At 39.8% G+C, this 86,899-nt stretch carries 58 protein-coding genes and 3 pseudogenes; 21 read left to right on the top strand and 40 right to left on the bottom strand.

Annotation, left to right across the window (positions count from 1 at the left end; translation table 11 throughout):
* Positions 1-301: 301 nt before the first annotated feature.
* Positions 302-484, top strand: a pseudogene (locus tag H4J61_RS00435) (EamA family transporter); the annotation flags it as partial.
* A gap of 744 nt (positions 485-1,228) precedes the next feature.
* Here H4J61_RS00435 and H4J61_RS00440 read toward each other — a convergent pair.
* Together H4J61_RS00440 and H4J61_RS00445 are read right to left on the bottom strand one after the other, a co-directional pair.
* The gene (locus H4J61_RS00440) at positions 1,229-3,058 is read right to left on the bottom strand and encodes an ABC transporter ATP-binding protein (RefSeq protein WP_182182694.1); all 1,830 of its coding nucleotides are present in this window, start codon (positions 3,056-3,058) and stop codon (positions 1,229-1,231) included.
* A 671-nt stretch (positions 3,059-3,729) separates the two neighbouring features.
* Complete coding sequence (locus H4J61_RS00445) at positions 3,730-4,638, bottom strand: LysR family transcriptional regulator (RefSeq protein WP_182182696.1); 909 nt, start codon at positions 4,636-4,638, stop codon at positions 3,730-3,732.
* A gap of 403 nt (positions 4,639-5,041) precedes the next feature.
* On the opposite strand from H4J61_RS00445, the gene H4J61_RS00450 reads away from it, so the two are divergent.
* Positions 5,042-5,650, top strand: coding sequence for an FMN-dependent NADH-azoreductase (locus tag H4J61_RS00450; RefSeq protein ID WP_182182698.1), 609 nt, complete (start codon positions 5,042-5,044; stop codon positions 5,648-5,650).
* Between the two features lie 628 nt (positions 5,651-6,278).
* Here H4J61_RS00450 and H4J61_RS18105 read toward each other — a convergent pair.
* Positions 6,279-6,506 (bottom strand): annotated as a pseudogene (locus tag H4J61_RS18105) (ABC transporter ATP-binding protein); the annotation flags it as partial.
* 864 nt (positions 6,507-7,370) lie between these two features.
* Here H4J61_RS18105 and H4J61_RS00460 point away from each other — a divergent pair.
* Both H4J61_RS00460 and H4J61_RS00465 read left to right on the top strand, forming a co-directional pair.
* Complete coding sequence (locus H4J61_RS00460) at positions 7,371-8,183, top strand: alpha/beta fold hydrolase (RefSeq protein ID WP_182182701.1); 813 nt, start codon at positions 7,371-7,373, stop codon at positions 8,181-8,183.
* Positions 8,184-8,199: 16 nt separating this feature from the next.
* Entirely contained in the window at positions 8,200-10,671 is a 2,472-nt protein-coding gene (locus H4J61_RS00465; RefSeq protein ID WP_310650011.1) for an EAL domain-containing protein, read from the top strand.
* A 139-nt stretch (positions 10,672-10,810) separates the two neighbouring features.
* On the opposite strand, the gene H4J61_RS00470 is transcribed toward H4J61_RS00465, so the two are convergent.
* Both H4J61_RS00470 and H4J61_RS00475 read right to left on the bottom strand, forming a co-directional pair.
* Positions 10,811-11,419: a histidine phosphatase family protein gene (locus H4J61_RS00470; RefSeq protein ID WP_310650012.1), complete on the bottom strand. Its 609-nt coding sequence runs from the start codon at positions 11,417-11,419 to the stop codon at positions 10,811-10,813.
* 81 nt (positions 11,420-11,500) lie between these two features.
* Positions 11,501-12,847: a short-chain fatty acid transporter gene (locus H4J61_RS00475; RefSeq protein ID WP_404852050.1), complete on the bottom strand. Its 1,347-nt coding sequence runs from the start codon at positions 12,845-12,847 to the stop codon at positions 11,501-11,503.
* 280 nt (positions 12,848-13,127) lie between these two features.
* On the opposite strand from H4J61_RS00475, the pseudogene H4J61_RS18110 reads away from it, so the two are divergent.
* Positions 13,128-13,408: pseudogene (locus tag H4J61_RS18110) on the top strand (LysR family transcriptional regulator); the annotation flags it as partial.
* A gap of 229 nt (positions 13,409-13,637) precedes the next feature.
* On the opposite strand, the gene H4J61_RS00485 reads toward H4J61_RS18110, so the two are convergent.
* Positions 13,638-14,468: a mechanosensitive ion channel family protein gene (locus H4J61_RS00485; RefSeq protein WP_182182705.1), complete on the bottom strand. Its 831-nt coding sequence runs from the start codon at positions 14,466-14,468 to the stop codon at positions 13,638-13,640.
* Positions 14,469-15,203: 735 nt separating this feature from the next.
* On the opposite strand from H4J61_RS00485, the gene H4J61_RS00490 reads away from it, so the two are divergent.
* The 3 genes from H4J61_RS00490 to H4J61_RS00500 all read left to right on the top strand — a co-directional run bounded on the left by H4J61_RS00490 (position 15,204) and on the right by H4J61_RS00500 (position 18,277).
* The gene (locus H4J61_RS00490) at positions 15,204-16,268 is read left to right on the top strand and encodes a C4-dicarboxylate TRAP transporter substrate-binding protein (RefSeq protein ID WP_259363036.1); all 1,065 of its coding nucleotides are present in this window, start codon (positions 15,204-15,206) and stop codon (positions 16,266-16,268) included.
* Positions 16,269-16,402: 134 nt separating this feature from the next.
* Positions 16,403-16,933 (top strand): TRAP transporter small permease, encoded by a 531-nt coding sequence (locus tag H4J61_RS00495; RefSeq protein WP_182182707.1) that lies wholly within the window; start codon positions 16,403-16,405, stop codon positions 16,931-16,933.
* Positions 16,934-16,936: 3 nt separating this feature from the next.
* The gene (locus tag H4J61_RS00500) at positions 16,937-18,277 is read left to right on the top strand and encodes a TRAP transporter large permease (RefSeq protein ID WP_182182710.1); all 1,341 of its coding nucleotides are present in this window, start codon (positions 16,937-16,939) and stop codon (positions 18,275-18,277) included.
* Positions 18,278-18,576: 299 nt separating this feature from the next.
* Here the strand turns inward: H4J61_RS00500 and H4J61_RS00505 are convergent, their stop codons facing one another.
* The 11 genes from H4J61_RS00505 to H4J61_RS00555 form a co-directional block, all read right to left on the bottom strand.
* Complete coding sequence (locus H4J61_RS00505) at positions 18,577-18,963, bottom strand: DoxX family protein (protein ID WP_182182712.1); 387 nt, start codon at positions 18,961-18,963, stop codon at positions 18,577-18,579.
* A gap of 326 nt (positions 18,964-19,289) precedes the next feature.
* The gene (locus H4J61_RS00510) at positions 19,290-20,090 is read right to left on the bottom strand and encodes an IclR family transcriptional regulator (RefSeq protein ID WP_182135407.1); all 801 of its coding nucleotides are present in this window, start codon (positions 20,088-20,090) and stop codon (positions 19,290-19,292) included.
* Positions 20,091-20,765: 675 nt separating this feature from the next.
* Positions 20,766-21,692: an electron transfer flavoprotein subunit alpha/FixB family protein gene (locus tag H4J61_RS00515; RefSeq protein ID WP_182182714.1), complete on the bottom strand. Its 927-nt coding sequence runs from the start codon at positions 21,690-21,692 to the stop codon at positions 20,766-20,768.
* Entirely contained in the window at positions 21,689-22,441 is a 753-nt protein-coding gene (locus H4J61_RS00520; RefSeq protein WP_182182716.1) for an electron transfer flavoprotein subunit beta/FixA family protein, read from the bottom strand. The genes H4J61_RS00515 and H4J61_RS00520 overlap by 4 nt, the downstream gene beginning before the upstream one ends.
* 263 nt (positions 22,442-22,704) lie before the next feature.
* Positions 22,705-23,148, bottom strand: coding sequence for an acyl-CoA thioesterase (locus H4J61_RS00525; RefSeq protein WP_182182719.1), 444 nt, complete (start codon positions 23,146-23,148; stop codon positions 22,705-22,707).
* A gap of 92 nt (positions 23,149-23,240) precedes the next feature.
* Positions 23,241-23,639: a PaaI family thioesterase gene (locus H4J61_RS00530; protein WP_182182721.1), complete on the bottom strand. Its 399-nt coding sequence runs from the start codon at positions 23,637-23,639 to the stop codon at positions 23,241-23,243.
* Between the two features lie 9 nt (positions 23,640-23,648).
* Positions 23,649-24,383: an enoyl-CoA hydratase-related protein gene (locus tag H4J61_RS00535; RefSeq protein WP_182182723.1), complete on the bottom strand. Its 735-nt coding sequence runs from the start codon at positions 24,381-24,383 to the stop codon at positions 23,649-23,651.
* A gap of 11 nt (positions 24,384-24,394) precedes the next feature.
* Positions 24,395-25,372: a nitronate monooxygenase family protein gene (locus H4J61_RS00540; RefSeq protein ID WP_182182725.1), complete on the bottom strand. Its 978-nt coding sequence runs from the start codon at positions 25,370-25,372 to the stop codon at positions 24,395-24,397.
* Positions 25,373-26,459: 1,087 nt separating this feature from the next.
* Positions 26,460-28,556 (bottom strand): 3-hydroxyacyl-CoA dehydrogenase NAD-binding domain-containing protein, encoded by a 2,097-nt coding sequence (locus H4J61_RS00545; protein ID WP_182182727.1) that lies wholly within the window; start codon positions 28,554-28,556, stop codon positions 26,460-26,462.
* 24 nt (positions 28,557-28,580) lie between these two features.
* On the bottom strand, positions 28,581-29,780 hold the full coding sequence (locus H4J61_RS00550; protein WP_182182729.1) for a 3-oxoadipyl-CoA thiolase: 1,200 nt from the start codon (positions 29,778-29,780) through the stop codon (positions 28,581-28,583).
* Between the two features lie 13 nt (positions 29,781-29,793).
* Entirely contained in the window at positions 29,794-31,644 is a 1,851-nt protein-coding gene (locus H4J61_RS00555; protein WP_182182731.1) for an acyl-CoA synthetase, read from the bottom strand.
* Positions 31,645-32,142: 498 nt separating this feature from the next.
* Between H4J61_RS00555 and H4J61_RS00560 the strand changes: the two genes are divergently transcribed.
* From H4J61_RS00560 to H4J61_RS00570, 3 genes are all read left to right on the top strand, one after another.
* Positions 32,143-33,585 carry a hypothetical protein gene (locus H4J61_RS00560; RefSeq protein WP_182182733.1) on the top strand — a complete coding sequence of 481 codons (1,443 nt, stop codon included), beginning with the start codon at positions 32,143-32,145 and terminating at the stop codon, positions 33,583-33,585.
* Between the two features lie 168 nt (positions 33,586-33,753).
* A complete protein-coding gene (locus tag H4J61_RS00565; RefSeq protein WP_182182735.1) occupies positions 33,754-34,743 on the top strand; it encodes a catalase family peroxidase in 990 nt (329 codons plus the stop codon).
* 422 nt (positions 34,744-35,165) lie between these two features.
* Entirely contained in the window at positions 35,166-36,257 is a 1,092-nt protein-coding gene (locus H4J61_RS00570; RefSeq protein ID WP_182182737.1) for an alkene reductase, read from the top strand.
* A 414-nt stretch (positions 36,258-36,671) separates the two neighbouring features.
* Here the strand turns inward: H4J61_RS00570 and H4J61_RS00575 are convergent, their stop codons facing one another.
* The 4 genes from H4J61_RS00575 to H4J61_RS00590 all read right to left on the bottom strand — a co-directional run bounded on the left by H4J61_RS00575 (position 36,672) and on the right by H4J61_RS00590 (position 41,731).
* Positions 36,672-37,082 (bottom strand): PaaI family thioesterase, encoded by a 411-nt coding sequence (locus H4J61_RS00575; RefSeq protein ID WP_182182799.1) that lies wholly within the window; start codon positions 37,080-37,082, stop codon positions 36,672-36,674.
* A 168-nt stretch (positions 37,083-37,250) separates the two neighbouring features.
* The gene (locus H4J61_RS00580; protein WP_182182739.1) at positions 37,251-37,853 is read right to left on the bottom strand and encodes a flavin reductase family protein; all 603 of its coding nucleotides are present in this window, start codon (positions 37,851-37,853) and stop codon (positions 37,251-37,253) included.
* Positions 37,854-38,073: 220 nt separating this feature from the next.
* Positions 38,074-38,628, bottom strand: a complete 555-nt coding sequence (locus H4J61_RS00585) for a YbhB/YbcL family Raf kinase inhibitor-like protein (protein ID WP_182135382.1) — start codon at positions 38,626-38,628, stop codon at positions 38,074-38,076.
* A gap of 289 nt (positions 38,629-38,917) precedes the next feature.
* Positions 38,918-41,731: a TonB-dependent receptor domain-containing protein gene (locus H4J61_RS00590; protein ID WP_182135381.1), complete on the bottom strand. Its 2,814-nt coding sequence runs from the start codon at positions 41,729-41,731 to the stop codon at positions 38,918-38,920.
* Positions 41,732-42,299: 568 nt separating this feature from the next.
* On the opposite strand from H4J61_RS00590, the gene H4J61_RS00595 reads away from it, so the two are divergent.
* Genes H4J61_RS00595 through H4J61_RS00605 form a run of 3 tightly spaced genes read left to right on the top strand, consistent with a single transcriptional unit; the run spans position 42,300 to position 45,819 of the window.
* The gene (locus tag H4J61_RS00595; RefSeq protein ID WP_182182742.1) at positions 42,300-43,451 is read left to right on the top strand and encodes an acyl-CoA dehydrogenase family protein; all 1,152 of its coding nucleotides are present in this window, start codon (positions 42,300-42,302) and stop codon (positions 43,449-43,451) included.
* A 26-nt stretch (positions 43,452-43,477) separates the two neighbouring features.
* On the top strand, positions 43,478-44,677 hold the full coding sequence (locus H4J61_RS00600) for an acyl-CoA dehydrogenase family protein (RefSeq protein WP_182182744.1): 1,200 nt from the start codon (positions 43,478-43,480) through the stop codon (positions 44,675-44,677).
* A 20-nt stretch (positions 44,678-44,697) separates the two neighbouring features.
* Positions 44,698-45,819, top strand: coding sequence for an acyl-CoA dehydrogenase family protein (locus tag H4J61_RS00605; protein ID WP_182182746.1), 1,122 nt, complete (start codon positions 44,698-44,700; stop codon positions 45,817-45,819).
* 277 nt (positions 45,820-46,096) lie between these two features.
* Here H4J61_RS00605 and mnmH read toward each other — a convergent pair whose 3' ends face one another.
* From mnmH to dalD, 10 genes are all read right to left on the bottom strand, one after another.
* Positions 46,097-47,203: a tRNA 2-selenouridine(34) synthase MnmH gene (mnmH, locus tag H4J61_RS00610; RefSeq protein ID WP_182182749.1), complete on the bottom strand. Its 1,107-nt coding sequence runs from the start codon at positions 47,201-47,203 to the stop codon at positions 46,097-46,099.
* A complete protein-coding gene (gene selD / locus H4J61_RS00615; RefSeq protein WP_310650015.1) occupies positions 47,203-48,237 on the bottom strand; it encodes a selenide, water dikinase SelD in 1,035 nt (344 codons plus the stop codon). The genes mnmH and selD overlap by 1 nt, the downstream gene beginning before the upstream one ends.
* 86 nt (positions 48,238-48,323) lie before the next feature.
* Positions 48,324-49,928 (bottom strand): cation:proton antiporter, encoded by a 1,605-nt coding sequence (locus tag H4J61_RS00620; protein WP_182182753.1) that lies wholly within the window; start codon positions 49,926-49,928, stop codon positions 48,324-48,326.
* A gap of 937 nt (positions 49,929-50,865) precedes the next feature.
* On the bottom strand, positions 50,866-52,512 hold the full coding sequence (pgi, locus tag H4J61_RS00625) for a glucose-6-phosphate isomerase (RefSeq protein WP_182135369.1): 1,647 nt from the start codon (positions 52,510-52,512) through the stop codon (positions 50,866-50,868).
* A gap of 84 nt (positions 52,513-52,596) precedes the next feature.
* Positions 52,597-54,606 (bottom strand): transketolase, encoded by a 2,010-nt coding sequence (gene tkt / locus H4J61_RS00630; RefSeq protein WP_182182756.1) that lies wholly within the window; start codon positions 54,604-54,606, stop codon positions 52,597-52,599.
* Between the two features lie 147 nt (positions 54,607-54,753).
* The gene (gene tal / locus H4J61_RS00635) at positions 54,754-55,707 is read right to left on the bottom strand and encodes a transaldolase (protein WP_182182758.1); all 954 of its coding nucleotides are present in this window, start codon (positions 55,705-55,707) and stop codon (positions 54,754-54,756) included.
* Positions 55,708-55,935: 228 nt separating this feature from the next.
* Complete coding sequence (gene xylB, locus H4J61_RS00640) at positions 55,936-57,393, bottom strand: xylulokinase (protein WP_182182760.1); 1,458 nt, start codon at positions 57,391-57,393, stop codon at positions 55,936-55,938.
* 253 nt (positions 57,394-57,646) lie between these two features.
* A complete protein-coding gene (gene hxpB, locus H4J61_RS00645) occupies positions 57,647-58,324 on the bottom strand; it encodes a hexitol phosphatase HxpB (RefSeq protein WP_182182763.1) in 678 nt (225 codons plus the stop codon).
* Positions 58,325-58,351: 27 nt separating this feature from the next.
* Positions 58,352-58,573, bottom strand: a complete 222-nt coding sequence (locus H4J61_RS00650) for a hypothetical protein (RefSeq protein WP_182135358.1) — start codon at positions 58,571-58,573, stop codon at positions 58,352-58,354.
* Between the two features lie 178 nt (positions 58,574-58,751).
* Complete coding sequence (dalD, locus tag H4J61_RS00655; protein WP_220461156.1) at positions 58,752-60,128, bottom strand: D-arabinitol 4-dehydrogenase; 1,377 nt, start codon at positions 60,126-60,128, stop codon at positions 58,752-58,754.
* Positions 60,129-60,623: 495 nt separating this feature from the next.
* Here dalD and H4J61_RS00660 point away from each other — a divergent pair, with 495 nt between their 5' ends.
* The gene (locus tag H4J61_RS00660; RefSeq protein WP_182135357.1) at positions 60,624-61,571 is read left to right on the top strand and encodes a sugar-binding transcriptional regulator; all 948 of its coding nucleotides are present in this window, start codon (positions 60,624-60,626) and stop codon (positions 61,569-61,571) included.
* A 308-nt stretch (positions 61,572-61,879) separates the two neighbouring features.
* Here the strand turns inward: H4J61_RS00660 and H4J61_RS00665 are convergent, their stop codons facing one another.
* From H4J61_RS00665 to H4J61_RS00690, 6 genes are all read right to left on the bottom strand, one after another.
* Positions 61,880-62,884: an ABC transporter ATP-binding protein gene (locus tag H4J61_RS00665; RefSeq protein WP_182182765.1), complete on the bottom strand. Its 1,005-nt coding sequence runs from the start codon at positions 62,882-62,884 to the stop codon at positions 61,880-61,882.
* 11 nt (positions 62,885-62,895) lie between these two features.
* Positions 62,896-63,726 carry a carbohydrate ABC transporter permease gene (locus H4J61_RS00670; protein WP_182182768.1) on the bottom strand — a complete coding sequence of 277 codons (831 nt, stop codon included), beginning with the start codon at positions 63,724-63,726 and terminating at the stop codon, positions 62,896-62,898.
* Positions 63,727-63,729: 3 nt separating this feature from the next.
* On the bottom strand, positions 63,730-64,602 hold the full coding sequence (locus tag H4J61_RS00675; protein WP_182135256.1) for a carbohydrate ABC transporter permease: 873 nt from the start codon (positions 64,600-64,602) through the stop codon (positions 63,730-63,732).
* Positions 64,603-64,670: 68 nt separating this feature from the next.
* Complete coding sequence (locus H4J61_RS00680) at positions 64,671-65,981, bottom strand: sugar ABC transporter substrate-binding protein (protein WP_182182770.1); 1,311 nt, start codon at positions 65,979-65,981, stop codon at positions 64,671-64,673.
* A gap of 159 nt (positions 65,982-66,140) precedes the next feature.
* A complete protein-coding gene (locus tag H4J61_RS00685; protein ID WP_259363037.1) occupies positions 66,141-67,481 on the bottom strand; it encodes a hypothetical protein in 1,341 nt (446 codons plus the stop codon).
* Positions 67,482-68,326: 845 nt separating this feature from the next.
* Positions 68,327-69,697, bottom strand: coding sequence for a PLP-dependent aminotransferase family protein (locus H4J61_RS00690; RefSeq protein ID WP_182182775.1), 1,371 nt, complete (start codon positions 69,695-69,697; stop codon positions 68,327-68,329).
* 133 nt (positions 69,698-69,830) lie between these two features.
* On the opposite strand from H4J61_RS00690, the gene H4J61_RS00695 reads away from it, so the two are divergent.
* The 4 genes from H4J61_RS00695 (at position 69,831) to H4J61_RS17815 (ending at position 72,935) form a co-directional block, all read left to right on the top strand.
* Complete coding sequence (locus H4J61_RS00695) at positions 69,831-70,439, top strand: FMN-dependent NADH-azoreductase (RefSeq protein ID WP_182182777.1); 609 nt, start codon at positions 69,831-69,833, stop codon at positions 70,437-70,439.
* Positions 70,440-70,535: 96 nt separating this feature from the next.
* On the top strand, positions 70,536-71,603 hold the full coding sequence (locus H4J61_RS00700) for a redoxin domain-containing protein (RefSeq protein ID WP_182182779.1): 1,068 nt from the start codon (positions 70,536-70,538) through the stop codon (positions 71,601-71,603).
* Between the two features lie 29 nt (positions 71,604-71,632).
* On the top strand, positions 71,633-72,475 hold the full coding sequence (locus tag H4J61_RS17810; protein ID WP_259363038.1) for a protein-disulfide reductase DsbD domain-containing protein: 843 nt from the start codon (positions 71,633-71,635) through the stop codon (positions 72,473-72,475).
* Positions 72,476-72,554: 79 nt separating this feature from the next.
* Positions 72,555-72,935, top strand: a complete 381-nt coding sequence (locus H4J61_RS17815) for a hypothetical protein (RefSeq protein ID WP_259363039.1) — start codon at positions 72,555-72,557, stop codon at positions 72,933-72,935.
* Here H4J61_RS17815 and pulA read toward each other — a convergent pair.
* Positions 72,932-75,790 (bottom strand): pullulanase-type alpha-1,6-glucosidase, encoded by a 2,859-nt coding sequence (gene pulA / locus H4J61_RS00710; RefSeq protein ID WP_182182781.1) that lies wholly within the window; start codon positions 75,788-75,790, stop codon positions 72,932-72,934. The two genes, H4J61_RS17815 and pulA, sit on opposite strands and share 4 nt — an antisense overlap.
* 609 nt (positions 75,791-76,399) lie before the next feature.
* Here pulA and H4J61_RS00715 point away from each other — a divergent pair.
* A complete protein-coding gene (locus tag H4J61_RS00715; protein ID WP_182182784.1) occupies positions 76,400-79,204 on the top strand; it encodes a TonB-dependent receptor in 2,805 nt (934 codons plus the stop codon).
* 96 nt (positions 79,205-79,300) lie between these two features.
* Positions 79,301-80,821 carry a tryptophan halogenase family protein gene (locus H4J61_RS00720; RefSeq protein ID WP_182182786.1) on the top strand — a complete coding sequence of 507 codons (1,521 nt, stop codon included), beginning with the start codon at positions 79,301-79,303 and terminating at the stop codon, positions 80,819-80,821.
* A 254-nt stretch (positions 80,822-81,075) separates the two neighbouring features.
* On the opposite strand, the gene nirK is transcribed toward H4J61_RS00720, so the two are convergent.
* Together nirK and H4J61_RS00730 are read right to left on the bottom strand one after the other, a co-directional pair.
* On the bottom strand, positions 81,076-82,197 hold the full coding sequence (nirK, locus tag H4J61_RS00725; protein ID WP_310650014.1) for a copper-containing nitrite reductase: 1,122 nt from the start codon (positions 82,195-82,197) through the stop codon (positions 81,076-81,078).
* A 621-nt stretch (positions 82,198-82,818) separates the two neighbouring features.
* Complete coding sequence (locus H4J61_RS00730) at positions 82,819-85,767, bottom strand: UvrD-helicase domain-containing protein (RefSeq protein WP_182182790.1); 2,949 nt, start codon at positions 85,765-85,767, stop codon at positions 82,819-82,821.
* Positions 85,768-86,899: the final 1,132 nt, after the last annotated feature.

Raw genomic sequence — 86,899 nt, forward strand, 5'->3', positions numbered from 1 at the left:
TAATTCTCTAATTTTTAATTTTTAATTTTTAATTTTTAATTTTTAATTTTTAATTCGATAATATAATGTAGTAAGACTTTGAATGCTATTTTTTAAATTGGTTACCACTAAGTACGCTGAAACAGTAATTGCTTTCTTTAAGCCTGAGTGTCACTGATAGCAAATAACGCTTATGTTAGTACTGTGGGGCTAAATTTTTGGCAGTTTGCTAATCAAGAAGATAAAAATTCAACCCAAATCCACCTTTAGTAAGTCTTGCAAGACATGCACAATGGCCATGTGTTAGTGGGAAACGCTTTAAAATATTGGAACCCTAGCTGTAATGAATAATCTACTCATACCCACAGGAATTCTGGTGAATGTTTTAATTTGGAATCGTGATGACGACATTGTTCAATTAAGCATTGGCTCAGGCATTATTTTACTCGCTATTCTTATTAATCAGAAAATTTTTCCAAATAGTAAAATAAAGAAGTATAGGTAAAATAAAACATTATTCTTCATAAAATCAAAATATATGATGCCTCATATTTTCCAGCTTGACATCTATTTTATCTTTTTGAGGGAGTTAACGTCAGTTATTTCAGTCTATTACTCAAGGGTTTTCACATAATTCAGAATTCAAAGTAAGCACTTTCTGCTGTTGTGAAAACCAGCACTGAATATTGTTTATGATGATGAAATGCTTTTATTCAAACAGACTTATCTGAGGTGGTGATCTACTTTGTGGTGGCAATAATTCGAGGACTTCGTCATTTTTTGTCTTCAGCTGACTGAGTATCTTTTGGATCAACAACAGATGTTCATTAGACACATCCCTGTGTCTAATCCTTTGGGCAGCATTCGCTGTGCAAATCGTCTTTCCTGGCGATTTTTCAATGCTCGCTATAGCCTTAATCGCACCACAACATTGCTCACAGGTTTCTATTTTTATCCCAAAACCCGTTTAAGTCTTTGTGCCCAGGTCATCGACTGGTGTTTTTTTGCCCTTGTTCCCAACGCCCTGTAGGCAATACTTGTTTAGTCTTATTTCGTTTTGCCGGCGTTATTATCACGCGGTGCCGAGAGTTCGCAAGCAAGCGATTTGATGAGTCTCTAACTTTGATAAGTCTCTAACATAGGCACTTAAGTTAGATTCAGTTATCTCGATAAACAGTAATGAAAATGCCACTCATTGTGTGAGTGGCATTCGTTAGCAGACGTTAATTTGAAGCTTATCTATTTGGCTTTAATCTAATCCCAAAAAACCACCCGTTTGGTGAGCCCACAGTTGCGCATAGATCCCACTGGCATTAATGAGCTCTTGATGGGTGCCTTGTTCAACAATACGACCTTGATCTAATACGATGAGTCTATCCATGGCCGCAATGGTCGAGAGTCGATGAGCTATGGCTATCACCGTTTTGCCCTCCATTAATTCGTACAATGACTCTTGTATCGCCGCTTCAACTTCAGAATCTAATGCTGAAGTGGCCTCATCTAATAACAAAATAGGGGCATTTTTCAATAACACACGTGCAATGGCAATCCGTTGACGTTGGCCACCTGATAGTTTTACCCCACGTTCGCCGACTTGAGCATCAAGCCCTTTATTACCAAAGGGATCGGATAAACTTTCAATAAAGCCAGCCGCTTGTGCTTGAGTGATTGCCGCCATTAATTGCTCATCACTTGCATCTGGGTCGCCGTAAAGGATATTTTCACGGATCGAACGGTGCAACAAGGATGTATCCTGAGTCACCATACCAATATTTGCCCGTAATGAATCTTGAGTAATATCGGTTATAGGTTGATTATCAATAAGTATTTGACCTTTTTCAACGTCATAAAAACGCATTAATAAGTTTACTAAAGTCGACTTGCCTGCACCAGAACGCCCGACAAGACCCACTTTTTCACCCGCTTTAATATTCAGGTTTAGTTGTTCAATGACGCCCGCTTTTTCGCCATAATGAAAACAAACCTGATTAAATTCTATTTTGCCCTGATTAACAACAATGTCTTTGGCGTCGGGTTTGTCTTGGATGGCAATGGGTTTAGACAGAGTATTCATCCCATCTATCACAGTGCCTATATTTTCAAACAGTGAACTAATTTCCCACATGATCCATTGTGACATGCCGTTTAGGCGTAATGCTAAACTGACCGCAATGGCAATAGCACCGACAGTAATCGCACTGTCAGCCCATAACCAAATAGACACAGCGGTAATGGTAAATGCTAAAAGATAATTGATGATTTGTACCAAGACATTAATGACAGTGACCAAGCGCATTTGGCCATAAACGGTTGTTAAAAAACGCATCATACTGTCTTGAGCGTAGTCAGCTTCTTGGCTGGTATGTGAGAATAGTTTTACCGTTGATATATTGCTATAACTGTCAACAATACGGCCGGTCATGTTTGAACGCGCATCGGCTTGTTCTGTTGATATCGCTTTTAGCTTGGGGACTAATTTCCATTGGATCAATACGTATGCCACGAGCCACGCGAGCATGGGTAACATTAAACGCACATCAGCAGCGGCAATCATGACCAGCATAGAAGTGAAATACACTAAAATATACATAAGTACATCCAGTAACTTCATCACCGTTTCACGCACGGCAAGCGAGGTTTGCATAACCTTTGTGGCAATTCGGCCAGCAAAGTCATCTTGATAGAATGACACACTCTGCTTGAGTAAATAACGATGCGCTTGCCAGCGAATGGCCATGGGGTAGTTACCCAAAAGCGTTTGATGCACGATAGAGGAATGTAACCAGACAATTACAGGAATGACCACTAACACCATCACCGACATAGCGATAAATGTTGTGCCTTCATCTTGCCACAATGTTTGCGGATCTTTGGTCACTAACAAATCCACTAATTGGCCCATAAAACCAAACAGCGACACTTCTAAGATAGCGAGTACCGCCGTAAGTACCGACATGATAATTAATGGTAAACCAAATCCGCGGGTATAATGGCGGCAAAAGGCATATAAGGTGTTAGGTGGTTGTGTGGGTTCTTCTTCTGGTAATGCTTGGGTCAATGATTCAAAAAATTTAAACATCTAATGCTCTGACTTCATGATGATAATTCTGCCGCCTAGGATAACGTAAAATGGCCACATGTCATGGGTTAAATTGTTACTATATACGAAACGAATGAGTTCAGTTTCCCGCGAGTCATGGTTGTTGTGTGGCTGTAAAGTAATAATATTAAAACGCAGTGAAGAGAAAATGGTTCAGTTTTACGATTAAAAATCTTGAAGATGATAGAGATGAAATAGACCAATAGCGAACATTAACACCGAGTTTATTACGCCAAAAGAGTCGATGCTCAACGGATGTTACTCAACCTCATAAAGAAAACTAAGTCAGTACTAACATAAAACTAATCACCTTAACATTAGCCTCTCGGCCCCCTCTTAACTGGTCAAAATGCTGGCTTTCATGCCTTTCGTCAAGTCGACAATATGGAGGTCATTGATGGTATTTCGGGGCGCTACGCTCAAACGTTTTCAATAATGGTGTGAAATGATTGTGTTACATTTCTGCGAATGCGAATAAACCTCAACTTGATGTGAGTATTTACTTGCTTGATACCAATGATATTAAGTGCTTACACAATATTGTGATGTAATTACGCCGCATGTTCGATTTGGATGCCGACATGAATGTTATCCAGCAGTATTAGCCGCCTCAGCAGGATAATTTCTCAACTCGCTTGCTTGAAATCTATTTAATATTCGCATGCTAACGGGCTTGGTAATTTCATACATTGCAACCTTAGCTCGGCTAAAAAATGTCTTGCCGCAGGGCCAAGGCTATCAACATCTTTAAAAATCAAATGAAGTTGTGATGAGCGTTTACTACTATGGCTTAATCGCAACGGTTTTAGCTGAACCGCTTCAAGTTGTTTTTTTATCGAAGTACCTGGTAGCCATGCAAAGCCCAACCCCTTACAAATCATGTCAATAGATGTTTGTTTATGGCTTACTGTCCAGCGCTGATTTGCCCCCAGCCAGCCTTCATCTTTTTTAGTGGCAAGTGCAGAATCTCGGACAACGATTTGGCGATGGCCTTTAAGATCTTCTAGCGTTAACTCGCGATCAAGTGCATGTAGCGCATGCTCAGGGCTGGCAACCGCAATAAATTCGATGTAACACAAAGACTCACTAAAACCATCACGCAAGGTAATAGGTGATATAGCGATATCAACCTCAGTATTTTCTAGCAGTTCACTCGCGCCGTTGAGCACAGATTCAATCAATTCAATTTGCAGCATCGGGTATTGCATCGAGACATTTTCCAGCACTTGATAGAGTACCGATTGGGGGAAGATCTCATCAACAGCAATTCTTAACTTACTTTCCGTTCCTTGCCCTAAGGTTTGACCGACAGCTTCTATTTTTGCTGCTTCATCAAGTAAAAAGTTTGCCCGCCTTAACATTAACTCGCCCACTTCAGTTAATAGCGTTTTTCGACCTACAATTTTGAACAGCTTAATTTCTAAAGACTCTTCTATTTTTCCAACCGCACTGTGGATACTCGACTGACTTTTATGTACACCTTGTGAAGCTTGGTTAAAGCCGCCAAACTCTACAACAGAGCGAAACATCCGCCATTGCTCTAACGAAATTCTTAACATTGACGATTTCCTTTTTTATTTTAATTTTTTAACTTTTTAACTTTTTCATTTTCTAATTCTGTTAAGCAAACAGCCTTCCACCTGACACCTTTTCACCCTATTCTAATGACTTTCGTTAACGAGTTATCAATAAGTCATTTGCGTCAGTGAGATTATTTCAACGTCTATCTTGCATAAAATAACCTATATTCGTTTAAATATAACAATATTTATTAAAATAAAACTATTTCTTGGTTTTTTAACCGTATAACTTTACAGCTAATATTATTAACAAAGGCTAGAAACATTCTATTTAATAGAATGAAATGTGCGTATTTTAATAATTTTACTTTACTCAAAATTAACTAATACTTACGGCTACATTTTCAACTTTAGTTTTATTTCTCTAGGTAGGTTTTTAATTATGAAAAATATTTTATTAATTAATTCATCGTTAAACGGTGAACAAGGCAATTCAACAATATTAGCAAAAGAACTTTTATCAACGCTAGAGGCAAAATCTAAAGTTAATATTATTGAACGAGATTTAGCCAAACAAGCATTGCCTCATTTAAGCCAACAAGAAATGCTCGCTTGGATGACACCAATTAACGAACGCAATGAAGAGCAAATACAGCTAGCAAGTACTTCAGATATTCTGGTTGAAGAACTACAAGCCAGTGATATGATTATTATTGGTATGCCCATGTATAATTTTGGTATTCCATCAAGCTTTAAAGTATGGATTGATCGCATAGCCAGAGCTGGTATTACCTTCAAATATACAGAACAGGGCCCTGTCGGTTTGCTCGAAGGAAAAAAAGCTATCATTGTCGCCGCCCGAGGCGGAATGTATGTTGGCACACCAAAAGATACCCAAAGCCAATACCTTAAAGACATACTAGCTTTTATCGGCATTTCCGATGTTGAATTTATTTATGCCGAAGGTTTAAGTATGCCAACAAAAGTAGCAAGTTTACAACAAGCTAGCGTAGATATAGCAGCATTAGCGAACAAGTTATTGGCTGTTTAAGCTATAAACTATTTCATCTGCGGGGTGTCCGGTGTCGCCCCCATAATTACAAACTTACGTGTATAGGCAAAATAAAACGTCATTTTTCATACAATCAAAATACATGATGTCTGATATTTTCCATCTTGACATCTATTTTATCTTCTTGAGGGAGTGAACGTCGGTTATTTCAGTCTATTACTCAAGGGTTTTTACATAATTCAGAATTCAAAGTAAACACTTTCTGCTGTTGTCAAAACCAGCACTGAATATTGTTTATGTTCATGAACAGCTTTTATTCAAACAGACTTATCTAAGGCTGTGCTTTACTTTTTGGCGGTAATAATTCGACGACTTCGTCATTTTTTGTCTTCAGCTGACTGAGTATCTTTTCGATCACCAACAGATTTTCATTAGACACATCACTGTGTCTAACCCTTTGCACAGCGAATGCTCGCTATAGCCTTAACCGCACCACCGCATTGCTCACAGGTTTCTATTTCTATCCCAAAACCCGTTTAAGTCTTTGTGCCCAGATCATCGGCTGGTGTTTTTGTGCCCGTGTTCCCACCGCCCTGTAGCCAATGCTTGTTTAGCCTTATTTCGTTTTGCCGGCGTTATTATCACGCGGTGCCGAGAGTTGGCAAGCAAGCGATTTGATGATTTGTACCAAGACATTAATGACAGTGACCAAGCGCATTTGGCCATAAACGGTTGTTAAAAAACGCATCATACTGTCTTGAGCGTAGTCAGCTTCTTGGCTGGTATGTGAGAATAGTTTTACTGTTGATATATTGCTATAACTGTCAACAATGCGGCCGGTCATGTTTGAACGTGCATCGGCTTGTTCTGTTGATATCGCTTTTAGCTTTGAGACTAATCTAAGATAGCGAGTACCGCCGTAAGTACCGACATGATAATTAATGGCAAAGCAAATCCGCGGGTATAATGGCGGCAAAAGGCATATAAGGTGTTAGGTGGTTGGTTGGGTGGGTTCTTCTTCTGGTAATGCTTGGGTCAATGATTAAAAAAATTTAAACATCTGATGCTCTGACTTCATGATGAAAATTCTGCCGCCTAGGATAACGCAAAATGGCCAGGTGTCATGGGTTAAATTGTTACTATATACGAAACGAATGAGTTCGGTTTCCCGCGAGTCGTGGTGGTTGTGCTACTGTAAAGTAATAACATTAATACGCAGTGCAAGAATATGTTGTGATGCCTTGACCAATTGCTTCAAAACCTGTAGCTATCTGTCGGTCACCATCTGTATGTTAATAGTAATTTTTGAACTGAGTCTTGTTTATTGATATAACCTAGCGCAGCACAATTTAATATTATTGCTGCATACAATTCATCATCGTGCATTGATAAGACGATAATCCCCATTTGTGGTCACCAACAATAAAAATGTTTTGTACTTTTAGTCCAGACACTGACAAGATGGAAAGCATGAAGAATCATATTTTTTATTAACTTATGAAAAATAACGTTTTATTTTACCTATACACCCTGTAGTATTTTTAAAATAAATATTGTGGTTGTTTGGTGTTTAAGTTATTTGCGCTATAATTTTTATATACATAGCCCCCACACACGGGATGGCAAAACCACGTCAACTTACCACAATATATTTTAGCAAAAAAAATACCCTTCGCACTTGATTTTTTATGTAGCTTATAGACCAACGATTTGAAAAATAGATGTTTATGCTCCTTTCAACCATGAGATAAAAACCACTATGAATATCATCAATAGGAACAATGTCAGAGTATACGGTAAAGGCGCTAAAACAATCGTTTTTGCCCATGGCTATGGTTGTGATCAATCTATGTGGCGGAGAGTCAGTCCGTCCTTTGAAGATGAATATAGGGTGGTATTATTTGACTATGTCGGCGTAGGTTTGTCTAATGCTGATGCTTATGATCCTCTGCGTTATTCAAGTTTGGCCGGTTATGCCAAAGATATTGTCGAAATTTTTACAGCACTTGATTTGCAAGATGCGATCTTGGTAGGGCATTCGGTCAGCAGTATGATTAGCTTGTTAGCTGCAATCGAAATTCCCCATAGAATCTCAACGTTGATCATGATTTGCCCAACCCCACGCTATTTGAACGACCGACCCGATTACATCGGCGGCTTTGAACAGGCCGACATTGAAGGTTTGCTCGATACAATCGATCGCAATCAACCAGGTTGGGCAGCTCATCTCGCCGGTATTGTTGTAAATAACCCCGATCAACCAGAATTAGCACAAGAACTGGAAGACAGTTTTTGTGCCATGGATCCCGCCATAGCTAAGCGTTTTGCCAAAGCAACTTTTTTGGCGGATAACCGTTCTGATCTGGTTGGTTTTGACAAGCCCTGTTTGATCCTTCAGTGTCAGAACGATTTAGTTGCACCGAATGTCGTAGGCGATTATTTACATCAACATTTGCTTAATAGTCATTTGCAACAGATGAAAGCGACCGGACACAGTCCTCATATGAGTCATCCGTTTGAAACCATCGAATTGATCAAAGAATACCTTGCCAGTCACGTAAAGCAGAACTAAAGAGTGAATATTTAGAGTGGATATATCAAAATTTAATCTTATGGAGGCACCCTGCGGCTTGTTTACCTTTGATGACAGCTTAAGGGTAATGACGGTTAATCAAACCTTAGCCACTATGCTTAACCTTACGATACAAGACTTAGTGGGTAAAAATTTGGATGTAATGCTGACATCATCCAACCGTTTGCAGTTTCATCTGCAAGTGATGCCAATATTGCATCTTCAGGGACATATTGAAGAGATTTCCATGTCTCTGGCTGGCGCAAAAGGGATCGAAATCCCGGTCATTTTTAATGCCGTGCGACGAGAAGTTCAGGGGAGTGCCTATACTGAATGTGTGGTCATGGCTATGAACGAACGTAAACGTCTGGAAGATGAGTTGTTTAATATAAAAAAAGCAACCGAACAAGTGCCCGGTTCCCTTTATCAATTTCAGCTTTTTGCCGACGGGAGTACCTGCTTTCCTTACACGAGTGAGGGAATACGTGATATCTATGAGTTAAGCCCGCTACAGTTAAAAAAAGACGCAGATTTAGCGTTTAAACGCATTCACTTGGATGATGTAGAGGTGCTCAAACAAGACATGGTGGATTCTGCCAAAAACCTCACTGTATGGCATCAACAATATCGTGTGATTTTACCCAAAGCGGGCATCCGCTGGCTGGAGGGTAATGCCACCCCTGAAGCCCGCGCCGATGGCAGTACAATATGGCATGGTTATATTAACGATATTACCGAGCGAAAAGCGTTAGAACTTTCGTTGTCCAACGAATTTGAACGCTCGCGAGTGACGCTAAGTTCCATCGGCGATGCGGTTATTACCACCAATGAGCGCCAAGTGGTCGAATACATCAACCCCATTGCAGAGCAATTAACTGGCTGGAAATTGGCCGATGCCATAGGTCAACCCGTAACTAGGGTGTTTAACATCATTAATCAACATACTCGGCTGGTGGCAAAAAGCCCTATTGCCCATGTTTTGGACGATGGTGCCATTGTTGGGCTGACTCGCGACACAGTGTTGCTCAGTAAGGATGGAAGTGAGTATTCGCTGGAATGCTCTGCAGCACCGATTTTTACTCTTGGTGATGTAATAACGGGTGTCGTTATGGTTTTTCGTGATGTAACCGGCCAAAAAAGACTGAAGGAGGAAGTGGATCATCATCGTGCCAGTCATGATCATTTGACTGGACTGGCGAACCGCAGAGAATTTGATCGTAAATTACTTGAAATGTTTGATTCATCAATTTCTACTGGTGTTGCACATGTATTGTGTTCCATCGATTTGGATCAGTTTAAGATAGTCAATGACAGCTGCGGACATTCTGCTGGCAACACACTATTAAAAGAAATTTCGGCGATACTTACTCTAAACGTGTGTGACAAAGATCTGGTGGCGCGAACCGGGGGGGATGAATTTTCTCTTTTACTTGAGGGCTATGATCTCAAAGCGGCTCAACGAATAGCACAACAGGCTTGTGACAAAATTGCGAACATTCGTTTTTATCACAAAGGTAAATTTGTTCACGTCAGCGCCAGCATAGGCCTAGTAGCTTTCGATGGGAAATGGGAAAATGCCCAGGCAGTGCAACTGGCTGCCGTTAGCGCCTGTTTAGCTGCGAAACATCAAGGTGGCGGTCGTGTACAAATATATTCAGATACAGATTTAACGGTAATGGAGCTGCGAGATCAGATGCAGTGGGCTTCTCGCTTGCAACAAGCCATTAATGAAAATCGCTTTGAACTTTTTGCCCAACCCATCATGGCACTTGATCAACAAGCAGAACAAGGACTACATTTTGAAGTGCTATTGCGCTTACGTGATACCGATGGAAGTCTGGTCTCGCCTGCGTTATTTATGGCTTCCGCTGAACGATTTGGCTTAGCTGGGCAAATCGATCGTTGGCTAGTAAATCGAGTCTTAGAGTGGATGAAAACCTATGCTCATGAGTTGGATAAAATTAATATAATCGCCGTAAACTTATCTGGAAAGTCGGTTGGTGATCGTGATTTTCATCACTTTTTGCTCGAGGCATTGGATCACGCTCAGGTACCGGTACAAAAAATTTCATTCGAAATTACTGAAACAGCAGCAATCGATAACCTGGATATCGCCACTGAGTTTATTACTATGCTGCATCAGCGCGGTGCGAAAATATCCCTCGATGATTTTGGCAGTGGTATGTCATCAATGGCTTATCTTAAAAAACTTGCGGTTGATTATTTGAAAATTGACGGACAGTTTGTGAAAGATATGGCAAACGACAGAGTTGATTGTGCGATGGTTCGTAGTATTAATGAAATTGCGCATTTAACCGGAAAAGTCACTATTGCTGAGTTTGTTGAAAATGCCGATATATTGATGTTATTAAAAGATATAGGTATTGATTTTGCCCAGGGATACCACATTGGCAAACCACAGCCAATCAATGAAATTTTTGCCTGGAAAAATATAACGAATACAAGACTAAGCGGTGAAGATCAGTAGATGGAATTTTCGTCGACAAAGGGCTGTCATAGTGTTGAACGTTGTTAACGCACTACTTTAACGTTTCTGACCCTGTTGATTATTGAAGATAAACCTTGTGTTGATAGATATTGAAAATATTGTTAACGCATGTAGACCGTCATTCAATCGCGACTCGAACCGCCTTGCGTGTTCGTGTGTTGTAGGCAACAATCTCGCCGGACGAGACCCCAATTCCAGATACAGCCTGGATGACCACTTGATGCGTGACCATTAGTGTAAGACTATTTTGGCTGAGCGCTGCAAGCTTTTCTTGCAGCAACTTAAGTGTTTCATTGCGATCAGCGTGCCCTTCAAAAAATGAGTTAAGACCAGCAAATCTTTCAACTTCGCCAAGTTGTAAAAGTTTGGCTGTTTCCAGGCAACGACACCAATAGCTTGAATAAATTTTATCAATCACTATAGCCGACTGCTTTAACTTCTGCCCTAATGAGATAGCTTGACTTCGACCAACGGCATCCAGATTTCTCTGTGTATTGCATTGGTTAATAACAAAATTAGCGGGATCACCAAAACCCGGAGCAATAGCATGGCGCATCAATAGTACGTTGGCATCGATTTTCCGTAGCTTATCCATAATAGGGTCAACATTTGTCGTGGCAAAGGCGTTCTGCACGCTAGCTGATAATATGACAAGAACTAATAATAAATTACCTACTAGCATATGTTTTGAGCCACTGTTGGTTGATATTATGATTAATACAGTCACCTCATGTAACATATATTACATCAGGTGACTTAATTCTGAATTTTGAATTTGAAACGATTTATAGAGTCCCTTTATAAAAAACTATAAAAAAACTAATCCTAATGATATAACAATGCCAGAATAGACAAGTATAACTAAACAATAGCCCATAATATCTCTTGCTCCAAGTTTAGCAATTCCCAATAATGGTAAAGCCCAAAATGGTTGTATCATGTTTGTCCAAGCATCTCCCCAGGCAATTGCCATTGCCGTTCTGGCCGTATCTACGCCAAGTTCAATGGCTGCTGGCATCATAATAGGTGCTTGAACAACCCACTGTCCGCCACCCGAGGGGACGAAAAAGTTCACAACTCCTGCACTTAAAAAAGTAAATAAAGGAAAAGTATTTACTGTAGAGATATTAACAAAACCTTGTGAAATATATCCAGCAAGTGAAACACCATCTGGACCCATAAATTTCATCAGTCCCATTATTCCAGCATAAAAAGGGAATTGTAGTAAAATACCACCGACATTTTTTGACGCATCAGCCACTGCACGTACTACTTTAATCGGGGTGCCATGTAAAATAATGGCAGTAAATAAGAAGATAAAATTAATTATATTCAAATTTAGAGCAAATCCATTTTCGATAAAATAAGAGAAAATAAAACTATATCCTAAAACACCCAGTGCTCTATTTATCCATTTAGAATTTTCAAGTTTTTGCGCTGGCGTCATATTATTTTTATCTAATGTTTCCACTATTTCAGCTTCAAATAAGCGGGTATCCACTTCAATGGTATTTTCTTTTGAAGGATGCATAAACTTTAGAATAAAAGGTAATGTAAGCACAAGTATGGCGACAATAATTAAATTATATGACGAAAATATGGTTTCGCTTGTTGGAATAGCTTGTGTTAATGCCCCATTTGTTATTTCTGCTAGACCAGTAGATGAGGCAATCGTTAATGGAATAGAGCCTGAAAAACCTGCATGCCAAATCAAAAAACCAACGTAGGCAGAAGCGATTAATAATGGATAATGAACTCCTTTTACTTTATGAGCGACTTCTCTCGCAAAAATTGCCCCAATAACTAAACCAAAGCCCCAGTTAATAAAACTGGCAACTAATGCAACAAAACTGACCAGAAGTATTGCTTGTCCTGGTGTTTTTGAAAATCCAGCGAGTTTAGATAAATATTTTTTAAAAACATCTGTTGTTGCTAATATGGTGCCAGTGACCAGCACCAGTGCCATCTGCATTGCGAATGACAAAATAGACCAAAAACCTCCATACCAAGCTGTGACCAAATCCATAGGAGAGCTTTGTGTAAGAGGTATAGCGGCAATAAACACAACAAATGTTAATATAACGGCAAAAACAAATGGATCAGGAAGCCAATTTTTCACCAAACTAACAGAGCTGTCAGTAAACTTAACAAATATGTTTTTCATGTTATTCCTTTTTTAATATCTGATTTTTAAGCACTTAACAAATACTACTATTTTACGCCCCTTCATTCGAATTTAGTGTCACTTCGTATGAAACTGGTGTTACATTTTTGACATCTTTAAAGCTAGCAGAGTAGATGCTTGATACCAAGTGCTTTAGTACTTTCTTTAACAATAACTGATTGATACTGCCAATATAGTGTTTTATTTTTCGCGGCAATATCTATAGCCAAACCACTTGAAGATCATAAACCATTATTTGGCACAGTAAGCAGCATTAACTATCGCCATTCAAAAGCTAGAATTAGAAGTTGGGCTAAAGTTAATTAACCGTGCGGAAAAAACGCTTTATTAACCGCTGAAGGTGAAGTGCTATATAAATTGTCTACTCAACTATTAAGCCAAATAAAACAAGTTGAATTAGAAGAGTTAAAAAATCTCGAACGGGACACCATTCGTTTTGGCGTTCCAGCCATGATGGGCTATTACTACTTGCCAAAAATATTGACCGCATTTAAACAAAAACATCGAAAAATAAAAATACACTTAGTTGACTAAGGTACAGCAGCGCTGGAGAATACATTGCTCAACGGCGAATAAAACACCCTCATTATTAATGAAAGCTAAGTGTTGTGGTGATTAAAGTAATATTGCAATAAGTGATTGCCAACGCCCCCTTGTTGGCTGCAATGGCTTGCATTAACAGCACTTGGTGCCAGCGCCACTAAATGTCAGTTTAGTGGCGCCTGTGAAAACTCGACTAATGGAATAGCTTCAGTAATCGCTAAGACTTATACATATGGATGTCTCGTTGGGGGTACGGAATAGTAATACCTTCCTTATCGAAGGCTTTTTTCACTTTTTCATGCATGTCCCAGTAGTATGGCCACAGGTCATCGGTAGCAACCCAAGGTCGGAACATCAGATTGACTGAGTTATCGCCAAGGCTGCCAACACAGATTCTTGGCTCAGGATCTTTCAGAGAGCGTTCGTCCTCCTCAAATAGCCGTTGGAGAATGGCCTTCGCTTTGTCGATGTCGTCGTCGTAGTGGATGCCAAAGGTCATGTCGCAGCGACGATTTTTGTAAATACTGACATTTACCAAGGTGGCGTTAGATAAACTGCCATTTGGAATGACAATACGCCGGTTGTCGAAAGTATCCACCACAGTATAGAGGATCTGGATTTCGGTGACAGCACCATGAAAACCTTGAGCTTCGATGGTATCGCCCACTTTGAAAGGTTTAAAAATCAGGATCAGCACACCGCCAGCAAAATTGGCTAGGCTTCCCTGTAACGCAAGTCCTATCGCCAGACCAGCAGCACCGATCACCGCAATAAACGAGGTCGTTGCAATACCGATCATCGAGGCGACTGAAATAAGTAGCATAACTTTCATAACGGCACTGGTTAGTCCACACAGAAACTTATTCAGTGTTGGGTCTTTAGCGCCAATCTTTTTGTCTAGAACCCCGACAAAGCGGTTGATCAGCCATAGACCCACAACTAATGTAATAATAGCAAGCACAAATTTAGGTGCGTAAGTGATCACCAGCGATATACCTTGGTCTATTAACTGCGAAACATTTATGTTTGTTCCAATAATTTCTTCCATTCAGTGGTTCCCTACTTGTGATGAGTTACTAGTTGAATATTATAAGGACAAACACGGTAACACATCTATGCACCAGACTTAGACTGTAGTGAGTTTAAAATATGTGACCTGATGATTAAAACAAGGTCACAAAAAATAAGACCTGACTTTAGATGATCTTGTGGCTTGGTATGGCTAGACACAGTTGAATTACGCTGAAGAGGTATATTGACGCTAGCCCTTGTCAATAATCTATAAACGACGGTATAAACGACAGAAAGTGGATTTTAGCGGCTAAAGATGAGTAATTTATGGCGCTATTGTTGGAAATTCTAACCTTAAATAAACAAAAGCTAACGTTCGCTTTAGCCTATAAATCAATATTAGTTAGGATGATTTTAATAACAAAAACCAGCCCTTTTGTGTCGATAGTCAACTTTTTTAGCACCAGTGAAGCTCATTTTTATATCTGGAAAAATTACCCGAGATGTCTATTAATACCCCTTGGATTATGGCGTTTATCAAGCAAGGCTATAAAAAACCGCGTTAAAATATCTCTAGTACAGTTACCGAATTGTTCGTTATCCAAACTGCAAAAAAACTTGATAACACCCCACAGGTAAGACAGAAAATTTAATTTCTAAAGCGCTTTTTTATGCTTGCAGCACCTTGTTTGTTATTGTACAGTAATGAACTTTAGCGGCCCGCAAGTTCCGCCAAGCGAAACACTGGATATTATTTTGAAGAGTCATCACAATGAATAAGATTAGCAAATTTTTCAAAGTAGCCACATTCACAGCCGCTGCTTTGAGTGCAATTCCTGCGGTTGCAGCAACTGTGCTCACTTATGGTGAACCTGGGCCAAACCGAGGCGCCCGTGCAGGTGCCACTAAATGGTTTGCACAGGAAGTTGACAAGCGCTCTGGTGGTGATTTAAAAATTGATATTATGTGGGGCGGCGCCTTATTTAAATCAAATGCCTCACGAGAATCTATTGCTGCTGGCGTGGTAGATATGGGCACCATTATCCCAGATTACTTTCCTAAAGAAATGGTTTCTGCTTCACTGACTAACTTGCCCTTTGAAAATTTAGATCCCTGGGTAGGACTAAAAGCGAACTATGACCACATGCAATCGCCTGAAGTGATACACAGTTTGGCTGAGCAAAATTTAGCCTTCGTCACTTCGTACATGCTTTCTAGCGTTATTATCTTATGCAAAGGCGACGCTGTTCGTTCAATAGATGATATAAGAAATAAAAAAATACGTGGCGTAGGTACCTTCGGGAAAATATTTGGCGACTTAGGCGCAAACTTGGTTAGCATGAGCATTTATAAGGCTTATCAAGGACTAGGTAACGGTTTACTCGATTGTAGTCAAGGTTATATGAACGCCACCATCGCCCTAAAGCAACATGAAGCGGCAGACAGTTTAACCAAACTCAATTGGGGGATTTATACCGGATTGGGCATGTATATTAATAAAAAGTCACTAACCAAATTGAGTCCCTCTCAGAGAAAAGTGTTAGATGAAGTCGGCGCTGATTTTATCAACCATATTGGTCAAAATGTAGTAAAAGCTGACAATAGAGCAGAGCAATTATTAACCCAAGGGATTAATGGCCACAAATTGGAAATTATTAGTCTCCCTCCTGAAGACTCTGCGAAATTATATTTAGCCAGCCAATCTCACATTAGTAAATGGGAAAATGAAGCCAATAAAAGTGACCTTGATGGCAAGGCCATGGTTGAAAACTATAAAGCACTGCTCACTAAATACAGCCAAGAACGCGATCTAAAAGGCTACCCTTGGACACGTTAATTTAATTACATCTGTTTCATTAATGAGCTGATGAACTTTATACACAATAAAAATGGCCAAATATAAGGCCTTTATTTTAACTGGTATAAAGGGTCACAACATAGTGAGATGGGTATTACATAGAGTTTATTATTATGTTGAAAAAAATGGAACAGGGAGCATTGATTGTCGCTGGGGTATGTATTGTCACTCTCGGACTCATGATCACTCTAACGGTAGTGACGCGTAACCTTTTTGGCTGGGGCGTTACTGATGATGTTGTTATCGTTCGAGAACTCATGGTAGGTGCTGTTTTTCTACCATTAGCTTATGTCACCGCAGATTATAGTCACATTACTATAGAGTTCTTATTTAAACGCTTGGGTAAACACAGCAAATTATGGTTGCTTGCCATTGGCTCTTTCATCAGTTTATTAATATTAATGCCACTTGCCTTCGCCGCTTGGAAGGGTTTTTTTCATGCGGCCAGCAGTGGTGCCTATTTTTTTAGCGAGTTAGACCTACCTGAATGGCCGGGGAGATTGGCCTTTTTCGTTGGAGCTGCACTCTTTATTATCCGTTTATTAGTGATTTTTATTGCTGATTTTCGAGCCGCTATTTCTGGTAATACTGAACATCTTGTGCAGCGCTCTGACGCTGCATACAATACAACTGAAGAGGGTTAATCTGTGGATCCATTGATGCTTGGGCTAGTCGGGTTTGCCTGTACCTTGCTTTTACTTATGTTCCGTGTGCCAATCGCCTTCAGTTTGGCTGGTGTATCATCGGTATTTATCTTTTTATTTTTTGCCATGCGCTCTGGTGGTTTTGATATTGAATCAGCTGTAGCACCGACACTGACCATGATTTCATCCAATGCGTTTGACTTGGTGCATTCTTATGATCTGAGTATGATACCGCTATTCGTGCTGTTAGGTCATATCGCCTTCCATACCGGTATCACTACTGATATATATCATGCTGCACGCGTTTGGCTAAAACGCTTACCTGGCGGTGTGGCTATGGCCTCTATTTTTGGCTGTGGTGGCTTCTCCGCCATTACCGGCTCCAGCATAGCTTGCGCGTCGGCTATGGGTAAAATCTGCGTGCCAGAAATGTTACGTATGGGTTATGATAAGCGCCTAGCAACTTCTACCGTCGCTGTTGGCGGCACGCTAGGTTCGCTGATCCCGCCCAGTGTGCTATTTATTGTTTACGGTATTTTTACCGAAATGTCTGTCAGCCGCCTGTTCTTGGCCGGTGTCATCCCAGGTCTAATATCACTAGTCGGTTTTTTAGTGGTGATCTACATCTGGGTAAAGCGTAATCCCAGTGATGCGCCCGCCGATACCACCCTACTGATAAAGGGAGACCGCCGCAAAGCCGCCATAAGATGTTGGCCCGCTGTGTTACTTTTTACCATTATCATTGGCGGTATTTATGGTGGTTTATTCACCGCGACCGAAGCCGCAGCGATCAGCGCATTTTCGGTGATTATCATAGGGTCATTGCAAAAACGCCTTAATTGGCAGCAGTTTATGCAATCAATTAAAGAAACCTGTACGCAAACCACGTCTATCTTCTTTATCGCCGCTGGTGCAAAAATATTTGTCGGCTTTGTTGCGCTAACCGGTATGGCACCTGCACTGGTCGGCCTTATCGAGGCTGCCGATGTATCTTTATGGCTATTGCTGGTCATGATCGCAGGGGTATATTTTCTCCTAGGCATGTTTCTTGACCCGCTAGGTATTATGGTACTTACCTTACCTTTTTTAATCCCTATGGTAGAAGGTTATGGCTTAGACTTAATTTGGTTTGGCGTAGTGATAATAAAGTTGCTTGAAATAAGCTTGATCACCCCGCCGGTAGGATTAAACGTTTTTGTTATCGCCAGTGTCACTAAACCTTCGGTCGCGGTATATGACATTTTTATGGGCGTGACAAGATTTTTGGTGATGGACATCTTGGTACTGGTGGCAATTATCGCCTTCCCTATCCTGTCGTTGCTCTTGCCTAATCTTATGATGTAACAATTATTATTCGCACTTTGGCCAATAGATTAAAGACGAAAGCGAACATACTAGGTTACTAGCTTATGTTCGCTGTTCAAATATTAAAATATTGAAAAATAGGTACATCAGATTATATTTACCATTTCAGCATAACCCTTTTCAACGGGTGTTCACACAGAGGCAATATCACCAGATAATATCGCGGGTTAGGTCTATTAGCGATAACTGACAGGGGTGTTCTTAGGCATATAACAGCACCGACAAAGACAGATTTCCAGCCAAGTAATAGCTAAATATACGTGAACTGCTCGGCCTTGTTATCTATTTTCATCTTTGTGCAGAATCCTTTCTGGTGCAATTGCCCACCATACAAACCAAATAAATAATAATTGCATGGGTAGGCGAAGATATAAAAAGAACACTGAAATATCGTGATATTTTTCTGGCTGCAAAGCCATATTTATATTAGCCGGATAAACAGTAACAATTAAGGCAATTAACCCATAACCCGCTAACAAACGAGTTTTAGGCACCAAAAGGCCTATCGCACCCAAAACTTCAAATACACCACTGATGAGAACAAGTTCTTTGTGATAAGGCAAATAATCTGGCATCGCCATTATAAAAAAGTCAGCAGAAATAAAATGGGCGATACCGCCGATAAGAAAGAACAAGGCAATAATTAAAAGTGGCAAGCGAGGCATCAGTTATTCTCCGTATTCATTTTTTCCAAAGCTCAAATAAAGGCGATTAATAGTTTACTTAAAGCTAAAGTGAAGCCGAGCCAAGTAAACGCTTAGCACTTTGCTTTAATTATTTTTTATGCGGCTGTTTTTACCCATGACTTTGCTATCGATATTGTATTGCTATCAAGATGGTATTTCATTGACCTAGTATTTCATTGACCTAAATACCTAAATACCTAAGTACCTAACACATAGCAAAAAGCCTTTGCAGTAAACAAAGGCTTTTTAGCACTCAATCATGTGAAATACTCAGTCATGTCAAAGGATTAAACTAAGATATAATCTTAAAATTGAATTAACGTGGCTTCAATATTACGCACCATGCTTTTTAATTGCGGCGCAACTTCGCCCGCCAAGAATTCTTTCGACAATCTAAACGCCGGGCCACCCGCATTGAATACGTAGATTTGACCTTGAGTAAGTTTTAACGGTACTGCAATAGCATTGGTATCTCGCTCCCAATCGCCCCAAGAATGGCAATAACCAAATTCTTTATAGCTTTCCAACGCTTGATCAATACCCACTTTAACCGCGTCAAACTTATCACCAAGCTTTTCTTTGAAATGTCGTAAAAAGAAGTCACGCTCTTCTTCTGATAATGCCACTAAATAAGCTCGCCCTGCCGCCGTAGTGGCCATAGGTATTTTATCGCCAATATCTTTTTTAAAGGTAACAATATCTTTTGGCGCGCAATGATCAACATAAATCATGTCTAGTCGGTCGCGGTCTGCGAGGCCTATTGATGTACCTGTTTCAATTGACAGCTCTTTCATCTGGGGGTTCGCCACTTGGCGAATGCCAAGATTAGAAACAAAGGCATAACCCAATGCCAACACACCAGCGCCAAGCTGGTATTTTTCTAAGCGCTTTGAATAAGTTAGGTAGCCTAGGCTGGTCAAGGTATAGGTTAAGCGAGATATACTTGATTTGGGTAATCCGGTTCGTTGAGCAATTTCCTGGTTACCAAGAAATCCGTCTCCGGGGTTAAATGCCCGTAATATATCTAACCCTCTGGCAAGCGCCTCGACAAACTTACGATCTACTTCCCCATTTATTTCTCTTGGCATACCAGTTAATGTATTCATTTTGAGCTACTCAGTTGTTAATCACACTAGACGTAGTGACTTATTGTAACTGTCAATACTTTTCAAATAATGGCGCTATAATCTCATTTTTTGCTCTAAAAATAAAGATGATAGATAGCTTTAAGAATAAATTTATAGACTAATAGCAGCAAGTTAGCTTAATAGCATTAACCATATACTGTCACATATCGCCTTATTTGATTTGTTATTGAGATGTAAACACTGCAAACCAACAAACGAAATCAACACTAAGGTAGATTTCAACGCTTAACAAATTCACGTTTTATAAGAAGAAAACAAATAAATAAGCTGATTTTTTGTATAAAGTTAGGCACATTGATGGGCAAATATGATAGCAAGCTTGTACCCAAAATAATGAATTTATTATCGATGTTCAGACATATATTGACGAAAAATGTCAAGTTATAGCAGATGATTTTTGATGGCTTTGTTGATGTGATTGTTGTTGATTGTGATGGTGATGATAGTTTTGACGCAGAAGATATTAGCTGACAAGTATGCCAACTAATATACCAGCGAAAGTAAATCTAACCTATTTTTGCTAAAGCAAATGAAAGCCAAGCGTCATCTAACCTGCTTGGCTTTTAATTTATGGCATTAGCATTAAGCTCAACATAAAACTCACCACTGAGCTCACCACTGAGTTATCAGTACTTACAAAGCACTCTCTAATTCGGGTAAGGCTTCAAATAGATCCGCTACCAGACCGTAGTCAGCCACTTGGAAAATAGGCGCTTCTGGGTCTTTGTTAATCGCGACAATAACTTTTGAGTCTTTCATACCAGCAAGATGTTGAATAGCTCCCGAAATACCGACCGCTATGTATAAATCTGGCGCGACAATTTTACCCGTTTGCCCTACTTGCATGTCATTAGACACAAAGCCCGCGTCGACAGCCGCGCGTGATGCGCCAATGCCAGCACCTAACTTGTCAGCAATGCCATCTAATAACCTAAAGTTTTCACCATTTTGCATGCCACGACCACCGGAAATAATCACCCTGGCGGCACCTAAATCAGGACGTGCTGAAACCGTTAACTCGTCACTGACATGGCTTGAAATACCGGCGTCTTTAACCTTATCTAATAAGATAATTTCTGCAGCGCCATCAGTGGCAACCGCATCAAACCCGGTTGAACGCACAGTGATCACTTTTTTAGCATCTAAACTTTTTACGGTTGCAATAGCATTGCCGGCATAGATAGGACGCACAAAGGTGTCCGCACTTTCAACCGCCACAATATCTGAAATTTGAGCCACATCTAATAAAGCGGCAACGCGAGGCATAAAGTTTTTGCCTGTGGTTAATGCCGTTGCCATAACGACACTGTAATCAGCCGCTAATTCAGTCACTAATAAACTGATATTTTCTGCCAGTTGATGCTCGTATGCGACATTATCAGCCACCAGTACCTTAGTAACACCATTAACTTTTGCCGCTTGTTCTGCAACACTTTGACAGTGATGCCCAGCAACTAAAATAGTGATGTCTCCGCCTATTTGTTGAGCCGCCGCTACCGCTTTTAAGGTATCAGCTTTTAACGCGCTGTTGTCGTGTTCTGCGTAAACTAAAATACTCATGAGATCACCTTGGCTTCATTTCTTAACTTTTCAACTAATGCATCAATGGATTCAACCATAATGCCGGCTTGCCGCTCTTTGGGAGGAGAAACCTTTAATAACTGAGTACGTGGGGTTAAATCAATACCAAAATCACTCGCCAACTTCACCACTAATGGCTTACGTTTAGCTTTCATAATATTAGGTAAAGAGGCGTAACGGGGTTCGTTTAAACGTAAGTCCGTAGTGACAATAGCGGGTAAGTTTAGCGCCACAGTTTGCAAGCCGCTGTCGACTTCACGTGTGACCTTAATTTTGTCGCCTTCAACCTTAACTTGGGAGGCGAAAGTACCTTGGGCAAAACCGGTTAGTGCGCCCAGCATTTGGCCAGTTTGGTTGTTATCGCTGTCGATAGACTGCTTACCTAAGATAACTAATTGAGGCTGTTCTTCTTCAACAATTTTTTGTAATAACTTGGCAATATGTAACGCGTCGAGCGTTAGCTCAGTATCGATATGAATCGCACGATCAGCGCCTAAAGCCAGTGCGGTACGCAGTTGTTCTTGACAACTTTTCTGACCAATAGAAACCGCAATAACTTCAGTGGCTGTGCCCGCTTCTTTAAGACGAACAGCTTCTTCTACCGCAATTTCACAAAACGGGTTAAGGGCCATCTTAACGTTGGCTAAATCAACGTTTGAGTTATCTGGTTTAACACGCACTTTGACGTTGTAGTCGATGACACGTTTGATGGGGACTAATACTTTCATGAAATTTACTGCTCCTCGATGAGTTATCTGAAATAATTTTTGTTGTTATTGTTTTTTAATTTGGTTCTGCTGTAGTTAATTGTCATCGTCTTAGATAAAATTAACTTGGCTATTCATATTTAATCCATTGCATTAATTGCCCGTTTGACAGTTGACGGACTGAAGTCCGACCTACAAAAAAATTTAGCTAACATGCTAATTTTCTTTCTAACCCTTTAAGAAATCGACAGCATAACCTAGCAACAGTTTTGTAAAACTTCGCCTTAAATTGATGCACCACCACGGGCTAACTCTTTTTCTAACAAGGTTAATGCCGTGCTAGGAAGGTTAATCTTACTTTGCAGTTCATGGCTAAAAGAAACAATAATGCTTTCACTTTTAGCGGCAACCTTTTGATGGTTTTCACTATAAATAATTTGACTTAAAGTAAACCTATCCTTGCTTATTTGCTCAACTTTGGTCGCAACAATAAGGTTATCAGGATAAGTTACTGGAAACTTGAACTTACAATCGATATAAGCCACAACAAAGCCGAGTTTGTCTTCGCCAAGTGCGGCTCTAATTTGACTGTCAGTAAAAAAATTAACCCGTCCTTCTTCACAGTAACGAAAATAATTGGTGTTATTAACATGGCCTAACATATCAATATCACCCCATCTAACCGGATGTTTTATTTGGTGAGGATAATGTTGTAATTGTTCGTTCAAAAAATTCTCCACTTCTTTGCTGGTCTTTTTATCTGCTGGGGCTCTGACTAATGCCCAACCCCGTTTAACGGCATCATTGGGTGAAAATTAACTCACGCTTTTCGATAACGAAATACGCCTTGCCCTGAAGCAATGATATTGTCAAAAGAGTCGAATACCTCGGCCGAGCCATAATAGATATTTCGACCCGACGCGGTCACTTTGCCAATCGCATAAAGGCTGTTGGACTGCGCTTGTCCCAAATAATTTATGTTTAAAGATAAAGTTAATGCTTTTTTATAATCAAGCGGATCGTCACTATGGGCGCCCGATAGTGCCGTGGCGGCATCTAATAAGGTCGAAATAAAGCCACCGTGGGGGATCCCTGAACGGTTAAGATGTTCAGGCTTAAGCTCAGCACTAATTTTAATATGATTTTTATGCCATTCTTCGACCACAAAACCTAAATGGTTATTGAATGCCGGCATGGTTTTATTTGCCCAAGGTTTCATTGTAAACTCTTATTTTTTTGTTCTGGCGGCTATAGATTCTTCACTTTGCAGTAGCTGTGCAAAGATCACTAACTCATTTTTAATCACATCGTGCAGTATCGCTTGCCCAGAGGCTTTCAGAAGTTTTTTGCTAGCACGCAAAGCATTTTGCGGTTTCAGCGCTAAGGCTTTGGCTTTACTTAAGGCAAAATCAAATACCTCAGACTTGTCTAATTGTTGATTAACTATGCCGATATTAATCGCCGTTTCAGTATTAAAAGCCTCGCCGAGCATTAACAACTCAGCGGCTTTACGATGGCCAGCTAACTGAGGAATAATCAGGCTTGAACCACCTTCAGGGCAAACACCTAAATCAACAAATGGCATTTTAAAATAAGTTTCTGAGGCGTATACCAAATCAAAATGCAGCAACATAGTTACGCCTATACCCACGGCAACACCAGATACTGCGCCGACAATCGGCTTAGGATAGTTATACAGCTCATACAATAAAGTGGCGGCCGGTGAGGGTTCATTGGCATCACGATTATTAAAGTCTTTTAAATCATTACCCGCTGAAAAAGCCTCTTGTGTGCCATGTATCAGTACCACTTTGATACTTTCATCAGTCACACTGTCTTTCAGGGCTTTAGCCATAGCGGCATACATTACACTGCTTAAGGCATTTTTTTTCTCGGGGCGATTAATCGCTAAGTGTAAAACACCACTGTCCTGATAAATTAAGATGTGTTCTTGATCTTTCATATGAAGAGTACCTATTTTTTTTGTAGACTATTTAAACGCGATAGCGCCACATCGTATTCTGTTTTAAAGCGTTCCACGACAGTAGCAACAGTCGCAATATCGGTAATACTGCCCAAGCCTTGTCCTGCACCCCAAATGTCTTTCCAAGCCTTAGTTTTACTGCCCCCTGATGAGCCAAACTTCATTTTGTTTTTATCACCTTCTTCTAAATCATCAGGGTTTAAGCCGGCATTAGTAATACTGGGTTTGAGATAATTGCCATGAACACCGGTAAATAACGAGCTATAAACAATATCTTTCGCGCTATGCTCAACTAACATTTTTTTGTATGCTTGATCGGCATTAGCTTCTTTAGTGGCAATAAAAGAGGTGCCAATATAAGCAAAATCTGCCCCTAAAGCTTGCGCTGATAATATAGAAGCGCCATTAGCAATAGCGCCTGACAAGGCAATAGGGCCATCAAAAATTTGTTTAATTTCACTCACTAAAGCAAAAGGGCTTAAAGTACCTGCATGGCCACCTGCGCCAGCACACACCAACACTAAGCCATCAACACCGGCTTCTATGGCTTTTTCGGCGTGGCGAATATTAATAATATCGTGAAAAATAATGCCGCCATAAGCTTGAATACGCTGCACTAAGGTAGGATCTAATGCCCGTAAGCTGGTAATAATTACCGGCACTTTATATTCAATACAGGTATTTATATCGGCCTCTAAGCGGTCATTACTCTTGTGCACAATTAAATTAACCGCATAAGGCGCAACGATGGCGTTAGGGTTCGCAACTTGATAGCTATCTAACTCAGTTTTAATGGTGGTGAGCCATTCAGCCAACAATGATTGTGGACGGGCATTAAGCGCTGGAAAAGAGCCAACAATGCCCGCTTTACACTCTGCGATAACGAGTTCTGGTCCCGAGACGATGAACATAGGAGCGCTGATAACAGGCAAAGATAGTTTGTTTTGTAATGTTTTTGGAATTGGCATGTCGATCCCCTAAAAAATATTTGTTGTGATAAAAAAAATGAGCTGCGCTAAAAACTGGCATAATACCCATCTCACTAACCTTGTGATCATTTCACCTGATTAAAATAAGCCACTGCTTGGTTATTTATCTCATAATTAAAACATAAGTAATTAAAACATAAATAATTAAAATGAATCCCCTCTATTTGGCCATTTTTACGGCGTATAAAGTAAAAGCGTTGTTGTCGTTAATTGTCGTCGTCTCAAGTGAAACTAACTTAGCTATTTATATTTGGCCCATCACGTTAACCAGTGGCTAAACGGTTGACGGACTAAAGTCCGACCTACAAAACAATCGCTAAACGCTACGCGATCACCCATAAATTTTATGTAGGCTTTTGTAGGTTGGACTTTAGTCCATCAAGTTAAATGCAATTTAACTCTGCTTGGCACAAATGCCGAGCGACAAAAATACCCGTTGCAAATCTGTGTTAATCCATCACGTTAAGCACTGGCTAAACGGTTGACGGACTAAAGTCCGTCCTACAAAACAATCGCTAAACACTACGCGATCACCCGTAAATTTTATCTGGGCCTTTGTAGGTTGAACTTTAGTCCATCAAGTTAAATGCAATTTAACCATGCTCGGCACAAATGCCGATTAACAAAAATACCCGTTTCAAATCTGTGTTAACTCATCGCGTCAAGCACTGGCTAAACGGTTGACGGACTAAAGTCCGACCTACAAAAAAATCGCTAAACGCTACGCGATCACCTGTAAATCTTATCTGGGCCTTTGTAGGTTGGACTTTAGTCCATCAGATTAAATGCAATTTAACCGTGCTCGGCACAAATGCCGATTAACAAAAATACCCGTTTCAAATCTGTGTTAACCCATCACGTTAAGCACTGGCTAAAGGGTTGACGGACTAAAGTCCGACCTACAAAACAATCGCTAAACGCTACGCGATCACCCGTAAATCTTATCTGGGCCTTTGTAGGTTGGACTTTAGTCCATCAAGTTAAATGCAATTTAACCCTGCTCATCACAAAGGTCGATTAACAAATGTCGATTAACAAATGTCGATTAACAAAACTTATAACTTGTTTAGCTATTGGACCACTCAGATAAGGTTTTACCTTCTGCAACAAGTTGTTTTAATAACGCCGCAGGTTGCCAAAACTCTTCACCATAAGTCGCACCAAACTGACAAATGGTTTGATAAACTTTCTCTAAACCTATGGTTTCAGCATAAAACATCGGACCGCCTCGAAAAGCCGGAAATCCATAACCGAATGCGTAAACTACATCGATATCACTTGGGCGTTGGGCAATACCTTCTTCCAGTATTTTAAAGCCTTCGTTGATCAAGGCAAAAGTCAAACGCGCTAATATAGTTTCGTCACTTATCGCTTTACGCTCAACTCCCCTTTGTTTGGCTTGTGCTTCAATCACTTCAAGTACTATGGGGTCAGCTATACGCTGTCTCGTCTCAGCGTCATAACGATAATAACCCGCACCGGTTTTTTGACCTAAACGGCCCATTTCATATAAAGCATCAGCAATACAATAGCTTCTAACATCGCCTTTTTCTTCATCAGTTAAGCCTTCACGCGCTTTATAGCCAATGTCTATGCCCGCTAAATCGCCTACCGCTAGCGGTCCCATTGCCATACCAAAGTTTTGCATAACGCTGTCTATCGCTTCGGGGCTTGAGCCTTCAAGCAAACACAGTTGTGCTTCACGGGCATATTGGCGCAACATACGGTTACCAATAAAACCATAACAAACACGTGATAATGCCGGGATTTTTTTAATGCTTTTAGCCATTGCCATCGACGTGGCTAGTACTTGCTCAGAGGTTTTATCTCCACGTACAATTTCAAGTAATTTCATCACATTAGCTGGGCTAAAGAAATGCAGACCAATGACATCTTGGGGACGAGAAGTAGACTCGGCAATTAAATTAACGTCTTGATAAGAAGTGTTACTGGCTAAAATAGCGCCGGGCTTACACACGCTATCGAGCTTGGCGAAAACTTGTTTTTTGATCGCTAGATTTTCAAAAACGGCTTCAATCACCAAGTCCATGTCAGCGAGATCGTTATAATCGGTTGTGCCTGTGATCAGCGCTTGACGTTCAACGGCGAGCTCAGTGGTTAACTTACCTTTTTTAACCGTCATCGCGTAATTTTTAGCGATAATGTCTTTACCACGTTGCAATGCTTCGTCGTTAATTTCCAATAAGGTCACGGGAATATTGGCATTAACAAAATTCATTGCAATACCGCCACCCATAGTACCGCCGCCAATAATACCAACGCGCTTAATATCTTTAAGCTGGGTATCTTTGGGTAGGCCTTTAATTTTTGAAGACATTCTTTCAGCAAAAAACAGATGACGCAAAGCGGCCGACTGTGTTGATTGCATGCACTCGACAAACAGACGTCGTTCAACTTTAAGACCTTCATCAAAAGGTTGACTCAAGGCGGCTTCAATACATTCAACAATACGTTGTGGTGCTTCTTGTTGGCGAAAACGTTTATTTAAATGGGCTCGATATTCAGCAAAAAAATCAGCTGAAATACCTTCATTTTCAACCGCTATATCTCTGACTCTTTTAAGTACCGCACCTTGGGCAATAATGTCTTGGGCAAAATCAAGTGCGGCACTAAGTAAATCACCTTCAACCACTTTATCAATTAAGCCAATCTTTAACGCGTTAGCTGCCGAAATGGGCGTGCCCGTGGTGATTAAATCAAGTGCCGCTTTCACACCGGCTAATCTAGGTACTCTTTGGGTGCCACCCGCGCCAGGTAACAAGCCTAATTTAACTTCTGGTAAGCCAACCTTGGCGCTAGATAAAGCACAACGATAGTGACAAGCCAATGCCGTTTCTAAACCACCGCCAAGTGCCGTGCCATGAATCGCGGCGATAATAGGTTTTGTCGACGCTTCTATAATATCAAGCAGCCCAGGTAATGATGGCAACATAGGGGCTTTGCCAAATTCTGAGATGTCTGCCCCAGCAATAAACGTACGGCCTTGACAAATTAACACTAAGGCTAAAGAAGCATCGTTTTGTGCTTGTGCTACCGCGTCTTGAATACCTAAACGTAATACATGAGAAAGCGCGTTCACTGGTGGGTTATTTAGACGAATAACACCGATGTCACCCTCTAATTGATAACTAACAACTGACATAAATTCATTCCTTACTTTGAGAAGTTAAACACGCTCAATAACGACAGCGATACCTTGACCGATACCAATACACATGGTGGCTAATGCATAACGGCCACCGGTTTTTTCTAATTGGCGTAATGCCGTCATCATAATACGCGTACCACTAGCACCTAAAGGATGGCCAATGGCAATAGCACCGCCATTTTGATTAACCCGTGGGTCATCAAAAGCGATACCTAATTGTTTCATGCAACCTAGCGCTTGTACGGCAAAGGCTTCATTAAATTCTAAAACGTCCATATCCGCTAGCGTTAAACCCGCTCGTGCTAAGGCTTTTTGGGAAGCGGGAACTGGCCCTAAACCCATAACACGCGGTGGTACACCGGCAATAGCGCCGGCTATAATTCTACCACGCGGTTTAATACCAGCTTTTTCACCCACTTCTTTGCTACCAATAATCATCGCTGAAGCACCATCGTTAATGCCTGAAGCATTACCTGCAGTAACTACGCCATCAAATAATGGTCTTAATTTACCTAAGGCTTCTGCGGTTGAAGCAGGACGTGGGTGTTCATCAGCGGTTACCGAAAGTGGTGGCAGCTTTCGCCCTTGTGACACTTCAATGGCAATAATTTCATCATCAAAATATCCTGCCACTTTCGCTGCTTCATACTTAGCTTGAGAGCTAGCGGCAAATACATCACAGTCTGCTCTGCTGATATTCAAATCGCTGGCAATGTTGTCGGCTGTTTCTGGCATAGAATGGCCGCCATAGGCTTTAATAATCTCAGGATTAGTAAAACGAGCCCCCATGGTGGTATCAAACATTTCTTGCTGACGAGCAAAGGCTGAGCTTGCTTTTGCCAAAACAAAAGGTGCACGACTCATAGATTCAACACCACAAGCGACAAATAAGTCGCCTTCATTGGCTTTTACACAGCGAGCGGCATCTAATGCGGCCGATAAACTTGAACCACACAAACGGTTCACCGTTATACCACCCGTTTCAATCGGTAAACCCGCTAATAGCCCGGCAAAACGCGCAACATTTCGGCTGTCTTCGCCTGCTTGATTAGTACTACCAGCAATAACATCTTCATAAAGGCTTAAATCAAAGTCGTTGCGTTGTACTAGAGTTTTTATAAGGTGGGCAAGCATATCATCGGGTCGAACAGAAGATAAAATTCCGCCATGACGTCCAAAGGCTGTTCTTGCGGCATCGTATATATACGCGTCTTTCATAATTTTTCCTAAGTTATAAAGTTGTTTTATAATCAACCAAGACAGGAACGGCGATTAATAATGTCGCCACTTTCTCTTTGTCTTGAGTATTTGATAATTGAACATGAACGACCTGACCTTTTTCTGGATCAAATGCTGCGCTAACGTGAGCCGTAATATTATTGGCTTTGAATAAGGCATTGACGCTAAATTCGGTCGCTTTATTACGTAATATAGGTTTGAATACTTTACCCACCGCTGTTAGCGGAAAGCTGTCGAGTATTTCGATACGTTTTGGAATGGCCGCTCTTTCGTTAATATGTGTTTGGCAATGGTGCAATAATTCAGCGGCTGTGGTTTGCTGGGGATCTTTTACCACCACGTAGGCAACCGGTATCTCTCCTGCATGTGCATCAGGTTGACCAATAGCCACTGCTTGAAGAACACCGGCATGCGCCATTAAGGCATCTTCAATAATCTGGGGATCTATGTTATGCCCGCCACGGATAATCAAGTCTTTTGCTCGGCCAGTTAGCTGAATATGTCCTAGGTCATTAATTAAACCTAAGTCACCGGTATTAAACCATTCACCGTCTACCCATGCTCCTTCATTATCGCTTTCGTTCAAATAGCCTTGAAAGATATTAGGTCCTTTGACCAGAATAATACCGGGTTCATTGCTGCCACAAACACGGCTAATTTTATTATCAATAACGTGGGCAGCAATCACTCGGCTATAAGGTATGCCATTACCCACTGAAACCCCTTCAACATCGTAGCCGGGTAATACTCTAGCGACCACACAAGAAGATTCGGTCATGCCATAACCATTGGTAACATTACAATTAAAGCGACGCTGAAAAGATAATTTCAGTTCAATAGGTAAAGGCGCTGAGCCACAAGCCGCATGTTCAAAACAGCTAAGATCAATGTCTTCATCAGCTTGCTGTAGTAAAACAGAAATGATGGTGGGTACGGTAGGAAACCAACACACTTGATATTTATGAACAAAAAACCACCAGTTCTTCACCGTATTAGGGTTTCTAAATCCTTCTGGGGTCATAATAACTACCTGACGACCAACAAAAAACATCGATAAACTGGCCGCAATAACACCAAAAACATGAAATAAGGGTAAGGCATTCAAGACCGCAGATTTACCTTGAAAAGCATTAAACCCGGCATAAACTTGCACGACAAAACTAATGTTGTAATGCGATAGTTTCGCTACTTTAGGGCGGCCGGTTGTGCCTCCGGTATGAAAGTACATCGCAATATCATCAGCCTTGGGTTGAGAGTTTTTCGTTAATCTTTCACTTGATTGAGTCGATATCGCCTGATTAAAATCAGTGATGGTGATGCGGTTATTATTGCTCGGGCCATAGCGGTTATCGAGAACAAGTATGTGCTCAAGTGATGGTACGCGGGCAATAATCTCATGCACTTTTTTACCTAATTCTGTGCTTTGATCAAGCGAAACAGTGACTAATACTTTGGATTTCACTTCGTTCAATATTTCAACAATGTGATCAACCTGCAACAGGTAATTAATCGGGTTGGCAATACCTACCGCTTGGGCAGCCCACATGCTTAGATGAGTTTCAGCCAAATTAGGCAGTAAAATAGAAATAACGTCTGTACGCTCAACGCCAAATGATTGATAAAGCTTTGCTGTTTGATTCAGTTTTTTAGCTAAAGTAGCAAAAGTAAGCGTATTAGCCACTTCATCTCGATCAGCGGTTAAATGCTCGACTATGGCGATATCAGCAGCATATTCATCGGCTGCATGGCAAAAAATATCGTAGGTTGTTTTACAATGATATCTGTCTTGGTCGTTTATTTTTTCTAAATCAGCAAGTAACTCTACTTCTGTTAGTTTGGACATTAAGCGCTCACTCTAATACAATTTTCAATCATTATTACCACAAAATTAATTACGCAGTAAAACAGTACATACATTCTGCAATGCGGAACTTGATTTTGCAAGTTATTTTAAAACCCTCGCCAATGTACTTGATTAAATAATGAAATCATAGGTATTCACATAGGTATTCAGTTGAAGAAAAATCAAGAAATCCGCCGCTAAATACCGGTTTTAATTCATCATATTAATAAAGCTAGATAACCTCAGTCATGTAAAATATAATTCCGCCAAGCGGTACTGTGTGGTATTATTTTAAATGTAACTGCCTGAAGATTTAATACTAAGCAAAATAAAGCCAAGAATAAGTAAAATTAACTATCCCTATCAAGCGTTAATGGGTGCTTAGACAAGGTTTGTCGCCAACAGTGTAAAATGGAACTGTCTAACACGAGTTTTATAAAGCAATGAGTTTTATAATACTGCTTTTAATGTCAACCACTTATGTAAAAGAACATAGCTATGAATAATATTTCTGATCTAGAGCAAAGTGGCAAAATAACTCACGCCTTTGCTTGGTTGTCACCCCTTTGCCTAGTGATTATTTTTTTTGCCACCTTAATAACTGAATGGACCGGTTACCAGCCACCTGCCCTATTAGCTGTATTCATGTTGATATTATTTATGGCTATCGAATGGAGACAGTTAGATTTATCAACAAAAATCATCGCATGGGTTGCTATAGGGTTAACACTGGTCTTGTTATTCTTCTCACAGATATCATTTCATCAACTAGCTAGCCTATCTAGCAGTGTGGTTTTTTTTGCATTTTTCTTAATTGCCCTCGGCCTATTAAAAGAAGCGGCTTTAAGCTCGAATTCGGTTAACCTTACCGGTCTGGTGCTATTACAACAACACCCCGTTAGACGTTATGCGCTGCTAACCTTTGCCAGTCATGTTTTGGGGATATTAATGAGTGTTGGTGCTATTAATTTATTAGGCACCATGATCCAAAGAAGTTTAGATAACAATAAAGATACCGTTGACGCACGCATCAATCGCGTTAGGCAGCGCCGTATGATGCTAGCGGTTATGCGAGGATTTTGCAGCATACCGCTTTGGGCGCCCACTTCAATTACTATTACGCTGTTAGTCACCACCATTCCTGATCTAAAGTGGATAGATATTATTCCTTATGGTTTGTACCTCACCCTAGCGCTACTGTTGTTTGGCATTTGGCTCGATCATGTTCAAGCACCGAAAAACCTTAGTCATCTTGTACCGACAATTTCTAACGATTTATCCGCATTAAAGGTCAGTTACCCTATTATTGTTGTTGTTATCACCTTGGCTATCATATCTGCGCTGCTGATATTTTCCTCGCCCCTGCGACCTATTGCGGCGGTGTTAGTCAGTGCGCCGCTTGTCAGCATAGCTTGGATATTTAGCCAGTATCATAAAACAAATAATAAAGTAAACGCCATGCGATTAACGGTAAAACGTTTTAGCACAGACATATTTTTTAGATTAGCCTTACAGCGTTCAGAAATCGTATTTTTTGCTGGTTCTGTACTGATTGGTCGCTTGTTATTAACCGTGTTAGACCTTGACTGGTTTGCGCAACAATTAGCCCATTTACATTTATCTGCTGCGCTAATATTAATTGCCGCTTCATGGCTCATTTTTATCGCCGCGCTGTTATTTATCAGCCCGATGATTTCAGTCACTTTGATGGCTGGGGCTTTAGCTCAATTACCTGGTGTTGAGAATATGCCAGTCACTATTGCACTCGTCATGATGGTCACTTGGGCCGTGGTTGCCGGTAGCTCGCCTTCTACTACCTCGGTACGTATTAGCGCTAAAATCACTGGAATTTCTTCTTTTCAAATGGGGGTAAAGTGGAATGGTTTATATAGCATATTAGTACTATTGGCCTTAGATTTTTTTCTGCTTGTCATGGTGTAATTAAAAAGGGATGTAAACACTATTTATTATATTTTTCATAGTTTTTGCTGAACTTGTAATTTTTAACAACGTGCACTGGTCTGGTAAATAATATTATGATCTTAACCACAAAGTTTTTCGTATTTTTAAATTAGCTTTAAATTGCGATATAACCATAAAGGAATACAAATGAAGCATAACCTCATTACCTCAAGCCTTACTGCTTTTTTTCTCCTGGCAGGCGCAACATCGACTGCAAGTGCAAGTGACAAAAAAATTGAAGCAAATGATCTCGTTGAAATGTTCGAAAAGCTAGGTGGTAAACATCCAGGCTACAGAAAGGCACATGCTAAAGGTCTATGTGCCTCTGGCACTTTTGTGCCCGCGCCCAATAAGTACTTTACAGGAGCGGCCTTGTTATCAAACGGTGAATTACCCGTATCTATGCGCTTTTCAGTAGGTGGTGCTAGCCCAAGTAGTGATGAGAAAGCCCCTGGTACGCGTGGTATGGGCATGCAAATCCAACTACCTGATGGCGCTTTACATACTTTTACCGGTAACAACTTCCCCGTATTTGCCGGCAAAAATCCAGAAATTTTTCATGGCTTTTTATCGACTTTACTGCCTGATGAAAATGGTAAATCTGACCCAGCTAAAACCATGGCATTTATCCAGCAGAACCCTAGCTTACAAGCTCACGTTATGTGGAATAAAAACGCTAAAACAGCCGCGTCATTCGCCAATACTGAGTTTTTTGGTTTGCACACCTTTTACTTTGACCAAGCCAATGAACAACAAACTAAGTTTCGCTGGAATATTAAGCCAAATTTAGGAGTAAAAACACTAGAAAAAGCTGAAGCTGATAGCATGCCAACTGAGTTTTTAGCTAATACTTTTGCGCAACAACTTAAAGATGAAACCGTTAGTTTTAGTATCATGGCGAGCTTAGGTGAAGCACAAGATAGCGACATTGACCCCTCACAACAGTGGCCTAGTGAACGCCCTCAAGTAACGCTTGGCACGGTAACCGTTAAAACAAGTGGTGGCGATGCCTGTAATAATACTAACTTTGATCCTAATGTGATGTCGGCAGGCTTTACACCCAGCGCTGACCCTATATTAAGAATGCGCTCGCCTGCTTATGCTATCTCTTTTGGTAAAAGATTGAGTGGTCAATAAATAATTTTCTCAGTGTTAAAAGCCTTTATTACAAAATCGCTGTACTGAAGAATTAATGAGGGGGTAGTTTACGCTACCCCCTTTTACTCTTGAAATTCAATACGTAAAACTCAAGAGCAAAGGATGATAGCCGCTTGTAGATAAATTAAAAACAAGCTATAAAAAATCCAAAATGTATCTTTTATAATTGAGTGAAAATTGAGAGGGAATTAAAAGTGACTTAGTCAATTTAACTCGCATTTAACATTAGATTTCAATACGAATACTACATTTACATATAACTACAAGTTATTACAAAATATAAAAACAATGTTTTTATATTATATGAGACAATCATATTAATGACTGAGATCTACATCTAGTGACCTATTAACGTGACCTATGAAATAGGTTTCTACATAAATGAATAAGGAAACAATAACGTGTCTACACCTACACTTTTTTCGACAACAACATTTGCTAAGAACCCCCTCAAGAATCGTTTTGTTCTTGCCCCGTTAACTCGCGGTCGTGCAGGTCCAACTCGCGTCCCTAATGAATTAATGGCAGAGTATTATCAGCAGCGCAGTACTGCTGGCTTAGTGATTGCAGAAGCGACCGCTATATCTGAAGAAGGCAATGGTTGGGTAAACTCACCCGGTATTTATACCCAAGAAATGGTCGAGGGTTGGCAGACAATTACTGAGCGTGTACATCAGCAAGGCAGTCAAATTATTCTTCAACTTTGGCATACCGGACGAGCATCTCATAGTGACTTTCATGACGGTGAATTGCCGCTATCAGCTTCAGCATTAAAAATTAATGGCGATCAAATTCATACCCCTGAAGCTAAAAAAGACTATGAAGTACCACGCGCTATGACAGTGCAAGATATCAAAAGAACAGTCGAAGACTTTCGCAAAGCCGCTGAGAATGCCAAGACAGCAGGCTTTGATGGTGTTGAAGTTCATGCCGCAAACGGCTATCTGATTAATCAGTTTCTTGATGCTAGCACTAATCAGCGTGACGATGAGTATGGCGGTAGTATTGAAAATCGTACGCGCTTTTTAAACGAAATACTTGAAGCGGTATTAACGGTATGGCCTGCGGAAAATGTTGGCAGCAGAATTTCGCCCAATGGCGTATTCAATGATATGGGCTGTGATGACTACAGAGAATTATATACTCATGTTATACAGCGTTTTACTCATTACCAGCTTGGTTTTGTGCATATTATGGATGGTTTAGCTTTTGGTTTTCACGAACGTGGCGAGCCAATGATACTGGAAGATTTCAGAAGTTTATATCATGGACTTATTATCGGTAATTGTGGCTACGACCAGGCAAAAGCTGAAGCGATAATAGGTTCAGAAAAAGCTGATCTGGTGGCTTTTGGTCGCCCCTATATTTCTAACCCAGACTTACCTCAGCGTATGCTTAATAACTGGCCATTGGCGCCATCTGACGATGCCAGTAATTGGTATGGTGGCGGCGCTAAAGGTTATACTGATTATGAAACCTACAAGTCAGCTTAGGTTTACAACATAATCGCAGGGATAAGTTTGCAGATTGTAGACCTGCCCCTGTTGATACTGCTTAGGCGCTACATTATTAATAAATCCTAAGGGGTAAATTCCTTGTGTGGTATTTGTTGTTTAACGTGACAAATACCACCTTTACTACTGACCGCACCGCGACAAAAGTAATAATATAACTGGTGCCACATTCGTACAATGCAAGAATAAGCCCCAATGAGTCAGAGCGAAAGTACAGGCTAAACTACAAAACCGTGGCCAATTTTACTTGACCACTTTAGTCATTAAAAGAAAGGTAGAAACCCTTTCAACACTTTAACCACCGCAGATATTTAATCTCTTATATTTAGCGAATGCAAATGTGCTGATCATTAACTAGCTAATGTTCTCTAGGATAAGGTTTATTGATGAGGTTTATTTCAGTTTTGGTACTGAGTATGTACCAACCACATGTGCAACCGCTTTTTCATCACCTTCAGAATATAAAGAAACTTCACCAACGATCAGTGACTTCCCCACTTTTAACAAAGTACATTTAGCAATAATATCTTTCGTTGATGAGGGCTTTCTCATAAAGTTAATCGTAAGACTGGTGGTAACCGCAAGTGCAACTATGCCTATTTCACCTAGAATAGCGACGTATAAAGCACAGTCAGCAACCGTCATTAAAACGGGGCCAGATACTGTACCACCTGGCCTTAACTCATCAAATCCAACCGTGTGTCTTACTGTTGCTGACTGTGCGCCAACAGCATCAACAGTGCACTTAGCCTGAGGAAATTCTGTTTTCATAAAATCTTCAACTTCTTGCTTAGTTGCCAAAATAGTTCTCCAAAATAGTGCTTTAAAATAGTGCTTTAAAAAAGCCCAGCCAAGGGCGAATAATAACTTAAAGTGTCAAGCCTAGTCTGTGCCTACACCTTGAAATAATTTCGCTGTATTGTCTTACTAGCGGTAACTAATAATAGCCATCAATAATAAACAGTAAACATTTTAAGGACGCTTAAGTTCTATATTTTTAGCTGTTAGGCTAAAGTTATTTCCACCCATTTTACCAACAGAATCAATTGATTTTTGGTTTATATTGCCATCTTCATATAAGTCATCTCTGACATAAACGTACTTTACATCCAAAAGAATAACAGTGCCGCCGTTAGGCAAATCACTAATCGGAATTATTTCTCTTAAGCTACACTCGTAACGTATGGGTGAGTCTTTTACTGAGCGAGGCATTACTTGCTCACTAGCGCAGCGCTCAACGTTAGCAAAATCGAATTCACTTTCATCTTTATTAAGACTGGCACTGGTCAGGTTCATTTTTTCTAATAAAGCGGAGTTAACTATATTGACCACACATTCGCCGGTTGCCATTAAGTTTTGTAAGGTATCTTTTTCAATACCACTTCGCTGCTTTACCTCAGTATAAAGCAGCACAGGGGGATTACAGCTAGCAACAGTGAAAAATGAATAAGGGGCTAAATTATCAATACCCTCGGGTGAACGCGTACTAATCCATGCAACGGGTCTAGGCGTTACGCCGCCATTGAGGAGACGATATTTTTCTTGGTTTTCTAATACTGAAACATCAAAAATCATTAGTTACTCCATCTCCTAGTGTTCATATTTAACAGCACATACTCTACGCTTTATTTACCGCTAATGCGCTGTTTTCCCGATAAAAATAATAAGTGACTATGTAAGTTAAGGCTATAAATTAAGACAATAAATTTCAACAATAAATGACTAAAGGTTTTGCACTTCTACAGCTAGCAAAACATATAGCAAACTTATTGCTGTTTTACTTTCAATGCTTAAGCTAGTCACGTTGGTACAAAGCTTCAATCGTACTTGATTCTATGGTGTGTAGATTTATCATGTAGCCTGCTAATGCACCAGAAGCGTTTTCTGGTAAGTCAATTTTCGCTACCGAAAGTGCATGTATTGTAAAGCGGTAGTGATGTAAACCATCGCCTTTAGGCGGGCAAGCGCCACTAAAAGCGGCAATACTAAAATCATTTTCTATTTGAGTACTACCGGTAGGGGTACTATTTTTTTTATTCGCTGCCCCTCTTGGTATTTCCAACACAGTCAGCGGAATATTTATTACCTGCCAATGCCACCAACCACTGCCTGACGCTGTATCAGGATCATAAGCGGTAATGGCAAAACTTTTTGTGCCTTCGGGCGCGCCAGACCATTTAAGGTGTGGCGACAGATCGTCTCCTGAACAACTATAGCCTTTAAATTCATGTGTTTTAGGCATAAATTCTCCTTGCGCAATATCCTGACTAGATAATGTCAGCGGCGCTGAAAATGCCGTTGATGAAATGCTAAGTGATAAAACTGAAAAAAATTTAAGTGTATTAAACATAATAACCCTTTTTTATAGTTATGTAATTTGCTTGAAAATGCCATGTAAAGGCATTCGCCACTCTTTGACATCGACCTGATCTTGGCATTGTCTACATGGATGTAGGTACTTATTTTTTGTCTAGAACAAAAAATTTCCCCTATACCCTATACATAAAAAATCCGATGATTAACGTCATCGGATTTTGTCTCCTTAGTCAATAAAGCCGGCATCAAGCCTTTACTACTAAAATGCCTTAGTGCTTAAAGTTTAGGACTTAAAGCTTAGTGCTTTATACTGCCTTTAAAGATTATTCTCCAAATTTATGCACAACACTTAATTTAAAAGTACGACCTAAAGGATTATGTGTGAACGGGTCATAGTTTAAATCTAAACGAGCAAAAGAAGGGTCTTCATCCGTTAAGTTACTCACGGTTAGGTTCAATTTGGTCTGATCTTCATTAAAGCGATAGTTATAACTTAAATCAAACTGTACTTGGCTATCAATGACTTGACCTCGAGTGTTAGTAGTAAATAACTCCTCTCGTTCATCTTTATAATCACCAACATAATAAGTAGATAAGCTAACATTATGATTGTCAAAATCAAAACTATTGATCATAGTCGCTTTATACTTGGGTATTGGACGATTCGAGTTAGTCTTATTTAGAAAACCAGCCGCGTCAAAAGTTTCAGACAAACCATCGGCACTTACTTCGTATTCAGCCGTATAGGTTCCATTCATGTTTAAGGTCCAGTAGTCGGTAACATTTAACCGTAATTGCACATCAACACCACTGGTTTTAACATCAGAACCATTGATTATATTAGTTTCAATTCGCTCTACTGTCTTTGCGTTACCAGGCTCTGTCCATCGCACTTGGTCAACATAAGGTTGCTTACCGGCAACGGCAGCTGATAATACCGCATTATAATTTTCAACAATAATAGGGTCGCTTAAATCAAATGACCAAAAATCAACTGTTGCGAATAAACGGTCGCCCCAAAATTCACCAATAATGCCAAAGTTTAACGCAACCGCTGATTCAGGCGCCAAAGCATTATTACCTTGAGTATCTACGGCTTTAAAAGCACCCGCAGCCCCCACATAAGAAAGGGTTGTATTAGTCCCTTCTAATTGATTTAGTGTTGGACCTCTAAATGTAGTACTGGCAGAGCCACGTAATGAAAAATTATCATTTATGGTATATTGCGCTGATACTTTTGGATCTATGGTATTACCGACTTCTCCGCCGTAATCCTCATATCGCAAAGCAACTTGCATATTTAAATCGTCTGATACCGGTAACGCTAGTTCACCAAATACGGCAAAAATACTTTGAGATGAATCTTGATTTAGCTCACCACTACGAAAATGAAAAACACCAGTAGGGTTTGCACAATCTGTTTCTCCAAGCACTGGACATGGGTTTATTGCTAAATTACCTAAGTCATTAACTTCATTAGTAAAAGACTCATTTCGATACTGAGCGCCTACGGCAAACTCAACAATGCCACCGTCCAATTCAAAACCTGTGTCTCCCGACACTAAGCCATCAAGCACAAATAATTCTGTGGCTTTTTGTGAAGTTCTTGTGCCTGAAACATAATCTAATACTTCTTGAGAGTTGGCTAATGCCGGATTGAAATTTGGATTAGTGACGCCATTAGAAGCCGATGTTTCAATGCCGTTAGAAAATGGATTAAAGTATAAACAGCCATTGGCACCTGGCACACCGGCTTCCATATCACAATTATCGCCGCCATAACCTAATAACGCATTCTTTAATGGCACAATTAATGTATCTGGGTTACTGGCATAATCAAGTTTTGAATTTGAATAAGCAAAACCAGTTTCCCAGTTATAGCCATTATCAAATTTACCTTCTAGATCTGCAGCAATACGGTAAGTTTTATAGTCTAGACCACCTTCACTTGAGGGTCCCTCAACACCTACAGTACGACCAATATAAGCGACACGGTCTAACGACGGATGAGGAGCACTAGCAAATTCTGGATTGCCAGCCACTAATGCTTGCCATGCAGGATGATAAGTTGGTACATAACGGTCGGAAAAATCAACGAGCTTTTGTGGTGGGTAAGATGGTGAGCCATAAGTGGTAGGCACCTCAGTCTCTGAGTACAAAACTTCAACATGCAGATTAACGCCACTTTTAAAGTCGTGAGTTAATTCGCTAAATATTTTCAGATGTGTATCACCGTCATTTAACGCTGAGAATGGCGTATATTGTAATTTACATGTACCGGCTATAGTTCCCCCTAATAATTCACAGCCAGGATCCATCAAGTATTTAGGTTGTGAATTATCACCGAGCCAAGCCGCATTAAATATCGATGGTGGATTACCGATTGATGACCAACCCCCTTGTGGGTTAGTGGCAAAGTCTTGTACCGCCCAATCTTTATCTCTGGTGTTGATGGTATTGGTTTTATCATAACTAACAGAAGTTACCCAATGAGTATCATTATTGCCTAGTCCCCAGATTACGCCTAAGCCGTAATCGCCGTCACTATCTTGTAAGCTTTTATAGTCAGCTTTTACTTCTAGGCCTTCGAAATCACTTCGGGTTGAAAAGTTAACTACACCTGCAATGGCATCAGAGCCATATATAGCGGCTGCACCTTCTTTTAACATGTCGACTCGTTTAACCGCCATAGAAGGAATGTCTTGGGTGTTAACATAAAGCATTTGTTGATCAACAATAGCGTAAGGGTTGAAGGTATGCCTTTTGCCGTTAATTAACACTAAGGTACGGCCTGCTCCTAGCCCTCTTAAATTGATATTGGAAGTACCTTCAGTACCATTAGAACCATATTGATTTGAGTTACCTTGAATACCAGAGCTGATTGACAATTTCTGAGTCAATTCAACAATAGAGGGAGAGCCAATTTTTTCTAAATCAGCTCGACTAATCGTTTGCACAGGTGCTGAGGTTTCTAGTGCCGAACCTTTTAAATGAGAACCAATAACTTGTATTTTCTCAATATCATTTTTATTTGTCTCTTTTACTTCTTCAGCATACAAAGCACTACTTGCCATAATTCCAAGCGCTGCGCTAATAGCGATAGTTATGGAGTTTCGTTTTAGTCTGGTATTTTTCATCGGTTTCCCCTGTTATTCATTTTATTTTATTTTATTTTGATTATAATATTTTCAATTAATGACTGTTTTTCCTCCAACAGCTATTAATTGTTCTGCTTACTGCACTAAATCACCCTTAAGGTTTTGCTTGCATAGTCATGATAATTCACCCATTCAATCGTTATAAAGGCTCAGTAAAAAAGCCTATACCGCACTGCATTGACCATATTCTGCGTTACAAAATTACTTATTAACCTGACTGAATAAGGCCAATACCTAAGCCAGTCAAATCAAAAACATCCTAAAAAAATACTGCATTCAGAAATGAATTTAACTGATACTAATTCTGCGTAGCGGAATATGCAAGTACTTTATTTGGACAGTAATTCCACTGACCTCAATTTAACCTACATTAACAAAAATAATATAAAGCTAAAAATAAAACTAATAACATTACACTAATGAGAATCTAGTAAGAGAATATTTAGTCCGCGAATATAATGTAATTAGCTGCAATTACATCTTGATATTTACTTAACCCTATGTTCCACTGTGCGGAACCCGTAGCTTTTATGATAGAGATTAAAAAATGATTCGAGATCAAGAAATGTTGGATCAGTTTCTAGACAGTATTTCAAAATTTGTTAGAGAGCGGTTAGTTCCTGCGGAAAATGAAGTGGCAGAAAACGATGCTATTCCAGATGATATTGTTCAAGAAATGAAAGCGATGGGTTTGTTTGGTATGACAATCCCAGAAGAATATGATGGCTTAGGTCTAACGATGGAGGAAGAAGCGCTGGTTGCTATTGAGTTAGGTCGAACATCACCTGCTTTTCGCTCCCTCATTGGTACTAACAACGGTATTGGCTCGGCCGCTATTGTGTTTGATGGCACTGAAAAACAAAAAAAAACTTATTTACCTAAATATGCCTCAGGTGAAATTATCGGTGCTTTTTGTTTAACTGAACCCGATGTTGGCTCTGACGCCTCTGCCGTAAAAACCTCGGCAATAAAGCAAGGCAATGAGTATATTATTAATGGTACCAAGCGTTATATTACTAACGCGCCAAGAGCGGGAACCTTTACCGTGATGGCTCGCACCGATCCATCGATTAAAGGCGCTAAAGGAATATCAGCTTTTATAGTAGACGCGTCGACTCCTGGTATTACCCTTGGGCCCAAAGATAAAAAAATGGGTCAGCAAGGCTCTCATACCTGTGATGTTATTTTTGAGAATTGCCGTGTTCCGGCCGAAAATATTATTGGTGGTGTTGCCGGCAAAGGCTTTATAACGTCAATGAAAGTATTAGACAGAGGTCGCCTGCATATTTCAGCATTAAGTGTCGGTATTGCCGAGCGATTAATTGACGATGCCTTAAGATACGCCATAGATAGAACGCAATTTGGTAAACCTATTGCTGAGCACCAAATGATTCAAGTAATGTTAGCAGACAGTAAGGCTGAAGCTTATGCGGCTAAATGCATGGTACTTGATGCAGCAAGACAAAAAGATTTAGGCAAAAAAATAACCACAGAAGCTTCTTGTTGTAAGTTATTTGCCACAGAAATGGTGGGAAGAGTCGCTGACAAAGCCGTACAAATTCACGGCGGTGCTGGCTACATTTCAGAATACGCCGTAGAAAGACTTTATCGTGACGTCAGATTATTTCGATTATACGAAGGCACGACACAGATCCAACAAATGATAATTGCCAAAAATATGATCAAAGACATTCAATAAATTAAGACCAACGAAGGATTTGCACAATGAATTTAAACTTTACCGCCCAAGAAAAAGACTTTCAACAAGAAGTGCAGCAATTTTTGCAAGAAAAGTTACCGAAAGATATCGCTGAAAAAACCAAAAACGCATTACATTTATCTAAAGATGAATGTAATCAATGGCAAAAAATACTCTACAAACAAGGCTGGGCCGGTGTTAATTGGCCAGTTGAGCATGGTGGAACGGGTTGGACACCAACGCAAAAATATATTTTTGCTAATGAATGTGCCAAAGCCGGTGGCCCTGATGTGATCCCTTTTGGTCTAAAAATGGTGGCCCCTGTTGTTTATACCTTTGGTAATGAAGAACAAAAGCAACGTTTTTTGCCTGACGTATTAGCCAGTAATGTTTGGTGGTGTCAGGGTTATTCTGAACCAGGTGCAGGCTCTGATCTTGCATCGGTTAGAACAACAGCGGTAAAAGAAGGCGATGAATATGTGGTTAACGGCACTAAAACATGGACAACCCTAGGCCAACATGCCGATTGGATATTCTGTTTAGTCAGAACCGGTGAGCCGAGCGTTAAAAACCAAGAAGCCATTAGTTTCCTATTAATTAACATGAACGACCCTAAAATAACGGTATCACCGATTATTACCATTGACGGTCGACATGAAGTTAATGAGGTTCATTTTGATAATGCCCGTGTGCCTGCGATTAATCTTATTGGTGAAGAAGGTCAAGGTTGGACCTACGCTAAAGTGCTATTAACCCATGAGCGAACCGGTATCGCTCGCGTGGCTATCTCTAAAGATCGCCTCGTACAATTAAAAGCCTTGGCGCAAACATCGCCTGATGGCGATAATAAGTTAATTGAAGACGCTATTTTTGCGCAAAAAGTTGCCCAAGTAGAAATCGATTTATTAGCCTTAGAATATACTGAATTACGCACACTTTCTGCTATCAGCACAGGCCAAGCGCCAGGGCCAGAGTCTTCCATTTTAAAAATTGTTGGGACACAAATTATCCAAGCCATTGACGAATTGTATGTCGAAGCCGCTGGATATTACGCAATGCCATTTGTTCCTCATCAGTTCCATGATGACTTTGACGGACAAAGCATTGGTCCTGATATGGCAACGAACAGTGCATTACGTTACTTTAATAATCGCAAAGCTTCCATATATGGCGGTAGTAACGAAATTCAAACTAACATTATTAGCAAAGCCGTTTTAGGCCTTTAAATTAGCATTAGGAGTTTACTATGGACTTTTCGTTAAACAACGAACAACAAATGATTCAAGATAGTGTATCAAAGTTTATTCTCAACGATTACGATTTTGATACGCGTCGAAAAATACTGGCATCAGAGACAGGTTTTAGTCAAGAAAATTGGTGTTTATTTGCTGAACTTGGTTGGTTAATGCTGCCATTTAGCGAAGAAGACGGCGGTTTAGGCGGCTCTATGGTCGACCTTATGTTGGTCATGGAAGAGTTTGGCAAAGGCATGGTTGTTGAACCTTTCCTTGCAACGGCGGTAATGTCTGGTGGTTTAATTGCCTTAGCCGGTGATACAGTGCAAAAAGACGATTACTTACCCAGAATAATGGCAGGTGAGCTGCAAATGGCTTTTGCCTATGCCGAGCCACAAAGTCGTTATCAATTAAACAACGTACAATGTCGTGCTATCGAAAACGAGGGTGAATTTGTTATTACCGGTCAAAAGTCGGTGGTATTAAATGGTAATCATGCTGATACTTTAATTGTTGCCGCACGTACTTCTGGTGCAACAAATGACGACAATGGCATCAGCTTATTCCTGGTTGACGCTAATCACCCGAGTGTGAAGCGTGAAGGTTATGCCAATGTTGACGGCCATCAAGCGGCTGACATTTGGTTTGACAATACCCCTACCCTAGGTTTGTTAGGTGAGCTAGATAATGCCTTGCCTGCCATGAACAATATTATTGATAAAGCGACATTAGCGATTTGCGCCGAAGCCGTTGGCGCGATGGAAATCGCCCATCAGCGTACCTTAGAATATGCTAAAACACGTAAACAGTTTGGCCGCACGATTGGCTCTTTCCAAGCGATTCAACACCGTTTAGTTAATATGTTTATCGAGCATCAACAGGCTAAATCTATACTGTTAATGGCGGTATTAAAAATGGACAGTAATAATGGCAGTGATGCAAAAGCATTGTCAGCGGCAAAAAGTCGTATTGGCAAAGCAGCGAGCTTAGTCGGTCGTGAAGCAATACAACTGCACGGTGCTATAGGCATGACAGACGAGCTTGATGTTGGTCATATCTTTAAACGTTTAACCACCATTCAATTTTTGTTTGGTAGCACTGATGCTCATACCAAGCGCTTTGCCGCTTTGTAACGCTTTCTCGTTAACCTTAGTCGCTAGCATTTGTCGTTACCATCGTTGTTAGCCATTAACTCAGCCGCTCATTATCTCTTAACGATTAGCGCTATAAAAATGCCTTGAATTGATTACATCCAATTCAAGGCATTTTTTTTCATCTCAGCTTAGGTACTAAATTCGCCAACAAAATTTATCTGCACAACAACTCAGGCAGAGAAAAACAGGGGCTAAATACCCGCTCAAAATCGAATTCCCTTTGCTTTACTTAGGTTAGGTCAGATTAGAATAGGTTTTATTTATCCTGTATAAAAGCTAAACATTGCGCGTTGTTACCTTGAAAAACAACTCGGTCAGCTTTTAATCCTAACTGGTATTGGTACATAGGATCATAATACTCACTAAGCAAAGGTTTTAACCAATCTAAGTGGTTCTCTAGTTGACCCTTTTGCTGCTGAGATAAGGCCATACTCTGTATTTGCTTTAATTGACCATAACGTTCTGTACCTAAGCGTTTACGTACTTTAAATAAGCCTTGGGCTAAATACTCACTAAAGGCAATAAAACCTTGTTCTTCACCATAGGCGAGTTGGTATTGGGCAGTCATTTTGATGATATATTCTTGGTATATCTGCTCAAGTCGATAATCTAAACTTTCTTCAATCACCACAACTGGCGCTAAGGTCATTGCTTGGCGTAAACTTTCTGGTAAATGCACGCTACCAATTAATCTGCCTTCATCTTCCAAGACTAACCTTTGCGATAAAGAAAACTTACCTTGGATGTATTGTTCAGCCAATTTGTTTTCAAAATTTATTTGATTGGCTTGCGCGGTCACAAAACCGCCAAAACTTGAGCCTCGATGACCGGCCGCGCCTTCTAAATCTAAACTGTTTGCACAATGGGCCAGAAAAGGCGTTTTTCCACTGCCGGTATTTCCCGCTAAAATCGTTAAGGGATGTAAGGCAAGTTGCTCCAATTCGTTCAATAAAAACTGACGCAGTGCTTTGTAGCCTCCGGTAATCAATGGGTAGTTAACCCCTGACTCTTTTAACCAGCCTTGCACCGTTTGTGAACGTAAACCACCACGAAAGCAATATAAATAACCTTGTGGGTTTTCCTGGGCAAAGTTTTGCCAGTGTGCCAGTCGGCTTGCTTTGCTCTGTCCACAAACAAGGGCATTACCCAAAGTAATAGCGGCGGCTTGGCCTTTATTTTTATAACAAAGACCAACTTCAGCGCGTTCATCATTATTCATTAGCGGATGATTAATCGACTGACCAAAAGCGCCCTTTTCAAATTCAATCGGTGCGCGTACATCCATTAAAGGCAGTTTATTAGCAATAATAGTGCGAAAATCAGCGCTATCGGCGCGCGCTGTTGCTGAACTCTTGATGGCCATTACAATAAGCTTACCGTGGGTGAAGTGGTTGTAACAACTTCGCCAATAGGTTGAAGATTCAAACCATTTTCTTGACATAAGGCTTCAAAAGCTTGCTTACCTGCTGGCTTAACGGCAACAAGTAACCCGCCACTGGTTTGAGGATCGCACAAAAGTATTTTCTGTTTTGGGCTTAACGGCCCAACATGTTCGCCATAACTGGTAAAGTTTCGTTCACAGCCACCAGGTACGCAGCCTTGGTCGATGTAATCATCAACAAAATCAAGACGGGGTACTCGCTCAAAATCAAGCACAGCCGAAACATCACTGCCTTGACACATTTCCAAAAGATGCCCTAACAGCGCAAAACCTGTCACATCTGTCATGGCGGTTACTGTGTCTAGTGCTGCAAATTCTTGCCCAATAGTATTTAAAGTTTTCATCACTTGCGGCGCTATATCAGCATGTTCAGGTAACAATTTACCTTGTTTTTCTGCTGTGGTTAAAATACCAATACCTAAGGGTTTAGTTAAATATAAAAGGTCACCGACCTCGGCGGTATTATTTCGCTTAATCTGCGCGTTATTAATCAGGCCAGTAACCGCTAAGCCAAAAATAGGCTCTGGTGCATCAATTGAATGACCGCCCGCTAACGGAATACCGGCTTCAGCACAAATAGCTCTAGCGCCATCCAGTACTTGTTGGGCGATTTCTGGTGCTAAAAGATTAACCGGCCAACCCAAAATAGCTATCGCCATCAGGGGTTTTCCGCCCATGGCGTAAACATCGCTAATAGCGTTACAGGCAGAAATTTTACCAAAGTCAGTTGGGTCATCGACAATCGGCATAAAAAAATCTGTGGTGGAGATCACGGCTTGGTCATTGCCAATATCGAAAACGGCTGCATCATCTTTGGTGCTATTACCCACTAACAGAGCGTTATTCACCGGTAAAGTAAGTGATGACTTTAGCATCACGTCAAGTACCGATGGTGAAATTTTGCAGCCACAGCCTGCGCCGTGTGAGTATTGAGTCAAGCGAATTTTTGTCATGATGTCTCGTATGAAAGAGTAAGCAGGTGCCTAATTTACAGTAATACCTGCCCTGTTACACCTGCCGATTACTATTTATAACCTGCCGCTTAACTTGCAGACATACTTTGTTTAACTAATAGCGCCGCTATTTCATGTTGTGCATAGACAAACGAGCTAATGTTAATGCCTGCCAATTCGCTTTTTTCTTCTAAGGTGTTCACTTTCACTATTAAGTTTGCCTTAGGATAGTAATTAAGCACAGCTTCACAAATAATTTGTTTGTTTCTCAAAGAATTGGCAGTAACAATAATGCTACTGCTTTGTTCTACCTTTAATGACTCTAATACGGGCTTTTTGTCTAAGTGACCAAAATAGGCGTTATAACCACGCTTTCTTGCCAGTAATACATGCTGTAAATCATCAGAAATAATTAAAAAATCAATACCTTTACTGGTCAGTTCTTTCGCCACAATTCGGCCCAAAATAGCAAAACCACAAACAATAGTATGGTTGCTTGCATCTACTGCGGTGATTTTGTCTGCTTCAAAAAATTCAACCACAAAAATGGCGGCTAACTTATAAATATTGCTGACCATAAAAGGCGTTAAAATCATAGATAGCACAGTGATCAATATGAGGAAGCTGCCTAAATTTTCTGAGAGAATATTTTGACTGATCGCCAAGGCAAAAATAGCAAAAGAAAACTCTCCTACTTGGCACAAAGCAATAGCCGATTTTATCGATTCACTTTTGTTCGCTTTTGCTCTCATTAGAAAATAAACGATAATAGCTTTTATTATCATCACCAAGGCTAATATACCCAGTACCCAATGTAAGTTACTGATAAAAAATAACACATCTATTTTTGTGCCAATAGAAAAGAAAAACGCCCCTAATAATAAATCTTTATATGAGGATATATCTGACTCTACTTTTATGTGGAATTTAGTTTCTGCGATGATCATACCCGCAATAAATGCGCCTAAAGAATAAGTAAAGCCCATTTCATGAGCAATCAGTGAAGCACCCAATACAATAGTAAATACCGAACTTAAAAATAGCTCTTCCATGCGCGCATTTGCTGAGAAATGCAGTAACCAAGTAATGATTTTTTTGCCAATAGTAAACATGAAAATAATGATAAGGCTGGCATAAAAAAGCGTTTTTAATAAAATATCAACCAGGGATAATTCATTATTGGATAAAAAACCCATTAATAATAAAATAGGGATCACCGCCAAGTCTTGAAAAACTAAGATAGCAACTGACTTTTTACCATAAGGGGTAACAATATCTTTTGATTTTTTCAAATAGGGTAATACGATAGCCGTTGAGGATAAGCTAAATGAAAGCGCAATAATTAATGACGATATCGGTTCAACATTAAAACCATAAAAGGCAATAATAAAAATAACAATAGAGCTAAAAGCAACCTGTATAAAACCATTAAAAAATATCAGTTCTTTCATTTTACCCAGCTTAGAAAATGACATTTCCAAACCAATAGTAAACATAAGAAAAACAATACCAAATTCTCCAATTAGCTCAAGAGAGTGAGGTGTGGTGCTGCCATTAAAATCAAAAAAATTACTGACAATAGTGCCAGTAATAATATAACCAATAATATGCGAAATAGAGAATTTGGTTAATACAATATTGATAACGCTCGCCAGCGCCAAGGATACAGCAATAATAACAAGTATGGAGTCCATCTAAGCCCTTAAATTAACCTGACTATTTATATCAGTAATTAAAAATTTATCTGATAAGTTATATGCACATTACAGACCACTAAAGAAACAAAAGCAATACACCAGCAATGCACTAAGTGATAAAAATAATTATTTTAATTCAATAAGTTAAAAATAAATAGTAATAATTCTGTGCATTAAATTTTTATCTGATGCTTACTCTTAATGCACGCGCACCATTATAGTGCAATTAGAAGGCTATATTAATCATTAATTAACTCAGTAGTTAAGCACAAAACTTAAGCCAAAAAGCAATAAATTGATCGATGGATGGGTAATAAAATGAATGAATATCGATATTGTCTTGAAGTTAGGTTCAAGCGAAAACTACAAGCCTGTAACAAAATCTGTTACAGGCTCGAAACTAGTTATTATTAATCTAAGCACTGGCTATTTTCAATGACTCCTGCGTAAATCACCTAACACGTAGCGCATTGAAAAAAGTGTTGTCGACCATTAATTGAAAGCTGTTTTTCAGCATAAGTATCAGTTTATGAAAAAGCCATTAACCGGTTATCGCTATGGTTTTAGCTAAGAGCATCATTTTACCCTATTGCAATGCTCAACTAGGATGCTTCTTGCTGTTGTAATATTAAGGTTTTAACTCCAATTCAATAAATAGCCGCAAGTTTCCATTTATATCTTTTTTTATGTTTTTATGTTTTTACGTTTTTTCATTTCAGTTTTCTAGCTAAGCTTGTTATGCCTTAACTGAAGTAGTGGAATGCATGACGCTACGACAAAATTAATCGCCTATGTTAATTATATTAATCGCCTATATTAGCAAAAGTATTTAGACACTGAGCTGACTGTGCTCAACATTAGTGTCTAAATGACTGATATCTGAATGACTAATATTTGAATAAATAGGATCTAAGTACTTTTCAATGGTCTATTTTCAACCCTTTTTGAATTCATGATAAAAATTAATTAGACCAACTGTTGAGCTATCATATGAGTCATTAACATAGTTTGATTCAAGCTCTGCCTGTATTTTAATCGCTAATCCTTTACCCAACTCAACCCCCCATTGATCAAAAGAACAAATTTGCAGAATAATCCCTTGAACAAATATTTTATGCTCATAGAGGGCAATCAAACTCCCTAATGAACGAGGAGAAATACGCTTCATTAATATCGTATTGGTTGGGCGATTACCCTGATGAATTTTATGAGGAGCGACTTTATTGATGTAATCTGGTGTTCGCCCTTTAGCTTTTAAGTCTGCTCTTACCTGTTCTTCATTTACCCCTTGCATTAGTGCTTGTGTTTGTGCAAAAAAGTTCGCCATTAAGGTCTCATGGTGTCCTTCAATCGGCGTAACACTTTCAACTGAACCAATGAAGTCAGCAGGCACTACATTATTACTTTGGTGTAAATATTGGTAAAAAGCATGCTGCCCATTGATACCGAGTTCACCCCAGATAGAAGGAACCGTTGGGTAAGTGATGGTTTCGCCATTCATGGTAACCGACTTACCGTTACTTTCCATTTCAGCCTGTTGTAGATAAGCTGAAAGCATATGTAATGACTGATCGTAGGGAAGAATAGCCTGTGATCTTGCGCCTAAAAAAGTACAGTTCCAAACACTTAATAGGGCGAGAATAACTGGGGCATTTTTTTCTAGTGGCGCACTACAAAAATGATTATCTATTTCATGAGCACCTTCAAGTAATTCGATAAAACGCTCGAAACCTAAATCTAACGCTATCGGTAAGCCAATTGCCGACCATAATGAAAAGCGGCCACCAACCCAATCCCACATATCAAAAATATTTTCAGGTGCGATACCAAACTCTGTCGCATTCTTCTTATTAGAAGAAACGGCTACAAAATGTTGTGCGATAGCTGATTGATCAAATGACGAGGCAACTAGCCAATTCATCGCAGTTTTCGCATTGGTCATGGTTTCTTTGGTGGTAAAGGTTTTGCTCGAGACAATAAACAACACTGTTTCTGGATTTAACGGCCTTAGCACGTTGGCAATCTGGGTCCCGTCAACGTTTGAAACATAGTGAACGTTAATACGGTTATCGCTATATTGCTTTAACGCTTCAGTAACCATTTGTGGCCCCAGATTAGAGCCACCAACACCGATATTGACTACGTCAGTTATTCGTTGTCCAGAATAACCTTTCCATAACCCTTCGCGCACTTTGTCGGTAAAAGACTTCATGTGCAGCAAGGCATTATTTACTTGTTCACTAACCTCCTTGCCGTCAATAATGATTGATTTATTTGAACGGTCGCGCAATGCTGTATGAAGTACGGCACGATCTTCAGTATAATTGATCGGCTCGCCACTAAACATTTTTTCTCGCCAGCCTTCAATATCGCAATCTTTCGCTAGCTCAATTAAATTATCGACTGTTTCTTTTGATATTAGGTTTTTCGAATAGTCCAACATAAATGGTGACAGCTTAATAGAAAACTGCTCAAAGCGGGCACTGTCATTGGCAAACAATTCACTCATATGTTGTTGTTTCATAAAGCTTGCATGGCTGACCAATTTTTTCCAACTCGCCAGTGAAGTTCTAGGTGTCATTTTCATCTCCGTTTCTCGTGTACAGCTAATATCAAAAGAATTTTTCTATTTATTATTTATTGCTTATTACTTATTGCTGAAAAATCACCTATTGGAGCTCAACAGCGCTATTGCGGTATTAACCACGTGCTCTACGGTAAAGCCAAAGTGATTAAGGAGCTGATTACCCGGCGCAGATTCACCAAAGCTGCTCATACCAATAACCTTGCCGTTTCTGCCAACATATTTATACCAAAAATCAACATGTGCTGCTTCTATGGCTATTATTGATTTAACGTCACTGGGCAGCACAGACTCTTGATATTTATCGGTTTGTCTGTCAAAAATATTAGTACTGGGCATAGAAACGACTCGCACTTGTACACCTGATTGGCTTAAACGTTCTGCGGCGTCTACCGCTAAACTGACTTCAGAGCCGGTTGCGATTAAAATAAGTTCAGGCTTGTCCTGGCAAGCTTTTAATATATAACCACCTTTGGCAATATTATTTACCTGTGCGTTATCACGGTGTTGGTGTGACAAATTTTGACGGCTAAAAATTAATGCTGACGGGCCATTTTGTTTGGTGATCGCTGATTTCCAAGCCACCGCTGACTCAACCGCATCACAAGGTCGCCAAGTTATTAAATTTGGCGTCATGCGCAAGTTAGCTATTTGCTCTATGGGTTGATGAGTTGGCCCATCTTCTCCTTGTGCAATAGAGTCATGGGTGTAGACGAAAATATTTTGAATAGACATCAAAGCTGACATTCTTACCGCATTACGGGCATATTCCATAAACATCAGGAAAGTTGCCCCATAATTAATAAAACCGTTATGCAATGAAATACCGTTCATGATGCCGCTCATCCCGAATTCGCGAACACCGTAAAAAAGGTAATTTCCATCCGCATCATCTGCCGTAATACCTTTAGAGCCTGACCATAAGGTGAGGTTTGAACCAGCTAAATCTGCTGAGCCACCTAATAGCTCAGGTAACAATTTTCCGTATGCTTCAATCGAATTCTGTGATGCTTTTCGACTGGCTATATTTTGGCCATCTTTTTGACATTGAGCGATAAACAAATCAGCATTTTTTTCAAATAACGCGGGTAAGTTTTGTTCAATAACACGACGTTGATATTCATTGCCCAATTCGGGATGGGCTTGCTTATATTTTGTAAAAAGTTGTTGCCATTGTTTTTCTTGCTCAACCCCTGATTTTTTGGCGTCCCAGCTAGCATAAATATCTGCAGGGATTTCAAAAGGAGCATGCGGCCAGTTTAAAAAGTCGCGGGTTGCTGCTATTTCATCTTCCCCTAACGGTGAGCCATGACAGTCGTGTGAGCCTGACTTGTTAGGTGAGCCAAATCCTATAATAGTTTTACAGCAGATCAGCGTTGGCTTATCAGTGACAAGTTTAGCTTGTTCAATCGCTTGTTGAATTTGTACTGGGTCATGGCCATCAACATCAGCAATAACATGCCAGTTGTAAGCGGCAAAGCGCGCTGGGGTGTTATCGGTAAACCATCCCTTTACATCGCCATCAATCGAAATACCGTTATCGTCCCAAAATACGACTAATTTACCTAGGCCTAATGTACCCGCTAACGAACAAACTTCATGAGATATACCTTCCATTAGGCAACCATCACCTAAAAAGCAATACGTATAATGATCAACAATTTCAAACGTTTTACGATTAAAATGTGCCGCTAGCGTTTTTTCAGCAATCGCCATACCAACGGCATTTGATAAACCAGCGCCTAACGGACCTGTTGTGGTTTCTACGCCTGGGGTATAGCCATATTCTGGGTGACCAGGAGTTTTAGAGTGTAACTGTCTAAATTGTTTTATTTGTTCAATGGGTAAGTCATAGCCAGATAAATGTAACAACGAATAAATTAACATCGAACCATGGCCATTACTTAAAACAAACCTGTCTCGGTCTGACCAATTGGGGTTATTTGGGTTATGTTTTAAAAAGTCATTCCATAATACTTCAGCAATATCGGCCATCCCCATGGGGGCACCTGGGTGACCAGATTTTGCTTGTTGTACAGCATCCATGCTTAACGCACGAATAGCATTGGCTAACTGTTGTCGAGTAGTCATTTTTTGATCCTGTTTTGATAATGAATTTCTTGCTTAGTTACTATCTGTCGGCAAGAGGTAAGCTATGGAATGTGGGATGCAAAAGCAGTATGGTCAAATGACGATAAGGGGATTTATCACTTGACCATACGAGCCATAATTATTTTATTACACGGCAGTTTTTTGAGATATTAATGAAGTAACCAGTGTTTCCAACGACTTTTGGTCCGCCGAAAACTGGGTAATTCCACTGACAAGCTTCTCTTTTGCCATCGGATCATTTTCGTGTTGACAAGTAAAGCGCTCTTCATCTAGCGGCTCTATCTCAATACGAGGTTTAACGTCAATATCATCGGCATTTAACTTAACAACAAGTTCGCCTTCTGTTTCTTGTAGTTGCGTTAACAAGGTAGGAGAAATCGTTAACAAATCACAACCGGCAAGTTCAATTATTTCACGGGTATTTCTAAAACTTGCGCCCATAATTACTGTGCTATATCCATAAGACTTATAATAATAATAAATACGTGTCACCGATTGAACGCCAGGATCATCAGCACCGATAAAGTCTTTATTTTCGTTCTGTTTATACCAATCTAATATTCGTCCGACAAAAGGCGAAATTAAAGTAACCTTTGCTTCCGCACATGCAATCGCCTGAGCCATACTAAATAACAGTGTTAAATTACAAGAAATACCTTCTTTCTCTAACTGTTCAGCGGCTTTAATGCCCTGCCAGGTTGCCGCTAACTTGATTAAAATTCGATCTTTGTTAATACCGGCGGCTTGATATAAGGCAATTAACTTTCGACCTTTTTCAATACTTGCCTGCGTATCATAAGAAAGTCGAGCGTCAACTTCGCTGGAAATTCTCCCTGGAATAATTTTCAGTATTTCACAACCAAAATTAACAATCAGCTGATCGCAAACATCATCCACCTGACCCTGAGTTTTAGCTATCGCGTCATCAATTAGATGTTGGTACTGTGGTAACTTTGCTGCTTGTAAAATTAATGATGGATTGGTGGTTGCATCAATAGGGTTTAATTCTTTGATTGAATCAACATCGCCGCTATCAGCGACAACTATCGTTACTTTTTTCAATTGTTCTAATAAGTTCATGTTAGTCCTATAAAAGAGTTAATTTGATAATCTTACTAACGGCTTTATCACTGAGATTTAACCGTTTAATTAATTAAATTTTTGCTGACATTTTGTTGCAACTATAAAGCGTTAATAGCGGGTATTTTTGCTTTTAACGCTAAATATTATCGACACTTTACAGTGATTTTTTGTAATTTTGCCCAGCAAACGCTAAGCTTTTTTATTTACTACAGGCTAGTTACTTGATTAAAAATAACCTTTCAAACTAGTGTAAAGCTTGCGATATGTTTGATATTGCGGCTGATAGTAAGTAGACATGGCACTATCACTCTCAATAACTTTAGTGATCTTGCCTGGCTGACAAACACTTTGCGGTGACTCTTTTGATATGGCTATTCGTGCTAAGCGCGCAGCACCAAAAGCAGGACCCACTTCCCCCCCTTCCCGGTAGATCAGTGGCTGATTTAGTACACTTGCTAATATTTTTCCCCATAATTGACTTCGAGCACCACCGCCAATTACCGACACTTGACCTATTTCAGTACCACCGTCCAACAACACTTGCTGTGCGTCGGCAAAAGCAAATGCAACGCCTTCTAAAACGGCACGCCCTAATGTGCTGCGCGTAGAATTATGTGATAAACCAAAAAATACACCTTTAGCATTAGGATTATTATGGGGCGTACGCTCACCAGATAAATAGGGTAAAAAAGTAACCGTACAGGGTTTAGTAAAATCCTCAGTTTCCACTTCATCTAATAAAGCTTTTTCATTAGCGGCACCGGTCAGTTTAGTTACCCAACTTAAACAACTCGCTGCGCTAAGAATAACTGACATTTGATGCCAAGTTTCAGGAATACAATGACAGAAAGTATGAACTGCACCATCGGTATTCGACTGATAGTCTTTATTAGCGACAAAGAAAACGCCTGACGTCCCTAAAGACAAAAAGGCTTCGTTCGGATTAATCACACCAATACCGGCTGCTCCTGCGGCATTATCACCCGCACCCGCCGCTACCGGCACCTGCTTAACACCCCACTGCTTAGCTACGCTAGCACGCAATATTCCAGTAACTTCTGTGCCTTCAAATAATTCAGGCATATGAGACTTATCTAAATCAGTTGCCGCTAGCATTTCATCTGACCACTGTCTATTTGCAACATCTAGCCATAGCGTGCCAGAGCTGTCTGACATATCTGAGGCATAATCACCGGTCATTAATAGACGAAGGTAGTCTTTGGGTAAGAGAACTTTTTTGATTTTATCAAACAGATGAGGTTCATTTTTTTTCACCCACGCCAGTTTCGGTGCTGTAAAGCCAGGCATAGCAATGTTGCCGGTAATATCACGACTATTGGTTATTCTTTGCTCTATTTCAGCACATTCAGTATAACTACGACCATCATTCCATAAAATGGCTGGACGGATAATATTGTCATTATCATCGAGTAAGGTTGCACCGTGCATTTGCCCCGACAAGCCAATGGCCTTTACGTCAGAGAGTGCTTTACCATGCTCAGCTTTTAATTGAGCCATCGCAAAGTTTGTTGCCTGCCACCAATGTTTAGGGTCTTGCTCTGACCATAAGTTTTCTAGACGAGATATTGTTAATGAAGACGAAGCTTGCCCAATAAGCTGCTCATCCTCTGCAAGTATAACAATTTTAACGCCAGAAGTTCCTAAATCGATTCCTAAATACATAAACCTATCTCTTTGTTTTATCGTTGTTTTTATTGTTGTCTTTTATAATGTAACTCTAATTGCTTTCCCTTTTAAGATAAAGGATTAGTTACCTTTAATCGTCAAACGGGGACGTTTTTATAAAATCAAAACGAATACTGCTGATAAGCATAGAAAACCAAAACATTCTAAGCTCACAAAACGTGTCACATTGCCAAAGCAGCCGTTACTGCAATAAATTAAATAAAATGACAAAAAACCTGTGAAGCTCTGCCTATACGTTATTGGCGATAACGCTAGGTTGTGCTTTATTTATTAAATAATGTTCAATTTCCTCAAGCGAGGTAAAAATACCATCAGCAATACTAAACTTAGGATCGGTAATGTCTTCAGGTATGACATAAGTCGTAATTGCTGCTGCTTTTCCTGAGATCATGCCAGTAACGCTATCCTCAATAATTATGCATTGCTCTTTGTTTGACTTTAGTTGTGTCATAGCGCTTAAATACACATCTGGATGGGGCTTTCCGTACTTTTCGTTATCCGCACTACAAATCACGGTAAAAAAATCCCTAATCGACAAATGATCTAGCACCGCATTAATGACCGGCACACTAGAGGATGTTGCTAAACCAATGTTGAAATTATTTTTTTTCAAGTAGTTCAGTAAGCTGTATAAACCGGCTTTAGCTTGTCCTTGCTCACGAATATGGCTAATTACCGAATGCATAATATTTTGTTGTAGTTCAATATTCGATATCGGCAGATCAAAACGTCGGCACCAAGTATCAGCTAAGTCGTCTAATTTTCGCCCCATAGTATAATTAATACAGTCATCTATAGTAATTTTGACCTTGTATTTACTAAGTTCTTCTATTTGCGCCTGACGCCAGAATGGTTCTGAGTCAATCAGTACACCGTCCATATCGAAAATAACAGTTTTTATATTCATAAATTAATATCCATAAAATTTGTACCATCATATATAGTGAGCCAAACCCGTTACTAAAACGCAATTAAGCATGTGGATTACTATTTTTTTGATTTCAGGAACTACCGCAAGAATTATAATAATTCCTTTTACAAGCTTTTGCAGATAACCAAAAATATTCATTAACGTTGAAATAATAGCTAAAATTAAAACTCCAACCCTGCTATTAAATAAAGCCCTGCGCCCTAAAGTTAAACTTGCAGCACCCATAGCAATCAGCCCACAAGTCATAACACTCACTAATATAAAAGGAGGACAGCACTGCGTTTAACTATTTTAACAACACCTGTAGCTGTTATAAAACCTGCTAACTTAGTACTCTACAATCAATAGGTTGAGAGACTAAGCTTAGTTTCATTTCGCTTAATATGCTGTAGATAAGCTAGCCCTAATGATTTATTTTTAGATATAATTCATTAATTTTATCTCGCAACATGATCTCAAATTCAGCTTTCTCAGCAAGCTTGCCAAAAAGCATGCTGTTCTGAGAGTAAACTTTAATAGGATCGTCACTTGCGTACATATTAGTCACTAATTGCTTATCGATAATGCCATCTTGGTATTGATAAGGTAGCGCACCTTCATGCCATTTCTTTAAGAAAATAAAGAATAATGCCGGTAACATTGCGGTTGCTTCAGGCGATTTATTATTTTGATAACAGTCAATTAGTGTCGGTGTAATCATTGCTGGTATTTTAGAAAAACCATCCGCCGCAACCCGTTGATTCGTATCCTTGATGTTAATATTCGCAAAACGTTCAAGCACAATATCACGGTAGCTAAACAAATCTATTTCATTACTATTTAAACTTGGAATAACATCTTCAGTGATATAATCAAAGGCTAATTTATAAATGAAATCGATAGCAACACTTTCATATATAAAGGATTTACCTAATAATGTTCCTGCCCATGCGATGCAGCTGTGCGAGGCATTTAAAATCCGAATCTTAGCTTCTTCATAAGGCACAACAGATTCAACCACTTCTACCCCTACTGAAGCTAAATTAGGCCATGGCGTAATAAAGTTATCTTCAATCACCCATTGTATATATGACTCCGCCATCACAGGCGCATTGTCATCTATACCGGTTTTTTCTTTAATACGTTGTGGCAAATCTTCAGTTGGCCGTGGCGTTATGCGGTCAACCATAGTGTTTGGACAAGTTATGTTATCACCGAGCCAAGTTAGTAATGTCTCGTCTTTTTGTAATTGTAAAAACTCCACTAATCCATTATAAAAACGCTGGCCATTATGGCGTAAATTATCACAATTTAATAAGGTCACAGGGCCATGATTACCTAGCATTCTTTTACGAAGAATACTGGCCACTACACCGTAAATGGTTTTTGTATCACCAGACAAGTCAGCTTTAACCGCCTCGTTTGATTGATCGAGTTTATTATTGGTATCTAAATAATATCCCGCTTCAGTGACAGTAAAAGAAATCACTTTAGTTGCCGCTAAAGCCCCAACAGTTATTAACGGTGCCAAGTCTTCCTGCCACGGAACTATATTTTTTATTGAGGTGATTTTTTCGTACTTACTTTCGCCTTGCGGTGAGATAGTTTCAAGTACATATTCCCCTTGTTGTTCGCGAAGGCACTTTGCTATGGCTTCATCTTCGCCGCGCATATTACCAGCGGTAATAGACCACGTATTATCACCTGCTTCTATAAGCTTGTGCATATACCAAGCTTGGTGAGAACGGTGGAATGCCCCTAAACCAATGTGTAGCCATGTGTAACTATGTGAATTACTCAAACCATTAACCTTTAATAGACATTTCGTTGAGAGGTACTATATTCCAAGGTCGAATAAATGTCCATAGCTTGAGCAATTATTTGAATACAATCAAAAGATTTTTATTTAAAATAATATCTACAGGTAAATAACCCACTTTATATTGATGCCCATACTGTTTATTCATGCTTGATTAACACCATATTAAAGTGGACAAAAACATGAATTTAAACATTAGTTTTTAATGCGAACCTTAGGTCTGGTCCCTAAAACTGGCTTAAACAACGATAGAACCCTGCTTACCTATCGGCCAATAAATCAATAATAATTCGTTAACGATCCTATGCTACTGTATGACCTAAAGTGTTAATTTTTAATATATTATTAAATAGACGAATACTTGATACATTAGTACAATAGTCAGGCTGTTCTTTGATAAACCCCTACATTGAATGGTTAAGTATCGTATTTCGATTACGTTAATCAAGGCTAAAAATTTACACAAAGAGATTACTAATGACAGTAGATTATAAACATGACAACCTCGTTAGAGCTGCTTGGCTATATTATGTATTGGGTAAGAATCAAAGTGAGATAGCTACTATCCTGGGTGTTTCTAGACCTTCAGTACAGCGCATGATTGCTTCTGCGAATGATAAAGGTTTAGTGTCAGTTGATATTAAACACCCAGTCTCTGTTTGCCTTGAATATGAATTATTGATTAGTAAAAAATATGACTTATCACTTTGCCGTATCGTGCCTTATGCACAAGACAGCAAATCTGATCATAAAAGCTTAGTTTCTTACGGGGCTTCCCAAGTTATTTCTAGATATATAAAACAAGAAAAATCATTGAACATAGGCATTGGCTCTGGCTTAACGTTAAAACGCTCTATTAACTATCTTGAGAAACTTAACCAGCCGCAACATAAATGTATCGCTTTAATTAGCCAAATGAATTTCGAAGGCTTATGTAATTATTATGATGATGTGCCGCTGTTGTTTGCAGATAAAATTAAAGCTGGTTATTATCAACTGCCTGCTCCTTTTTACTCTAAGAATGCAGAAAATCACAAAATGTGGTGCAACACCGACCTTTATCAAGAGCTGGCGGTAAAAGCGAGTAATGCTGATGTTATCTTTATCGGTATTGGCTCCATTGGTGATTCAAGCCCTATCGTATCTAATGGTTTTATTACTAATAATGAATCTGAAGCCTTGCAAAAGAAAGGGGCTGTAGGTGAAATTTTAGGTCGTTTCTTTGACTGCCACGGAAAAGTTATCAAGCACGCAATCAATGAACGCGTGACCAGTTACGATCTTAGAAAAAGTAAAAAAGCGAAAATAATAGGAATTGCCTCAGGGGAAGATAAACAAGCGGCAATATTAGCCTCATTAGAGGGAAAATGGATTAATGGTTTAGTCACTGATGAACAAACCGCCAGATGGTTACTTACTCAGTAGGTTAAGCTATAAATACCCACAAAACATCTATAGATTAATGTGTTTCGAAGATCATTTATAATCGAATACCGGCAGGATTTTCGTTAAATGCAGAGTCGAACACGTTAATATTCATATCAAAAGCCCAAGCTATCAATCCTTTATCGCTTCGCTTGTCTCATGCTTTTAACCCTCAATCAATCTAGATGAAAGCAATTTTAAGCTCAGTTGGCTAGTAAAGTAATCTTGCTGATAGATATGATACTTTGTGCCCTTACGCACAAAGTATCATTAGTTACAAACATGATAGAGGGATTAGCCTCAACATATTATTGAGACAAAGTAAGACCTGCGGCATCAAAATGTAGCATCTTGTTTTCTACGGCACTTAAATAAATATTGTCGCCATAAACATAAGGGCAATCGCCACCCGCTTTTACGGTAAAGGTGGCTTTACCTTCAACATGCACATGTAAAAAAGTTTCAGAGCCAAGATGTTCGATAACCCCTACTTTTCCAGGCCAGGTACCTGACGTTGTTGATATAGTGATATGCTCAGGTCTTATGCCTAAGCAACAAGTGGCATCGGTAGCCGTTGGCTCAACAGCTATAAAGTTCATTTTTGGCGAACCAATAAAACCCGCCACAAATTTATTCACTGGCGTGTTGTAAAGCTCAAGTGGACTGCCCACTTGCTCTATAATGCCGGCATTAAATACCGCAATACGATCGGCCATTGTCATGGCTTCTACCTGATCATGGGTAACATAAATCATGGTAGTGGCAAGGGTTTTATGCAGCTCAGAAATCTCTAAACGCATATTGACCCGCAAAGACGCATCTAAATTAGATAAGGGCTCATCGAATAAAAAAGCAGAAGGTTGACGCACGATGGCACGACCAATAGCAACACGTTGGCGTTGACCGCCAGATAATTGCCCGGGTTTACGGTCAAGGTAATCAGATAGGTTTAATGTTTTGGTGACACTCGCTATTTTTTTCTCAATCTCTTCTTTGCTAACTTTCGCACGCTTTAAGGGAAAAGCGATATTGTTGCGCACCGACATATGAGGGTACAAAGCATAAGATTGAAACACCATGGCTAAGCCTCTTTTAGCCGGTGGGGTATCAGTGGCATCTTGGCCATCAATTTCTATGTTGCCGCTGGTGGTGTCTTCTAAGCCCGCAATCATTCTTAATAAGGTCGATTTACCACAGCCTGACGGCCCCACAAAAACAATAAACTCACCATCTTTAATGGCTAAATCAATCGGTTTAATGACGCTAACATCACCAAAATCTTTTGTTACTTGTTTTAAATTAATACTGCCCATCTTGAAAATTCCTATTTAACGGCGCCGAAACTTAATCCACGCACTAATTGTTTTTGACTAAACCAACCCAAAATCAGGATCGGCACTATCGCCATCATTGACGCGGCAGACAACTTGGCATAAAACAAACCTTCGGGGCTTGAATAGCTAGCAATAAAGGCGGTTAATGGCGCGGCGTCGGCGGCGGTTAAAATCAGCGTCCAAAAGGCTTCGTTCCACGCTAAAATGACCGTTAACAATAATGTTGATGCTATACCCGGTAACGCGATAGGTAAAAGTACATACCAAATTTCTTCACCAATATTGGCCCCATCCATGCGCGATGCTTCAAGCACTTCACTGGGGATTTCTCTGAAATAGGTGTAGAGCATCCACACCATGATAGGTAAGTTAATTAAGGTCATCACAATCACCAAACCTACTTTAGTATCGAGTAAACCAAAATCACGAAACAACAAGTAAATGGGAATAAGCACACCCACCGGCGGTAACATTTTGGTTGAAAGCATCCACATTAATAAATGTTTAGTGCGTTTCGTTTGTACAAATGCCATGGACCAAGCCGCAGGGATAGCAATGAGTAGCCCTAAAATACTTGAGCCCAGTGAAATCACGATAGAATTCCAAAAGTGGTTAAAGTAAGGCGATCGGGCTAATACCTCTTCATAATTCTCTAGCGTCCAGTCAAACATAAATAAGCTTGGGCTAGCTGAGATAGCTTCCGCTTCTGTTTTAAAGCTAGTGATCAAGGTCCATAATATGGGAAAAAATATTAAGCTACTGATCGTCCAAGCTAAAAAGGTATAAATAATTTTTGATCTATGACTATTTTTTATCGACATTGCTTAATCCTCCAAGTTCTTACCAATTAATCGCATTAAGAAAATAGCAACTATATTGGCGATAATAACCGCAACAATGCCGCCTGCTGAGCCACCACCGACGTCAAATTGTAATAATGATTGGGTGTAAATGAGATAGGTGATATTGGTTGATTCATAGCCTGGACCACCGCTGGTAGTGACTAATATCTCGGCGAAAATTGACAGTAAGAAGATAGTTTCAATTAAAATTACCGCGGTAATGGCGCGCGATAAGTGCGGCAAAACGATGTAATAAAATTTACTGAAGGGACCCGCACCATCTAAATCGGCGGCGTCAAGTTGCTCTCGATCTAATGATTGAATTGACGTCAGTAATATCAGCGCGGCAAACGGTAACCACTGCCACGAGACAATAATAATGATGGACAATAAGGGTATTTGAGCAAAGAAATCAATCGGCGACATGCCAAGCCAAGTCGCAAAATGTGCAAATAAACCATTCACCGGGTTCATCAGCATATTTTTCCACACTAAGGCAGACACCGTCGGCATAACAAAGAAGGGGGCTAAGACCATAATACGGACGTAGTTACGACCCCAAATAGCTTGGTCGAGCAAAATAGCTAAACCAATACCACCGCCCAGGGTGATCAGTAAAACACCACCCACCAGTAATATTGTATTGAAAAATGAAGCAAAAAATGCCGGATCGGTCAGGAAAAATTCATAGTTTAAAAAACCAATAAAGGCATTATTGCCCGGGGTAAGTAGATTGTAATCTAAAAATGAAAAATACAATGTCATGCATAGCGGTACCAACATCCAAGCCAACAGTAAAACAACTGAAGGAAATAACATTAACCGAGCGAGTGTTCTTGAATTTGAAGTCGCCAACAGTAAAACCTCTTATAAGTAAAGCTTAGGGCAAACACTTACGTGCTTGCCCACCAATAACTAATGAACTATTTTGGATAACGCGCTTTGCGCATTGTACGCTCTACTAAACGCTGAGAAGCCTTTAACGCTTCCTTTACCGTCATGGTGCCGGTCAGTGCCGCCGCAAATTGTTGTCCAACTGCCGTGCCGATACCTTGAAACTCAGGGATAGCGACAAATTGCACACCCACATAAGGAACAGGTTTAACGGTTGGGTTAACAGGATCAGCAGATTGGATAGAATCTATAGTAATTTGTGCAAAAGGTGCCGCACTGAGGTATTTAGGATTATTGTAAAGTGACGTTCTAGTACCCGGTGGTACTTTTGCCCAGCCTTTGTTTTTAGCCACTAAAGCTGAATATTCTTTAGACGTTGCCCAACTGATAAATTTCATCGCCGCGTCAGATCTCTTACTACTTGAAGGAATAGCTAATGTCCAAGCCCACAACCAGTTTCCGCGTTTGCCTAAACCTTTATCAGGTGCTAAAGCAAAGCCGACCTTGTCTGCTACGGCAGAATCTTTTTCGTTAGTCACAAATGAACCTGCCACCGTGGCATCAATCCACATACCACATTTACCGGTTTGGAATAAGGCTAAGTTTTCATTAAAACCATTAGCGGATGCGCCCGGAGGACCAGACTCTGCCATCACATCTACATAGTATTGCAAGGTGTCATGCCATTCTTGGGTGTCAAATTGTGGTTGCCAGTTTTCGTCAAACCAACGCGCACCAAAGGAGTTAGACATAGCCGTTATTAGGGCCATATTATCACCCCAACCGGCTTTACCCCGTAAACAAATACCATAAACACCGGCTTCTTTGTCTGTCATGGCTTTAGCTGCTTGACGAATAAAGTCCCAACTTGGCTTTTTAGGCATTTCAAGTCCCGCTTTTGCAATCAAGTCGGTGCGATACATCACCATCGAACTTTCACCATAAAATGGGGCGGCAAAAAGTTTTTCGTCTACGGTTAAGCCACTTCTTATCGCGGGTAATAAATCATCAACATCATAGTTCGCCCCTAGGCTATCAAGTTCAGTTAACCAACCTTGTTTGCCCCAAATTGGCACTTCATATGTGCCTATGGTCATTACGTCGTATTGCCCACCACCGGTGGCCACATCAGTCGTGACACGTTGACGAAGGATATTCTCTTCTAAAGTCACCCACTTTAAGGCGATATCAGGGTTTTGGCGGGTGAAGTCATTGCTGAGTTCTTTCATGGTGATCATGTCACCATTGTTAACTGTGGCGATGGTGATCGTCTCTTTTGCGGCGACTGCGGCACTCATGGTCATCACGCCACAAGCTAGCATCATTAATTTATTTTTCATCAGGTGTTCCCCATATTCAACGTTAATGTCTCACCTAAGGTGTTAGATGAGACTTTTATTATCATTATAATTGTAAGTTATCAAAGTCTATAAAAAGTAAAATAGACTTGCCATACTCCTTGGGTCTAGGCCCAGTTGCACACGGCCATATTAGATATCTTAGAACTTAACCGAAATTTCTGATGTGAAGCCGTCAAAGCCTGTGCCGATTTGGCCACCTGAATTAACGCCTTCTTCTTGATCAACATATTCAAACTTCAACAATGTTTTGTCATTAAACCAGTAACCTGCAGCGACTTGAATACGCTCAACCTTGTTGTCCGTTTGTGCGATTAAATCTGAAGTGTTTTCCGCTTCTGAATAACGTGCCGCTAGATAAAACTTGTTCGGTATTATGTAGTGCTGTGCTTCAAAGGTGTAGTACTCAACAGAAGAGTCGCCTTTAATGACACTATTTGAGTCGAAAGTTGTACCATTAGCATCGGCAATACCGTCAACACCAAAGTAAGTAATGCCTGCTACGGCGTTACCGGCAGCATCGGCGAAAGTGTAATCATCAGTCGACTTACCTAACATGAAAATTAGGCTAGTTTCTGCAGTTGGTTGATACGCTAAGTTTAACTGAATAATTGACTGTTCAACCCCTGGCATAGCGCCAACATGGGTATCACGCTCGCTCGAGCCTGAAGCAGAGAAGTTGTAGTTTTCACCATCACCAAAGCGATAGTTAGTGGTGGTAACACCAGCAAGACTGGCTACGCCATTTTCAAAACGTAGTTGGTCACCTTGGTTGGCTTGGAAATAATTTAAACCCGCTTTAAACCCGCCAGCAAATTCAAGTGTTCCTTGCAGTCGAAAGTTAAAGCCGCGATCTTCTTGGAAGGCTTCACCAAAACTTGACGTAGTGACATGACCGGCAACATTATAGCCGCGGATCAGACCGCTATCGCGTGTCTCGCTGTAGCTTAATTGCATCCCATTTTCTGCGGTTGCATAGTCTGTTATACCGTTACCAATAAGGGCATTGCCTTGGTTGTCAGCGCCATCTTGAAAACCTTTAAATTGGAAAGGTGATGCGCCTATGTTACCTAAGCGAAGTGTTAAGTCAGCGTTATCGCGCGCGGCGCCAGAAAGGCCCAGTAGTTCAAATTCAATCCCGGCGAAATCTTGGTGAAAAGCGAAATCTCGGTCGCCGTTATTACCAAAATCGTTTGGCTCTTCTGCGATGTCGACATCAGCGACGATATACTCGTTGATGTGAAATTTAAATTGTAAATTAACTCTGATACGACCAAAGCCTGAAGACTGCTCTTCGTCTACTGGACGAAATGCGCCCTCTTTCGCTTGAATGGCTTGGTAGTTTTGCAAGGCGAGGAAGTTAACTTCTGCAAGGCCGTCAAGAAATTCGGCAGATTGTACGTACGTCGGTGCTGATGCGGCCATAACCGCTGCTGCGAGTAAACCAAATTTATGAGTTTTGCGGATTGTTAAGTTAGACATATTCATTCCCCTTTTAGCTGCTAACAAAGTTAGTGTTGTTTGTATATTTTTTAACATAGTGAACCCTGTATATTTTATGTGTTATTTGTAAACTTATTAATTTATTTACATTTGAACCTGTTAACTTACAAAAGCCATCTTTCGTATAAATGTTCAGGCGCTGAACATAATCCCACTCAAAATTTATATAGTCAACCTGTTTGTTCATAAAAGACCCATGCTTTTTAATAAAATAAATATTAGTCATTAAATTCAATTAATTATTTTCATATATAGTTTATGAAAAAGCTAAATTAGAGATAGGATATTTCGATTTTATGTTTGCTTCTCGGTGCTTTTCGCACTAGAACATGCATAAAAAGTGGTTATAATATGGTTTAAATGAAGTAAAAATGAAGTAAAAATGACACTTTAAAACTAAGATTAGCGCCATTTAATAGGGCAACATTATATTTACAACAGGCATACTGATGAGATTTTTTAGTTTTGTTTAGCTGCGTTTGGGTATAAAAAAACCTCCTATGCATTAGGCTAAAAATTAAGCACAGATTAAGCTAGGATTAGAGAAAGCCCTGATGATTAAAATATCTGCCAAAATAGCTTAAAATGAAAAAAGCTACCGCATTCAACCTTTAAAGGCAGCATGAAATGTCATAACACGGGGTTAAATTTTTGCGTTTTATTCTTTGAAGTTATTCTTTGAAATTATCACTTTGAAGTTATCACTTTGAAGTTAAAAGGCTTATGCTAAAAGGTGGCAGTATTGCAATCAACCAGGCTTAAAACATGAGTTGAATAAATAAATTGTTAGCTTACCTATCAAAAATAAAAGTAGCCTTTTCGGTTTAAATGCCAATTGCTTTTATTTTATATACCAGTTTTTTACACTCTTCTTCTGTACAGATGTTAGTAAAACTTAGAATGAGACTTGGATGCACAGGTCTTGATGACCATTGTGATAATCCCTGAGCAAATAACCCCGCAGCCATCATTTTGTTTGATAGCTCAACATCATTTATATCTGGATTGTTAAGTTTTACTATCATGTGCATGCCTCCAGGTTGATTTTCTATCGAAATTTTATCACCCAAAATTTGCTTAAATACTCTGGCAGTTAACTCTCGGCGTTCTCGATATAATTTTCTCATCCGTTGAATATGTCGTGACAGCTGCCCTTCCTCGATAAAAGCTAATACACAAGCTTGAGTGAGCGCAGCAACATTGCCAGCATAAAGTTCAGCACATTGCTCAAAAGCTTGGACCTTAGTTTTAGGCACCACAATGTAGGCTATACGCAAACTTGGGACAAGCACCTTACTAAAGGTGCCTGAATAAACCACTCTATCTTGGCTATCTAAACTTTTTAATGCCGGTAATGGCAGTCCGGTATGGCGATATTCACCGTCATAGTCATCTTCAATAATCCAGCTTTGATGTCTATTTGCCCAATCTAATAATGCTTGTCTGCGCTGCAAAGATAACGAAACACAGGTTGGACTTTGATGAGTGGGTGTAACTATAACCACATCGGCTGCAATGTTTGATGGAAGATTAATACCCTCTTCATCAACTGGTACTGAGACAATATGTGAGAACTTAGCCTTTAATATCTTTGCCGTGAGTGGATAACCCGGATCTTCTATGGCAATGGTAGACTGAGCATTTAAAAGCACTTGGGTGATCCAGTTGATTGAATTGACATAGCCAGAGGTGATAAATACCTGCGTTGGTTCACATTGTACTCCTCGAGAAAGCTGTAAATATTGTGCTATTGAGGTTCTTAATGGCGCCAGCCCGTAAGCACAAGGATATGCTAGATCGTCCTTATTAATATTTCGCGCACATCGGGCGGCCATTCTTGACCAGGCTTTTCTGGGAAAAGCATCTAAGGCAGGAATACCGAGTTGAAAAGGTAAAAGCTGAGCTGTTTGAATTTCACTCGTAAACCCTGGTTGGCGGGTATTAACCTTAGGTTTTTCAATTTTGGATGGCGTAAGTAACTTTTCACTGACCCGTGTTCCAGCTTGACCACTAGACTCAATATAGCCCTCGGCTTTTAATATCGCATAACCTTCTTCTACGGTACCGCGCGCAACGCCCATTTCTTTTGAGAGCACTCGAGCGGCTGGGATCCGCTCACCCGGCTTTAATATACCTTGCAAAATAGCAGCATGAATTCGTTTATACACTTTTTGATAAGCCAGGATTTTAGCCATTAATTTCTCATCTTTAATATGGTCTATAAAAAAAGTAAATTCATGGCTCTTTTTTAGAGCCATATTTACTAGTATCATACAAGCCTTCATGGGTGAAACCAATAGATGAAGATACCTAATTTTAGAGAGAAATATGAACGTATTAGTGATCACTTGTAGTGCGCAGCAACAAAAGTCTTCCAGCTATAATTTAGCGCAAACTATGCTCAAACAGTTAGCCAGTATTAACACTATTGAAGTAGAGTATTTTGATGCAACTAGGCTTCCACATATAGATAGCCTTTACGCCGATGCAGTATGTACTGGTCAACAGCCGCACGACACAAATCAAGGAAGCTTAGCCCTTTCAGATCGATTGATTGCATCTCTTGAGTTTGCTGATGTTGTGATTATCGCCTCTCCGATGCATAACTACTTTTTACCTTCAAGCTTAAAAAGCTGGATAGACCATATTGTTAGAGCAGGAAAAACCTTTGAGATTACTGCAACTGGCAAACAAGCGCTATTAAACGATAAGCCGGTGTATATTCTGATTTCATCAGGCGGCTTTTTTTTAAATGCAAACGCTACTCAACCCGACTTTTTTACACCTTATATGAAGGAAGTATTAGGGACAATTGGCCTTAAAAATATGCATTTTTTTGCCCTCGAAGGTACTGCGTTAAGTCACAACTTAGTACAACCGCAGATAGATAAATTAAAGCGAGAAATTTGTGAGCATTTAGTTACTCACTTTTCTTAAGCCTTGATGCAAATATTATTTGAGCAAGGCCCGTACCTATTTTGTTAAAATCACTTAAATTTTAATTACTAAATATTACTAAGCTAGGAAGTTTATATGGATACCCGTATTTATTTATCGATCAAAGCAACATTACTGGCATTATTATGCCTAATATCAAGCACGCACTTTGTACAGGCAGAAGCTGAAGATTATTCAGCTGATGGAGAACGAAGAGCCAAATCCGCAGGCCAGTCTTTAGTCGGCACTTTAGCTCCTCAAATGACGATTGTCACCATTGACGGCCAGACGATAGATTTAGCCAACGTTTATGGCAAAAAACCAGTTTACATTAAATTTTGGGCAACTTGGTGTGTGCCTTGTCGTCAACAAATGCCAGGCTTTGAAGCCATTTATACAAAGTATGGTGAAAAAGTTCAGGTCATTGCCGTGAATACTGGCATCAGTGACAATCTAAAATCAGTCAATGCCTTTCGAGAAAAAATGCACTTGACGATGCCAATAACGATTGATGATGGCAAGCTAGCCCGTGCATTTAATTTACGTGTAACTCCCCAGCATTTATTAATCGATAAACGTGGAAAATTTGCTTACTTTGGACACAAAGATGATGAAAAATTTCATCAAGCATTGAACAAGCTAGTAGCCGAAAAAGTCAATAATCAGCCAGTAAGTAACCCTACTTTTATCGTTAACGACTCGGGTTATAAACAGGGTCATACGGTAGCAAACCTTTCCTTATCTTCCATTGATGATGTACTTATCGATATACCCTTTAATAGACCTAAGAGTAAAAAAGTGGGCTTAGTCTTCTTTGGCCCTTGGTGTGAATGGTATTTAGAAGAAACAGAGCCTAAAACCTCTAAAGCCTGTAAACAGGTTCGTGAACTCTTAGAGAGTAAATCAAAAAAATCGAATATTCAGTGGATAAACATTTCAACTAACTTATGGTCATCTGTTGCCGATTTGCAGGATTACCGAAAGAGTTATAAAACAACCTTGCCCATTGTATTTGACAAAACAGGTAACTTGTTTACTCAGTTTGATGTCAACCAGCTTCCTACTATTATCCTGATAGATGCTAACGGAAAAATAAGTCTAAAGTCTTCCATTCAAGATGATGATTTTGCCGCGGCTTTACACACTATTTCAAAACTTAAGTAAACCCAGTAATTTAGCAATATAAGGACAGTATGAAACATATTATTCAAGTCATCCCATGGTTTATCATCTTGATCTGCTCATCAAACGTCATGAACACACAAGCCAGTGAAAGACAGAAACTCATTGCTATTTCTATGCTTGTGGCATCAGATAAACCTGCCCCAGAGCAGACACAAACGTTAGCGTTAATCATGAAACCACGTAAAGGATGGCATGGTTACTGGCGTAACCCTGGTGATGCAGGATTTCCTGCGAGTTATGATTGGCAGTTACCCAAAGGGGTTAGCATAGCAGAGGTTCAATATCCTGCGCCAAGTCAGCTTATGACCAGAAATTTTATGAATTATATTTATCACGATGAATTCGTTCTGCTTGCACCGCTAACGATTGATAAAAGTATTGCTATGGGTACAAAAATCACCGTAAAACTTGATATCAGTTACTTAGCCTGTAGCCCAACAAGCTGTATGCCTGAGCAGCAAAAAGTTGCAACCACATTCGTTGTGGGTAATGGCACTAGTGATAAAAATAATCAGGCTAAATTCAATCAATGGCGCAACAAATTACCCAAGCCATTAGACTCAAAAGGACAGTTTTCCTCAGATGAAAAACGCTTTACACTTTCTTTGCCTTTACCTAGTTCAATAGCAAGTAGCAACGCGCATATTTATCCTGTTATCAATAACATGATAATAAATAATGCTCCGCAAGCCTTTATTCATCATGATGGTTTGCTGACGATGCAAACTCAAGTTGGCGATGAATTTGGCTCGTTATTTCAGGGCGTATTAGTGCTAGATAATGGTATTGCCTTAAGTTTTAAAGCAGATAAAACTGAGCATGTCTCGTTCCCAGTAAACAGTAAACAGTAATAACAATTGCCCAAGCCAAAGCCAAAGCCAAAACCAAAATACATGGTCACTTGGCATAACCGCTTTGCTTGGGGCTATTTTGGGTGGTTTATTATTAAATGTGATGCCCTGTGTGTTCACCATTTTAAGTTTAAAAACATTAAGCCTTTCACGTCAGGTTTCTGAAAAACAGGCCAAAAGAGGAGCGATAGCTTATGCCCTTAGTGCGGTTTTTGTCTGTGTTTTATTAGGTGGGGTGATCTTAAGGTTACGAGTGTTAGGGCATAACCGTCGGGCCTTTCAGTTACAAAGCCCTAGGGTTATGGCGACTTTAATATTATTGATGAATGCTATTGGCTTTAATCTAGCCGGCTTGTTTGAGATCGCCACCTTAACTTCGGGCTTTGATCTTCAAGATAAAAAATCCCCCCACTTGAGCAACAAGCTGGCTTCCCAGCTTCCTACTAAGGCCAGCCGTTAGTATTTAACAAACACCACACTTGATAATGCCGGCACAGTAAAGCCTTTTTCATCTACCCTACTCTGCTTTAGCACGGCATCTACGCTATTTTTTTGGATGGGATGCAGTTGATAATCGTTAGCTTGAGGGTAAGCGAATGTTTGTGCTTTAGTGCTGGTATTAAAAATCACCAGTAAACTTTCCACATTTTCATCAACGCGTTGGCCAAGTGTGTCATCTATTTTCATTACCAACAAACCTAAAGCTTGATTAGCCACTGAAGGCTGACTTAGGTTAAGAAAACTCACCTTGGCGATAATATCCTCAGCGGTTGTTAATCTAAATAATGGCGAGCTCATACGTAGAGCTATCATCTCTTCAAATATCTTAGCGCTAAAGCCAATGTCTTGAGCGCTAACCTGATCTCGCCCTTGATGACCTTTACGTACTTGGTTAATTAACGGCCAGTTATCTTGGTCTTTATCACTGGGCGGCAAACCAACATGGTAGTAATTTTTATGCTGAGTAAAATCAACACGATTAAACCAATCGCCATAGTCATAACTGTCTCTAAGAAAAGATTTTGAGCGCATAAATTCACTGCCCATATGCAAAAAGGGAATACCTTGAGCATAGAGAACAAACGACAAGCTTTGTAAATGCATTCTAACGCGATCAGCGGTTGAAACATCAAAAGCCAAACGATACTGGCTGTTATCCCACAGCGTTTGATTATCATGCTTGGAAACATAATTAATAGTATCAGCAGGGTCTAAGGCGTAGCCTGTTGGCTGATCGCCATAAGGAATATCTTTACCGAGTATCGCTTTACCTTCAATAAGATAAAGCGGAAAGTTTGATAAATTCCCCGTTAAACCAATACGTAGCTGATCCATGCGAAGATGGTATGCTTGCAAATTATTTTTTTGTGATGAAATACTTTGTGTTTGACGCTCGTTTGGCTGCATCAGTAAACCATTACCTAGCCCTTGTGAATCGCGCGTATTATTACCACCGCCACGCACTGCATCACGTAATCTGTCGCTATAAGTACCAATTTCACTGCCGCCTAGCTCTAGTTGACTCGCTTGAACAAAACGAGTGTTGTTCGCAACTTCACCAAAGTTCCAACCTTCGCCATAGAAATAAGTATCCGCATCCACTGCTCGCACGGCTTTTCGCGCTGCCAGCATGGCACTTTTGGTTTGATGACCCATCAAATCAAAACGAAAACCATCTATTTTATAATCACGCGCCCAAGTCACCAATGAATCTGACATTAACTTGGCCATCATCACCCGCTCGGTCGCGGTATTGCCACAGGTGTTACAGGTTGACTGTTCGACTTCACCGGTAATGATATTAAGCCGGTGATAATAATGGGGCACAATTTTATCAAGCACCGACTTTTCTTTTAAACCAAATTGATAAGTATGATTATAAACAACATCCATAATGACGCGAAAACCTAGGCGGTGAATACTTTGCACCATTTCACGAAACTCAACTAAACGGCTTTTACCTTTTGGATTGAGTGCATAACTCCCCTCGGGTACCGTGTAATGAAAAGGGTCATAACCCCAGTTAAAATTATCAAATTGACGCAGTTCACTCACCATTTTTTGCGCTTGAGCACTGCTGGCATCAAAACTAGCGAGTAGTGATTTCAAGCTTTGTTCTTCACTGAAATCATTTAAATAAGAAAAATCAGTGCTACAAATATGGCTAGTTGGCGCAATATCACATACTTTTACCTTTACTTGAGCAAGAGTATCATTGATATCTACCGACTGACTGTCGTCTTCATTAATAGTGGCTAAATCGTAAGTGGGCAGTAAATGAATATTGTTTAAGCCCGCTTTTTTCAGGGCCTTTAAATGGCTTATGCCACTGGAATTTTGCTCGCTAAACGCTTTGTATTTCCCTCTAAATTTATTATTCGACAGCGCATTATCATCAGAACTAAAGTCTCTAATGTGCGTTTCATAAAATATATTATCTTCAATATTTTCAACCCTAGGCACAGTCTGGTTTTGCCAGTTAAGCGGTTGCGTAGTCGCATCATTTAAATCAACTACCTGTGAATATTGACTATTAACAGACAAGCTGAGTGAATAGGGATCTGTGGTGATCAGTGTTTCTATTTGCTTTGATTGAGGATGATAAACCGTGACTTGGTATTGATAGTAAGCACCATTGAGTGAGCTATCGCCCACAACAGACCAAATACCAGACCGTGTATCTTCAAGCATTGTTAGGCTAGCGGTTGATAAGGGAGATAAATCGTCATTAAAAAGTAATAATTTGACCTTTTGCGCTGTTGGAGCCCATAACTTAAAGCTCACGTCATTTTCAGTGATCTTTGTGCCTAAGTTTGTTTCTTCATTGGCATCATTTTCACCTTGCGTATAAAGGGCGTCTAACACCGCGCCCGTTTGTACGAAATGCACATCTTGTATTTGCTTATTTTGCGCCAGCCCAACAACCACTAATGGCTGCTTTAACCACGCTTTAGCTTGCGAAGGTAACAACTCAACTTTATAGGCTTGAAAGTCAGCAAGATGTGGGAATTTTTTCATTAAATAATCAGGCAAATTAACCGCTAATAAATCAAGGGCCGCAAAATCTGTTTTTGCTAGCTTGAGTAACTGGTAAAGTACCTGCTGGTTAGCTTTAGGCATAACCAATAAATTTGGCGTTAGCCAGTGAACTGAACTATCACTCGCTTGAGCCACTAGCTCAGCAGGTACAAGTGAGTTTGCTTCAGCTACCGCTGTAGGCGAATAGCTCTTTTTCGACTGTTCACTGCAAGCCGTTAACAGTAGCGCAGCAAAACATGATGCATAAATAAAAAGTGGTCTATAGTGCTTTTTCATTGTAACCAATCAAGTAAGTTTTCCTTGCCCTTAACTTACTTGTTAAGGGCATATAAAAAAACCCATTTTGCTATTTTGCATACGTATTCAGTTTAATATTACCCGCTAGTATGGCGACTGTATGGCTAATATATGGCTACTGAGTATCATTGAAGCTGCTCGATGCAACTTGAATTAGTCAGGTTAATTTGAGCAGTATAGTTTGGGCTCTATCAATTAAATCAGCTTATTGCTATGGCGTTGACGCAACCATAAAATGGCCTAGCTTAAGCAAGTATCTGATCGGACTAAAACAACTTATACCGCGTTATTTAGTTTCTCATCAGCATTCTCATCAACACCCTCATCAACAGAGTGACTTACTTATTTTAATAACTGTCGTTGCATACGTATTCAATCGATTTTTTGGATAAATACATCGAGTGAATACGTATGCATACGCTATTCATCTGCTAGTCAGCGCTTTATATTAAAGTTGTTCACAACTTACCGTCTTTTTAGCTTTATTTAGCAAGATGACAAGACAAGACTAATAAAAAATATAATTATTAAGCTAATGGGAAAATGGCTTATAAAAATTAATTAAGAATCAGCCAGGGGAACCTTTCAATGTTAAATTTTAAACCAAGTAAAATGACGTTAGCGTTAATTTCAAGTGGCCTTATCGCCTTAAGCACACCAACGTTTGCTGCTGAAGAAGTCGCCGCAGCGAAAAAGAATGACGAAAAAGAAATTGAAGTCATTCAAGTTAGTGGCTTTCGTAAAAGTATTGTCGAATCTATCAACCTTAAGCGTTATTCATCAAACGTAGTTGAGGCTATTTCAGCAGAAGATATAGGTAAATTGCCAGATTCTTCAATTGCTGAATCAATTGCTCGTTTACCGGGCCTAGCAGCGCAGCGTATTGATGGCCGTGCGAGCAAAGTAAGTATTCGTGGTTTTGGCGAAAATGAAAGTGGCACCACCTTAAATGGTCGTGAGCAAGTGTCGATTGGTGATAACCGCGGCGTTGAATTTGACCTGTACCCCTCTGAAATTATGAGCGGCGTTACCGTTTATAAAACACCCAATGCTAGCCTTGAAGGTGAAGGTATCGCCGGTGTAATCGATTTACAAACCATTAAACCGTTAGACCAAGACGGTCGTGTTATTCAATTTAATGGTACCTATGAAAAAACCAGTTTTGATAAGTTAAACCCTGATGGTGATAATGATGGTTTAAAAGGCACGTTCTTCTATATGGATCAATTTGCTGATGATACCTTAGGTGTCGCTTTTGCCTACACCACCATGGCCTCGCCTAACCAAGAAAAGCGTTGGAATGCATGGGGTTATCCTGAATTTGAATATGAAGATGGCTCAAAAGGTTCTATCTTAGGTGGTGCTAAGCCATTCGTTCGCTCATCTAACTTAGAGCGTGACTCAGCTATGTTAGTGATTGAAGCTACGCCAACCGATGACATAAAAATGACCTTTGATGCACTTTATGTCGACTTTTTAGATACCAAAATTTTACGTGGTATTGAAATACCTTTCGCATGGGGTCAAGGTTCTATTTCGGCTGATACCGCGGTAATTGACGCGGCAACAGGCTTTGTTACCAGTGCAATTACACAAGATCAACGCGTTGTAGTACGTAATGACTATGAAGAACGTGAAGCACAATTAATGTCATTAGGTTTTAATACTAACTGGGCCGTAACGGATGGTTGGACATTAGATTTTGATGTAGCTTATTCAAAAGTTGAACGTGATGTGTACAGTGTTGAAAGTTATGCTGGTACGGGTCGTGGTGATAGTCGAGGTGCTGGTGATGACTTAGGTTACACTTTTAACTCAGGCAATACCGGTGCTACTTTCTCTCACGGCTTAGATTATAGCGATTACAACCTAATGCAACTAGGCGGTCCATTAAGTTGGGGTTGGAGTGGCGCATTAAATGACCAATATGGCGTTACCGGTACTGAGTACGAAAACCAATTACAAGATGGCTTTATCAATACCCCAAGCATTGATGATGAGCTAATGTCATTAAAGTTTGCTGCTAGCCAAGAGCTTAATTCAAACTTCATCACTGAAATTACTTACGGCGTTGCTTATCGCGAACGTGAAAAAACCAAACAGTCTGAAGGTTATTTCATGACCTTAAGTGATTTTTCTCTTGATAATCCAGGCATGAAAGTTGTACCAGAAGAATACCGTGAAGGCACTGCTAACTTAGACTTTATTGGTATGGGCGATATGATCGCTTATGACACTATGGGCTTAATCAAAGATGGTTATTATAACCTAATGCAAGAAAGCTTAACTAATCCAACCCATGCCACCAAGTCTTGGATGGTCAATGAAAAAGTAATGTCTGCTTTTGTACAAGCTGAAATATCTTCTGAAATTGCGGGTATGCCATTAACCGGTAATGTGGGTGTACGTTATGTTTATACCGACCAATCGTCACAAGGTAATGCTTTTAACACCGTTGATGGTTTAGTGGTTACTCAACCGACTGACGTGAGCCATGACTATAGTCACTTTTTACCGAGTGTAAACTTGTCAATGCAAATTGACGATACTCAAACATTACGCTTTGGTGCTGCAAAAACTATTTCTCGTGCACGTTTAGATGAAATGAATGCGTCATTTAACGCATCATATAATCAACAACCCGATACCGAAGGTAACTACTGGAGTGTCTCAGGTGGTAACCCTTCACTTGAGCCAAAAGAAGCCATTGGACTTGATTTATCTTATGAAAATTACTTCAGTGCTGAAGGTTACTTTTCCGTAGCTCTTTTCCACAAAGATTTACAAAACTGGATCTTTGATGGTAGTTACGCCGTGGATATGACTGGCGTAGCAAACCCAGCTACAGGTGAAATACCCGCAACAACATCAGGTACGGGTAATGGTAAAGTCAATGGTGGCGAAGGCACACTTTGGGGTTATGAATTATCGGCCACTTTACCTCTTAACATGCTAACAGAGCATCTTGATGGTTTCGGACTTATTGCGAGTTATACTGGCATTGAATCTGATATGAAAGATCAAAATGATAATGACTACGAGTTACCTGGTTTATCTAAAAGTATTACCAGTGCGACCTTTTATTACGACAAAAATGGTTTCTCTGCTCGTGCCAGTATGCGTAAACGTGATGCATTTAAAGGTGATGTTTACGGCCTAGGTTTCAATACAGTACAAGTTGATATTGTCGGTGAAACTATTTTTGATGCACAAATTGGTTATGACTTCGCTGAAGGTGGTTTTGAAAGCTTAGAAGGTTTATCTATCTTCTTACAAGGCTATAACTTAACTGAAGAGCCATTCACCTCATTACAAGGTGAAAATGCACTACAAGTACGTGATTACCAAGACTACGGTAGCTCTTATTTATTAGGCTTTAGCTACAAAATGTAATTTTTTAGTCTAGTGCGATAAAGTAAAGCCCTTGTGATAATCTCTTGCAAGGGCTTTTTTATTTAACCTACACTGCTATCAGGTTCGAGAAATATTATGCATAAAAATAACACTCAAGGTCAGATAAAAAATATCGTTATTGTTGGCGGTGGTACCGCTGGATGGATGACAGCTTCACTACTAGCAAAAGTACTAGGTAAAACCCTCAATATTACTTTAGTTGAATCAGATAAAATTGGCATTGTTGGTGTTGGTGAAGCCACCATACCTCCTATCGTTAACTTTAACAGCGCTATTGGCATTGATGAAAAAGCGTTTATTAAAGCCACTAAAGGCACAATGAAACTGGGGATAGAATTTAATCACTGGCATCAAGACGGTGAGCGCTATATGCATGCTTTTGGCAGCATAGGTAAAAAATTCCCTTTCTGTGATTTTCATCATTTCTGGCAAAAACATCAACAATTACAAAGTGGCAGCGACAATATTGACGGTAACAGTTTCTGGGATTATTCCTTAAACTACCAAGCCGCTAAGCAAGGTAAGTTCGCGCCAATTAAACAAATTCCCAATACCAATTTACCTGGGTTAGCCCACGCTTATCACTTTGATGCCGGTTTATACGCTAAATTTTTACGTAAACACGCAGAGGGCTTAGGGGTAAAGCGCATTGAAGGAACGATTACCGACATAGCACAAGATGATAAATCAGGCGATATCAACAGCGTAACACTTGAAGATGGCAGCAGTATTAGCGGTGATTTATTTATTGACTGTACGGGCCTAGCGGCTATTTTAATAGAAAAAACACTCAGTACCGGTTATGACGACTATTCTCACTGGTTGCCCTGTGATCGTGCCATCGCCGTGGCTTGTGAAAAAACCGATAATATTGAAGCTTACACCCGCTCAACTGCTCATAAAGTTGGCTGGCAATGGCGCATTCCACTGCAACATAGAACAGGGAATGGTTTAGTTTATGCCAGTAAACACATGAGTGATGAAGAGGCTAAAGCGTTATTACTCAAAAACATTGACGGTAAACCGCTAGCCGAGCCAAAAATAATCTCATTTAAAACCGGTCGCCGCCGTAAACAATGGAATAAAAATGTTATTGCCATTGGTTTATCTAGTGGCTTTTTTGAACCCTTAGAAGCCACTAATATTCACTTAATTCAAACGGCGGCTACGCGCTTAGTTAAATTTTTTCCTCACTACGGTATTAACCTTGAAGAAGTGAACGAATTCAATCGTCAATCAAAGGTGGAGTCTGAAGGTATTCGCGATTTCATTATTTTACATTACAAACTTAATAACCGCGGCGATAGTGAATTTTGGCGGGCTTGTCAGCGCATGGATGTACCTGAGTCATTAATAAATAAAATTCAGTTATTTAAAAAAACAGGGAAAGTATTTTGTCAGCCTGACGATTTATTTACTGAAACAGCATGGCAACAAGTCATGATAGGTCAAGGTAATATACCCGAAGATTATCACCCATTAGTGGATACCTTATCAGAAGAACAGGTGGATGATTTAATGAAAAACTTAAAAATATTGATCAATCGCACAGTAGAAAAAATGCCAAGCCACGATGATTTTTTACACTCACTATAAGCGTGTTTGGTAACAACAAACCTATAACTTAAAAACCAGTAACTTAAAAAATAATAGTCTAACAAAGCTATCGTTTATAAAAGCGGTGAATTAACAAATTTACCGCTTAAACATATCTTCATGAGGTGTATGCAATCCGTTGTTCTACTTCTGTGGATGCTGCACTTGCAGCACCTACAAAAATAGCATCATGACTAAAATAGGTTTCATCATGAATTTTTTTAAAGCTTATTATTCAGTTTCACTACTAGGTTTTATTTAATAGGACTAGGTTTAGAAACCTGTTCCATTAAGTCATTATTCCATTTTCCTTCTACCGATACATGCGCTAAAGCACCCAGCATAACGGCTTCAATTAAGTTATGGTTAACATAAGCATAACTACCAGGTTGTTTAAAGGTATACATTGCTGCAACAGCTGAACCGCCAAGTACTGACCATGTTTCTTGATTAGTGATCGGTGTGTCATTAAATGAACCACCTGGCCATACAAGATCGCCGTGACCACCAATCAAATGGATACGGGTGTCACGATTTGCTTCTGAATGTAGGAATAAAACCGTTTCACCCACTTTGGCTGTCATGGCATTTTCACCCGTTAAAGCACCCACTTTGCCATTAAAGGTAATATGTGTCGGAATTAAACCTCGCATTACAGCCAGAGTGTCAGCCATGCCCTCTGCCGGTGAGTTATAACGTTTGTATTTACCATAGTCATCTTTAGGCACATACCAATCTTGCTCGCCGATATAATAGGCTTTGTCATAACTTACAGATTGACCCTTTTCATCTTTTAAACCTTCACGAGGTAAAATCATAATAGCGCCATTCATACCTGAAACAATATGGAATGGAATCATTACACCACCTGGTGCACAATGATAAACAAACACACCCGCTTTAGTGGCTTTAAAACGAAGTACAACTTGTTCGCCAGGAGATACATCAGTTAAAGCACCCCCACCCAAAGCACCTGTTGCCGCATGAAAGTCTATGTTGTGGAGCAGTGTATTTGTTTTAGGATTTTTCAGGGTTAGCTCCACATAATCCCCTACATGCGCGACAATCATTGGACCCGGGTTTGAACCTTCAAAGGTCATTGCTTGGACAAATGCGCCGGGTGATATTTCCATCGCTTTTTCAACCACTTCCATAGTCATGGCAATAATTTTAGAGCCACCCTTAGCCACTTGCTCATGCTTAGGTAAAAATGGTGGTGCTACTAATATTTGTGTTACGCGCTCAAGTCCTTGCGCTTGTGATGCAAGGCCTACTTTAGCCGTATCAAGTGTCTCACCAGCATATGACCCTGCCGAAAAGGTTACCAGTGTTGTAGTAACTGCGATACTTAGGGCTAATTTTTTAAAAGGATTCACATTATGTCTCCAAGGTTTATTATCAATTACGTTATAACCAACGCTAAGTCGTAACCATACCTCAAAACTTTTATATATCATTGATTTAGATCAAAAGAGCCATTCACACATCTAAATCATCTAAACGACATTGGTAATGCTTTTTACAACATTGCCGTAGTGTAGCCCTCAGAAAAATGAAAGTAGACAGCAACTAAGCATAGAAATATTGGGAATATACCTAACTCGAAACTCGGCAATACATACTGAACAAGACATACTGAATGAAATAGCTTACCTAACACCAAAACCCCAACAAGTGAGGTTGACTTCAACTTGTCGCCAAAAAAAGCTAACAGAGGGGGGTGTTGTGGATAAATTACGATAATTAATTATCTATTAAGATTTTAATGCAATAGAGTGTTTAAAACGAGCATCAGTAATTCAGACAGGCATTTGATTTCATGGTAACTCAATGACTATATGGTGGTTAAGCGGACTATATATTGAGATAAATTTTAGTCCGCTGACCTAAGAAACAACCGATAACTAGCTTCCGCTCAACACATAGCATAGTGAGCTTCCAACTTTAGTTGATTTTGCCTATTGGGTGTTGCCATATTTATTGAGATGCTGCCAACTTTATTCATCTGCTACTTCAGGCCAGTTTATTTTTGAGCCATCAATACCATTTTTACAACTCATAGGATCATTACCTTTATAGTTTCTACAGCCCCAAAATTCGCCATTTTTACTGGAACGTAACACCATCTCTGCATTACATTTTTCACAAGTGGGTATGACATTTTGACATGATGGATTTAAACAAATTTTAAAGCCTTTATGACGTTTTTGGCTCATGGGGCTTGCACAGTTAGCGCAAGGTTGTTCTGTATGCTCGCAGCGCGGAAAGTGTGAACAGGAATAAAAAGCGCCATACTGACTGGCGCGTTTTTTTAATCTGCCGGTTTCACAAACCAGACAATTTAGCTCATCAATAAATGCTTGACTGACTGCACTGCCAAATTCATCCAGCTCAAGATCAAGGCTATGTTCATCGATAAGCTCTTTAACAAAGCAACTAGCATTGCTCATATCGGCAATAATATAAACTCTGTCTTTAGCCCTGGTTAGCGCGACATAAAATAATCGCCGCTCTTCTGCATAAGCAAAAGCTTCTTTTTTAGCGAGTAGTGCATCAAGCAGTGCCGGCGTTGCTTTTTCAGAAGGAAAGCCATGCGCACCTTTTTTCAGTCCCATAATAATCACATAATCAGCCTCTTTGCCTTTTGATGCATGAAAAGATTGCGCTTCAATGTTTAATAGCGAGTATTGATTATTCAACTGCTTTAACGCTGCTTTACTGGGTAATTGAAACCAAAAACGCGCCAGTAAGTAAACATTTACTGGCTGAGATACTTTAGCGGAAATAGCGGCTAAAGCCTCATCAACCGCGCCATTTTCCAGCTCATCAATCACATTTTTATTTGATGAATTAAAAGCAGAATTCTCACGTTTAAGCAGTGAAACCGCAGGGGCTTGAACCTGTTTAAACGCATTAATGTTTTTATGAATTTGTGCCGGATTTTTACTAATAAAATTTGTCGCGACTTTGCTAATTTGATTATTAAAGCGAAAGGTTTTATCTAATACTGATTGCGTGGTGGCGCCAAAATAATTAGCAAAACCTGTGGTTAACCTCAAGTCTGCACCACTAAAACGATAAATAGCTTGCCAGTCGTCACCAACGGCAAAAATTGAACAGGCTTTATTATTATCACGTAATGCTTTAACTAATCGCGCCCGTGGCGCTGATATATCTTGAAATTCATCCACCATAATATAACGCCACGGCGATTTAAATTGCCCTGTTTTAACATAAACTAGCGCTTTATTGATCATATCTTCAAAATCAATTTCTGCTTGGCGTTTTAAATGGGCTTCATAGGCCGTTAAAATGGGCTTAAGTAACACCAGTGCCTTGGCGGTTTGCTGTGGATCAGCAGAATGGGCAATAACCTTATCTTTTAAGCGATGGTTTAGCGCAGCCTCTAAGCTTGAGTCGACATCAGCCGCTTTATAAAGCCCAACTAACTGACAAAACAAGCTAGCGAGTACGGTTATTCGTCCACTTTCTTTTAAACTTTCCAGTATCGCTTCATCGGGTAGTAATTCAACAGCAATTTTTTGGCGAGTAAAAAATGCGGCTAACGCGCTAATTAACCGACCTTGTTTATGCTGCGCGTAGCTTAATTCAAGACAAGGAGTTTGATAATGCTGATGAGTATTGCGCCTCCATGTTATCGCCTCATGGTAGGCCTTTTTATCAATAAAAGGCGCGGTATTGCCTTGCTCATCTATAGCGTAATATTCAATATAAACATTCAATTCAGGCAGAAAAAAGTTTGGTTGATATTGCTTACGCGCTATGGTTTTTAGCTTGTGTGCATAGCTAGCCTCATATTGGTATTCTATACCGTGATTAAATAACCAATTGGCAATAGTGAGCTCAGCAAAGTTTTTAACTTTATCGCCTTTTAAACTACGAATATCATTGTCGGTTAAATATTGGTAGTACTCACCTAAGCTATTAAAATCAAAATCGTTTCGCTCAACGTAATAATACTGAGTGAAATATTCGATGAGCAAATATCGATACTGAGCATGCTGATCAATTAAGCGTTCAAAACAGCTTTGGATCCACTTAGCCTTAGTTTTTTCATCTGTGGCTAATACCGACAAGCTAGGTTTAACCCCTTCCACCTGAGCAATAATATTTAGGCCTAAACTATGAAAAGTTGTCGCACTTATTTCAGTAGTCGCCAGTTTGTCTTTTATTCTTTCATCCATTTCGTCAGCGGCTTTACGGCCATAAGCCAGTAATAACATTTCACTAGGCTGCGCTTGTTGGCTATTAAGTAAATATCCGGCCCGCCCGACCATAACACTGGTTTTGCCTGTGCCAGCACCCGCTAGCAACAAATTATTATCATTGTCGATAATACAAGCTCGGCGCTGATGTAGTGTTAAAGGATTAGACTCAACATTATCAAAAAATTGTTGATGAACGTGCAGCTGGCGCTTGATATAGCGTTCACGACAATCATCTATATCCTGCGCTTGCCAATGTTGATAATGATTAAGCAATTGCAGTTTTTCAGTCACCATTGCTTTCGCTTTACTGGTGTTTATCCAAGGAAACCAAAGATTTAGTTCTTGATTAACGGTTAATTGAACGCGTTTAATAGTCGATTGTCGTAGATATTGCTCATGAGTGATTTTTTTTATCGCACTTAATAGTGTGTCAAGCCGTTGCATGTTAGCCGCGACCCAAAATTGCTGACAATGGCCCTGCTGCATAAGCCTTGAACTATAAGCTAGCATAGTAAAAACGTAGTTTTTATTGGCCGTTTTTAAGGTAACGATTTGCCCAAAAAAACTGATACAAAACATTGGAGGGACTAGAAGATCTTGCCATCTAATTTCGATTAAACTGTTTTCAACATCAAAAGACAAGCCAATTTCATTGATATTAATTGTCGTGTTTTTACCTATAAAACGGCCAAAAATACTTGAAGGGATATATTTCATTTACAACAAAAACCTAACACTGGAGAGAGAAAACAGGGAAAGAACTTATTCTAACATTAGTCATGCCAACAGGTAGTAATAAAAAGCACTAGGCACTTTGTAGGTTGGACTTCAGTCCAACAAGTTAAATGAAATTTAACCGTTAACAGCACAAATACCAAAAAAAAATAATACCCGCGATAGCTGTTTGTTAACCCACCTCGTTAATTTCCCGCTAAGCAGTTGACGGACTAAAGTCCGACCTACAAAAACAACAAAAAATCATAAAAAAAAGCCCTACACCCAACGCCAAATATTCACCCGCAAACCTTTGTAGGTTGGACTTTAGTCCATCAAGTTAAATGAAATTTAACCGTCAACAGCACAAATACCGAAAAAAAATAATACCCGCGATAGCTATTTGTTAACCCATAACGTTAATTTCCCGCTAAGCAGTTGACAGACTAAAGTCCATCCTACAAAAATCAAAAGAAATTCACAAAAAATCATACAAAACTCACAAGAAAAAGCCCAACGCCACATGACACCCGTAGGCCTTTGTAGGTTGGACTTTAGTCCATCAAGTTAAATGAAATTTAACCGTTAACAGCACAAATACCGAAAAAAAATAATACCCGCGATAGCTATTGGTTAATCCATCACATTAACTGCCCGCTAAGCAGTTGACGGACTAAAGTCCGACCTACAAAAATCAAAAAAACACAAAAAAAAAGCCCAACCCCAAATGATCACCCGAAGGCCCCTTGTAGGTTGGACTTTAGTCCATCAAGTTAAATGAAATTTAACCGTTAACAGCACAAATACCAATAAAAAAATAATATCCGCGATAGCTGTTTATTAATCCATCACATTAACTGCCCGCTAAGCAGTTGACGGACTAAAGTCCGACCTACAAAAATCAAAAAAACACAAAAAAAAAGCCCAACCCCAAATGATCACCCGAAGGCCCTTTGTAGGTTGGACTTTAGTCCATCAAGTTAAATGAAATTTAACTGTTAACAGCAAAAATACCAATAAAAAATAATATCCGTGATAGCTGTTTGTTAATCCATCACATTAACTGCCCGCTAAGCAGATGACGGACTAAAGTCCGACCTACAAAAATCAAAAAAAATAAAAAAATAAAAAAATC

The organism is Colwellia sp. MB3u-4 (assembly GCF_014077065.1).
In the GTDB taxonomy this organism is placed as follows: Bacteria; Pseudomonadota; Gammaproteobacteria; order Enterobacterales; family Alteromonadaceae; genus Cognaticolwellia.

Coding starts and splice junctions, on each gene's coding strand:
- H4J61_RS00505 (WP_182182712.1), bottom strand. CDS start 18,963: ATGCCTCGCTTGCCACTTTTAATTATTGCCTTGTTCTTTCTTATCGGC.
- H4J61_RS00680 (WP_182182770.1), bottom strand. CDS start 65,981: ATGAAAAATAAATTAATGATGCTAGCTTGTGGCGTGATGACCATGAGT.
- H4J61_RS00600 (WP_182182744.1), top strand. CDS start 43,478: ATGAATTTAAACTTTACCGCCCAAGAAAAAGACTTTCAACAAGAAGTG.
- H4J61_RS17810 (WP_259363038.1), top strand. CDS start 71,633: ATGAAACATATTATTCAAGTCATCCCATGGTTTATCATCTTGATCTGC.
- H4J61_RS00495 (WP_182182707.1), top strand. CDS start 16,403: ATGTTGAAAAAAATGGAACAGGGAGCATTGATTGTCGCTGGGGTATGT.
- hxpB (WP_182182763.1), bottom strand. CDS start 58,324: ATGAATATAAAAACTGTTATTTTCGATATGGACGGTGTACTGATTGAC.
- H4J61_RS00685 (WP_259363037.1), bottom strand. CDS start 67,481: ATGTCTAACTTAACAATCCGCAAAACTCATAAATTTGGTTTACTCGCA.
- H4J61_RS00515 (WP_182182714.1), bottom strand. CDS start 21,692: ATGAGTATTTTAGTTTACGCAGAACACGACAACAGCGCGTTAAAAGCT.
- H4J61_RS00450 (WP_182182698.1), top strand. CDS start 5,042: ATGAAAAATATTTTATTAATTAATTCATCGTTAAACGGTGAACAAGGC.
- pgi (WP_182135369.1), bottom strand. CDS start 52,512: ATGACACCTAGAACTTCACTGGCGAGTTGGAAAAAATTGGTCAGCCAT.
- mnmH (WP_182182749.1), bottom strand. CDS start 47,203: ATGGCCATCAAGAGTTCAGCAACAGCGCGCGCCGATAGCGCTGATTTT.
- H4J61_RS00660 (WP_182135357.1), top strand. CDS start 60,624: ATGACAGTAGATTATAAACATGACAACCTCGTTAGAGCTGCTTGGCTA.
- H4J61_RS00590 (WP_182135381.1), bottom strand. CDS start 41,731: ATGAAAAATACCAGACTAAAACGAAACTCCATAACTATCGCTATTAGC.
- H4J61_RS00555 (WP_182182731.1), bottom strand. CDS start 31,644: ATGTCCAAACTAACAGAAGTAGAGTTACTTGCTGATTTAGAAAAAATA.
- H4J61_RS00580 (WP_182182739.1), bottom strand. CDS start 37,853: ATGATTTTTGATGTTTCAGTATTAGAAAACCAAGAAAAATATCGTCTC.
- H4J61_RS00485 (WP_182182705.1), bottom strand. CDS start 14,468: ATGGAAGAAATTATTGGAACAAACATAAATGTTTCGCAGTTAATAGAC.
- H4J61_RS00540 (WP_182182725.1), bottom strand. CDS start 25,372: ATGCCAATTCCAAAAACATTACAAAACAAACTATCTTTGCCTGTTATC.
- H4J61_RS00605 (WP_182182746.1), top strand. CDS start 44,698: ATGGACTTTTCGTTAAACAACGAACAACAAATGATTCAAGATAGTGTA.
- H4J61_RS00585 (WP_182135382.1), bottom strand. CDS start 38,628: ATGTTTAATACACTTAAATTTTTTTCAGTTTTATCACTTAGCATTTCA.
- H4J61_RS00545 (WP_182182727.1), bottom strand. CDS start 28,556: ATGTCAGTTGTTAGTTATCAATTAGAGGGTGACATCGGTGTTATTCGT.
- H4J61_RS00665 (WP_182182765.1), bottom strand. CDS start 62,884: ATGGGCAGTATTAATTTAAAACAAGTAACAAAAGATTTTGGTGATGTT.
- H4J61_RS00520 (WP_182182716.1), bottom strand. CDS start 22,441: ATGAAAGTATTAGTCCCCATCAAACGTGTCATCGACTACAACGTCAAA.
- H4J61_RS00440 (WP_182182694.1), bottom strand. CDS start 3,058: ATGTTTAAATTTTTTGAATCATTGACCCAAGCATTACCAGAAGAAGAA.
- H4J61_RS00720 (WP_182182786.1), top strand. CDS start 79,301: ATGCATAAAAATAACACTCAAGGTCAGATAAAAAATATCGTTATTGTT.
- tal (WP_182182758.1), bottom strand. CDS start 55,707: ATGAACTTATTAGAACAATTGAAAAAAGTAACGATAGTTGTCGCTGAT.
- H4J61_RS00595 (WP_182182742.1), top strand. CDS start 42,300: ATGATTCGAGATCAAGAAATGTTGGATCAGTTTCTAGACAGTATTTCA.
- H4J61_RS00620 (WP_182182753.1), bottom strand. CDS start 49,928: ATGGACTCCATACTTGTTATTATTGCTGTATCCTTGGCGCTGGCGAGC.
- H4J61_RS00690 (WP_182182775.1), bottom strand. CDS start 69,697: ATGGCTAAAATCCTGGCTTATCAAAAAGTGTATAAACGAATTCATGCT.
- H4J61_RS00460 (WP_182182701.1), top strand. CDS start 7,371: ATGAATATCATCAATAGGAACAATGTCAGAGTATACGGTAAAGGCGCT.
- H4J61_RS00560 (WP_182182733.1), top strand. CDS start 32,143: ATGAATAATATTTCTGATCTAGAGCAAAGTGGCAAAATAACTCACGCC.
- H4J61_RS00730 (WP_182182790.1), bottom strand. CDS start 85,767: ATGAAATATATCCCTTCAAGTATTTTTGGCCGTTTTATAGGTAAAAAC.
- H4J61_RS00700 (WP_182182779.1), top strand. CDS start 70,536: ATGGATACCCGTATTTATTTATCGATCAAAGCAACATTACTGGCATTA.
- tkt (WP_182182756.1), bottom strand. CDS start 54,606: ATGACTACTCGACAACAGTTAGCCAATGCTATTCGTGCGTTAAGCATG.
- H4J61_RS00565 (WP_182182735.1), top strand. CDS start 33,754: ATGAAGCATAACCTCATTACCTCAAGCCTTACTGCTTTTTTTCTCCTG.
- xylB (WP_182182760.1), bottom strand. CDS start 57,393: ATGTATTTAGGAATCGATTTAGGAACTTCTGGCGTTAAAATTGTTATA.
- H4J61_RS00650 (WP_182135358.1), bottom strand. CDS start 58,573: ATGGGTGCTGCAAGTTTAACTTTAGGGCGCAGGGCTTTATTTAATAGC.
- H4J61_RS00535 (WP_182182723.1), bottom strand. CDS start 24,383: ATGAAAGATCAAGAACACATCTTAATTTATCAGGACAGTGGTGTTTTA.
- H4J61_RS00670 (WP_182182768.1), bottom strand. CDS start 63,726: ATGTCGATAAAAAATAGTCATAGATCAAAAATTATTTATACCTTTTTA.
- H4J61_RS00715 (WP_182182784.1), top strand. CDS start 76,400: ATGTTAAATTTTAAACCAAGTAAAATGACGTTAGCGTTAATTTCAAGT.
- H4J61_RS00530 (WP_182182721.1), bottom strand. CDS start 23,639: ATGAAACCTTGGGCAAATAAAACCATGCCGGCATTCAATAACCATTTA.
- H4J61_RS00510 (WP_182135407.1), bottom strand. CDS start 20,090: ATGAATACATTAACTGGTATGCCAAGAGAAATAAATGGGGAAGTAGAT.
- H4J61_RS00490 (WP_259363036.1), top strand. CDS start 15,204: ATGAATAAGATTAGCAAATTTTTCAAAGTAGCCACATTCACAGCCGCT.
- pulA (WP_182182781.1), bottom strand. CDS start 75,790: ATGAAAAAGCACTATAGACCACTTTTTATTTATGCATCATGTTTTGCT.
- H4J61_RS00695 (WP_182182777.1), top strand. CDS start 69,831: ATGAACGTATTAGTGATCACTTGTAGTGCGCAGCAACAAAAGTCTTCC.
- H4J61_RS00550 (WP_182182729.1), bottom strand. CDS start 29,780: ATGAAAGACGCGTATATATACGATGCCGCAAGAACAGCCTTTGGACGT.
- H4J61_RS00445 (WP_182182696.1), bottom strand. CDS start 4,638: ATGTTAAGAATTTCGTTAGAGCAATGGCGGATGTTTCGCTCTGTTGTA.